This window comes from Adhaeribacter pallidiroseus (assembly GCF_003340495.1).
GTDB lineage: Bacteria > Bacteroidota > Bacteroidia > Cytophagales > Hymenobacteraceae > Adhaeribacter > Adhaeribacter pallidiroseus.
On sequence record NZ_QASA01000001.1, the window covers coordinates 1,095,755 to 1,211,097 of the forward strand.

101 protein-coding genes, 1 tRNA gene, 2 pseudogenes and 1 CRISPR repeat array (2 of these 105 running past the window's edge) are annotated in these 115,343 nt (G+C 41.4%); of the genes and pseudogenes, 38 read left to right on the forward strand and 66 right to left on the reverse strand.

The features are described 5' to 3' along the window. Positions 1-2,242, reverse strand: partial view of an AsmA family protein gene (locus tag AHMF7616_RS04255; RefSeq protein ID WP_158546096.1) — the 5' portion only. The gene continues 278 nt to the left of window position 1, outside the view; the window shows 2,242 of its 2,520 coding nt (coding positions 1-2,242); it begins with the start codon at positions 2,240-2,242; its stop codon lies off the left edge, out of view. 180 nt (positions 2,243-2,422) lie between these two features. Here AHMF7616_RS04255 and AHMF7616_RS04260 point away from each other — a divergent pair. The 11 genes from AHMF7616_RS04260 to cas2 all read left to right on the forward strand — a co-directional run bounded on the left by AHMF7616_RS04260 (position 2,423) and on the right by cas2 (position 11,967). After that, positions 2,423-2,497, forward strand: a tRNA-Val gene (locus AHMF7616_RS04260). Between the two features lie 308 nt (positions 2,498-2,805). Continuing rightward, positions 2,806-3,597 (forward strand): CRISPR-associated endoribonuclease Cas6, encoded by a 792-nt coding sequence (gene cas6, locus AHMF7616_RS04265; protein WP_115371756.1) that lies wholly within the window; start codon positions 2,806-2,808, stop codon positions 3,595-3,597. Positions 3,598-3,745: 148 nt separating this feature from the next. Continuing rightward, the gene (locus tag AHMF7616_RS04270) at positions 3,746-3,970 is read left to right on the forward strand and encodes a DUF433 domain-containing protein (RefSeq protein WP_115375458.1); all 225 of its coding nucleotides are present in this window, start codon (positions 3,746-3,748) and stop codon (positions 3,968-3,970) included. Positions 3,971-4,058: 88 nt separating this feature from the next. After that, entirely contained in the window at positions 4,059-4,400 is a 342-nt protein-coding gene (locus tag AHMF7616_RS04275) for a DUF5615 family PIN-like protein (RefSeq protein WP_115371757.1), read from the forward strand. A 221-nt stretch (positions 4,401-4,621) separates the two neighbouring features. Then, positions 4,622-6,013 carry a type I-B CRISPR-associated protein Cas8b1/Cst1 gene (locus AHMF7616_RS04280; RefSeq protein WP_115371758.1) on the forward strand — a complete coding sequence of 464 codons (1,392 nt, stop codon included), beginning with the start codon at positions 4,622-4,624 and terminating at the stop codon, positions 6,011-6,013. Between the two features lie 127 nt (positions 6,014-6,140). Further along, entirely contained in the window at positions 6,141-7,115 is a 975-nt protein-coding gene (gene cas7i / locus AHMF7616_RS04285) for a type I-B CRISPR-associated protein Cas7/Cst2/DevR (protein ID WP_199474111.1), read from the forward strand. Next, a complete protein-coding gene (gene cas5b / locus AHMF7616_RS04290; RefSeq protein WP_115371759.1) occupies positions 7,115-7,792 on the forward strand; it encodes a type I-B CRISPR-associated protein Cas5b in 678 nt (225 codons plus the stop codon). The genes cas7i and cas5b overlap by 1 nt, the downstream gene beginning before the upstream one ends. Next, entirely contained in the window at positions 7,785-10,106 is a 2,322-nt protein-coding gene (gene cas3, locus AHMF7616_RS04295) for a CRISPR-associated helicase Cas3' (RefSeq protein ID WP_115371760.1), read from the forward strand. The genes cas5b and cas3 overlap by 8 nt, the downstream gene beginning before the upstream one ends. Positions 10,107-10,139: 33 nt before the next feature. Next, positions 10,140-10,643, forward strand: coding sequence for a CRISPR-associated protein Cas4 (cas4, locus tag AHMF7616_RS04300; protein ID WP_115371761.1), 504 nt, complete (start codon positions 10,140-10,142; stop codon positions 10,641-10,643). Positions 10,644-10,695: 52 nt separating this feature from the next. Beyond that, positions 10,696-11,700 (forward strand): type I-B CRISPR-associated endonuclease Cas1b, encoded by a 1,005-nt coding sequence (gene cas1b, locus AHMF7616_RS04305; RefSeq protein ID WP_115371762.1) that lies wholly within the window; start codon positions 10,696-10,698, stop codon positions 11,698-11,700. Between the two features lie 3 nt (positions 11,701-11,703). Next, complete coding sequence (gene cas2, locus AHMF7616_RS04310; RefSeq protein ID WP_115371763.1) at positions 11,704-11,967, forward strand: CRISPR-associated endonuclease Cas2; 264 nt, start codon at positions 11,704-11,706, stop codon at positions 11,965-11,967. Positions 11,968-12,181: 214 nt separating this feature from the next. After that, a CRISPR array of direct repeats spans positions 12,182-15,723; the repeat unit is 30 nt; unit sequence CCTTTAATCGCACTATGTTAGAATTGAAAT. A gap of 63 nt (positions 15,724-15,786) precedes the next feature. On the opposite strand, the gene AHMF7616_RS04315 is transcribed toward cas2, so the two are convergent. The 3 genes from AHMF7616_RS04315 to AHMF7616_RS04325 all read right to left on the reverse strand — a co-directional run bounded on the left by AHMF7616_RS04315 (position 15,787) and on the right by AHMF7616_RS04325 (position 17,455). Further along, on the reverse strand, positions 15,787-15,978 hold the full coding sequence (locus AHMF7616_RS04315) for a hypothetical protein (RefSeq protein ID WP_115371764.1): 192 nt from the start codon (positions 15,976-15,978) through the stop codon (positions 15,787-15,789). A gap of 409 nt (positions 15,979-16,387) precedes the next feature. Then, positions 16,388-17,011 carry a hypothetical protein gene (locus AHMF7616_RS04320; protein ID WP_115371765.1) on the reverse strand — a complete coding sequence of 208 codons (624 nt, stop codon included), beginning with the start codon at positions 17,009-17,011 and terminating at the stop codon, positions 16,388-16,390. 153 nt (positions 17,012-17,164) lie between these two features. Beyond that, complete coding sequence (locus tag AHMF7616_RS04325; protein ID WP_115371766.1) at positions 17,165-17,455, reverse strand: PID-CTERM protein-sorting domain-containing protein; 291 nt, start codon at positions 17,453-17,455, stop codon at positions 17,165-17,167. A gap of 702 nt (positions 17,456-18,157) precedes the next feature. On the opposite strand from AHMF7616_RS04325, the gene AHMF7616_RS04330 reads away from it, so the two are divergent. The 4 genes from AHMF7616_RS04330 to AHMF7616_RS04350 all read left to right on the forward strand — a co-directional run bounded on the left by AHMF7616_RS04330 (position 18,158) and on the right by AHMF7616_RS04350 (position 20,845). Next, a complete protein-coding gene (locus AHMF7616_RS04330; RefSeq protein WP_115371767.1) occupies positions 18,158-18,448 on the forward strand; it encodes a hypothetical protein in 291 nt (96 codons plus the stop codon). A 700-nt stretch (positions 18,449-19,148) separates the two neighbouring features. Beyond that, positions 19,149-19,640 (forward strand): hypothetical protein, encoded by a 492-nt coding sequence (locus AHMF7616_RS04340; RefSeq protein ID WP_115371769.1) that lies wholly within the window; start codon positions 19,149-19,151, stop codon positions 19,638-19,640. 8 nt (positions 19,641-19,648) lie between these two features. After that, the gene (locus tag AHMF7616_RS04345) at positions 19,649-20,140 is read left to right on the forward strand and encodes a hypothetical protein (protein WP_147275602.1); all 492 of its coding nucleotides are present in this window, start codon (positions 19,649-19,651) and stop codon (positions 20,138-20,140) included. 96 nt (positions 20,141-20,236) lie between these two features. After that, entirely contained in the window at positions 20,237-20,845 is a 609-nt protein-coding gene (locus AHMF7616_RS04350) for an HD domain-containing protein (protein WP_115371771.1), read from the forward strand. On the opposite strand, the gene AHMF7616_RS04355 is transcribed toward AHMF7616_RS04350, so the two are convergent. The 25 genes and pseudogenes from AHMF7616_RS04355 to AHMF7616_RS04475 form a co-directional block, all read right to left on the reverse strand. Beyond that, a complete protein-coding gene (locus AHMF7616_RS04355) occupies positions 20,808-21,266 on the reverse strand; it encodes a Crp/Fnr family transcriptional regulator (RefSeq protein ID WP_115371772.1) in 459 nt (152 codons plus the stop codon). The genes AHMF7616_RS04350 and AHMF7616_RS04355 overlap by 38 nt on opposite strands. Before the next feature lie 7 nt (positions 21,267-21,273). Continuing rightward, positions 21,274-24,021, reverse strand: coding sequence for a hypothetical protein (locus AHMF7616_RS04360; protein WP_147275603.1), 2,748 nt, complete (start codon positions 24,019-24,021; stop codon positions 21,274-21,276). Between the two features lie 317 nt (positions 24,022-24,338). Then, the gene (locus tag AHMF7616_RS04365) at positions 24,339-25,385 is read right to left on the reverse strand and encodes an adenylate/guanylate cyclase domain-containing protein (protein ID WP_115371774.1); all 1,047 of its coding nucleotides are present in this window, start codon (positions 25,383-25,385) and stop codon (positions 24,339-24,341) included. Beyond that, complete coding sequence (locus AHMF7616_RS04370; RefSeq protein ID WP_115371775.1) at positions 25,382-25,759, reverse strand: response regulator; 378 nt, start codon at positions 25,757-25,759, stop codon at positions 25,382-25,384. The genes AHMF7616_RS04365 and AHMF7616_RS04370 overlap by 4 nt, the downstream gene beginning before the upstream one ends. A 43-nt stretch (positions 25,760-25,802) precedes the next feature. Then, complete coding sequence (locus tag AHMF7616_RS04375; protein ID WP_158546097.1) at positions 25,803-27,125, reverse strand: sensor histidine kinase; 1,323 nt, start codon at positions 27,123-27,125, stop codon at positions 25,803-25,805. A 78-nt stretch (positions 27,126-27,203) separates the two neighbouring features. Beyond that, positions 27,204-29,441, reverse strand: a complete 2,238-nt coding sequence (locus AHMF7616_RS04380; RefSeq protein ID WP_115371777.1) for a tetratricopeptide repeat protein — start codon at positions 29,439-29,441, stop codon at positions 27,204-27,206. Between the two features lie 544 nt (positions 29,442-29,985). Then, positions 29,986-31,581 (reverse strand): Na+/H+ antiporter, encoded by a 1,596-nt coding sequence (locus tag AHMF7616_RS04385; RefSeq protein ID WP_115371778.1) that lies wholly within the window; start codon positions 31,579-31,581, stop codon positions 29,986-29,988. Positions 31,582-31,709: 128 nt separating this feature from the next. After that, positions 31,710-32,327, reverse strand: coding sequence for an ATP-binding cassette domain-containing protein (locus AHMF7616_RS04390; RefSeq protein ID WP_115371779.1), 618 nt, complete (start codon positions 32,325-32,327; stop codon positions 31,710-31,712). After that, a complete protein-coding gene (gene modB / locus AHMF7616_RS04395) occupies positions 32,324-32,995 on the reverse strand; it encodes a molybdate ABC transporter permease subunit (RefSeq protein WP_115371780.1) in 672 nt (223 codons plus the stop codon). The genes AHMF7616_RS04390 and modB overlap by 4 nt, the downstream gene beginning before the upstream one ends. A gap of 18 nt (positions 32,996-33,013) precedes the next feature. After that, positions 33,014-33,763: a molybdate ABC transporter substrate-binding protein gene (gene modA, locus AHMF7616_RS04400; RefSeq protein WP_115371781.1), complete on the reverse strand. Its 750-nt coding sequence runs from the start codon at positions 33,761-33,763 to the stop codon at positions 33,014-33,016. A 14-nt stretch (positions 33,764-33,777) separates the two neighbouring features. Next, the gene (locus tag AHMF7616_RS04405) at positions 33,778-34,287 is read right to left on the reverse strand and encodes a molybdopterin-dependent oxidoreductase (protein ID WP_199474113.1); all 510 of its coding nucleotides are present in this window, start codon (positions 34,285-34,287) and stop codon (positions 33,778-33,780) included. A gap of 434 nt (positions 34,288-34,721) precedes the next feature. After that, on the reverse strand, positions 34,722-35,840 hold the full coding sequence (locus tag AHMF7616_RS04410; protein ID WP_115371782.1) for an ABC transporter permease: 1,119 nt from the start codon (positions 35,838-35,840) through the stop codon (positions 34,722-34,724). Continuing rightward, the gene (locus AHMF7616_RS04415; protein ID WP_115371783.1) at positions 35,837-36,985 is read right to left on the reverse strand and encodes an ABC transporter permease; all 1,149 of its coding nucleotides are present in this window, start codon (positions 36,983-36,985) and stop codon (positions 35,837-35,839) included. The genes AHMF7616_RS04410 and AHMF7616_RS04415 overlap by 4 nt, the downstream gene beginning before the upstream one ends. Before the next feature lie 439 nt (positions 36,986-37,424). Beyond that, complete coding sequence (locus tag AHMF7616_RS04420; protein WP_115371784.1) at positions 37,425-38,168, reverse strand: ABC transporter ATP-binding protein; 744 nt, start codon at positions 38,166-38,168, stop codon at positions 37,425-37,427. 10 nt (positions 38,169-38,178) lie between these two features. Next, on the reverse strand, positions 38,179-39,105 hold the full coding sequence (locus AHMF7616_RS04425; protein WP_115371785.1) for an ABC transporter ATP-binding protein: 927 nt from the start codon (positions 39,103-39,105) through the stop codon (positions 38,179-38,181). After that, positions 39,102-40,046: an HlyD family secretion protein gene (locus AHMF7616_RS04430; protein ID WP_115371786.1), complete on the reverse strand. Its 945-nt coding sequence runs from the start codon at positions 40,044-40,046 to the stop codon at positions 39,102-39,104. The genes AHMF7616_RS04425 and AHMF7616_RS04430 overlap by 4 nt, the downstream gene beginning before the upstream one ends. 11 nt (positions 40,047-40,057) lie before the next feature. Continuing rightward, a complete protein-coding gene (locus AHMF7616_RS04435; RefSeq protein WP_115371787.1) occupies positions 40,058-41,329 on the reverse strand; it encodes a TolC family protein in 1,272 nt (423 codons plus the stop codon). 24 nt (positions 41,330-41,353) lie between these two features. Next, complete coding sequence (locus AHMF7616_RS04440) at positions 41,354-41,968, reverse strand: TetR/AcrR family transcriptional regulator (protein WP_115375460.1); 615 nt, start codon at positions 41,966-41,968, stop codon at positions 41,354-41,356. A gap of 606 nt (positions 41,969-42,574) precedes the next feature. After that, positions 42,575-42,886, reverse strand: coding sequence for an iron-sulfur cluster assembly protein (locus AHMF7616_RS04445; RefSeq protein WP_115371788.1), 312 nt, complete (start codon positions 42,884-42,886; stop codon positions 42,575-42,577). Continuing rightward, positions 42,883-43,314, reverse strand: coding sequence for a SufE family protein (locus tag AHMF7616_RS04450; protein ID WP_115371789.1), 432 nt, complete (start codon positions 43,312-43,314; stop codon positions 42,883-42,885). The genes AHMF7616_RS04445 and AHMF7616_RS04450 overlap by 4 nt, the downstream gene beginning before the upstream one ends. A 10-nt stretch (positions 43,315-43,324) precedes the next feature. Further along, positions 43,325-44,575, reverse strand: coding sequence for an aminotransferase class V-fold PLP-dependent enzyme (locus AHMF7616_RS04455; RefSeq protein ID WP_115371790.1), 1,251 nt, complete (start codon positions 44,573-44,575; stop codon positions 43,325-43,327). A gap of 4 nt (positions 44,576-44,579) precedes the next feature. Next, positions 44,580-45,926, reverse strand: coding sequence for a Fe-S cluster assembly protein SufD (gene sufD, locus AHMF7616_RS04460; protein WP_115371791.1), 1,347 nt, complete (start codon positions 45,924-45,926; stop codon positions 44,580-44,582). Between the two features lies 1 nt (position 45,927). Then, a complete protein-coding gene (gene sufC, locus AHMF7616_RS04465) occupies positions 45,928-46,695 on the reverse strand; it encodes a Fe-S cluster assembly ATPase SufC (RefSeq protein WP_115371792.1) in 768 nt (255 codons plus the stop codon). 19 nt (positions 46,696-46,714) lie between these two features. Beyond that, positions 46,715-48,160 (reverse strand): Fe-S cluster assembly protein SufB, encoded by a 1,446-nt coding sequence (sufB, locus tag AHMF7616_RS04470; protein ID WP_115371793.1) that lies wholly within the window; start codon positions 48,158-48,160, stop codon positions 46,715-46,717. A 23-nt stretch (positions 48,161-48,183) separates the two neighbouring features. Continuing rightward, positions 48,184-48,509 (reverse strand): annotated as a pseudogene (locus AHMF7616_RS04475) (HesB/IscA family protein). 347 nt (positions 48,510-48,856) lie between these two features. On the opposite strand from AHMF7616_RS04475, the gene AHMF7616_RS04480 reads away from it, so the two are divergent. Next, entirely contained in the window at positions 48,857-49,522 is a 666-nt protein-coding gene (locus AHMF7616_RS04480; RefSeq protein ID WP_115371794.1) for a helix-turn-helix transcriptional regulator, read from the forward strand. A gap of 259 nt (positions 49,523-49,781) precedes the next feature. On the opposite strand, the gene AHMF7616_RS04485 is transcribed toward AHMF7616_RS04480, so the two are convergent. Next, entirely contained in the window at positions 49,782-50,102 is a 321-nt protein-coding gene (locus AHMF7616_RS04485; protein WP_115371795.1) for a 2Fe-2S iron-sulfur cluster-binding protein, read from the reverse strand. 14 nt (positions 50,103-50,116) lie between these two features. Next, the gene (locus tag AHMF7616_RS04490) at positions 50,117-51,121 is read right to left on the reverse strand and encodes an NAD(P)/FAD-dependent oxidoreductase (RefSeq protein ID WP_115371796.1); all 1,005 of its coding nucleotides are present in this window, start codon (positions 51,119-51,121) and stop codon (positions 50,117-50,119) included. Positions 51,122-51,688: 567 nt separating this feature from the next. Between AHMF7616_RS04490 and AHMF7616_RS04500 the strand changes: the two genes are divergently transcribed. Then, positions 51,689-52,126, forward strand: coding sequence for a hypothetical protein (locus AHMF7616_RS04500; RefSeq protein ID WP_115371798.1), 438 nt, complete (start codon positions 51,689-51,691; stop codon positions 52,124-52,126). Positions 52,127-52,695: 569 nt separating this feature from the next. After that, a complete protein-coding gene (locus AHMF7616_RS04505) occupies positions 52,696-52,938 on the forward strand; it encodes a hypothetical protein (protein ID WP_115371799.1) in 243 nt (80 codons plus the stop codon). A 217-nt stretch (positions 52,939-53,155) separates the two neighbouring features. Here AHMF7616_RS04505 and AHMF7616_RS04510 read toward each other — a convergent pair whose 3' ends face one another. The 4 genes from AHMF7616_RS04510 to AHMF7616_RS04525 form a co-directional block, all read right to left on the reverse strand. Continuing rightward, a complete protein-coding gene (locus tag AHMF7616_RS04510) occupies positions 53,156-53,929 on the reverse strand; it encodes an ABC transporter permease (RefSeq protein ID WP_115371800.1) in 774 nt (257 codons plus the stop codon). Continuing rightward, positions 53,929-54,822 carry an ABC transporter ATP-binding protein gene (locus tag AHMF7616_RS04515; protein WP_115371801.1) on the reverse strand — a complete coding sequence of 298 codons (894 nt, stop codon included), beginning with the start codon at positions 54,820-54,822 and terminating at the stop codon, positions 53,929-53,931. Before AHMF7616_RS04515 ends, AHMF7616_RS04510 begins: the two co-directional genes overlap by 1 nt. Positions 54,823-55,526: 704 nt before the next feature. Next, positions 55,527-57,260: a M14 family metallopeptidase gene (locus AHMF7616_RS04520; RefSeq protein WP_115371802.1), complete on the reverse strand. Its 1,734-nt coding sequence runs from the start codon at positions 57,258-57,260 to the stop codon at positions 55,527-55,529. 368 nt (positions 57,261-57,628) lie between these two features. Continuing rightward, the gene (locus AHMF7616_RS04525; protein WP_233507321.1) at positions 57,629-58,663 is read right to left on the reverse strand and encodes a hypothetical protein; all 1,035 of its coding nucleotides are present in this window, start codon (positions 58,661-58,663) and stop codon (positions 57,629-57,631) included. Positions 58,664-59,198: 535 nt separating this feature from the next. Between AHMF7616_RS04525 and AHMF7616_RS04530 the strand changes: the two genes are divergently transcribed. Then, positions 59,199-61,193 carry a DUF5060 domain-containing protein gene (locus tag AHMF7616_RS04530; protein ID WP_115371803.1) on the forward strand — a complete coding sequence of 665 codons (1,995 nt, stop codon included), beginning with the start codon at positions 59,199-59,201 and terminating at the stop codon, positions 61,191-61,193. Between the two features lie 180 nt (positions 61,194-61,373). Here the strand turns inward: AHMF7616_RS04530 and AHMF7616_RS04535 are convergent, their stop codons facing one another. After that, the gene (locus AHMF7616_RS04535) at positions 61,374-62,228 is read right to left on the reverse strand and encodes an alpha/beta fold hydrolase (RefSeq protein ID WP_158546098.1); all 855 of its coding nucleotides are present in this window, start codon (positions 62,226-62,228) and stop codon (positions 61,374-61,376) included. 264 nt (positions 62,229-62,492) lie between these two features. On the opposite strand from AHMF7616_RS04535, the gene AHMF7616_RS04540 reads away from it, so the two are divergent. After that, a complete protein-coding gene (locus AHMF7616_RS04540; protein WP_115371805.1) occupies positions 62,493-63,140 on the forward strand; it encodes a hypothetical protein in 648 nt (215 codons plus the stop codon). A gap of 205 nt (positions 63,141-63,345) precedes the next feature. On the opposite strand, the gene AHMF7616_RS04545 is transcribed toward AHMF7616_RS04540, so the two are convergent. After that, complete coding sequence (locus AHMF7616_RS04545) at positions 63,346-63,774, reverse strand: iron chaperone (protein WP_115371806.1); 429 nt, start codon at positions 63,772-63,774, stop codon at positions 63,346-63,348. A gap of 148 nt (positions 63,775-63,922) precedes the next feature. After that, positions 63,923-64,432: a VOC family protein gene (locus AHMF7616_RS04550; RefSeq protein ID WP_115371807.1), complete on the reverse strand. Its 510-nt coding sequence runs from the start codon at positions 64,430-64,432 to the stop codon at positions 63,923-63,925. A gap of 286 nt (positions 64,433-64,718) precedes the next feature. Here AHMF7616_RS04550 and AHMF7616_RS04555 point away from each other — a divergent pair, with 286 nt between their 5' ends. Together AHMF7616_RS04555 and AHMF7616_RS04560 are read left to right on the forward strand one after the other, a co-directional pair. Next, on the forward strand, positions 64,719-65,891 hold the full coding sequence (locus AHMF7616_RS04555) for a glycoside hydrolase family 5 protein (protein ID WP_199474115.1): 1,173 nt from the start codon (positions 64,719-64,721) through the stop codon (positions 65,889-65,891). Positions 65,892-65,997: 106 nt separating this feature from the next. Then, a protein-coding gene (locus AHMF7616_RS04560) for an IS5 family transposase (RefSeq protein WP_115371809.1) occupies positions 65,998-66,826 on the forward strand; the annotation gives its coding sequence in 2 pieces (ribosomal slippage) (positions 65,998-66,392 and positions 66,391-66,826; 831 coding nt in all). A 185-nt stretch (positions 66,827-67,011) separates the two neighbouring features. On the opposite strand, the gene AHMF7616_RS04565 is transcribed toward AHMF7616_RS04560, so the two are convergent. After that, a complete protein-coding gene (locus AHMF7616_RS04565; RefSeq protein WP_115371810.1) occupies positions 67,012-67,902 on the reverse strand; it encodes an NmrA family NAD(P)-binding protein in 891 nt (296 codons plus the stop codon). 91 nt (positions 67,903-67,993) lie between these two features. Between AHMF7616_RS04565 and AHMF7616_RS04570 the strand changes: the two genes are divergently transcribed. Together AHMF7616_RS04570 and AHMF7616_RS04575 are read left to right on the forward strand one after the other, a co-directional pair. Beyond that, positions 67,994-68,356: a winged helix-turn-helix transcriptional regulator gene (locus tag AHMF7616_RS04570; RefSeq protein WP_115371811.1), complete on the forward strand. Its 363-nt coding sequence runs from the start codon at positions 67,994-67,996 to the stop codon at positions 68,354-68,356. A 338-nt stretch (positions 68,357-68,694) separates the two neighbouring features. Next, positions 68,695-69,579 (forward strand): 3-keto-disaccharide hydrolase, encoded by an 885-nt coding sequence (locus AHMF7616_RS04575; protein WP_115371812.1) that lies wholly within the window; start codon positions 68,695-68,697, stop codon positions 69,577-69,579. Between the two features lie 320 nt (positions 69,580-69,899). On the opposite strand, the gene AHMF7616_RS04580 is transcribed toward AHMF7616_RS04575, so the two are convergent. From AHMF7616_RS04580 to AHMF7616_RS04595, 4 genes are all read right to left on the reverse strand, one after another. Next, on the reverse strand, positions 69,900-70,883 hold the full coding sequence (locus tag AHMF7616_RS04580) for a sugar phosphate isomerase/epimerase family protein (protein ID WP_233507324.1): 984 nt from the start codon (positions 70,881-70,883) through the stop codon (positions 69,900-69,902). Between the two features lie 204 nt (positions 70,884-71,087). Continuing rightward, positions 71,088-72,041 carry an N-acetylmuramoyl-L-alanine amidase gene (locus AHMF7616_RS04585; RefSeq protein WP_115371813.1) on the reverse strand — a complete coding sequence of 318 codons (954 nt, stop codon included), beginning with the start codon at positions 72,039-72,041 and terminating at the stop codon, positions 71,088-71,090. A gap of 174 nt (positions 72,042-72,215) precedes the next feature. Then, on the reverse strand, positions 72,216-73,136 hold the full coding sequence (locus AHMF7616_RS04590; protein WP_115371814.1) for a DUF808 domain-containing protein: 921 nt from the start codon (positions 73,134-73,136) through the stop codon (positions 72,216-72,218). A gap of 635 nt (positions 73,137-73,771) precedes the next feature. Then, complete coding sequence (locus tag AHMF7616_RS04595) at positions 73,772-74,596, reverse strand: DUF6515 family protein (protein WP_115371815.1); 825 nt, start codon at positions 74,594-74,596, stop codon at positions 73,772-73,774. A 547-nt stretch (positions 74,597-75,143) separates the two neighbouring features. Between AHMF7616_RS04595 and AHMF7616_RS04600 the strand changes: the two genes are divergently transcribed. Continuing rightward, a complete protein-coding gene (locus tag AHMF7616_RS04600; RefSeq protein WP_115375463.1) occupies positions 75,144-75,905 on the forward strand; it encodes a ThuA domain-containing protein in 762 nt (253 codons plus the stop codon). 212 nt (positions 75,906-76,117) lie between these two features. On the opposite strand, the gene AHMF7616_RS04605 is transcribed toward AHMF7616_RS04600, so the two are convergent. Further along, positions 76,118-77,851: a mechanosensitive ion channel family protein gene (locus AHMF7616_RS04605; protein WP_233507326.1), complete on the reverse strand. Its 1,734-nt coding sequence runs from the start codon at positions 77,849-77,851 to the stop codon at positions 76,118-76,120. Positions 77,852-78,297: 446 nt separating this feature from the next. On the opposite strand from AHMF7616_RS04605, the gene AHMF7616_RS04610 reads away from it, so the two are divergent. After that, positions 78,298-78,789, forward strand: coding sequence for a hypothetical protein (locus AHMF7616_RS04610; protein WP_115371816.1), 492 nt, complete (start codon positions 78,298-78,300; stop codon positions 78,787-78,789). A gap of 1 nt (position 78,790) precedes the next feature. Further along, positions 78,791-79,270 (forward strand): hypothetical protein, encoded by a 480-nt coding sequence (locus AHMF7616_RS04615; RefSeq protein WP_115371817.1) that lies wholly within the window; start codon positions 78,791-78,793, stop codon positions 79,268-79,270. Positions 79,271-79,439: 169 nt separating this feature from the next. Here AHMF7616_RS04615 and AHMF7616_RS04620 read toward each other — a convergent pair whose 3' ends face one another. Then, on the reverse strand, positions 79,440-79,757 hold the full coding sequence (locus AHMF7616_RS04620) for a hypothetical protein (RefSeq protein ID WP_115371818.1): 318 nt from the start codon (positions 79,755-79,757) through the stop codon (positions 79,440-79,442). A gap of 662 nt (positions 79,758-80,419) precedes the next feature. On the opposite strand from AHMF7616_RS04620, the gene AHMF7616_RS04630 reads away from it, so the two are divergent. Then, entirely contained in the window at positions 80,420-80,932 is a 513-nt protein-coding gene (locus tag AHMF7616_RS04630; RefSeq protein ID WP_115371820.1) for a cupin domain-containing protein, read from the forward strand. 101 nt (positions 80,933-81,033) lie between these two features. Here the strand turns inward: AHMF7616_RS04630 and AHMF7616_RS27905 are convergent. The 7 genes and pseudogenes from AHMF7616_RS27905 to AHMF7616_RS04665 form a co-directional block, all read right to left on the reverse strand. Beyond that, positions 81,034-81,123 (reverse strand): annotated as a pseudogene (locus AHMF7616_RS27905) (Dabb family protein); the annotation flags it as partial. Between the two features lie 480 nt (positions 81,124-81,603). Beyond that, the gene (locus AHMF7616_RS04640) at positions 81,604-83,049 is read right to left on the reverse strand and encodes a class I SAM-dependent DNA methyltransferase (RefSeq protein ID WP_199474118.1); all 1,446 of its coding nucleotides are present in this window, start codon (positions 83,047-83,049) and stop codon (positions 81,604-81,606) included. A gap of 2 nt (positions 83,050-83,051) precedes the next feature. Further along, on the reverse strand, positions 83,052-85,583 hold the full coding sequence (locus AHMF7616_RS04645) for an AAA family ATPase (RefSeq protein ID WP_115371822.1): 2,532 nt from the start codon (positions 85,581-85,583) through the stop codon (positions 83,052-83,054). Continuing rightward, the gene (locus AHMF7616_RS04650) at positions 85,580-85,768 is read right to left on the reverse strand and encodes a hypothetical protein (RefSeq protein WP_115371823.1); all 189 of its coding nucleotides are present in this window, start codon (positions 85,766-85,768) and stop codon (positions 85,580-85,582) included. Before AHMF7616_RS04650 ends, AHMF7616_RS04645 begins: the two co-directional genes overlap by 4 nt. Next, on the reverse strand, positions 85,765-87,180 hold the full coding sequence (locus AHMF7616_RS04655; protein WP_115371824.1) for a restriction endonuclease subunit S: 1,416 nt from the start codon (positions 87,178-87,180) through the stop codon (positions 85,765-85,767). The genes AHMF7616_RS04650 and AHMF7616_RS04655 overlap by 4 nt, the downstream gene beginning before the upstream one ends. After that, positions 87,180-87,872: a nucleotidyl transferase AbiEii/AbiGii toxin family protein gene (locus AHMF7616_RS04660; RefSeq protein WP_115371825.1), complete on the reverse strand. Its 693-nt coding sequence runs from the start codon at positions 87,870-87,872 to the stop codon at positions 87,180-87,182. The genes AHMF7616_RS04655 and AHMF7616_RS04660 overlap by 1 nt, the downstream gene beginning before the upstream one ends. After that, complete coding sequence (locus tag AHMF7616_RS04665) at positions 87,865-88,386, reverse strand: hypothetical protein (RefSeq protein ID WP_233507327.1); 522 nt, start codon at positions 88,384-88,386, stop codon at positions 87,865-87,867. Before AHMF7616_RS04665 ends, AHMF7616_RS04660 begins: the two co-directional genes overlap by 8 nt. Positions 88,387-88,646: 260 nt before the next feature. On the opposite strand from AHMF7616_RS04665, the gene hrpB reads away from it, so the two are divergent. The 3 genes from hrpB to AHMF7616_RS04680 all read left to right on the forward strand — a co-directional run bounded on the left by hrpB (position 88,647) and on the right by AHMF7616_RS04680 (position 92,780). Then, positions 88,647-91,091, forward strand: coding sequence for an ATP-dependent helicase HrpB (hrpB, locus tag AHMF7616_RS04670; RefSeq protein WP_115371826.1), 2,445 nt, complete (start codon positions 88,647-88,649; stop codon positions 91,089-91,091). A 201-nt stretch (positions 91,092-91,292) separates the two neighbouring features. Continuing rightward, positions 91,293-91,817 carry a hypothetical protein gene (locus tag AHMF7616_RS04675; protein WP_115371827.1) on the forward strand — a complete coding sequence of 175 codons (525 nt, stop codon included), beginning with the start codon at positions 91,293-91,295 and terminating at the stop codon, positions 91,815-91,817. Between the two features lie 447 nt (positions 91,818-92,264). Continuing rightward, on the forward strand, positions 92,265-92,780 hold the full coding sequence (locus tag AHMF7616_RS04680; RefSeq protein ID WP_147275604.1) for a hypothetical protein: 516 nt from the start codon (positions 92,265-92,267) through the stop codon (positions 92,778-92,780). Between the two features lie 86 nt (positions 92,781-92,866). On the opposite strand, the gene AHMF7616_RS04685 is transcribed toward AHMF7616_RS04680, so the two are convergent. Both AHMF7616_RS04685 and AHMF7616_RS04690 read right to left on the reverse strand, forming a co-directional pair. Then, positions 92,867-93,352 (reverse strand): DinB family protein, encoded by a 486-nt coding sequence (locus AHMF7616_RS04685; RefSeq protein ID WP_115371829.1) that lies wholly within the window; start codon positions 93,350-93,352, stop codon positions 92,867-92,869. A gap of 168 nt (positions 93,353-93,520) precedes the next feature. Beyond that, on the reverse strand, positions 93,521-94,564 hold the full coding sequence (locus AHMF7616_RS04690) for an aldo/keto reductase (protein ID WP_115371830.1): 1,044 nt from the start codon (positions 94,562-94,564) through the stop codon (positions 93,521-93,523). Between the two features lie 197 nt (positions 94,565-94,761). Here AHMF7616_RS04690 and AHMF7616_RS04695 point away from each other — a divergent pair, with 197 nt between their 5' ends. Then, positions 94,762-95,424 (forward strand): NAD-dependent epimerase/dehydratase family protein, encoded by a 663-nt coding sequence (locus AHMF7616_RS04695; protein ID WP_115371831.1) that lies wholly within the window; start codon positions 94,762-94,764, stop codon positions 95,422-95,424. A gap of 143 nt (positions 95,425-95,567) precedes the next feature. Here the strand turns inward: AHMF7616_RS04695 and AHMF7616_RS04700 are convergent, their stop codons facing one another. The 3 genes from AHMF7616_RS04700 to AHMF7616_RS04710 all read right to left on the reverse strand — a co-directional run bounded on the left by AHMF7616_RS04700 (position 95,568) and on the right by AHMF7616_RS04710 (position 99,252). Beyond that, entirely contained in the window at positions 95,568-97,691 is a 2,124-nt protein-coding gene (locus AHMF7616_RS04700; protein ID WP_115371832.1) for a carboxy terminal-processing peptidase, read from the reverse strand. Positions 97,692-97,985: 294 nt separating this feature from the next. After that, positions 97,986-98,678, reverse strand: a complete 693-nt coding sequence (locus tag AHMF7616_RS04705; protein ID WP_115371833.1) for an energy transducer TonB — start codon at positions 98,676-98,678, stop codon at positions 97,986-97,988. Beyond that, positions 98,671-99,252: an RNA polymerase sigma factor gene (locus AHMF7616_RS04710; protein ID WP_115375466.1), complete on the reverse strand. Its 582-nt coding sequence runs from the start codon at positions 99,250-99,252 to the stop codon at positions 98,671-98,673. The genes AHMF7616_RS04705 and AHMF7616_RS04710 overlap by 8 nt, the downstream gene beginning before the upstream one ends. A 211-nt stretch (positions 99,253-99,463) precedes the next feature. Here AHMF7616_RS04710 and AHMF7616_RS04715 point away from each other — a divergent pair, with 211 nt between their 5' ends. Continuing rightward, the gene (locus tag AHMF7616_RS04715; protein ID WP_115371834.1) at positions 99,464-100,288 is read left to right on the forward strand and encodes a TonB family protein; all 825 of its coding nucleotides are present in this window, start codon (positions 99,464-99,466) and stop codon (positions 100,286-100,288) included. Positions 100,289-100,380: 92 nt separating this feature from the next. Here AHMF7616_RS04715 and AHMF7616_RS27695 read toward each other — a convergent pair whose 3' ends face one another. Next, positions 100,381-101,139, reverse strand: coding sequence for a hypothetical protein (locus AHMF7616_RS27695; protein ID WP_317047583.1), 759 nt, complete (start codon positions 101,137-101,139; stop codon positions 100,381-100,383). Between the two features lie 459 nt (positions 101,140-101,598). On the opposite strand from AHMF7616_RS27695, the gene AHMF7616_RS26315 reads away from it, so the two are divergent. Then, positions 101,599-101,745: a hypothetical protein gene (locus AHMF7616_RS26315; protein ID WP_158546099.1), complete on the forward strand. Its 147-nt coding sequence runs from the start codon at positions 101,599-101,601 to the stop codon at positions 101,743-101,745. Between the two features lie 418 nt (positions 101,746-102,163). Here the strand turns inward: AHMF7616_RS26315 and AHMF7616_RS04725 are convergent, their stop codons facing one another. Continuing rightward, on the reverse strand, positions 102,164-103,354 hold the full coding sequence (locus AHMF7616_RS04725) for a proline dehydrogenase family protein (protein WP_115371835.1): 1,191 nt from the start codon (positions 103,352-103,354) through the stop codon (positions 102,164-102,166). A gap of 269 nt (positions 103,355-103,623) precedes the next feature. On the opposite strand from AHMF7616_RS04725, the gene aroB reads away from it, so the two are divergent. Both aroB and aroA read left to right on the forward strand, forming a co-directional pair. Next, positions 103,624-104,661 (forward strand): 3-dehydroquinate synthase, encoded by a 1,038-nt coding sequence (gene aroB, locus AHMF7616_RS04730; protein WP_115371836.1) that lies wholly within the window; start codon positions 103,624-103,626, stop codon positions 104,659-104,661. Beyond that, on the forward strand, positions 104,658-105,899 hold the full coding sequence (aroA, locus tag AHMF7616_RS04735; protein ID WP_115371837.1) for a 3-phosphoshikimate 1-carboxyvinyltransferase: 1,242 nt from the start codon (positions 104,658-104,660) through the stop codon (positions 105,897-105,899). Before aroB ends, aroA begins: the two co-directional genes overlap by 4 nt. Positions 105,900-105,999: 100 nt before the next feature. Here the strand turns inward: aroA and AHMF7616_RS04740 are convergent, their stop codons facing one another. The 6 genes from AHMF7616_RS04740 to AHMF7616_RS04765 all read right to left on the reverse strand — a co-directional run bounded on the left by AHMF7616_RS04740 (position 106,000) and on the right by AHMF7616_RS04765 (position 113,992). After that, complete coding sequence (locus tag AHMF7616_RS04740; RefSeq protein WP_233507751.1) at positions 106,000-106,740, reverse strand: MerR family transcriptional regulator; 741 nt, start codon at positions 106,738-106,740, stop codon at positions 106,000-106,002. A 156-nt stretch (positions 106,741-106,896) separates the two neighbouring features. Further along, positions 106,897-107,688, reverse strand: coding sequence for a helical backbone metal receptor (locus AHMF7616_RS04745; protein WP_233507329.1), 792 nt, complete (start codon positions 107,686-107,688; stop codon positions 106,897-106,899). Positions 107,689-107,789: 101 nt separating this feature from the next. Continuing rightward, positions 107,790-108,860: a M42 family metallopeptidase gene (locus AHMF7616_RS04750; RefSeq protein WP_115371838.1), complete on the reverse strand. Its 1,071-nt coding sequence runs from the start codon at positions 108,858-108,860 to the stop codon at positions 107,790-107,792. 136 nt (positions 108,861-108,996) lie between these two features. Further along, positions 108,997-110,556, reverse strand: a complete 1,560-nt coding sequence (locus AHMF7616_RS04755) for an acyl-CoA carboxylase subunit beta (RefSeq protein WP_115371839.1) — start codon at positions 110,554-110,556, stop codon at positions 108,997-108,999. Positions 110,557-110,695: 139 nt separating this feature from the next. Then, positions 110,696-113,278 (reverse strand): ATP-dependent Clp protease ATP-binding subunit, encoded by a 2,583-nt coding sequence (locus AHMF7616_RS04760; RefSeq protein ID WP_115371840.1) that lies wholly within the window; start codon positions 113,276-113,278, stop codon positions 110,696-110,698. Positions 113,279-113,395: 117 nt separating this feature from the next. Continuing rightward, complete coding sequence (locus tag AHMF7616_RS04765; RefSeq protein WP_115371841.1) at positions 113,396-113,992, reverse strand: WbqC family protein; 597 nt, start codon at positions 113,990-113,992, stop codon at positions 113,396-113,398. A 94-nt stretch (positions 113,993-114,086) separates the two neighbouring features. Here AHMF7616_RS04765 and AHMF7616_RS27425 point away from each other — a divergent pair, with 94 nt between their 5' ends. Together AHMF7616_RS27425 and AHMF7616_RS27430 are read left to right on the forward strand one after the other, a co-directional pair. Next, the gene (locus AHMF7616_RS27425; RefSeq protein WP_115371842.1) at positions 114,087-114,581 is read left to right on the forward strand and encodes a lysophospholipid acyltransferase family protein; all 495 of its coding nucleotides are present in this window, start codon (positions 114,087-114,089) and stop codon (positions 114,579-114,581) included. A gap of 17 nt (positions 114,582-114,598) precedes the next feature. Further along, positions 114,599-114,985, forward strand: coding sequence for a lysophospholipid acyltransferase family protein (locus AHMF7616_RS27430; RefSeq protein WP_158546100.1), 387 nt, complete (start codon positions 114,599-114,601; stop codon positions 114,983-114,985). A 170-nt stretch (positions 114,986-115,155) separates the two neighbouring features. Here AHMF7616_RS27430 and AHMF7616_RS04780 read toward each other — a convergent pair whose 3' ends face one another. Then, positions 115,156-115,343, reverse strand: partial view of an L-threonylcarbamoyladenylate synthase gene (locus AHMF7616_RS04780; RefSeq protein ID WP_115371844.1) — the 3' end only. It continues 445 nt past the right edge of the window; 188 of the gene's 633 nt are visible here — the last part of the coding sequence; the start codon falls outside the window, past its right edge; the stop codon is at positions 115,156-115,158.

Sequence of the window (115,343 nt, forward strand, 5' to 3'; positions counted from 1 at the left end):
AATCTAATTGTTGGTCGAAAGTATGGGTACCCTGCACCCCAATGACGGAAACCCGCGAAGCATTGGAGCGCACTTCCATCTCGGGAATAAAAACGGTACGGTCTTGAATCCAGAAGGTGTTGCTTAACTCCGAAAACTGCAAATTAGCGAGTTCGCGCTTCGGAATAAAAGGAGCCAGCTTTTGCATGGGTTCGAAGTTGATTAATTGCCCATTTTGAATACGGGCTTTTATTTCCGCTTCCATCCGGTCCGTAAGCGGGTTTAAATGGCGGTTAAAGTATAGATCCGAATGAACCGTAGCTGTAAGCGTTCCGCGTAAGTGCCTTTGCACCAAAAACTGCTGCCCAAAATTTTCGAAAACGTAAAATAAACTATCCAGTTTCAGTTGGTTTACGGTAGTAAGCGTCGTTACCTGAAGGTTATTCGGCTGCCGCCCATCGAGCAAGCCTTGTATGGCAAACTGACCGCCCGTGGTTTGTAAGGCCAGGCCGGGCGAAGAAATTACCCGGTTGTTCAGGCGCAAGATGCCCGTCAGGTTTTTGCCCGTAAACCGCCGGAATTGTACCCGGTCCACCGTGGTTTTTACATCAAAACCCAGGTATGGCGAAATTGCTAACTGGTACGCCGGGTTTGCGCCGGGCCGTTTATTGCTTATAGTAGTGGAGCGTATGGGTTTATCTTCGCGGAGTAACTCGTCAAAATTTAAAAATCGGGAGGTAAAATCGGCTTCTACCAGCAAGCGTTGTTTGGTCAGAAAAAGCCAGCCCAGTACATTTTTAAAATAACCGTTGATTAAAAAATCAGAGCTGCCCAGTTTGCCCGTAAAATCGGAGACGGCTAGGTCGCTTTTCCGGAAGATAAAGTTGCCATGGAGTTGCCGGAACCGCAGCGGATAATTTTTCACCTGAAAGGCTGCATTTTTTAAATTTATTTCGCCGGAACTACTTACCTGGCCGTACCCTTGCTGCGATTGGAAAGCCTGCAGTTTACCGGCCAAAGCAATATCTACGGTTACTTCGCCGCCGCCTCGGCTCAGGTTATCGTTCGGGAATAATTCCAGTGCGTGCGCTACGTCCAGGGTGCCTTTTAATTTTACTTGTAAAAAAGGATCTTGCAGGTTGCGGTATAGTACGCCGCCCGTAAAAGGTCGATTCTTCAGTTTTCCCCGGATGTTATTTAGTTGAATGGTGGAGGTCTGGTTGTTTTGCTGCGGGCCGTTCGAAAATTCTCCCTGAAGGTTTAAGTCTTCCAGCTTTTGCTGGGAAGCTGGGTGGTAAAAAGTAGCCTGGCGGCAGCCAAAACGCACAAGTACCCGCGGATTGGCTTTGCCCGAAGTAATACCCTGTACCGTACCATTAAAATAAATACGGCCCTCACTTTGGTACTCCCCCAAAACCCGGCTGAACTTAGGTGGCAGTAAAGCCAGCAACGATTGCACATTCGTGTTTTTGCCGGCAAACCGGATATTCAGGTTTGTAGGCCCTGCGTAGCTAACGTTACCCGCTACCTGGTACCGGGCTGGACCTACGGCCACTTCGCCGGATGAAATCTGCACGGTGCGGTTAACGCGATCTACTACCAGCTTGGTTTGCACCCCTACCTGCTTATCCTGAAAATAATCATCGCCTTCTATCCGGATGGTTTGCAGATGGGTTTGACCGGTAGCCGCTACTTCTATGGTTTTATTTGATACCTGCAGCGTGGCTTGTACTTGTTGGTTTTTCAAATTAAAATATTGTTGCCGGCGTTGGTCAGCGTAGGTGAGTGCCACATTCCGAACCGTTATTTTCTTTAGTTCAAAAGCAAAGGGCTTATTTTGGGTTTGGGTAGTATCTGGGGTAAAAACCTGGTAATTACCGGTGCCATCGGGCAAAAATTTAATAGCCACATTACCTTCTTCCAGAAACATCTCCTGCACCCGGTATTGTCCCCGGAGCACATCCCACACGTTAAAGGTAAAATAAAGCTGCTCGGCTTGAGCCAAGGGAGCTTTACTGTTGGTAAAACTTTCGGTAATAGTTACGTTTTTTAAGGTAATGGCTAGGTCCGGAAATTTACGCAGGAGCGAAAGGGAAATGTGTCCTACCTGCACTTTGGTTTTTAAATGCTGGTTGGCTTCGGCAACAAACAAATTAATAATTTTATCCTGGTAAGAATAGAGCACCCCTGCCCCCAGCAAAAGTAGTAGTAACAATCCGCCGACACCGTACCGTAATCCCTGGCTAAAAGCTATCTTCTTCAAAACGAACGCATTGTAAAATTTAAAAATTTGGTAATAAAAGTACATCCGAAAATCGGGCGGGACAAACGCGGGTAGGTTAAATTTTTTTACGATTTTTTTAAATAAATAATTTGCAGTGATAAAAAAACCTACCATATTTGCACCACAATAAACGACAACAACAGGTTGTTGGTCCCGAAAGGGGTGTTAGCTCAGCTGGTTCAGAGCACCTGCCTTACAAGCAGGGGGTCACTGGTTCGAATCCAGTACGCCCCACATTAATTATCAAGAGGTTATAGATTTTATCTATAACCTCTTTTTTTTGGTTTAAGCATTGGTTTAAACAAATCTTTCACTTCTCTATTCTGCTTAATTAATATACTGTTTTTAATTCTTATAAAGTAGATTTATCAATTTAATTAGACTAAACTATAGTAGGAGTTGATTTTACTTTTAAAGCAACAATAGCTAGTCAAAATTAAATTGATAATAGGTTTAAGCCATATTAAGCAGCCTACATTAAAGTTTCATTTATATAAGTCATTAAGTGGTTATAAAAAGAATCGTGAGGAGCAAAATGAAATATGCGGTTTAATCTAACTTTAAATTTACCTGATAATAATTATAAAGTACTTCCCTTAAATTACCAATACGAGCTGTCGGCTTGGATATATAAAGTAATAAATTTAGGCGATGCTTCTTTTAGCTTTTGGCTGCATAGCCAAGGCTATTTGGCTAATGGAAGGCATTACAAACTTTTTACTTTTTCCCGGTTAAACATTCCCCAGTTTAAGATAGCCCAGGACCGCTTGCAGATTATTAGTACCACTGCTACGTTAAGTCTATCTTTTTACATGCCTGCCTCGGCCGAAACATTTATATCCGGGCTTTTTAAACAACAGCAATTTTCGCTCGGCGATACCCAGAGTCAGGTAAAATTTGAAGTAGCAGCTATTGCCGCTGAACCAACCCCCGCATTTAAACCCCAAACCCAGTTCAGACTAGTATCGCCCCTGTGCGCGAGTACGCAAAGGGACCAGCAAGGTAAATTAATGCCGCTTTACTTATCGCCAGAAGATTCAGGATTTAAAAAAATATTTGCGGAAAATCTTCTGAATAAATACGCAGCTGGCGCTATGTTAAAGGCTCCTCCGGCTGTTTCGCCTTTGTTAGGAGATGTACAGTTTCATCTACTCAGTAAGCCCATTTCTAAACTGGTTACCATAAAAGCGAATACCCCGCAACAAACCAAAGTACGTGGCTATTTATTCGATTTTGAGTTAGAAGCCTCGCCGGAATTAACGGAAGCGGGTTATTTCGCCGGATTTGGCGAGAAGAATAGTTTAGGATTCGGGTGTGCAGAATTTCTAAAGTAAGTTAGTGGCGATAATAAACTTTACTGGTTTAAAAAAACAACCAGGTTTAGTACATTATTATAATAGATGTAAATAAAATTTAATATATTTCGTAATACATCAGATGAGTTTATGTACTCAGTATTACTATATTTATCTAAAATTTCTAATGGATTTTTCTAGAATAATCACCCTAGAACCAGGTAAAAGAAGCGGTAAGCCTTGTATTAGAGGAATGCGGATAACCGTATATGATGTATTAAGTTACTTAGCCTCCGGCATGACTATGGAAGAAATTTTAGAAGATTTTCCGGAATTGAAGAAAGAAGATATTTTAGCTTGTCTGGCTTATGCGGCTAACGCTGAGAAACGTTCTATTATAGCTGTCCAATAATGTTTTACAGAAAAGGAGAACATTTTTTTTAATTAAGTACTAATTTTTATTAAACTCATTATTGAAGTATTGATAAAGCTTCCTTGTCATGGGTAATACAAAAATCTTAATTGATGAAAATCTGCCTAGAAGACTGGTAAGTCAATTAGCAGCATGCTTTATAGAAAGTGCTCATGTATCTGAAAAATCTTTATTAAAGAATTCAGATAGAAAAATTTGGCAGTACGCCAAAGAAAATAATTTTACCATCTTAACAAAAGATAATGATTTTACTGAGTTAAGTAAATTATTTGGATGTCCTCCTAAAGTAATTCGCCTAAAATGTGGAAATCAAACAACAGTTAATTTAGCTAAAATAATGATTGCTAAGCTTGAAATTATTATTAACTTCTTAGAGGCAGAAGAATTATGTTACTTAGAAATTGAATAACCGCTACAACGAAGCTATTTATTAGCTTTTAATTGCACTATGTTAGAATTGAAATTTATTGAAGTATTGATAATAGGAATTAATCGAACCATTTTGGACTTGGAGTAAGTATTTACCTTAAAATACCCAAAATTAGGTATTGTTAACGAATTGTTTTTTACTCATCTTCAAACCCGGTAGGTTTTAAAAACTACCGGGTTTATATCTGCTGTTTATATTCTATGAAATTAGAAAACGATTGGTTTATTCAGCCTACTGGCGACCCGTTTGCCGATGTAGGTGGCTATGTTATTGAATATTTTAGAGAGAAGTTCCCAAAAAAAAACATTCTGGAACTCATTAAAGAGGCTACCTATATTTATGTTAAAAATTGGGATAATAACTTGCACTCTTTTTTCTTAAATTCAACAATAACCCATAATTCCAATAAAGGTCAGAAAGGCATTGATAAAACTCTTGAGTATTACCAAAGCTTATTGGAAGATAAAAGAGATGCCCAAGAAGGATACTGCCGGATTACGGGTCAGAAGACAAAACTTTACTTTGCTGGACGCGACAATCATATTATGTCCGGTTCAGCAACGCTGATTAACTTTCATCATGGTTTTCAGAGTGGCATCCTACTTTCCAAAGAAGTATTAATCCGCATCTTTTTCTCGCCGTTGGGTTTAATACAATTAGGCAACAAAGTAGCTTTAATCCAAAGTAATAACGAAGAAGTAAATCGCTATTTTGTAAAGAGAATCTTGGACAACAATTTCAAGGATTTAGCTAGCGGCATCTCTAAATCATTGCAAAAATCAGAGTTTAGTAATCCGGCCAATACCTTATTTGATTTTGCGCATAAATGCATTTCAGACTTGAAAATTGCAGCTTCTGATAATACGACTGGCACCAAAGGAATTACCCTTAATCTTTATCACTTTACCAATTTTGGGGCTAGCCCTGAAATAAAGCTATATACCCTTCCAGCAGTTGTTTTTTTGTTTTATCAAAAATGCCTGAGTTTAGAATTTAAAAGTGATTGGCAGCGATTTGTGAATTACCATTATCGCTCATCGGGCTTTAAGGACGCATATTATAATGATGCCACTAGTACCTGGGAAAATAAAAAAGATTCGGTTGGCTATGACGATTATAAAACCTGGCGCAATCCGGTTTATGAAAGATTATTAAATGGCGAATCCTTACTAGGGCTTTTTGAAAGATGGTCCAGAAAGAATAAACTTAATATTAAAATTATCGAAATCTACCAACAAGTTTTAAGAAATATGGACAAACGCACACTTCAAAAAATTCAAGATTTAACAAATTTTATTATTGAGGATAAGGACTTTACTAAAAAATCTATAACCCGCCTAAATGGGATGAAAAGCGGGTATGATATACGCCAGTTTTTTCTTAATCTAATTGCCAAGAATTATTACAATAAAAACGAAAAAGCTCTTATTACCCTCGAAGATTACGTGGAATATCTTTTCCCAGATGGTGCCTCTTGGCGTGATATACGAGATTTACTGTTAATCTCTATTTATCAGAAGTTACACGAAACAGACACTTCTTTAGACATTGAAATGCCTGAACTAGAAGCTGAACAAGAACTTGAATCTTAAATTTAATCAAATATATGAACCTGAAAACGCAAGGATTTATTCTGCTTGATGTAGACGTGGTAGCCTTAAATAATGCAGGCAAGAGTTCTACAAGTAATTTTGATAATGCCGTTGGTACAAAAAAATTTTGAAAAATGGCCGTTACTATACTTACGTTTCAGGACAAGCCTGGCGGTACTGGTGGCGCGAAACTCTTAAGTTAAATCATAATTGGGAACTTTCGCCCATAACGCGAGAGAGTAAAATAGCCTTTACCGAAGCTAATCCTATAAAATTTGCCGACGACGATATTTTTGGTTATATGAAAGCAGCTAAAGATATTGTGCGAGATGATGATGGTAATCCTATTCTGGATAAAAAAGGAAAGGATCAAAAAGAGGATGTAACAGTAACCCGTACTTCACCATTAAAAAATTCAGTTATTGTTTCGGTTGGTTCTACCCAAACCGTTGAAAACTGGTCGAGTATGGCTAGACAAGTCGGTGATTCTGTGCCTTACAGCAAGGAAGAATACAGCACCATAATGAAAGGTATGTTCTCCTTGGACTTACTACAGGTGGGCACTTTTGCTACTTACAATAAAACCGGATTTAAAAACTTAACCGAAAAATTAAGAACCGAAGCTTTAAGTAATGGCGCAACTGAAAAGGATGATTTATTTGTAAAAGACAAAACCGGCAATGCTGCTAAACTGGTGCAATTAGATAAAAGTATTAGAACCCAACGCATAATAGATACTTTAAAAGCATTGAAAACTATTACGGGCGGCGCCATGCAAACCAATAATATGGGCGATGTAACACCTAAATTTATTGTTCTGGCTACTATGTCCTCTGGTAATCACCCATTCTCACACATTGTTAAAAATGAAGGTCGCAATAATGAGAAAGCTTTATTAAATATTGAAGGTTTACGAGAAGTGTTGCAGGATTATAAAGAACAATTTAAAGGTGTTGTTTTTATTGGCAAGCGCAGCGGCTTTATGGATGAATATAATGATGATTTGGCTACCTTGGCCGGTGAATTTGAAAATGTAAGATTGTTATCGGTAAACCAAGCCATAGACCAATACTGTGAACAGATTGCAAACCAGATTATGTAATGGAAGTTTACAAAATAGACCTTACCAGCTGGACCGCCAGCTTCCGTTATCCTAATTTAATCAGCGGTTTTCAGCCAACCCTGGAAGTGCCGCCATTAAGTACGGTATTAGGCTTAATAAATGCCGCCGCCGGAAGCTATCAAAATTATCAGACCTTAAAGATTGGATATTATTTTGAATACGAAGCCAAAGCGGTAGACCTGGAAACCATTTACCAAATTAGCAGCAAAGACGGAAAACCTACTAATCAGGCTAAATCTAATATACTAAACCGTGAGTTTTTATTTAATGCTTTTTTACGACTTTATTTAACAGATAATATTATTGCCGATTATTTTCGGCAGCCTTATTACCCTTTGTTATTAGGCCGCATGAACGATTTAGCTACCGTTACGAATATAGAAAAAGGAGAATTAGCAGCCGTTGTAAATGCGGATAAAGTACGGGGACAAATTATTCCATTTGCTAAAAATCGTTTGGCTGGGCAAATTCAGGCATTACCAAAATATTTTACCAATTCTTTTCCCCGCAATAATATTGGTACAGAACCTTATTCTATCATCAACTTTAAATCAAATGCTCTTGCTACCGGCATACAAGCATTCCGTGACGAGCTTGCGCCTAATAAACCAATAGATATTTACTTTCATGAAATAGATTTTTCCGTGTATGCCTAAAGTTAAATTGCCGGAAATATTAGCTAAATCGGAGCCGCCGCTTACTTTGCAGACCCACATAGATGATTGTTTACTAATTAGAAATTACTTGCAGAAATTGTTCCCGCAAATTCCTTTTACCAAAGATTTTGATTTTTGGAATACCTTGCAATTAGCTATTATATTTCATGATTTAGGCAAAGCGCACCAGGAATTTCAAAATGTATTAAGAGGGCAACCAGCTAAATGGCATTATCAGAGGCATGAACTTTTTTCACTTCCTTTTGTAGCTGCTTCTGCACTTCCACAAAATCTTAAGGAACTGCTTAATCTTGTTGTTGCCGGGCATCATAAAGATTTTGAATGCCTAATTAAAGATTATATTGATACGCAATACCCGGAGAAAGAGGAAGATGAATTTAGCTTAGGATTGGATTATAACGAAGACCGCAGTTTTGGAACAGCGTTTAAAGAAAATATTCCGGTAAGTGATGTTAAAACTTTGCTTTTTGCTTACGATGTAACTATTGGCGAAGTGCCGGACTTTCCGGTTCATGCCTTAGTGAGACGTTACCTTAAAAATAGATTTACCCAAACCAATGCCGAATATTTTTCTCTGCTGCTTTTGTTTGGTGCTTTAAAGCATTGTGACCATTTAGGCTCTGCTCGCGTTGAAAGCATAACTCATTTAGAACTTTCTGATTTTAATTTTTTAGACAACCAGCGCCAAGCGCTCCTGGCCAAACAAACGGATTTTTACCTACATCAATTAGAATGCAGGGATACAACGGGGAACCTTATATTAACTGCTCCAACTGGTTCTGGGAAAACCGAAAGTGCACTTCTCTGGCTTAAAAATCAACTTATTCATTCCGGACAAGGGCGCGTTTTCTACGTTTTGCCTTTTACAGCTTCTATTAACGCCATGTATGAGCGATTAAGCGATGTAGAAAAAGGCTTAGGAGAAGAAAAAGCCGGAATGCTGCACGGTAAGTTAATCGATTACTTGAACAATTATTTTGATGAATTTCAATATAGCGTCAGCCAGAAAAAGGAAAAAATAAAAAGCATTAAAGAAAAATTCCGAACCTTGCTTACGCCGGTTAAAGTAGTAACGCCTTTCCAGCTACTTAAGCATTTATTTGGGCTGAAAGGTTTTGAACAAGGCATTTTTGAATGGACAGGCGGCTATTTTATTTTTGATGAAATACATGCTTATAGTCCAAATGTTTTTGCCCAAATTAAAGTACTGCTCGAATTTGTAACAAAGCATCTGAATGCCAAAGTAATGGTAATGACTGCTACCATGCCCGCTTTCCTGAAAAAAGAATTAGAAGAAGCTATTGGTCAATTTACACCAATACAGGCAGAAACTGCTCTCTACGAAAAGTTTAAGCGGCACCGGGTAATATTACAGAATGGTTTACTCTCCGAAAACCTTAGCTTAATTCAGGTTGAATTACAAGCTGGTAGAAAAGTATTAGTGGTATGTAATACAGTATACGAAGCCCAGCAAACTTTTGAAAAGCTAAAGAGCTTTGTAGGTGTAGACAAGGCAGTTTTATTACACAGCGCATTTAATGGCAAAGACCGCAGTCAGAAAGAAAAGGCATTAAAAGAAGAAGAGGTATGTCTACTGGTAGGCACGCAAGCTATTGAAGTCAGTCTTGATATTGATTACGATGTGATTTTTACCGAACCAGCTCCCATTGATGCATTAATACAACGCTTCGGTCGGGTAAACCGGCGACGTGAAAAAGGCATATGTTTTTGCTATATTTTTAAAAACCGAAATAAAGCAGACAAATATATTTATACAACTGCCATAATTGAACGGACATTGCAAGCTTTAGCTACAGTTGAAAATGAATATGATGGCATTATAGATGAGCAAAAGTTGCAAGAATTAATTGACTTTGTCTATCCAACTTGGGAACCAGAAGACTTAGAAGAATTTAACCGCATTTATTTTTATTTAGATGATGCTGTTAAAAGTCTGTCGCCTTTAATAAATTCAAAACATACCGAAGAAGAATTTTATAAACAATTTGATGGCATTAAAATATTACCGCAAGCATGTAAATCTGAATATGAGAAATATTTACAACAGTTTGACTTTATTAATGCTGAAAGTTTAAAGGTTCAGATAAGGAAGAATGTTTTTGTTGGTTGGCTTCGTTCTGGTTTTCTTCGGTTGGAAAAATTTGTATTTGAAAAAAGCAATCAAAATTTACTTACAATTACTTATTATTTAACAAATAAACCTTATAATAGCTTTACTGGTCTACAGGCAAAAAGTGAAGGGGAAAGCTGGCAAGATGATATATTTTTATAATTATCTAAATAATGTCTATAAAAGTAGCTTTTCATGCATATCACTGCTACCCATATAAACCTCTATCACGTTTGCCACCGCGAACTGTGGCTGCACGCGCATGAAATTCGGATGGAGAATACCTCCGACACGGTTAGCGAAGGCAAACTGATTCACGAAACGGCCTACCCGCAACGGGCCGAGCGGTACCGGGAAGTAGTGTTGGGGGGAGTTAAAATTGATTTCTACGACCCGAAAGCCAAGGTGGTACACGAAATAAAAAAGTCAGATAAAGTAGAAGCGGCGCACCTGGCCCAGGTGAAATATTACCTCTACGTTCTGGAACAAAACGGCATCGCCGGCGCTACCGGCATCATTGAATACCCCACGCTCCGCAAAACCGAAACCGTAGAACTTACCCCCGCTGACCGCGCAGCGATTGTGATCTGGCTCGGGGAAATAAGCCGGTTACTGGCGCAGGCCCAATGTCCGCCTTTACTTAACAAACCTATCTGCAAGCAATGCAGCTATTTCGATTTTTGTTACGTGGAAGAATAGCTATTCTCTTCGCTTTTAATTTTAGCTTGTTTAACCGCTTAAGCTGAGTGCCATGAAAAAAAGCTACTATTTATTTAATCCTGGTCGGCTGAGCCGCAAAGACAATACCTTGCAGTTTACGCCCGTAGATGAACAAGGCAAAGAAGGGCCTTGCCGGTATATTCCGGTAGAAACCGTTTCGGATTTATACGTGTTTGGCAACCTGGACGCGAACAGTGCGATGTACAACTTCCTGGGCAAAAACGGTATTTCGGCGCATTTCTTTGATTACTACGAGCATTATACCGGTTCTTTCTTCGCCAAAGATTATTTGCTGGCCGGTAAAATGCAGGTAGAGCAAACCCGGCATTATACCCTTCGGAATAAACGCATGGTGCTGGCGCAAAAATTTGTGGAAGGAGCGGCTTTTAACATGTTAAAGAACCTGCGCTACTACAATAACCGGGAAAAAGACCTTGCCCAAATAATTAGCCAAATAGAAGGATATGCTACCCAAATCTCGGCTACCAGTGAGGTAGCCGAGTTAATGGGCATCGAGGGTAATATTCGGCAAACGTATTATGCGGCTTTTGATACCATTGTGTCGGGCTTTACCATGGTAAATCGTTCTAAGCGGCCACCCCTAAACGAAGTAAATGTCCTGATTTCGTTTGGCAACATGATGTGCTATTCGGTTTGTATGGATATGATTTACCACACCCAATTGAACCCCACCATCAGCTTTTTGCACGAGCCGGGTACCCGGCGCTACTCTTTAGCCTTAGACTTGGCCGAGATATTTAAACCGGTTCTGGTAGACCGCACTATTTTCCGGGTATTGAACAAGAAAGAAATTCAACCCAACGATTTTATGACCGACATTAACGGTTGCGTTTTAAAAGAAAGCGGGAAGAAGGTTTTTGTAAAAGCATTTGAAGAACGCTTAAAAGAAACCATTAAGCACCGTACTCTCAGTAAATCGGTTAGCTACAAGCACTTGGTAAAACTGGAATGTTATAAACTCAGTAAACATATTTTAAATATAGAAGAATATAAACCTTTTAAAATCTGGTGGTAAAAGATGTACGTAGTAGTGGTATATGACATAGGTGAATTGCGCGTCGCCCGGATGTTAAAACTTTGCCGCAAATACCTGAACTGGATTCAGAATTCCGTATTCGAAGGCGAAATTACCGAAGTAAAGTTAAAAGAAATGCTGAGCAAAGCCCGGGAAATCATGGACTTGGATTACGATAGTATTATAATCTTTAAGAGCCGGGAACATAAGTGGTTAGATAAACAAATTGTGGGTGTTGCCCGCAGTCAGATTGACAACTTTTTGTAGGGACTTAGTCGTCGAAGTGGATGCTGATAAATTGGTTACTTTATTTTTGTTCGTTTTAAAGTATAAAAAACCGCTTTCACGTATCCAGGATACAGTTGTCTATGCCTCCGTTAAAACGTATTATTGCTCATCGACAACTTTTATCTATTTTCTACCAAGCGAAAAACCTTAATTTAACCCTTACAAGGCTGTTTAGATGATTAAATTACAACGGCCTTTAATCGCACTATGTTAGAATTGAAATAGGGTAGTGCAGATAAGCTCATGGTGCCAGTTAACCCCTTTAATCGCACTATGTTAGAATTGAAATAGAGCTGGCCTGACAATTATTGACTATAATCCGGATACCTTTAATCGCACTATGTTAGAATTGAAATAAGCCTGACGAGCCGGATAATAGGAGTTCTTGCCAATCCTTTAATCGCACTATGTTAGAATTGAAATATCATATCTACCTGTACCATCGACATTTGCTGCCGGCCTTTAATCGCACTATGTTAGAATTGAAATTAGTGAATAGCGAACCACCCTAACTTAGTACAGACTCCTTTAATCGCACTATGTTAGAATTGAAATGTTTTCCTTAGATGCCAACAATAAATTTGTGTTAGTACCTTTAATCGCACTATGTTAGAATTGAAATTAAGCGGTTGCCTTGTTCGTCGTATTCGATGGTGCTCCTTTAATCGCACTATGTTAGAATTGAAATATGGCCATACTGGAAACACCGCCTTTCGCCATAGCACCTTTAATCGCACTATGTTAGAATTGAAATTTTCGTTCTAAGCGCCTAGAGCCCTGGAAAAGATTTGCCTTTAATCGCACTATGTTAGAATTGAAATTTGTCTTTGCGTTCCCACTTGGCCTCTTTCGATTTACCTTTAATCGCACTATGTTAGAATTGAAATTGAAAGGGCTGGAAGGATTGAGCCCGGAGTTTCTGCCCTTTAATCGCACTATGTTAGAATTGAAATATGCCTAAGAGCGCCATAATGGAAAAATCCGATCGCCCTTTAATCGCACTATGTTAGAATTGAAATATACGTAAAATCAAACACCCTGTACCCAATCGGCGGCCTTTAATCGCACTATGTTAGAATTGAAATTGCGTAGGCGAAACATCTATTTCGGATTCTTTTAACCTTTAATCGCACTATGTTAGAATTGAAATTCGTTACCCCTTACCCAATTAACCTTTTCTAAAGTGCCTTTAATCGCACTATGTTAGAATTGAAATATCTTTTTAGCCGCTTTCCCTTTGGCCTCTTTGGGAGCCTTTAATCGCACTATGTTAGAATTGAAATATTTGACCCGCGTTGGACTTGTCGAATTTAATACCCCCTTTAATCGCACTATGTTAGAATTGAAATCTCGTTGCTTGACATAATCCACTAAGCCCGCCGTTGCCTTTAATCGCACTATGTTAGAATTGAAATTTAATTGTAACCTGCGATACACTGACGTAAGGTCGGCCTTTAATCGCACTATGTTAGAATTGAAATGCGGACCCATGCGCTGCACATTCGATTCTTTGGAATCCCTTTAATCGCACTATGTTAGAATTGAAATATTTTTTCTTGCTTGCGTTCGAGTTTTTCCTCGCACCCTTTAATCGCACTATGTTAGAATTGAAATTTAATGCGATCACTCGGATCAAAATCAAACTCCCAACCTTTAATCGCACTATGTTAGAATTGAAATGCGGTTATAAGCTTTGCTGATCTCGCCTAAAAACAACCTTTAATCGCACTATGTTAGAATTGAAATAACGCTTTTGCAAAGTGCAGAAAATCGTCTAAGTATCCTTTAATCGCACTATGTTAGAATTGAGATATAAAACCGATACTTACATAAAAGTCAGGCAAATAACCTTTAATCGCACTATGTTAGAATTGAAATTTTTTTGCAGAAGCAGATGTAAGTGCTTCTGCATTTCCTTTAATCGCACTATGTTAGAATTGAAATGCCGGTTTCGGATCCCGAAGCAAATTGAAACCGGTAACCTTTAATCGCACTATGTTAGAATTGAAATATTTCGGTTTGCAGTTGCCCAGTCAGATTCCATACCCCTTTAATCGCACTATGTTAGAATTGAAATTGGGTGTTCGGCGGCTGTTAACCCGGTTTTGGAGGGCCTTTAATCGCACTATGTTAGAATTGAAATTTTAAACCCATCACAAAAGCATGGTTGCAGTTTTCCCTTTAATCGCACTATGTTAGAATTGAAATTCGAAAAATGCCTGAGGCGTTTCCCAGAGATCCGTTGCCTTTAATCGCACTATGTTAGAATTGAAATATGGTATAATGATTTCCGGCGTGTCTCAAGCTTCCTCCTTTAATCGCACTATGTTAGAATTGAAATTTTTTCTGCCGAGCTTTTTTCTCTTTGCTGCGCTAACCTTTAATCGCACTATGTTAGAATTGAAATATTATGTTCATACACGTTACGCCAAACTATTGGCATCCTTTAATCGCACTATGTTAGAATTGAAATCATACTTTATAACTTTTTGGCCTTCCGTAATACTGACCTTTAATCGCACTATGTTAGAATTGAAATTAGAAGAAATTAATAAGGTATTAAATCGTTAAAATAACCTTTAATCGCACTATGTTAGAATTGAAATTAAGCTTCGACTTCAGGAGAGTAAGCCCCATATTCGTCCTTTAATCGCACTATGTTAGAATTGAAATCTAACTAATTTACGCTGGTGTAAAACAGTCCGACCAACCTTTAATCGCACTATGTTAGAATTGAAATAATGGAAGTATTCCTGATACATAAGCTACTTTATTGACCTTTAATCGCACTATGTTAGAATTGAAATAGCGGAGCAGGTGTTACTGACTCTGGAATAGGTGCTCCTTTAATCGCACTATGTTAGAATTGAAATTTAGGCAGCGATAGTGCCGCACAAAGGGCCTTATTCCTTTAATCGCACTATGTTAGAATTGAAATTTGTTTTCGTGGTTGGCGGTAGAAGGATTAAGCCCGCCTTTAATCGCACTATGTTAGAATTGAAATTCTTGTAGTTATGCGGGCAATAAAGCAAGCTAATACCCCTTTAATCGCACTATGTTAGAATTGAAATATCTGAATAATCCGTGGTTTAGTCGGCTGAATAACCCCTTTAATCGCACTATGTTAGAATTGAAATACGTTGGTTTCTGTTCGGGCTGAAGTTGATGTTTTTCCTTTAATCGCACTATGTTAGAATTGAAATAGAGATAATAACCGCCTTTTCTACTTCACCCGAAAGCCTATAATCGCACTATGTTAGAATTGAAATATTTGGTGATGCTATTAGCCATTGGTGTCTGGATCTCCTTTAATCGCACTATGTTAGAATTGAAATCGATGGCGGAACGCTGCTTAAGCAGGGCAAATAAGCTCCTTTAATCGCACTATGTTAGAATTGAAATTAGGCCACGCAGTAGGTTTTATCTACTTGCGTTAAGCCTTTAATCGCACTATGTTAGAATTGAAATATGTTTAATGAATATGTTTTTAACTGGCTATTAATCCCTTTAATCGCACTATGTTAGAATTGAAATAGAGTTAAAAGGAACAAAAAATTAAAAATTATTTAAACCTTTAATCGCACTATGTTAGAATTGAAATTTGAATTTGGAATTTATAAGGGATAAGGAGAAATGCTCCTTTAATCGCACTATGTTAGAATTGGAATAAGGAAGGGTACGCTATTTTGGTATTATAGAGCAAGTCCTTTAATCGCACTATGTTAGAATTGAAATCTTAAACATTTTAGATGATGCATAGTCTTACTCCAGCCTGTTTAACAGCTTATAGTGTAGTTCTTAGTAAGTGATTTTATATATTAGTTTTTTTAAGAAATGAATTATATCCCAACTGCCAATTTTGTCCTCTATTGCTTTCGGTAGATTTCTGCCGGGTTGCACATTGGCTAATGCGTCCGCCAGCATGTTAAGGCGTTCGGTCATTATATCATACTCTTCTTCGTTAGTGTTGGGATAGATTTCTAATTTCATAGCGTTTACATTATATATTCATTAAAACCAAAATCCTTACCTGATTACTGTTTTTGCCCGAGAAATCCGAAACATGTGTATAAAGAATTTTGATTATTTTTTTAAATTCCAGTATAGTAGTAATCCTTTGTTTAGCCTTGTTCAGTACTTGTATCTAGATACAATTCATGCTATTTTGTTACCTCTTTAATCCTTAATTACTTTAACCAGAAAAAGGCCCTACTCGCGTGGGCCTTTAACTAAAATTTGATTTTTACCGGTTTAGATATGATTTGTTCCGGAATAATTCTGGCAGATCTGCAAGAATTGGAGGAGGAAGAAGTTATAGAAGTTGGCCCAGATTTAACGGTTGTAGTATTTCTATAGATCTAATAGCAAGTAAAGTACATTGCTCGTATAGTAAATAGCGCTAATACGTAACAAGCAAATCCTTATTAGAATGAGCCGGCCTATTTGTTTTTAACTCTTTTTTACTGTGTTTGTAGTACAAATAAATGAGTAAAAAAAGTAAAGCATAAACGACTACATTAAACGTATCGTGATGATCTAAATATTGATTGACGTTCCAGTTTTTAGCCAGAGCAATCAATATAACGGCTATTCGCCAGCAGTTTATTAACCAAATACTGGTTAAGCCTATAAGGCACCAGCTTACTTTTCTTTGCCAAGTGTCTTGTTGCGCCACAATAAAAGCTATCCAAAAACTCATTACTCCGTAGCCCAAGCAAGTATAGCCAATAATCACGCCCGGACCATGAGGTACAGTTAAAGTATAGCTATCAGCAATGTAAGATTTTAAACCAAATGTTTGCCCTATTAATTGAGCCGTATGCAAGATGGATGTTCTAAGCCAGGAAATATAATCCAGATAGGAATGGAGAAAAGAACTGAAAATAGCCCCGTTCGCATCCGTGATAGCTATATAAAATACATTAAAGTAATACAGAAGAGCCGTGAAGGTTATAAGCTTAATAACAAAAGTTACTTCAGTATATTTCAGTAAGCTTTTATGGATGGTAGCGGTGATAGTCATGATAAAGGGTAAATAGAAAGGATTAACTGTGGAAAAGTTGTGGTAAAGATGAAACGCTCATTACTGAAAGAAAAACTACAAGCACCAATGCTTACATTTATTTCTAATCAGAAATGAGCGATTAAAATCAGATAGGAAATTTGGCTGATAAAATTAAAGATGATCGTTATTTATATCGGCACCGTCCTTTTCTTTTTTTCTACGTTCACGGGCTTTTTTAATGCCTAAACCGGCACCAGCTGCTACGAGCAAACTTAATCCTCCATCAATGGGGGCGTTGGTGTTCCCGTTGTTATTCCCTCCGGTATGGCCACCGGTATGATTGCCAAAGATAATTTCCCAAAAACCAAAAGTGGCTAACCGGGCTGTGGCAGAAGCGTTGAAGGTGCTCGTTAAAAATAAGGCACTAGCAATAAATGCTGATTTGATGAATAATTGTTTCATAAGTAAAATTGTATGTTAGAAAATGGATAATAATGTATAACCTAAATCAATGGGGTATATTCCGTACACGCGCAAAGCCACTTTTAATCTCTTTCCTAACATGGATAAGAAATAATTGATCAGTAACTTACCGGCGATCTAAATATATGCAACAAATATATAATTTATATTATATATAAAAAAATTAATTATTAAAAATTTGATAAAAATTAGCATTGTGTAGGCACTATTTAATTTCCTTCAGGTGTATATTAGTAAAGCATTAACATAACCTTTCTGGAAAGCGAGGTATAGAATGTTTTTAAGCCCATCATCAATTGCTGCTTTGTTAAGATTGTTAATTATTTTAAACATCTTTCGCTATATTTTTTCCAATCACAATTGTAGAAATGTGACTTTATGTCCAGGGCACCACTGGAAGCTTCCCTTAAAACAGCATTGTTCCAGAGGAGATGGTGTAACTCAAAACAGTTAGTTATTAAACAGGAAAACCTTTACTTCCTGGCAAACTGCTAAAATCTCTTTGTAGTTAATTTTATAGACTAAATTCGATGCGCATCCCTCTAAATCTGTTATAAAGGTATTTTAAACACGAACTTTCCATACCTCCTATTCCCATTCCGTTTTTTCTATACCAAAACAGTTCTATTTTTGGGAGGCCAATAAGGGTGAACGCAATAGCCCGGGATTAATCTAACGTTTATGAAAGTAGCATTTTACTTATTGCAAGGTCCCGTAGAAAATTACCTGTATGATATAGAAAATAAAGGATTACACTTTTCTATTTTAAAAAAAGTAAATAACATAGTTTTTTACCTGCCCTACACACCAGCTAAAGGAATGTTGGTTCAGCTAGCTCGGTTTAACGCAATTTTTAAGTTTAGTAAAGCTGAGTTAGAACTGTTGGATAGCACCGGGGCTTATGTAGTAAGTGATTTGAGCATGACTCCGGAGCACTTAGAATTGTGGCTAACGTTTAAAGAAGATTATTAACTTTTTACCTCCTTGCCAAAAGTTTAAACACAAATACCCGATTTACTTTTTAAAAAATTAAATACTACCAGGCGAAGTAATAGAACAGCTAAAACTATAAAACGCGGGCATAACAAATAATTCCGGCATTCTGGATTAAGATGCCATGCTTTAATTAAGAAAAGCGTAGCAATGTGAAGTTAAGCCGAGTAAATTTTTTAAATTTTAGGATTTATGCGGGTGATTCTAGGCATAAAATGCTGGGTGCAGATGCTGCTAACAAGCCGGTAGGCAAGTAAAAATTAAAAAAACCTCTTTTAAATCCTTTGTAGTCTTTGATAAGCGAAGAGAACTTGCTCTATAAAGCCAGCTTTATACACTACAAATTTAATAATTGTGTAACTGGTAAAAAACCGGTAGATCGGGTGGTAAGCTCCTGCGGCTCATTTCAGGACCGGAGGAGGAGGCAGCGTAGCTCGGCCGGCAATCAAGAATTAGAAAAAATAAGTTTTGCTTTTCTTTATTCTAAAATAATATTAGGTTACATAAATTATTAACTACTAGTATATTAGTTGAAAAAATCTCTTAAAAAAGGAACAATGCAAACAGCATCAGTAACTTCTCCTTGGCACTTACCCGTGTAATGGGTATTGCTCCAGCCGCAAAATTTTAACCGGTAATCTTCTGCTAGCATGATTCACTAAACACATTTTTTTAAATTATGAAGAAGTTTCTGGATAATGTGGCATTTGTAATGTGCTGCCTGATGGGGTGTACGGCGCAACCCCCCACTAAACAAATGTTTGAGCCGGCATCCACGAGCAACTGCACTTTGCCCGATACCAAATGGTTAAAGGTAGTAAACGGCTATGATAGCAAAACAGTGGTAGATTTAGCTACTAAGTTAGAAGCGGCCGCTAAAGCCGACGCCGACAAGATCAAGAATATAGGCGCAGCCAGTGCCTCGGGATCGTTTACCTCCGATTTTTCTAAAATTGTAAACGCGAACTCCCAGCAGATGGTAGAAGTGTCGCCAGAATTTTATGAAGGTTATCGCTCGAAGCGCGATGCTTTATGCACTTTGTATAGCTTACTCGACCGTTCTAACATTTCGGATGCAACCCGAGCCGCCGCCGAAAAGCAGTTTCTGGAGATAAACGAGAGTTGGAGCAAAATTAAAGATAACGAACAAAAAAAAACTTTAAACCGGTAATTTCTGGCTTGTTCGTGGACTCCGTGAGTTGGAAAGGAGGCCGGTTACTCTTCTCTATTCATAATAATAACGACTTTGACTTACCGCTTCTGATCGATTTAATGATTATCAGCCTGAACTTGGACTACGAGATACAAAGTGCTGGTGCGCAACCCATTCAATTGAGCGGCACCCAAAGAACCAAGCTAAAAGATGTGTTTATTAACCTGAACCATAAAGAAACTTTACTTACGGAGGAGCAATACACCATTCCACCAAACGCCCAGATTCCGTTTAAAGTAAATTACATGACCACCTTAAAAAGTCTGAACGACTTAGTTACCGAAAGAATGCGGAACGCCGGTCACAAGCCCGTTCCGGGCAGTCAAGTATTGATTAAAAAAATCAACTATAATTTAGAAATCAAGTTTCTGAATCCTCAAAAAAATACGCCGGAAGCGTTAAAAGTAAATTTTGTGAAGGATGAGATTAAAAATTTAAAATTTTCTTTAAAGCCGTAGAGATGGGAGGCATAAACCTGGTTACCTAAGGCAACAATCGATTTTTGTTGAACAACCGCCAGAAATATTGTATATTCCGTAGTTTACATACCAATAATGCCCACTGCTACCTACCCCGAAATACAGGATTACGCCCTCCGGAAATTACGCACCGGATTAACCGAAAAGCATACGTACCACCACCTTAAACATACGGTAGATGTAGTAGCGCAATGTACCGCAATTTCGGATTTAGAAATGGTAAACTCCGCCGAAGATCTGTTTCTTTTAAAAGTAGGAGCCTTGTACCACGATATGGGTTTCTTATTTACTTACCAGGGGCACGAAGCTAAAAGCTGCGAAATAGCCGATACTGACTTAACCCTTTTTAAATTTACGGACCGCCAAAAAGAAGTTATTTTTAATTTAATTAAAGCCACGCAAGTACCTCAAAAGCCGCAGACCCAATTAGAAGAAATTATTTGCGATGCCGATTTGGATTACTTGGGCCGCAGCGATTTTTATGTAATCGGGGAGGGGCTGTACCAGGAGTTTCTGTGGCAAGGAATCGTGAAAAATGAACGGGACTGGAACCAAGTACAAATTAAATTTTTAGAAAACCATTGCTACTTTACGGCCTCATCTAAAAAACGGCGCGAAGAACAAAAGCAAGTGTACCTGGCGCAAATTAAAAAGAAGGTTGCGCCGTGGGAGCACTTGTTTTAGTCTCGGCCAGTTTGGCATCCATAATCCGGAGCCGGCGACCCAGCGTTTTTAAAATTCCTTTAAGTACTTCGGCGTTCGCCAGCATAATATCATAGAAAGGCTCTTGTTCCAGCTTCAGCAGAATGGTTTCTTCCAGAGCGGTGGCGCTCGCTGAACGGGTGTCGGCGTCCAGCACCGACAATTCTCCTAAAATTTCATTTTCTTCTAAAACGGCTAATGTTAGGTTGCCATCGTGAACGCGGATTTTCCCTTTGTAAATAAAATACATGCTTTCACCCACGTCGCCTTTTTGAAATAAGGTTTCGTTAGTATTCAGGTACAATTCCTCTAAAACTCCGGCTAGTTCCACCAATTCGGCTTCGGGTGTGTTCTGAAAAATTTCCGAAGACCGGAGGGTGAGCACTTTTTCTATGAGTAACATGCAGCAACTATAATTCTACTTGCGAAATAACAAATCTTTTAGTTTCACTCAGTAAAGGATGATTTTCTTCCGGGAGCGGTTCGCTCAGAATTTGCAAAAAATCCTTATTCTTTAAAGTAGGTATCAAGTATAAAGCTACGGATTTCGTCCAGACATTAAAACTGGTTTCGGGGGCCACTAGTATTTCCTGAATAACGGAGCTTACCCCGGAAGCGTGGGTACTTACGTTAAACGTAGGAGCAGGCTGAAACTCCAGCGCGTATTCCAAAATAACATCTATAGGCAAAAAGTAGCGTTTCGGGATATGGAGCTCCAGCATTTCAATGGCGTTAAAAAGGCGGGCTTGGTCCCGGGATTTTATTAGCTGCAGCACGCGTTCGAGGTGCGGACGGTTGTAGAGCAAAGCGCAGGCTTGTAAAATAAGCTGCCCATCTTGCGCAATTTCCGATTTCAAAGCAGTGGTCAATAAACCGGCAACCGGATCAGCGGCTAAGCGGGCAGTAACGTTTATTTTCTGTTTCGTTTGTGCTAGTTTGGCTTCGAGCCAAGTGGCCACTTCTTCCTGACCAGCATCCGCTAAATTGGCTTTTTTCCGGTACAGGGCGGCTACTGCTAAATCTCTCGTTTGGTTTTGGGCTCGCAAAAAAAACAGCAGATAATTAGTAGACAGATGACCGGTTATGGTTCCAGCCGTTTTGATAATTATATGGTTAATTGCCTCTGGTACAGAACCAGGAATCAGGTATTCTGGAGCAAAAATTGAATCGCCGAAGTGTAAAATAGCTCTCTGCAAGGCTCCCGTGGTATTTTGTTTTGCCGATATAACCAGCAGCACCGACCATAAGGAATAAGCTTTAACCTGGCCCACGGCTTCCATCGCGTTTTTAAAAATTACTGGCGAAGAATCTTGTAGTAAGCTTTGCAAAGGCGCCTGAAAATTGCCGTGGGGCGCGGCCGAAATAATCTCTAAAGCCAGTAGCTTAGCTTCTAACGGGGAGGCAGCGGCCAATGCGGTTACTTCTTGCTCCACTACTTGCTGGATAGTAGGTTCGGGACGCGAAGCTAAACCCAGTAAAGCCGCTTTTTTACTCGCCGGGTCTAAATTTTTAAATTTATTCTGTTCCCGAGCTTGTTCAGGATTTAAGTAATAGAGCGCCCGAATTAAATCGGGTTTGGTATCGGGGGAGGGATTGGCCGCTAATTGCTGCGCTACAACCGGTAAAGCTGCGGTTATATTCCGGTGCGTAATTCGGGATAAAACGTATTTTTTTATTAACGATGAAGCATTATGTAACTCCTGTAATAATAAAGTATCTATTTGTTTATACCCCGAGCGTTCCAGTAATTCTAAAGCAAACAATACTTCTTTGGGCTTTTCGCTGGTAGTTTTGGCCAGTAACAAATCGCGGACGGGTTTGTCGGATAAAAAAAGTTGCGTGCCCGTAAAATAACCCTTTTTTAAAGCTTGAATCAGGGTATGTACATATTCTTTTTTAATCAGCAACACCATTCCCGACCAAACAGCCAGGAGTAAAACCAAGGTGCGGCAAACCAGCGCAATCGAAATTTCGCCATGCGGGTCGCGGAAAGCAAAAGCAAAAATACCCACTACCAGTAAGGCAAAAGGCAAAGTATAACCTTTGGTAATTAAATGACCTTTTAAGCGCGTGTGCGGATGCAAGGGTTGAAATAAAATAAAAAAAGCCGGTTCCTGTACCGTCGATTTTAAAACCTCGGAAAGCAACACCATTAAGCCAAAAATTATTAGAACGTCGGTAGCATTATGCGGCGTGAGTAAGATAAATCCAGTGATGAGCAGCAAGATAGCAGGCGTTACCAGTAAAGAATTAGCTAAGCCCAAGCGGTTAATAACCCGGCTACTGAAAACTACTTTAATAAACATAGCCAGTACCCGGCCCACGGCAAAATAAATACCCAGAAAAGAAGCTAGTTCGTGGCTGGTTTTATACTTAACCTTTATTTCGGTTAAAAAAGTGTAATCCAGCAAAGAGAAAATAGTAAATCCTACGAAAGACCAAACGGCAATTACCAATATTAAATTATTTTCAAAAAAACGGCTGATAAAACCAGGATGTTCCTCACTCACTGGGTGCCCCGACCGGGTGGGCGGGTGGTGCGCCTGCTCGGGCGAGGCCACAATAACCGGGTGATTAAATTGGTTTAGGTAATAGTAGGCTATTAAAAAAGCAATAATGGAAATAGCCAGCACGTTGATAACGCTTATAACTGGGGCTAAAACCGCTACCGCCGCGTACCCTAGAATTTTGGCCGGAATGTCGCCGGAGCCTACAATCGAAAATATTCTTTTACTTTCCCGGACGTTAAAGATAATGGCCGCCATACCCCAGAAAGCATACCCTATTACCATATACAATACTAAATTCCAAGCTGATAAGAAAAAAGGCAGCCAGGTAATGGGAAAGAGAGCAGCTTCTAACCAGGTAAAAACAATAGAGATTAAAGAAAATAAAATAATCACCTGCAACAGCTTTTTAGGCGATAGCTTGGCTTCTAAGGCCGCATACACGTAATTGGCGCCCAATAACAGACCGGCCGCCAGCAACGACACTTTAGGTAGTTCTTTAATGGGGTAAGTCGCCAGAAAAAGGGTGAGCGCGCTGGTAAATAAAAACGAGGTGCCCACACCTAAAAAAAACTGTACTAAAAAAAGTTGCTTTACTACCCGGACTTCGGCCGGTTTAATATTAAGCAAGGAATAGATCTTACTTTTCATAAAAAATCCTATCCGATGTTCGATGGTTCGATACTCGATTTACTTGATTAAAATTAGCGGAATAAAATCAATAAAATCTTTTTAATGCCGCGCTTCATGCTTAATTATTTAAAAAAACAGTTTAAGTAATTGGTCCTTATTAGTTGTTGGTTAGGCTACTAATAAATTAAAAAAACCAGCTACTCATGCCAGCATTTCTTTTATTATATTTTGTACAAGAACTTAACTAAGTAAAAATTTGGTATCTACTATCCGGATAATAGTATTTTACATCAAACATTGAAAAATCGAATATCGAAATGGCTTGTACCCGCCGCTTATTCTAAAACTTCGTAGATTACCACGGGAACTGCTTTATTTTTTAAATTTACTTCTTTTATTTTCTGGCACTGAAACGATTCTTTCGCTTGTTCATAAACTGCTTCCGAAATTACGATTTGGTTGGGCTGCGCTACCGATTGCAGCCGTTGCGCCAGATTAACGCCATCGCCGATAACGGTATAGTCTAAGCGGCGCAGCGAAACAGAACCAATATTACCCGAAATAACCTCGCCGGAATTAATGCCCACCGAAACCTGCGGTTTAAAAAAATGCCCATCTAACTGTACTTCATTTTCCTGATTCAATTTTTCGCGCACCGCTAAGGCCGCATCCATGGCCCGGTCCAGGTGGTAATTACCCCGGAAGACCGCCATCACCGCATCGCCCATAAATTTATCCACGTGGCCATTCTGCGCAATTACTTCTTTCACCATCAAGTCGAAATATTTGTTTAGTAAACCCACTACCGTATTGGCCGGTACTTTTTCGGTAATAGACGTGAAACCGCAAATATCCATAAACATAATGGTGGCTTCAATGGATTCATTTACCAGAATACTGTTTTCGAACTCTTTGTGCGTCATAAAATTCAGCACGTTCTCGTCCACGTACATTTTAAGAATGTTATTTTCCTTAATGGCCTGCATGGTTTCGCGCAGTTGCGATACGTGCAGCATGGTTTTATCCATGGTTACTTCCAGGTCTTCGAAGTTTACGGGCTTGCACACAAAATCAAAAGCGCCCCGGTTCATGGCCATCCGGATGTTTTCCATGTCGCCGTAAGCCGATACCATCACGGCTTTTACCAACGGGTTTACCTCGGGTAATTTGGTGAGCAAGGTTAGGCCGTCCATTTCGGGCATGTTAATGTCGCTCAGCATAATATCTAAATCGGGGTGTTCGGCCAGTTTCTGCAAAGCTTCTACGCCGTTGTGCGCAAAAACAAACTCATACGCGTTTTCTCTAATTTTCCGTCGAAATTTTTGTTTAATCAGTAATTCTAAATCGGTCTCGTCGTCAACCACCAATATTTTGGCCATCAGGATGCAAAATTTTTAAGTTTTTCTTTTAACAGGCTAAAATCCAAGGGCTTGGTTAAAAAGTCATCGGCTCCGTAGTGCATGGCTTGCTGGTAGTTTTCCTCGTCGCCGTAAGCTGTTATCATCATTACGGTGGGCGGCTTGGTTTCGTGCTTTTTGCGAATCAATTGCAGCAGTTCCAGACCGCTCATGCCGGGCATATTAATATCGGATAAAATCAGTACTACCTCCGAATCGTATTGTTGCAGGTAAGCAAAAGCCTCTTCTCCGGACACGGAAAAAGCAAAATCCAGTTCGCCATTTTTAATTTCCCGCCGGAAACGTTGTAAAAATAATGGCTGCACATCGGCTTCGTCGTCCACTACTAATATTTTCATTTATTTAATAAATAGGGTCAAATAGTGTTTAAATTATTATTAATTATCCGTTATTCCGAGGTAAGCGCAAGATAAATTCCGAAAATTCCCCCTCCTGGGTATTTAAGTCGATGGTGCCGCCGTGTACTTTGGTGATTATATCGAAACTGAGCGATAAACCCAGGCCGGTACCTTTGCCGGCTGGTTTAGTCGTAAAAAACGGCTGCATGATTTTATCCCGGATGGCCTGGGGAATACCCAAGCCGTTATCTTTTACCCGAATTTCTATTTTGTCGTCTTTTTGCTGGGTAGATACGTTAATGGTGGGCTCAAAAGCGCCGTTTTGTAATTTCTTCTTCTCGCTGATGGCGTAAAAAGCATTGTTATACAAATTGAGCAATACCCGACCCAAATCCTGCGAAACCGCTTCCACAGGTTTTAAATCCGGCGCAAAGTCGGTTTTAATAGTGGCGTTAAAAGATTTGTCTTTCGCCCGCAAACCATGGTACGAAAGCCGCAAATACTCATCGGCTAAGGCATTAATGTCCGTGGGTTCTTTTTGGCCGGTGGTCGTGCGCGAGTGCTGCAACATGCCTTTCACAATTTTCTCGGCCCGTTTGCCGTGGTACGATACTTTGTTCAGATTTTGGGTTAAATCAAACAAAATTTCTTCGGCGTACTGTTTTTCTTCGGGAGGTAATTTTTGCAAAGGGCCTTCTTTTAATTCTCCCAGCAGTTCGGTGCTTACTTCCGAAAAGTTATTCACAAAATTGAGCGGGTTTTGAATTTCGTGGGCAATGCCCGCGGTAAGCTCGCCTAAGGAAGCCAGTTTTTCTTGTTGAACAAGTTGCGCCTGGGTGGCTTGGAGTTCTTTTATAGTTACTTCCAGTTCTTCTTTTTGTTTGGTTATTTCGGCGGTGCGTTCGGCTACTAAAACTTCGAGCTGGTTATTTTGGGCCGAAAGAGCTAATTTTTGTTGTTCTTCCAGTTGCCTTTGCTGGCGTTCGTAGTCTAATTCTTTTTCGCGCTTATTAGCATTTATCCAACTGGCAAAATTCCAGACGAATGCACCCATAATCGCCGCACTCCAGTAACCTTCCCAATTTTTATAAAAGTCCGGCACAATTAAATTTAAAAAACCGCTTAAAAAAGCAATTACCGCAAACGGCAAAATAGGGGTAACAAAGGCGCGGGACGAATAAAAATCAGGTTCTTTGTAGATAAAGAATATGACCAACCACAGATAAATGGCCGCGCTAAAATTAGATACTTCGTCGCTTAAAAAACTGCCAATCGCAAACATAAGGCCCAGAGTAATCCAGCTGGAAACATTCAGCCATTGGTCCCACTTAAAAGTCTGAGTGGTGCCCTGGTTGGATTTTCGCAAGCGCCTGAGAAGAAGAAAAACAGAGAGTAGGGTAAAAAAATACATAAACTAATTTTCTGACGGTAAAACGAAAAGCAGCTAAACCAACCTAGACTTGGCCGTTTGGGGTAAGTTAATAATAAATTCGGTATACTCCCCTGGTTCTGTTTTTACTTCTATTTGGCCCTGGTGCCCTTTGGTAATAATGTCATAACTTAAAGATAAACCCAGGCCAGTGCCTTGTCCGGTGGGTTTAGTAGTAAAGAAAGGCTGGAATATTTTGCTTTTGATATTTTCCGGCATGCCCGTACCATTATCCCGAATATGGATTACTGCGTACCCATTTTTTTGACTGGTAGTAATTTTTATCTCCGGCTGGTATTGGCCGTTTAGCTGGGCCTTCTTTTGTTTGGTGGCATAAAAGGCATTATTAAACACGTTTACCAGTACCCGACCCAGTTCCAGGGGACTAACTTCTATTTTCGGGAGGTCGTTATTTAGCTCTGTAATCAGGTTGGCGGTATACTCTTTATCTTTGGCGCGTATATTTTGGTAAGCTAACCGATAGTACTCTTGGGTAAGTTTACTGATATCCAAGGTTTTTTTCTCGCCGGAACTGCTCCGCGAATGCTCCAACATGCCTTTTACGATAAAGTCGGCGCGCTTGCCATGATGATTGATTTTTTGCAGATTTTCTTTAACATCACCCACAATGGCTAAAGCTTCGTCGGTGTCCCCCTTCAGCATTTCTTCTGCCAGTTCATCCAGCAACTCCGCACTTACTTCCGAGAAGTTATTGACAAAATTGAGCGGATTTTGAATTTCGTGGGCAATACCCGCGGTGAGTTCGCCCAAAGATGCCATTTTTTCGGACAGAATAAGCTGCGCTTGGGTACGCTTGAGAGTGGTTAAAGTATTTTCAATTTCTTCTTTCTGGGTTTGCAGCTGGGCATTCGCCAATTGTTTCTGGCGGTAAGCCCAAAATGCCACGGCAGCCAGGCTAAAGGAAAGAACCAGGCCAACAATTAAAGCTAACTGCCGGGCTTGGGTAATAGCATCTTTGTTTTTTTGTTCGATCCGTTGCGTTTCTTGCTTTTTATTAAATTCATAATTCATGCTTAATTCCGTTACCCGGCGGATGTTATCCCGGCTAAGAACAGAATCCGCTATTTGGGCCGAATTTTTAAAAAAAGTGAGCGCTTTGCTAAAATTGCCGGTCTTCTCGTAACAATAAGATAAGTGTTGATAGGTATTGCCTACCTCTTCGTTATACAAATCGGTTTTTTCTAAAAACGCCACACTTTTTTCCAGGTAAGGAATAGCTGCTTTGTATTGATTTTGCAACCGTAAAACATACCCTAAACTCGAGTAAGCCTGGTACCGGTTATAAGTCTGGCCCGAAGAGTCCGCAATAATGATGGCTTTTTTAGCTAAAGCCGTTGCCGCCGGAAATTGCCGCATGGTTGCCAGAGAGCCGGCTGCTTTAGACAGGCTAGCGGCCTGAATGCCATAATCGCCCATTTCCTGGCCTAGTTGGGCCGCTTTCATGGCAAATTCGTACTCTTTTTGAACGTCTTTTTTCTGACTGTATAAATTCGCTAAATTAGAATAGGCATACAATTCCACATTTTTTATTCCTTCTTGTTTTGCCAACCGGATAGATTCCAGTAAAGATTGCCGGGCCCGCAAAGTGTCCTTCATATTGGCGAAGACAAGCCCCATGTTCAGGCGGATATAAGCTTGATTTGAAACATCTTTATTGGCAATGGCCAGGTTTAAGGATTTTTGCTGGTATTCCAAAGCTTTTATAAAATTGGCTTGCATCTGGTAGCCAATAGCAATGTTGCCGTAATAAGTAGCCAGCCGCTCTTCAAACTTATTGCGTTCGGCAATGCTAATAGCTTTCTCCAGGTTTGTAATGGAAGAATCGTATTTACTTTGCATGCCATAATACATACCGTAGGTAGAGTAGGTATTACTTAACCCTAAAGAGTCTGGTATATCCAGAAATATTTTCTGGGCAATATTCATGTTTTCCGAAGCTTTTTTAAAATTTCCTTTCATTATATACGTGCTGGCCAAGTTAATGCGGGCGGCGGCTTCTCCGTAAGAATACCGAAGGGATTTTGATTTTTGAAGAGTAGCCAAGCCTAGCGTTTCGGCGGAGTCCAGATTAATGCGAATTAAAAGTCGGATTTTACTATTAGTAAGATTAATACTGGCTGTATCCGTGGTTGCTTGGCGAATGAGCCGGTTTAAACTGTCAATCTGGGTATTTTGGGCATAGGTAGCGCTTTTTAAAATAAAAAAGGACAAAACCACTATAGCAAGTTTCATTTGGGAGGAGGATAGGGAGGTAGTTTCTTCTCTGGCCAGGAATGGTGCGGAGTTTAATTTAAATTGTTTACTCCAGCAGGTCCTTACTTTAATCGGATTTTCTAAAAGAAAGCCCTATCAAAGTACCTGTTATATGCTGAGTACCTGTTACGGCCGGTGGGGTAGAATTAACCTATAAAGAATATTTTTTAAATTTTTACTAAAGAACGAAAGCGGTACTGGCAAATACGGCATACATTTTCTCCGGAAAGGTAAAGTAGCATTTCTAGAGATTATGCGGGGTATTCCTCTGGTTTAAAAAAGTGATAAGCTTATAAATTACGCCCGGGAAGTATTCTGTCAATTAACGTTATAACCGCTGCCTCTTTAGCTTATCACATGCTTTATTTGGCGTGTAAAGTAGTAAAATTATATTTAATTATCGCATGGGTAAAAAAGCAAATGAGTAGATTAATGGTTGTGGCCCCGAGCGGTGGCAGACTATTTTGGTTACACGAAAGGCATTCATATTAAAAGAAACACAGAGAAAACAAATGCTTAAAGCTTAATGATAATGAAGCGTTAAATTACTTTCTTCCAGGTCTAGTTCGTTATCTAGTTTCCGCAGGATTTCTTCTTCGATGCTGTCCGCCTGCCGCAATTCCTGGAGTACTTGCCGTTCAATCCGGAACAACTCGCATTGAGCCGCATGAAACTCTTGAAACAACAGCTTAGGGTCTACGTGGCTATTATCGGTGCGTACCCGGCCATTAATTTGGTCTATTTGCAACTCGTACTTATTTTTTAAAAATTGCAAAATTTCGTTGCTGATATTTTCCGGCGAAAAATTAGATTCCATGTGCGTGATGGCTCGGCTGGCCATCTGCATCCGGACTTTTTTTTCTACTTCTTTCGAGTTGACTTCAACGGGCAAATCAAACTTTTTAATGAGCAGCGGAAGCGTTAAACCGTGTACCACCAAAGAGTACAGAATAACGCAGAAAGTTAAAAATATAATAAGATCCCGGCCCGGGAAAACCGTACCATCGGCTAAAGAAACCGGCAACGCCAAAGCCGCGGCCAGCGATACAATGCCGCGCATGCCCGACCAGGAAACAATAAACACGGCTTGCCAGCTCGGCCTGGTTTCGGTGGTGCGAATGTGTTTACTCAATATCCGGGGCAAATACGTGCCCGGAAAAACCCACACTATCCGGATGAGCATGGTAACTACGCTAATAACCAAACCATAAAAAATTAAATTCCGGAAGGAATAATTGCTGATAGAAGTAAGAATAACGGGTAGCTGCAAGCCAATAATGATAAAGATAACGGCATTCAATAAAAATATAATAATATCCCAGACGTAGTTGGCTTGCAGGCGGGTATTATGGGTAAAGGTGGCGTGGAGCTTACGCGTTAAAAACAAACCGCTGGTTACCACGGCCAGCACTCCGGAAAAATGAAAATGCTCAGCGAGCAAAAAACTCAGGTACGGCGTTACTAAGGTCAGGGCTGTATCAATGGTGGGTATGCCATTAATAAATTGATGCAGGTAATAAACTCCGTAACCCACGAGAAAACCAATAAGTACCCCGGCTATGCCCACTATAAAAAATTGCAAACCTGCTTCCCAGAAAACAAACTGACCAGTGAGTACAGCCGCTACGGCGTAGCGGTAAGCAATCAAACCGGAGGCATCATTCACCAGACTTTCTCCTTCTAGCACGGTAATAATACGCCGCGGAACCCGTAAACCTTTCGTAACCGAAGTAGCCGCTACCGCATCGGGGGGTGATACAATTGCGCCCAGAATAAATCCTTCGGCTAAACTAAACCCCGGAATTAAGTAAGAACTAATGTAAGCAATAATGCTGGTGGTAAATAAAACGCAGCCAATAGCTAAAAAGGAAATGGGTCGTCGGTATTTTTTTATATCCCGCCACGAGGTATTCCAGGCTGCCGCGTACAAAGCCGGGGGCAGAAAAACCAGCAAAGCAATATCCGGATCGAGCTTAATCATTGGTAAGCCGGGCAACAAGCCAATTAGCAAACCAATTATTACCAGAAAAATAGGATACGCTATTTTAATTTTAATGGCAACTAATGCGGCTAAAATAGTAATTGATAACAGGAGGATGATGACTTCCAGGTCCTTCATGAATAAGCTTTTTTAAATAGCTGTCCAAAAATTAAGGAACCACCGTTCTTTTTAAAAGTAAACGGGCAAGTAATTTTTTACTGGTGGAAAGGCAATTTTTAAATTTTTAGTAATAAGGCGGCCAGATTTTACTGTAATTCAAAAGTATGTTCGGCCAGGTCGGCACTCTCGGCCGGGTAGTGCGTTACAATTAAGCAAGTAGTTTTTAATTCCACTAGCAATGGTTTCAGGTCCGTTATTATGCTTTGCTTCAATGTGTTGTCAAGCGCCGAAAAAGGTTCGTCCATCAATAACAAGTGGGGTTTCGTGGAAAGAGCACGCAATAAAGCCAATCGTTGTTGCTGCCCACCGGATAAATGCCGGGGTTTATGTCGCCGAAAGCTAGTCATTTGGCCAATCTCTAATAAATGCTGCACATAATCCTGATCCGTAGTACCGTAAAGCAGGTGCTGTTCCACGGTCAGGTGCGGAAAAAGGGCGTAATCCTGAAAAACAAAGCCTACTTTTCTTTTTTGCGGCGGTAAGCAAATGTTGGAATGAGTATCTAGCCAAATTTGCTGGTGCACGCAGATAAGACCTTGTTCTGGCTGCACCAAACCAGCCAGTATTTTTAAAAAAGTAGTTTTGCCAGCGCCCGATGGACCAAAAATTTGGGTAGTAGCCTGCGGAGCGAAGCTGGTTTTAATTTGTAGTTGCTGCTGCCCGTTGTACGTTTTTATTTGTTTGGTAACCTCTACTTGTATCATTCCAGCGGACTTTTGGCCGAATGGCGGTTTAAAACAAAAACAGCTACCACAATTACAAAGGTAAGACTAAATAAGAACAGGGAGTAGTAGTTGGCGCTGGCGTAATCCAGGGTTTCTACAGCGTCGTAAATAGCAATGGAAGCTACTTTGGTAACCCCGGGAATGTTGCCGCCAATCATGAGCACCACCCCAAACTCACCCAGCGTATGCGCAAAAGTAAGCACAGCCGCCGTGAGCAGTGCCGATTTAATGTTGGGTAGCAAAATATAAAAAAACGTTTGCCCCTTTGATTTGCCCATGGTATACGAAGCCTCGGCCATAGAACGCGGTAGCTGATTAAACGCCGATTTGACTGGGCTGATCATAAACGGTAAGCTGTAAATAACCGAAGCCAGAATTAAGCCTTTAAATGAAAATACAAACTGCATGGCAAAGGTGTTTTGCAGCCATTTGCCCAGCGCATTTTGCGGACTAAAAGTGAGTAGTAAATAAAAGCCTAGAACCGAAGGGGGCAACACCAGCGGCATGGTAATAATGGCCTCCAAAATAAGTTTAGGCACCGAGCTGCGTCCTGCTAGCCAATACGCTACCGGTAAACCAATAATAAGTAAAATAAGCGTGGTTACAGAAGCAAGTTTTAAACTAAGCCAGATGGGCGTTAAATCCATTTGTATGTGGTGTACCGGTTAAGGAGTTTGGTAGCCGTTTTGCCTGAATAACTGTTGCGCCGCCGGTGAAAAAAGATAATTATAAAATTTCAGGACTTTAGCGTAATTCTTTTTTTGGGCGTAACTCAGCACAATCACGCCTTGTTTAATTTTTGGATACAACTTTTTATCTACCCGTACCCAGTTAAATTTTGTTTTTTTTAAATTTTCGTAAATCAAAGCTTCGCTGGTAAATCCTACAGGAACGGCTCCCGTGGAAAGGTACGTATTTACTTGCGCAATACTTTCGCCATAGATAAGTTTGGCTTGCACCTGATGCCATAATTTATAATGCTGCAGGGTTGCTTGCGCGGCTTTCCCGTAAGGTGCCAGCTTCGGGTTGGCTATCGCCATTTTAGTTATGCGGGTTTGCGTTAGTAGCTCGGGCCAATTTTTTAAATCTACATCTAAGGTGGTGCACACAATTAAACTACCTAAGGCATATACTTGGGGTTTACTGATGCCAAAACCGGCTTGGTACAGGTTTTCCGGAAAGTCCATATCCGCCGACAAAAATAAGTCGTAGGGAGCGCCATTTTTAATTTGCGCCATTAATTTGCCGGATGAACCACTGATTATTTCCACATCCATGCCGGTTTTCTTTTTAAAATCTGCTTGCAGCGCCTTCATTACGAATTGCGCATTGGCGGCTACGGCTACTCTTACCGGCTGGCAAACTCCGGATAAGTTAAAGGCTAGAATAAAAACAAAGATTGAAAATAAGCGCATTATGTTATGCAAATTTAATTAGCGGAATGCACCGCAATACGGGTAACCTGGCGAATAAAACGAGCCTTCTTTTTTTCACCTTCCACAATAATTTGGAAAGGCCCTTGGTCTGGGTTAAGCAGATTGCCATCCAGGCGATTAGCCAGAATAATTTTCTTTTCAGAAAAAACCGGGTCGATTTCGGCTAAGGAAAAAACAACCTGGTAGCCATCGCGCGCCTCCAGTAACACGTATTTTTTTAAATTTTTACCTTTTAACTCTTCGCCCAGGGTAACTCCGGATTTTTGTAGTAGAGTGGCTAGCAACACGCCGGTGTAGTTTTGCGCTTGATTATTACGGTCTGTTGCCACTACGGTAATTTTTTTCATTTTATCCAGTTCGCCCGAAGTAATGGTTACTTCTGTTTTTACTTCGCCGGCTATCTTAACGGTAGCTTCATTATTAGCCGTTTGTGCTGGAATACGCAAGGGCCAAGCCAAGAAAATGAATAAAGTAATTAGAAATAATCCTGGAATTAATTTCATGAATAGCCATTTTTAGCTTAATAGAATTGGCTGTCGTTATATATTTAAAAATATAACGGTAAATATAAAAATGCTAGCGTTATATTCCAATGCGAACAGAATTTTGCACGGAATAAAACTTCTAAAAACTGAAGATGTTAGGAAGCCTTGACTAAGGGGAATACCTATTTTGTACCGGAGTGATTTCAGAGGAATTAAGTAAATGGACACAAGTAGTAAGACACAAGTATCAAGATAAAATATAAGGAATCAAATATCAATGATTTAACCTTGTATTTTCAATATTGGAATGTGTCTTTTAATTTGTCCTTTTACTTAGTGCGAAGCTAATTTTTAAAATTTAAAAAATATACTTCCTGCAGCGCATTCGCTAAATTTAAAAAATTCTTAGCATTCTATTGCTTGTTTTTTAGCGCATGAGTTAATGGTATTCATCAGGTTCTTTTTTTATAATTAACCACCGCCCACGTGTTTAATACAATAGCAAAACCCGTGGTAATAAAGAGTTGCTGAGAAATATCCGCCAGATTGCTGCCTTTAAGTAGCACCATCCGGATAACCTGAATAAAATATGAAACCGGATTTAATTTAGTTAAATACTGCGCCCAGGTAGGCATACTTTCAATGGGCGTGTATAAGCCACTCATCAGAATAAAAACCATAATCAGGAAAAAAGAAAGCAGCATGGCCTGTTGCTGATTTTCGGAATAAGTAGAAAGCAGCAAACCTAAACCCAGCACCGCCAACAAGTAAACCGCCGCGTATACGTATAAAACGAACAAATTGCCCACCGGTACAATGCCGTAAAAGGCCCAGGCCAGAAGTAATCCTAAACTCAGGACGAATAAACCCAATACCCAGAAAGGCAAGAGTTTAGCCAGAATAAAATAATGCTTTTTTACCGGGGTTACGTTCATTTGTTCGATGGTGCCAATCTCTTTTTCTTTTACAATATTTAAAGAAGCCAGAAATGAACCTACCATCGTTACCAGCACCACTAATATGCCGGGTACCATAAAATCTTTGTATTGGAGCAGGGGATTAAACCAGTTGGAAGCTGTAACCTCAATAACTGGCTGCGGGGAAAAACGGGTGGGCTGAATCCAGGCGGTGCGGATCTGATTATTGTATTCCCGGATAACGCTTTGCAGGTAGGCGCTGCCCAAACCAGCTTTTACACCATTAATGGCATTAACGGCAATTAAGGCAGAGGTTTCGTTTTCTTTAATCATGTTTTTTTCGAAGCCGGTGGGAATTTCCAAAATTAGATCTGCCTGATCGCGGTCTAGGTTAGCAACAGCCTGCGCGTAAGATGGGGTATATGCGTACAGTTGAAAATAGCCCGAAGAATTAATGGTGGAAATTAGCTTTTGAGAGCTGCTTGAATGGTCATGATCCACTACGGCAAGCCGGATATTTTTAATTTCGTAATCGGCTGCCCAAGGTAAAACCAGCAATTGAATCAGGGGCATTATAAAAATGATGCGTAGAATAGCCGGATTCCGGAAAATTTGCCGGAATTCTTTTTGCAGTAAAAATTGTAAGGTTCTCATGCCAATCGGATTTTAAAATTTTTCATGCTTAAACCCAAGAGCAGCAAAGTCATGCTGGTTAATACCAAGGCTTCTTTCCAGATTACCGCCAGGCCCGCGCCTTTAATCATGACGGTGCGCACAATAATGTAAAACCATTTGGCCGGTACCAGATTAGATACCACTTGCAGCGGTAAGGGCATATTTTCGATCGGGAACATAAAACCGCTGAGCATAACCGTAGGCAAAAACAGGCCGGTTAAAGAAATAAACATGGCGGTTTGCTGCGAGGCGGTAATGGTGGAAATTAGCAAGCCCAACGACAAGCTGGTGATTATAAACAGAGTACTGGCGGCCAGCAAAAGCAGTAAACTGCCATTAATGGGCACCTGCAGCACAAACACGCTCAGCAGTAAAATGCTGGTAATATTCAGCATAGACAGCAGCAAATAAGGAATAGCTTTGGCAATAATAACTTTAAGCGGCTGCACCGGCGAAACCAACAAAATTTCCATCGTCCCTAATTCTTTTTCGCGCACAATGGTAATGGCCGTCATCATGGTGCAGACCAGCATAAGGACCATGGCCATAACGCCGGGCACAAAACTATAAGCGCCTTGCAACTGCGGATTGTACAACATGCGGGTTTCGGTGCGAATGGTATAAGGTAAAGTATTGTTGTTGGTAAGCCGGTCCTGAAAATCCAGGATAACGGCAGTGGCGTAGTTAATTAAAGTATTGGCTACATTTGGGTCGGAGGCATCGGCAATTAGTTGCACCTGGGTTTTGTTAAAGTGCTTTAAATCAGCAGCAAAGTGGGGCGGTAGTACTAAAGCTAGCTTAATGGTGCCTTTTTTAAATTCTTCTTCAATGGCGGAGTAAGAAGTAAAAATCCGGGTAACCTCGAAGTACCGGCTAGCTTCCAGCTCGTTTATTAAAGCCTGGGCATGAGCATCTTGAGCCTGGTTAAATACCCCGATCCGGGAGTTTTTTACTTCGTTGGTTAAAGCGAACCCGAAAATAATGATTTGTACAATGGGCATTCCCAACAGAATTATCAAGGTTCTGCGGTCACGGAAAATATGGAAGAATTCTTTTTTAGCGAGGGAAAAAAATTGCCGGTTGGGCTTTACTTTTCTTTGGCTTATGTGCGGATGAGTTTTCATGATGAATTTTTTAAATTTTAAGGGCTTTCTTTGGAGCCTATTCCATTCTCCGAGCAGCGATGCTATCTTGTTTGACGAATAACCTATTTGCTTCAGGGCCGGCTGGCCTCATTTGACTTGGTGTGTCCATGCTTTCCTGTAGGAACGTGCCGCGGCACGTTCCTACGCTGCGTATTGCCTCATTGCTTGGTACCCGATGTCTACAAGGCGCTCCACAGCTAAACTGGTGTTAGTTTCATTGAATTACTATTTATCAGTTATTTAATCTGTTTTGCTATAAAATAGGAAGGTCTTTTTACGCAGAAGTTACTTCTGTGCCCTTTTTCTGATCCTAGCACAGAAGTAACTTCTGCGCTAATGAAAATGAATTATAAAAACTGTAGAAGCTTCCCTCTTAAGCTCAGGAGGGGCAGGGGTAATTGGTTTTCCAAAATTAAAATTACTCACCGGTCCGTTTCGCTTGCCGGGCAAGTTTTAAAAATACCTCGCTCATGTTGGCGGCATTAAATTGCGCTTTTAATTCTTTGGGTTTACCCAAGGCTTCTAGTTGGCCATCTACCATAATCGAAACCCGGTTACAGTATTCAGCTTCGTCCATGTAGTGGGTAGTTACAAAAACAGTAATGCCGCGCTCGGCCGCTTCGTAAATCATTTGCCAGAATTCGCGCCGGGTAAGTGGGTCTACGCCGCCGGTAGGTTCATCCAGAAAAACAATCTGCGGCTCATGAAAAATAGCCACCGAAAAAGCCAGCTTCTGTTTCCAGCCTAATGGCAGGGAACCCACTAACTGATCGGCCGCCTGCTCAAGTTTCAGCTGGTGCAGTACAAGCTGCGTTTTTTCTTTAATGTACGGATTAGATTTACCGTAAATACCCGCGTATAAGCGGATGTTTTCTTTTACCGTAAGATCGTGGTACAAAGAAAATTTCTGGCTCATGTAGCCGATGTGTTTTTTAATTAATTCGGTGTGCGTAAATACATCATATCCGGCCACGGTAGCCTGGCCCGAAGTTGGCCGCGATAAGCCGCACAACATTCGGATAGCGGTGGTTTTGCCGGCACCATTCGCTCCCAGAAATCCAAATATCTCGCCTTTTTCCACGGTAAAAGAGATGCGATCCACCGCTTTAAAGTCCGCGAAGGTTTTACTTAATTCTTGACAAACAATGCTGGAAGAACTCATTTTGATAAGCTTAAGAATCGTTTCGGGACATTAATAGGATGAAAGAATCTTCGATATCCGGCAGCACTTCCTTAATTTCTAATTCTGGATGGTTTTTTCCCTGGAGGTATTCTTGTAACCGGGCAATGCTGTAACCTGGCCGCATGACTACGTGGTGGTATTCGCCGAAAGGATAGCTGGCTAAAGCCGGATCATAATTTTTCAGGTCGTTGAGTAACCGGAACATGGCCGAGGAGGCAACCGCCAGCAAAGGCTTACCAAATTGTTGGTTTATAACCGTTGGTTTATCAATGGCCAGCAGGCTGCCTTCCTGAATTAAAGCTACCCGGTCGCAGAGCGCAGCTTCGTCCATGTAAGGGGTAGAAACAAATGTGGTAATACCTTGCTTTTTTAGCTGGGCCAGCATGTCCCAGAATTCTTTCCGCGAAACGGCATCTACGCCCGTGGTAGGTTCATCCAAAAATAAAACCGATGGTTTATGAATTAAGGCGCAACATAAGGCGAGCTTTTGTTTCATACCGCCGGAAAGCTTACCGGCCCGCCGGTTTTTAAAAGGCTCAATTTGTTCGTAAATATCTTTTATCAGACTATAATTTTCGGCAATGGAGGTTTCAAAAACGGTGGCGAAAAAAGTTAGATTTTCCTGAATCGTTAAATCCTGGTACAAAGAGAAAGTGCCCGGCATATAGCCTACTCGCCGCCGAATTTTTTTATATTCCTGCTGCACATCACAACCATCCACCGTAGCGGAACCCTGGTCGGCTAACAATAAAGTTACCAGAATCCGGATAAGAGTAGTTTTGCCCGCACCATCCGGACCAATTAAGCCAAACAATTCGCCGGGTTCTACGGTAAAAGAAACTTTATTTAAGGCTAGCACCTTTTTTTTACCAGCTGTATAGGTCTTAGTCAGATTTTCGGCAACTATAGCTTTCATGGGATTTGGTTTAAAGCTACTTCGCCGTACATACCAATTTTTAAAAATCCATCGTTCTTTACGTTTATTTTTACCGCGTACACCAGGTTGGCCCGCTGATCTTTGGTTTGAATAGTTTTAGGGGTGAACTCGGCCTTACTGGCAATCCAGGAAATAGTACCGGGTAATTTTTTGTAGTCTTCCGGGCCATTATCCACTAAAACGGTTACGGGTTGCCCTATTTTAATGCGCGCTACCTGATCGCCGGTAATGTAAGCGCGCAACGTCATCGTGGATAAATCAGCAATTTTATACAAAGCTTTACCCGGCGTAGTAAACTCGCCACTCCGGGCGTATTGTGTTAGTACCGTACCGGGCACCGGATTGCGGATCTGCGCTTTACTTAGCTCGTTACTAATTTGCGCAATGTGTTTTTGCATGGGCTCTTTTTCGCTTAAAATACTCCGGTTGCGAGTAGCTACCTCGTTTTGCTGCACTTTAATCTGCTGCTGAATAACTTGGATCTGACGTTGGGTTACTTCTATTTGGGTGTTCAGGTCGTCGAGTTGTTTGCCCGTGGCGGCATCCAGTTTAAGTAAGTTCTCGGTCCGGGTTTTTTCCCGGAAGAGCGATGTTAGCTGAACCTGTTGCACGGCTAACTGGTCTTTCAAAAGCCTGACTTGGGGGGCTACATCCGTGATTTTTTCTTTTAAAGCGTGTAAACTTTCTTCGGCTTGTTCTTTTTGGAGTTGTAAACTAACGGCATCTATCACCCCTACTACCTTACCAGCTGGTAGAACTTGCCCTTCCTGTATTTTCAAGGAGTGAATCTCACCGCCCAGCTCCGCTGATATAATTACTTCTTCTGCCTCAAACGTACCGGCGGCATCGTATATATTATTTTTTGAGTGGCAGGAGATGAACGCGGATGCGGCCAATAATAAAATTTTTAAATTTTTCATCTTGCTAGTACTTAATTGCCCATTAAAGTTCTATAGTTTAGTTGCGATTGCAGGAGTTGTACCTGGTGAATGATCAAGGCTTGCCGGGCCTGATCCTCGGCATTTACTTCCCGTAAAAAGTCGTTAGCGGTAATTGCGGCATTGTCTAGTTGCGCTCGAGCCGCTATTTTTACGCTTTCCCGCAGAGCAATTATTTCCTGGTCGCTGCGAATAAGTTGCTCCAGTTTAGTTACCTCGGCGAGTTCGCGGGTAAGTTGCAGATTTAGGTGGAGTAAAAAGGTTTCCTGCTGCAAGCCCGTGGTGGACTTATTTATTTCAAGTAGTTTTTTTTCGTTTTTGAAGGTGTACCAGCTGTTTACTCGCCAGGTAAAGCGTATACCGGTAGTATAAAAATAATCAAATTCATTATTTAATAGATTTAGACCAGGACGCCCGTAACCTCCTTGCCCGAATAAGCTTACACCCGGGCGCAACGCTATATCCACCATTTTCTTCTGAGCTTCCAAAGCTTGTATTTGCTTCTGGTACAGCAGAAGTTCCGGCCGCTGAATGGCGGACTTAGAAAGTAATACGGGAGCAACTGGCCGGATTAGTTGAATAGTGGGCGGCAAAGGTTCATTTATCAGCAAGCTAAGGGCTTGTAAATATCCGTTGCGGGTATTTTGCAATTCGGTAATTCGCTGACCGGCTTTAAGGTACTCCGCCTGTAACACGCTTAGGTTAGACCGGAAAGAAAGGCCGTTGGCAATCTGAGCTTTTACCCGATTTATTCCGATGGCTAAATCCTTTTGCACCATTGCGGCCTGTACTGCTTGTTGCTCCAGTAAAATCAAAGCAAAATAGTATTGATTTACCTGCTCCCGCAGTTTGTAAAGTTCTACTTCTAATCGCTGACTTTCTACTTCCGTATTAAGTTGCTGTACTATTTGCCGCGATTTTCTAAGACCGCCATCGTACAAAGATTGCGTTATTTCGGCTGTAATCCGGTATTGGTCTTTGGCCGGAGCTGCTATTTCGAGGCCGGCTACGGGAGAGGTAATACTAGTTACCTCGGACTGATAACTGGCTTGCCCGTTAAATAGTAGCTGCGGCAGATTAGCTTTATTGATGTTTTGCAACAGCCGCTGATTGCTTTCCTGTAATAAATTTTGCTGCTGCGTTAAGGGATACTGATCGCGGGCTTTTTGCTGAATTTGTTCCAGCGAAATGGTTTGCCCGCGAGCGCAAAAGAAATTGAAAAATAATAAAATAACCAAGTTGTTTAACCAGATAGTTAGTTTCATGGCAAAAAATTTAGAATACGTTTCTTATTTTTTTATAGAATTAATAATAAACTGGGCTACATCTGTTTTTCTTTGATCCATTAAATAATTAAACTGCAATTGATCCATACCGGATAAAAAATTCCAGATTGGCCGGCCTAAAAACGGAAAGATGCACATCGACATCATATTTAAAATGAGTTGCGCCGGACTAACGGGATGAATAACACCTTTTTTTACTTCTTCTTCTATTTGAATAATTAAAGTTCTTAAGTCTGGTTTTTGATTTCCCATCATGGTTTTCAGGAACTCATAGGGTTGCTTATTAGCTTCATCCACGATAAATAAAGGAATATAGGGGTTCTCCATCAGCACTGTAATGTACTCCCGACAAAAAATCTCAATCTTCTCGAATAAAGAACAATCCAGAGCAATGGTAGCATTAACTTTCGGCAAAAACCTACTGATCGCTTCCCGGAAAATAACTTCGAATAGTTTTTCTTTGCTTCGGAAATAATAATGAAGCATTGCTTTGTTAATACCGGCCTCATCGGCAATATCCTGCATGCGTGCTCCAGCCATGCCTTTATGAATAAAAACTGTTTTGGCAGCTTGTAAAATGCGCTGTTCCGTACTTTGATCCTTTTGTTTTTTACTCATTAGTTTAACCAGATGGTTAACAAATATAGAAGTAATTTTTAAAATAAAAAATAAAAGAAAATTTTTTTGCAGACATTTAGTTAAGCACAGTATAACCAAGTAATCGTTAGAACCAGTAATTAGTATAGTGGAAGGAAACTAGTGAAAAAAATTTATGCTGCTTTTTTAGTTTAAGTTTTCTGCTGGAAACGTCCACTATGAGATTAGGTAGGGAAATTAGGTAAAAAGCCCCCTTCGAAGGGGATAGGGGATGATAATCGTTAGCTGGTAAAAATTTATAAAGAATACCATTCCTTAACTTCATGACATTGATCAGGAGATTGGCATAACTAAAAGTACTTAGAGTACCTTGCTAACTCGAAGTACAACGGTGTATTTGGCTCGTGTTGTTGACTGATATGAAAGGTTTAATAAATAAGGTTTACCAATAAATGGAACTGAGCACTTCTACAAAAAAGAGGAAATTTGAGGATATACTTTGGAGAATATGGCTAACCAAAGGAAGTCAAAATAAATTTTGGAAGTAGCAGCTAGAATAAAGCCGAGCGGGATTAGAAAAATTTAAAAAAAAGACCTAAGTTGATCATCTTAGGTCGGGTAATATCTTTATAAAAAACCAAGTTCCAGTTTAGCTTCTTCGCTCATCATGTCGCGGGTCCAGGGCGGGTCAAAGGTCAGGAGTACGTAGGCATCGGTTACCCCTTCAATCGCTTCGAGTTTACTCTGGGTTTCAAAAATAATATCACCAGCCGCCGGACAGGCAGGGGCCGTTAACGTCATGGTTACCCGCACTTTCGAGCCTTCTTCTACTTTTACTTCGTATACCAAACCCAAATCGTAAATATTAACGGGTATTTCTGGGTCGTGAACGGTGCGTAAAGTTTCTTCTACTTTATCTCTTAATTCCGAAGCGTTCATGAGGCATTCATCGTTTGGGTTTGATAGGCTAAGGCATATAACTTTATTTGCTTCAGCATAGCTAGTAATCCATTAGAACGGGTTGGGGAGAGATGGTTCTGTAAGCCAATTTCGTTCATAAAATAAAGATTAGCCTTAACAATGTCCTGGGGCGTTTGGCCCGATAATACCTGCACCACCATGCTTACAAGGCCTTTGGTAATAATGGCGTCGCTATCGGCCGTAAAAATAAGTTTGCCTCCTTCGTAATCGGCGTGTAACCACACTTTCGACTGGCAACCTTTAATGATATTTTCTTCGGTTTTATACTTCTCGTCAATAATGGGCAGTTCTTTTCCTAGCTGGATAATGTATTCGTATTTATCCATCCAATCGTCAAACAAGGCGAAATCCTCAATAATCTGGTCCTGCCGCTCGTCTATCGTCATGTTAATCGTATCAGCTTAATAAGGTAACGGCTTTCTTTATACCGGTTACCAATTTATCAATCTCTTCGGTAGTATTGTAAATCGCAATCGAAGCTCTTACGGTACCCGGAATGTTAAAATACTGCATAATCGGCTCGGTGCAATGGTGGCCCGTACGGACGGCAATGCCTTGTTTATCCAGAATTTCACCAATATCAAACGGATGCGCATCGCCTACCAGAAACGAAATAGAAGCTGCCCGGTTATGCGCTTCGCCGATAAAACGCAATTCCTCAATGGTGCTGAGCGCATCTACGGCGTAGGCATATAACTGGCTTTCGGCTTCCTGAATGTTGGGTAAACCAATGCTGTTGATGTAATCTATCGCGGCTCCAAAAGCAATCCCTTCGGCTATACTGGGCGTACCGGCCTCAAACTTGAGGGGCAACTCGTTATAAGTGGTTTTTTTAAAACTAACCGACTTAATCATGTCGCCGCCGCCCTGGTAAGGTGGTATTTGGTTTAGCCACTCTTCCTTGCCGTACAAAGCGCCAAAGCCAGTGGGACCGTACATCTTATGCGCCGAAAAAGCCATGAAATCAACGTCTAAATCCTGTACATCCAAAGGTAAGTGCGGAGCCGCCTGGGCGGCATCTACTAAAACCGGTATGTTTTGCTGGTGCGCCCGGGCTACTATTTCTTTTACCGGGTTAATGGTCCCTAAAGTATTGGAAATGTACGTAACGGCAACCAGTTTTACTTTATCATCCAGCAACTCGTCTAACGTATCCAGAACCAGTTCGCCTTTTTCGTTTACCGGTATAACTTTAATGCTCGCACCGCGTTCCTCACAAATCATTTGCCAGGGCACAATGTTCGAGTGGTGTTCTATGGCCGAGATAACAATGCTATCGCCTTTTTCTAAGAATTTGCGGCCAAAGCTGCTGGCTACCAGGTTTATGCCATCCGTTGTGCCCCGCGTAAAAATTACTTCGTGCGCATGTTTGGCGTTAATAAAAGCAGTTACTTTTTTGCGGGCATCTTCGTAGGCAGCGGTAGCTTTCTGGCTCAAAAAATGAACTCCCCGGTGCACGTTGCTATTATATTGGGTATAATAATCCTGAATAGCATCCAGTACTAATTTAGGCTTTTGGGTAGTGGCCGCATTATCTAAATAGACCAAAGGCTTGCCGTATACCTGCGTTTGCAGGATCGGAAAATCAGCCCGTATTTTTTGAATATCCAATTGGATACTTGTTTCTAAACTTAAATTAGCCGGCATACTTTTAGGCTTTAACCAACTCCTGCTCCGCAGGAATATGTTGGGTGATTAATTTATTGATGTAAGCTTCTACGGCCGGAATTTTAATATTCTGCGTAACGTCAAAAGCAAAGGCGCTAACCAGTAACCGACGGGCCGTTGCTTCGGAAATGCCCCGGGAACGTAAATAGAACATTGCTTCCTGGCTTAACTGACCGACCGTAGAACCGTGGCTGCATTTTACGTCATCGGCAAAAATCTCGAGCTGCGGTTTGGAGTTAATGGTAGCCTTATTGCTTAAAAGCAAGTTGTTGTTCTGCTGAAAAGCATTGGTTTTCTGGGCATCGCGCTGCACGAATATTTTTCCGTTAAACACGCCGGTAGCATTATCCAGCAGCACGCCTTTATACACTTCGTTGCTATTGCAATGCGGATGCAAATGGTTTACAAAAGAATGGTTATCGGTTAATTGTTTGCCATTCACTAAATACAAACCATACAAGTGGCTTTCGGTATACGCATCATCCAGGTTTACGTGCAAGTTGTTGCGCAGTAAATCCGATTCTGGTAAAGAAAAAGTGTAATTACTATATACACTGTCCCGTTTCTGGCTTACTTCGGTATGGCTTACCTGGCGGGTATTCTTGCTATTAGTTTGCAAATTATAATGATTCACCTGCGCGTTTTCTTTCACCACTACTTCGGAAACACTATTGATGAAGAAATCACCGGTTTGGTTATCCGAAATCACCGATTCTACTATGCTTACTGAGGCACTGCGGTTTACCACTACTAAATGGCGCGGTTGAATAAATAAATTACCCGTACTGGCATAAATATGCACCAGGTGAATAGGTTTATCCAGTACCACGTTCGCCGGAACTTCAATAAATAATCCGTCTGAAAACCAGGCAGTATTTAAAGCTGCAAAATGGTACTTTTCAATATTTACATGTTTACCAAAGTGTTCTGCAAAAGCGGGTTCACCTTCAGCTTCAGCAATATTTTTAATTTTTACCTGCACCGGTAGCTGGTCAGATAGCGCTGCTTGCAATTGGCCGTTTACCAGCACAATGCGGTAAGCGTCTAAAGCCGGAATTGTAGCATTGTCCAGCGAAATAGCGGTTTTAGCGGCATTCTGAATCGCGTACGGATTAAACTCATACGTTTCCTGTAAAAAAGGCAATACGTTGGTGTACTTCCAATCTTCTACTTTGCGCGTAGGGAAACCCAAAGTACGGAATTGCTCGTTGGCTTTCTGTCGAAGCGGCAACAACGATTCATTTCCGGTGGTTTGTTTGCTCCGTAACCAACCATCAAACCCGTGTAACAGGTCTAGGTATAAAGGTATAGCAGTTATTTGATTAGCCATTTTAGTGGGCTGTTTCTTCCGTTTTAAATTCTTCTTTTATCCAGTCGTAGCCTTTTGCTTCCAGCTCCAGCGCCAGATCTTTCGTACCCGACATTACGATACGACCATCGTATAAAACGTGCACAAAATCCGGCACAATGTATTCTAATAAACGCTGGTAGTGCGTAATTAAAACAAAGGCATTCTGCTCGCTCCGGATTTGGTTAACGCCTTTGGCTACAATGCGTAAAGCGTCAATGTCCAGACCAGAGTCGGTTTCGTCCATAATGGAAAGTTTAGGCTCCAGCATGGCCAATTGCAGAATCTCGTTCCGTTTTTTCTCACCACCCGAGAAACCTTCATTTAACGAGCGGTTTACTAATTTAGATTGAAACTCCACCAGTTTTTGTTTTTCTTTGGTCAGTTTTAAAAATTCTTTTGCTTCCAAAGCCGGTAAACCCCGGTATTCGCGAATTTCGTTTAAAGCTGTCCGTAAGAAATTAATATTGGATACTCCCGGAATTTCTACCGGGTACTGAAACGCCAGGAATAAGCCTTCGCGGGCCCGTACTTCCGGGGCCATGTCCAGCAAATCTTTACCATCAAAAAGAACTTCACCTTCGGTAACCTCATACGATTCCCGGCCGGCTAACACCGATGACAAAGAACTTTTACCAGAACCGTTCGGGCCCATAATGGCGTGAACTTCCCCGGCTTTTACTTCCAGATTAATACCTTTTAAAATTTTTTTGCCTTCTACTTCGGCGTGCAAATTTTTAATGCTTAGCATTTATTCTTTTATTTTAATTTTAACCCACGCTACCTTCGAGGGTAATCGATAATAACTTTTGTGCTTCTACCGCAAATTCCATCGGTAGCTGATTTAAAACTTCTTTCGCGTATCCGTTTACAATAAGGGCTACTGCTTTCTCGGAATCAATCCCTCTTTGGTTCAGATAGAAAATCTGGTCCTCGCCAATCTTAGAAGTAGTAGCTTCGTGCTCCACGGTGGCGGTGCTGTTCTTGGTTTCGATGTACGGGAACGTATGTGCCCCGCAATGGCTGCCAATCAGTAAAGAATCGCACTGGGTAAAGTTACGGGAGTTATCGGCTTTGTTACCAATTTGTACTAAACCCCGGTAGCTGTTATTACTCTGGCCTGCCGAAATACCTTTGGAAATAATACGGCTTTTGGTGTTTTTGCCTAAATGATACATTTTAGTTCCCGTATCGGCAATTTGCTTATTACCTGTAACAGCTACGGAGTAAAACTCACCGCTGGAATTATCGCCTTGTAAAATTACCGCCGGATATTTCCAGGTAATGGCCGAGCCGGTTTCTACCTGCGTCCAGGAAATTTTAGAATTAGCCCCTTTGCAGATACCGCGTTTAGTCACAAAGTTATAAATACCACCTTTACCATCTTTATCACCGGGGTACCAGTTTTGTACTGTCGAATATTTAATTTCGGCATTTTCCAAGGCAATTAATTCTACTACCGCCGCGTGCAACTGATTTTCGTCGCGCATCGGAGCCGTACAACCTTCCAGGTAACTCACGTAACTGCCTTCATCCGCAATAATCAAAGTACGCTCAAACTGACCGGTGTTCTGGCTGTTGATCCGGAAATAAGTAGATAACTCCATCGGGCAACGTACGCCTTTCGGAATATACACAAAAGACCCATCGGAAAATACCGCGGTGTTCAAGGATGCAAAAATATTGTCAGAATGCGGTACTACGGAGCCTAGGTATTTTTTAACCAGTTCCGGGTGTTCTTGCACCGCTTCACTAATGGAACAAAATATAACGCCTAATTCCATGAGCTTTGCCTTGTAAGTGGTAGCTACCGAAATACTATCGAAAACGGCATCAACGGCTACTCCCGCCAGCATTTTTTGCTCCGTCAACGGAATACCCAGCTTGGCAAAAGTAGCCAGCAATTCCGGATCTACTTCGTCGAGGCTTTCGTACTTTTTCTTGTTTTTAGGTGCTGCGTAGTAGGATATCTTTTGAAAATCAAACTCGGGCATTTCAAAGTTTTGCCAGTTAGGCATTTGCTGCTTCTGAAAAGCCTGGTACCCTTTTAAACGCCAATCCAACAACCAGCTCGGCTCGTTCTTTTTCTCCGAAATAAAATGAATTATATCCTCGTCCAGACCGGCCGGGGCAATATCCATTTCGATGTCGGTGATAAAACCGTACTCGTACTCTTTGGTGGCAAAGTCATTTATAATCTCGTTGCTATCTTTCATTCCGCCTCTTAAATTTAAAAAAACTATACCGCAAAGCTCTCGCCGCAACTGCAGGTGCGGGTAGCGTTGGGGTTATTAAAAAATAAGCCTTTTCCATTCAGGCCATCCGAATAATCTAATTCGGTACCAAATAAGTAAAGTAAACTTTTGCGGTCTACAATTACTTTAACTTCTTTATCCAAAAACTCCTCGTCGGTTTCTTTCTTTTCCGAATCGAATTGCAATTGGTATTCTAAACCAGAACAGCCCCCCCTTTCACGCCCACGCGCACAAAGGTATTAAGGTCTTTATTTTCTTTCGCCATTAACTGGCTGATATATTCTTTTGCTTTGGGAGATACCGTAATCATAATACTATCAGGTTAATCAGATAAATAACAAATATTCCAAGTAATAGGTTGCAAAATAACTACCCGCTTTTTGATATTGCCTGGGTTTTCGTTCGAAAACCAAAAGGTAGTTTAATTTTAATCGTGTTTTTTTCTAAAACATTGATTTATAGCAAAGTGTTTTAAATAATACCAGTCGGCTGATGTTTTATGGTAGACCGGTATTAATAAATATTATTTGTTTAAAGCACCCTTTTTTAAAAAATCTTGTTTTAAGCACATCAGGCTTACCTACCTGAAAGCGAAGCCCAGTAAATTTTCTTTAAATCTCAAACCCGGCTTTATTAAAAGGCAAAGTTATTACAATAATGAGTAAAGCAAGTTATTCTCTGGAGAATAGTTTAACCAGTTCGCAATCGGCTACCGACCGCATCATCATGGTTTTAAAAACCCAGGGCGCCCAAACCGCCGGTAATTTGGCAAAAATTCTGGGTATTACCGGGGAAGGCGCGCGTTTGCATTTGCTGAAATTAGCCGAAGAAGGTTTGGTGCAGGCTACTTCGGAATCGAAAGGAGTAGGGCGGCCCACTTTAAACTGGAGTTTAACCGCTTTGGGCAATACCCGTTTTCCGAATACCCACGGTAATTTATCGGTGCAATTACTCCAAACCATTAAAACGGAATTAGGCGAACAGGTTCTGGAACAAATTATTGATAAAAGAGGCTCGGAAATTTTACAACAGTACACGGAAGAATTAAAAAATTGCCAAACCATTGAAGAAAAAATTGCTGCTTTTGCCGCCATCCGGTACCGCGAAGGCTACCTAGCGGATTGGGGTAAAGATGATTTTGGTTATTTGCTCGTGGAAAATCATTGTCCCATTTGCGCTGCGGCCACGGCTACTCCGGCTATTTGCCAATCCGAGTTAACTGTTTTAAAAAATGTATTAGGCAACGAAGTGCAGGTACGACGGGTAGACCATATTCTGGAAGGCGCCCGGCGTTGTGCTTACCGCATTACCGTTTTATCTTAAATAATTAACAAGGGCGAAATTTAGATGCTTATCGTAGTTTTGCTAACTAAATTATTGAATTATAGGATAATAATTTTTCGGTTTGACGTATAAAGATCATTTTACCAGCGTAACGGATAAGTTTTTGTGGCCTGCTCTTTTTAGATGAATTTTCTTTCTTATTAAGTAACCTACCAAACTCATAATTTTAAAAAAGCCAGATTTTAACTTCGACTTTTTTAATCTTTTAAGCTGTTAAGCAAATAATTACCGTTCAAACTTAATTCGACTCGCCCATAATTTTAAAAATGGCGCCGTCTATGGCTTCGCTTACCCGGATTTGACAGGACAAGTGGCTGTTGGGTCCGGCTTCGGGTAAGGTATCCAGCATGTCTAATTCGGTATCGTTAACAGGGGGCAACGAATCCGGAGCCTCCACCACGGCTACGTGACAGGTGGCACAAATACCCAGGCCTCCGCAGGTTGCCAGAATATCGTACTCCGACGCTTTTAATACTTCCATCAGCGACAAGTTGATACCTTCGGGTATTTCAATGTCCTGCGAGCTATCATCGCGATCTATAATAGTGAGTTTAATCATAAAAATTTAAAAAATTAAAGCGCGTGAATACCGTTGACCGTGGTGTATTTAAAACTTAATTTTTGCTCCGGGAAAACATACTTAAACGCACTTTGGGCCATTAACGCCGCCTCGTGAAATCCGCACAATATTAGTTTTAACTTACCCGGGTAGGTGTTAATATCGCCAATGGCGTAAATGCGCTCCACGTTGGTCATGAAATCTTTGGTGTTTACTTCAATGGCCGATTTATCAATGGCTAAATTCCAGTCGGCAATGGGTCCCAGTTTAGGCGTTAAGCCAAACAAGGGTATAAAGTAATCTACATCCAGATGCAACACGGATTTATCTTTATTTACCACCGAAATTTCTTTTAAGTGGCCGTTGCCGTTTAAGGCCGCCACGTTGGCGTTTAATATTAAATTGATCTGGCCTTGTTCGGCCTTCGAAAAAACTTTTTCCGCTGAATCGGGCGCCCCCCGGAAGGTTTCGCCGCGGTGGATTAAAGTAACTTCTTTGGCTATTTCGGATAAAAACAAAGTCCAGTCGAGGGCCGAATCACCGCCGCCGGCTAATACAATGCGTTTGTCGCGGAATAATTCCGGATTTTTCACCATGTAGGCTACGCCTTTGCCTTCAAAATCTTCCAGGCGCTCTACCGCGGGTTTGCGGGGCTCAAAAGAACCTAATCCCGCCGCAATTACCACCACCTGGCAATGAATTTCGGTGTTTTCGTTAGAGGTAATCAGGTAAGAGCCATCTTCCTGCCGTTCCAGTTTTTCTACGCGTTCACCCAAAGTAAAAGTAGGATGGAACGGATTAATCTGGTCCAGCAGGTTATTTACTAAATCTTGGGCATTAATAGCCGGAAAACCAGGAATATCATAAATTGGTTTTTGCGGATAAATTTCCGATAATTGGCCGCCCACCTGCGGTAAAGCATCAATTAAATGGCAACGCATTTTTAATAAGCCCGCTTCAAAAACCGCAAATAAGCCCACGGGACCGGCCCCAATAATGCATATATCAGTAGTTATCATGGTGTTAAAATCAACAAAGTTAATAAGTGAAAAGAATGGCGAAACAGCACGTTTCGGGCGTTTACTTTATAAAAGCAAACAGCAATTATAAAAGTTTACATTTAAGCAAGCCCGGATTGCGGGCCAAGAGAAAAGAAAGTCAACAGAGAATGCGTAGCTACCGACTTTTGGGGGGTTTAGCTACAACAACAATGAATAGCGGAATGAAGAAGGGGTAATAACCAAAAATTGTTCATCTCAATATTACAAGTAGAAACTTGTTTTATTTGCAAAAGTAATACCTTCGGGTTAGAAAACAAGGCAAATAAGTTAAAATTTTGATTGAGGTGCAGCTTTTAACCATTACCTATCCAGGAGAAAGTTTTTTTACCTGCAATATGGGTAAAGTAAATACCATTTTAGTTTAGCAGAAGCGAGCCGTTAACACAGTTGTTTTTTTAAATTTTAAGTAGCCAAGGCAATCACGCGCAAGCCCGGTGCAGATTTCGTGAAAAAATACTTAATATTGAACGGGCATTTTGCTTTGGTCAGAAGCAGCCTTACTTAAAATTTTAAAATTGAAAATACATGTACACCGGATTACAACACCTGCATTCTTATTTAGCTTACCTGGTATTATTAGGATTGATCATAAGTTTATTAAACGCGTTAACGGGTTGGCTGCAAAACCGCCGGTTTCAGGATAAAGACCGGAAACGTTCCTTACTCGGTTTGATTCCCGTGCACTTGCAATGGCTAATTGGCGTTGTGTTGTATTTCGTTTCGCCGCTGGGTGCTGCTAACGCCTCGGGGGCAGCCATGAAAGACGCTACTTCACGATTGTACATTTTGGAGCACCCGCTTACCATGATTATTGCGGTAATACTCATTACCGTGGGTTACTCCCGAGCCAAACGCCTGAAAACCGACAACGCCCGGTTCAAGAATCTAGTTATTTTTTACGGTATTGGACTGATTCTGGTGCTCAGTCGTATTCCGTGGCAAGCTTGGTTTGCTGCTAATTAAATTCTGTTTTAATTGCTGCAGTTTTATAGTAACAGCATTCCTAGTATTTAACCTATTTTACCAAGCCTTTACCCTGATCCGGTAAAGGCTTTTTAATTTTAATACCGGGCAATCACTTAATAAATGCTTAACCCGGAAATCTACTTTACTCCGAGTAATTGGGTACGTTTAGCCTGATTTATTTGATTTTTTGATTCACAAACATTAAAATATAATTGACTTTATTTTTTAAAATTTTACCTAACTGGTCAAACTCTGTTTTTTATTTGGGTACTTACCAATACTTACAATTGGTTCATGAAAATTAACTTCTTCTGGTTACAATGGAAAAGTTATTCCAGGAAATTTCTGCGTCAAAGTTCTTGTTTTTAAAGCAGCTTTAGTCTTTTGTTTAAGCGTTTAGAACGGTATTGATTTTGGTAAAAATCAGCCATTCTAAATGAATATCAATCATGTTGTAAACACTTATTCCGAAATATTTTTGAACAACTTTGAATAATTTTAGAATATTTTGATTTAAATAAATATATTCGCCACTTGATGTATTTTTAACTTATAAATATTTTTTCATGGCAAAAGAAGCGAACATAACCGAAATCGTACAAACTCTTCAGGAAGCGCAACAAAATAAAGAACTTTTAGGCGCTTTAACCAGCAGCCTGGAGCGTTATGTAGAGCAGCAAAAGAAAGGTTTGGAAGAATTAGAAACTTTAGTAGCAAAAGCGAAAGACGGTAAACTTACCGTAAAAAAACGGGGTGGTTACCGGGGTAGAAAAAGCAAAAATGTTGAAAATACCGGCGCTGCCGAATAATTAATATTAAAATTTTGAAATCAGGAGAGTGCACCCAAAAGGTGTACTTTTTTTGTTCGCATCAATTAAATTGTTTGTTACTTATACCAGGAAACGGCTGTTTTTTTAAATTTTTTTGATTTTCTAAAATCACAAGCAGGGGGAGCTCCGGATCAAAGCAGCCTGGCTATTTATAACAGTAGCTTTTTTATAATGGTTATTTTTATTCTTTTAACTTTTACAGATCCCGCATTTTTAATAGCACGTAAGTCAAGAGCGTAAAAAGACTAATGTAGAGGATTGCTGGTAACAAAGCCATTGTTGGCGAAAGGGCTAAGGTTGGTCCGGTGAGCGATTCAAGCACGTCGCGGCCCGGCATGGGCGTTAAGCTAGATAAAACTTTCATCGGAAAATATTGGTCTACTTCGTCGGGTAATCGCAGGTGAATAATGGGTTCTATAATTTTGGCGTATACTAAAAAAGCAATAATGGCGAGACCGTTTTTCCGGATCAGAAAAGCAAACAGCATGGCCAAACTCATATAGCCAATAGCTTGCACAAAGTAAAATAATAAATGCCGGATATCCTGAATAACTTTATTAGCCGAGGTATCCGGCGAATAAGATAAACCAAAGAATAACCCGGCTCCTAACAACACACAGGTGCCAAAAGCAGCAATCAACAAGATTACAAAAAATTTTGCCAAAACAACATCGCTTTTAAACCAGCCATCAATTACTTGTTGGCGCAAGGTTCGAAAACTGTATTCGTCGGTAATCAAAATTATAATAAGTACTCCCAGTAGTAAGTTAAAGTAACTGGCAATGTAAGCTAATTTTAACCAAATATCCGGAAAGTTATACAGTTTGGGGCCGGCAGCCTGGCCGTTTATTTCTACTTTGCTGCCCATGTACACAAAGAGCAAAAACAGGCCGGTGAAAATAACCAAAATGGTCCAGAAAGTACGATACGGAATTAACTTACGCAGTTCCGTTATAAGCAGTGAAGCCATCAGGTAGGATTATTTGTAAGTTGAAGAAATTGGGACTCCAGACTTTTCTTTTTTACCTGAAGTTGACTCAAAACTAAACCATTGGCAAAAAAAGCCTGGTTTAAATTGGTGCTCGTAAACCCTGATTGTAAAGTTAAAGTTAACTGGTGCGGCTCGGTTTTTATAAGCGTTACGGGAAGTTGCGGCAACAAGGCCAGCGCTTTTTGTTGGTCGTGTAAACTAATAATTACCTGGTCTTCTTTCGCCAGAATAGATGTTACGGAGCCCGCTGCCCGCAGTTTACCGGTTTGCAATACGGCTACGTGCGTGCACACTTTTTCTACTTCGTCGAGCAAATGGCTGGCAATAATAATGGTTTTGCCCTGACTTGCTATTTTTAAAATCAGTTCGCGTACCTCGGCAATGCCCTGCGGGTCCAGCCCATTGGTAGGTTCATCCAATACTAATACTTCCGGGTTATTTAACAGGGCAGCCGCTAAGGCTAAGCGTTGTTTCATACCGAGCGAAAAGCTTTTGAAAGCCGAATTTTGGCGGTGGAGCAAACCAACCATTTCTAACACTGGCGGTATAGCCTGGGGCGACACTTTTTTAACATCCGCTGCCACCTGTAAATTCTGGGCCGCGGACATATAGGGGTAAAAGTTAGGCGTTTCCAGAATAGCGCCAATGCGGCGTTTGGTTTGATGACTGAGCGCTTCTCCAAACCATTGGAAAGTACCAGAAGTAGCTTGCAATACATCCAGTACAATACCTAAGGTGGTGGTTTTGCCGCTGCCATTTGGACCCAATAACCCATAAACACTACCAGCTTCTACGGTAAAACTTACCTGATTTAAGGCCTGCACGGTGCCGTACTTTTTTGATAAATTATTTATTTGCAATATAGGAGTCAACGGCTTGTTGTTAATTAAGTAATATTTATGCTTAGTAATTTTAATGTAAAAAGAAAACAGACGACCAGGTTATTTTTTAATTTTTACTCAATGATCAGACTAGGTGAGTTTACTACAGCTCTAGTTTTAGACCTGATTTCTCAAATTTAAAAAAGCCAACTACTTTTTTCGCGTGAGTAAGTTTCAAAATAGCCGGCACTTAAAAAAAGATAATCTATCTTTTTTAGTAAAAAATTAGTCCAATACAGGTACTAATAAATGTAAACTGGTAAATGTGTATAAAAAGTTTGTTGTTGTACACTAGTAATATCTTACTTCACTAGTTTACATCTACTTACATTACCTGGTGAATGAAACAGAATCTTTTATTTACTTCCGGTTTGTTTTGATTATGGAGCAAAGCCATTAGCTGCATGAATGATATATAATGAAGGAAGATAAATGCAGCTCGGTTGAAAATGAAAGCAGGGGTAGTAAAAAACCTAAGCAGGTAAATATTAGATGCCTAAATAAGTATTTTTCGACTTCAACTTTTGCTGTAAAGCAATATGATTTATGAATAGCACGTACGAAACCAGGTATTGGCAGCAGTAGATAGATTACAAACGTAATTTGCTGCGTAGGAAAGCGTATTAAAAAGCAAAATTTTTTTAATTTTTGATTCAAATACAAGCAAAAATTAAGAGCAACAAGGTCAAGAAAAACTAATTTATGATTCGGCTTATAGGGTAGCGCAAATGTGATTTTTCGTAGTAGGGCGAGTGGCGATAAATAAAATCTAATTGGGTTTGTGCGCTTTTAGCGGCTTCGGGATTTTGACTTATATATTCCTGCAATTGTTTTTTTAAATTTAAATCTTTTTGCAGTAGCTCAGCGGCAATATCCTCGAAAACGTAAGAAGAGAAATACTCTTTTGGCTGCAGGATTTCATCAAAAAAGCCCCAATTAAAATAGGAATCTACGGCTTGGGGCTCCAACGTTTCTACCAGAAAACGGTTGGCGGTCTGGTTGGTGGTAATAATGTAGTCGCCGGCAAAATAATTTACACGTTGTTTTTCAGTACGTACCTGCACGCCCGAGTGCAGGTAATGGCCCTCGTACGGGCGGCTACTGGTTTTATAATCGGCGATGTAATATACTTCGGCCGTAAAGCTGGTATCGTGGCGCAGTGCACGCATTTTTACCCGGTTTAATCGTAAGCGGTCGATTACTTCTTCCCAAGCCTGCGGCACTGCATAAGCTACCGGTTTGGTAGTGGTTAGGGCTGGCCGATACGTATTGTAGTATGGTATTTTTTTAAGAAATGGAGCTTGGCGGTCGTAGTACAAACGGCTCAGGCCGCTTACCTGGCTGGGTTTATGTTTGGCCGCATAGCCTAAAAAAGTAATGGAATCAAGGGCCGTAGTGTCTAACTGCCAGGTTAAGGCAAATTGTTTTTGGCTAAGTACTTCCTGGTCGGCTTTTTGGCGCGCCGCGGCAATCTTAGCCGCATCTTGTTGTACCAGCCGGATGAGAATATCCAGGAAAGCATACTGCGCCTGTACTCGGTTCGGGAAAGGTTTTAACATATGCGTTTCCGTTACAAAACCAATGGTATTAAACAAAGTAGTGTAACCGGTAGAATAACGCGGTGTTTCTAAAAATCCAATCAGGCCCGTATCGGGCGTTTCGCCTTTACTATCCACGTAGGGGCACATCGGCAATTTTTGCTTTTGCATCTGCTGGTACAATTGCGGCAAAAGTTGGGAAGTTAGGTAATCGCGGAGCGGCGCCTGCAACTTGTCCTTCTGGGTGGCAATCAAAGTCATGGTATGCTGGTAATCAGCACCGTTGGAGGTATGGGTGTCCACGAAAACATCGGGTTGCCATTCCCGGAAAAGGACGGCAAAGGTTTGCGCGTTGCGCGAGGTAGCCTTAATGTAATCGCGGTTGAGATCCAGGTTGCGCGCATTGCCCCGGAAACCGTAACTTTCCGGTCCGTTCTGGTTGGCCCGGCTATATTGGTTGCGGTTTAAAGAGCCATCTACGTTATAAATAGGAATAAATAAAACTACTACGTTTTTTAAATTTGCCCGAAGTTCTTTTTTTTGCAGGTAATCGCGCGCCAGCATCATACTGGCATCAATGCCTTCGGGTTCACCCGGATGAATGCCGTTTTGAATCAGGAGTACCCTTTTATTTTTCCGCCGTACGGAAGCCGGATTATAATCTTTATCCAACGACAAAATGGCCAGGTGCAGCGGCTTCCCCGAATCGGTAGCTCCATATTCCACCAGTTTCAGTTCGTCGTAGGCATTATCTAATTGTTGGTAGTAACGAATGCACTCCGGGTATGTGGCGGTTTTTTTACCGAAGCTTTTTTCGTAAGGGGTAAGCCAGTTGCCCGCGTTAGGCAGAAGAGTAATCTGCAGTAAAAGAGAAAGTACCGTTAAAATCATGCTGTTAGAAAATGCCGGTTAAATGTGGTAGCAATATTACGGATAAACAACAGGGAAAAGAATAAAAGACCAGTACCGATTTTACTCTAAAAAGATGGAAGCAGTTAGCAAAATGCTGTTAATGTATAAAAGTAATGCGCTACCAGCGTAGTTCAATTAAGACTTAAATATACTCCCCAAGCAAGCTTAAATGCGTATTTTACATTTACTTAGGCAAGGCTCTGCTAACTCATATAATTCACTTTAAATTTCCGCAGTCGCGGTAGATACGTTACAGAATTATAAAAATTTAAAAAAAGCGTAAAAGTAAAAATGCATCCACTCAACGAGCAGATGCATTTTATATATGGAGTAGGAGGTATTAAAAGTTAAGCTGCCGCGCCCATCTGCTGCCGACCACTCTCCGGAAAGAGCGGCGCAACATGCTGGTGTAAGCGAGCCTGTACAAAACCATGTTGCAAGTGAGTCGGCAGACTAGCCACTATTTCCTGGTACTTTTCGATACCCAGGGCTTGCGCCACGTAGCTTTCGTGTACCGCGTTCAAGTAACTTACAATGTTGAGCAACGATTCGTGAAATAATTTAAAATCAATATCTGCTTCTACAAACCGGTCAATTTCTTTGTTGCTCGACGAGATGCGTAAACGGCTGAGTAGATCAAAAATAGTAGTGTAACCTAAACGCCAGGTAATCTGATCCCAGTGTTGGGAACCCCACTTATCCAGTACTAAACCGGTTTTAGAACTCCGGATAGCCGTAGTAGGGTTGTTTTGTACTTGCTGACGGGTTGTAACCGCCTGCAGTTTACGCGTAGTCCGTAAAAACTGACCAATTTGAGCTTGTGCCTCAATGCCTTTTTCCGGAATATGCAAACTAGGTTTGTAGCCGGCCAAAGGCAAACGATGCACGCTAAAGTCGTAGTACGGGCCAGCGGCATAATACCCGATAGCTCTCGGATAGGCGTTCTTAACTACCAAACGGCCCGCTTCGCGACGCATTACGGTAGCGTTATTGGTTTTTACATCCAAAGTGTACAAGAAAGCCTGCAAGCCCGCAAAAATGGTATAATACGCCTGCGGGAAAGTCCAGTGCAAGGCATTGCGCAAGTAGTCTTCGTTGCCTAATTCAGCCGTAGCCCGCAAGGCATACTCCGTGCTCCAGCAACTCTGCAGCAGTTTGGTAATGGCTGCTAAATCTTTCTCGTTGAGCTGGGCACGGTGCTCCCGGAAGAAAGAAATATGCTGCAACCCCAAAGCATCATCGGTATGCTGAATATGGTAGTTGATCGCAAAAAAATAATTCAGAAAAACCTGCGCCGGTATAGATTTGCGCCATACCTCATCTGGCTTTTTCGGCTCTTCCGAAAATAAAGGAATTACGTTTTCGTCCGTTAGCTTTTTCATATTGTAGTAACATAAAAGTACCCCTTTTTAGTTGCAAAATCAACCAGAATTGTTAGTTTTTTTAGTATTTTAAATAGTTGATTATCAAGGATATAAGATTGATATTCAGAAAAATTTTAAAAAATTTTACAGGCTAAAAACAAACTTCTTGAAAACAGCTTAAAAATGCTAAAATGTTTAGCAAAGGATTTTTGCTGGTTACTCTATTGGGCTTTTTTTTCGTGTTTGAAACTGTTGGAAAAGGAGACTCTGAACAGCTTTTCGGAAAATAATTTAGCTACAAAAAAGTGAATATTTAAAAAACTGGGTTAAAGAACTTGTAACCATTAAGCGGGCTTTATCAACCTATTTTCTTTTTAAGGAGGAGAAGAGCTTACCCGAGAGGTAAAGCCTGCTGGCTCTGATTAGCAAATTTTTAAGCAGTAGCGTTGAAGAAATTTTTCCGTAATAGCCGCGCATCAATATTTTGAAATAGTAGAATTAATAAGTATATAGCCTTTTTAATATGAATTTTTAAAATATTTAATATAATCTGATGCGTTTGCACAAACAATTTCTGCTCACTCTGGCCTTTATAGGTTGCTTGGCTACGGTAAAAGCAGCTAATTCTCCCATCCACGTCTGGGAAATGCAGGAACTTCTGTTTACTGCAAAAAACACGTACCAAAATCCGTATACCGAGGTAGTTGTTTGGGTTGATTTAACGGGGCCCGGCTTTCAGAAACGTGTTTATGGTTTTTGGAACGGCGGCAATACTTTTCTGGTGCGATTAGTTGCTGTTCAGCCCGGAGCCTGGAGTTGGAAAAGCGGTTCGAATACCAATGATCCCGGCCTCAGCAAACAGGCCGGAGCTTTCACGGCAGTAAACTGGACCAACCAGGAATTAAAAGAAAATCCTTTGCGGCGCGGCTTTTTGCGGGCATCGGCAAATGGCCATGCTTTAAATTATGCCGATGGTACGCCTTACTTCGCCATTGGCGATACGTGGTTTTCGGCGGGAGCCCACCGGTTTAAATGGTACGACGATGAGGTAAAAAGACCTATTGGACCCAAAGCGGGCTTTAAAGATTATGTCCGGTACCGGAAAGCGCAGGGTTATAATTGGATTAATATGATTGCGGCTTTCCCAAACTGGAAAACCGATGATAGCTCGTTTCACATGGTTTTGCGCGACTCCGCCCGTACTACCCTGCGTTCGGCCTGGCTCGAATTTGGCACCGGTAGCGCTAAAAACATGGATAACGAAGGCGGCCGACCATTCTTCTTCCCGGGTAAGGTGCCGGGCTACGAAAATTATTTCCCAGACATGGACCGGATTAACCCAGAATATTTTAAATACCTCGACCGCAAAATTGCTTACCTCAATGCGCATGGTTTTGTGCCTTTTATTGAAGCTTCGCGGCGTGATGCCAGTTTGTTGTGGTATAAATATTATAAATGGCCCGATTCATACTCCCGGTACTTGCAATATTTTTACTCTAGGTACCAGGCCTATAATACAGTACTGGCTCCGGTGCACCTGGATATTATTGATGGAACCGTGAGCCCCGGTGATTACATTCTGGCTGTAAAAGAGGTAGAACAAAAATATGGGCCTTTGCCTTTCGGTAATTTATTATCGGCTAATGCTAATCCGTCGACCCTTGAAAATTGGGGCGAAGACTCCTGGGTAACCCTGCATCAGATTGGGAATATGCGCGAGCATAATAACTACTGGTACCTCACCGAAATCTATCATTTAAAAAATCCGAAGCCGGCTTTAAACGGCGAACCTTATTACTCGGGGTATAAAGATGCCCGGGGCGGGGCTATTGGCGTAAATTACACCCGGGGCGCTGATGGAGGCACGGATAAAGATAATGCTATTGTGCACTCGGGCGCGTACGGCAGCTTTCTTTCGGGTGGTTTAGCCGGCCATGTTTACGGGGCTGAAGGCATTTGGGGCGGCGATATAGAGCCGGAAGCGCCTACACACATGTGGGATGCCTTTAAATGGCCGTCGGGTGCTCAAATGAAACACCTGCGGACTTTTGCATTTTCCCTAGGTAATCGTTATCAGGATTTGGTACCCTTGGCCGATCTAGTTTCACCGAATAAAAACCACGATGTTTTAAGTTACGAAGGTTGGGCTTATTGCGCCCGTACGCCCGACAAAAGCAATTTTCTGGCTTTCTTTGAAAAAGGATGTCCGCAATCTGAAATTCGGGGTGCCCACCTGAACGGCATTTACGATGCCCAGTGGTTTAATCCTAGAAATGGCACTTGGTTAAATGTAGGTGCAGGCAGTATCATGTCCAGCAAAATCGGCATTATTAAGCTGCCGCCTTTACCTGACGCTAATGACTGGGGACTTAAATTAATTTACCAAGGGCCCCGGGATAAAAACGTAAAATATCAGGAATTTAAAAAAGAACCGCAAGATTCGTTTGCTATTAGTAAGGTGCTTCCTTACGTGCTAGCTGGGGTGGTTATAATAGTTTTGCTGGTTTTATTTACTGCATTTATAATTAATAGACGGCGTTCACGCTAGTATAATTTTTTTTATTGATAAGTTACAAGCCCAAATAAAAAGGTTTTTTTAAATTTTTTACAAGATAATGAAGTTGTTAGTAAGCTTCTCTTCCAGCGTAGGTTTCTCGCCAATTAGTTTTGGTAAAAGGTTTAAACCTTTTTTTTAATCAATAAAAGATTAGTTCAGCAGTAAAAAATATTACTTGCTATAATGCTCATCTAGTATTTGCACAAATACAGCTGTATTATGCGACCAGGGAATGTGCCCACTTTCCGGAATAAAAATAATGGGTATAGTGGGGTAACGGCGCATCACGTATTTTTTACTTTTCCCGTAAATATCGCGAGCGCCGTACGCAATGGTTAACGGATACGGCGGAATAATTTTTTCGGGTAGTAATGGGTACTTCAGAATGGCTTTTACCGTTTGGTTAATGGCCTTAGCTTTGATGCAATCAGTGGCAAAATTTTCGGGGTGTACTTCTTTAAAACCCCGACTGAAATTACGTAAAGCTTGGCCATAAAATTTTTTATAAGCCATATCACTGCCCAGTAATCCTAAGGCAGATTGTGCCTGCATCGCCACCCATTCGGTATAGCTGCATTTTCTTTTATTGTAATCAGCAATTTCCAATACAGTATCTTTCCAATGAGAGCCGGTACCAGAAGCCGGACTGCACAGAAATAAACTTAGCAGCCGAGAAGCATATTCTTGCGCATAAACCTGCGCGTAAAGTCCGCCCCAGGAATGCCCAAATAAATGAAATAGGGTAAGTTTAAAGTAATTAGCCAAAGTGTTAATGTCAGCAATATAGCTCTCCAGCGAAAAATTGTTTGAAGCAGTAGGTGACCGGCGGGTGCCGCGTTGGTGAAACGTGATAACCTGGTAATTGGATAGCAGATAGTGCACTATAAAAGATAATCCTTCTGGTACACTGGGGCCACCGTGTAATAAAATAACGGTTTCTTTGCCCGGGTTCGGGTAAAATAAAGTAAATAAAGTTACATCCTTATTCTGAATTGAGAGTTCTGTTGGTCTTTTTTGTATAATCACGGGTATAGTAAAGCTAAGGATTAAATAAATTAATAACGCGTTCTGCTCTGGACAGAAAATAGCCTGAAAACTAAATACGAGTTTTAATAATTTGGGATTAAAAATTAAAAGATCCTGTTGGATTAAAGGTATATAGGATATTTTGTATAGAGGTATGTGCTTAAAACAATAAAATTTCAAAAATAACAGAGGCTCCCCGTTAACGAGCTTTCTTATTGGTAAAACTGGCTTTTTACTTGTTATCAGACTGTATAAAAACTTTATATGCGTAAACTTAAACTCTATTTGATTTGGTGCCTCGTAGTAGGTACGCTAGTTTCCTGTGATAAAAAAGATGACTCTGATCCGGCTCCGGCAGTGGCACAGGATTACCTGCCAACAACGGCCGGCTCTATTTGGACTTACGGGGGAAGTTCTCCGTATACTTTAAGGTCGACCGGGGTTACTAAAACCACAAACAATAAAATTTATTACGAGATGGAAACCCAACAAGGAACTTCGGTAAGCAAATCGTACGTACTAAAAGAAAATGGAAGTTATACGGGTATTGGAATGGTACCGGGTATGGGTACCCTGGAAATGACAATACTAAAAGATAATGTTCCGGTTGGCCAAACTTGGGAGCAAACTACTACAACCAGCGGCGTAGGTACCAAATTTACCTATACCGTAGTAGAAAAGAATGTTACTAAAGCAGTAGAAGGTAAAACGTATAACAATGTTATTCATGTGAAACTAACCTACGGCTATAACTTGGATGACGAGGATTTTGGCTTAGGAGAAGATTTCGACTTAGGTGATCTGGGAATGAATATAGAAGCACATTATTATTTTGCCAAAGGAGTGGGTTTAATATTATCTGATATGGGCCCATATGGGCAAGTTCCCTTGGTATCTTGTACGGTAAAGTAAAAAATTCAACAGCATCGTTTGTAATGGAAGCTTAACAAAAAAGCAGCAGCCAGTAATGGAAGCTGCTTTTTTATTTATAAGTGTTTGGTTGGCTTACCAAAATTTTTGGTACGGTTGTGTAAAGTATTCAAATAACAAAAAAAACTTTGTTTAGCTGCAGTAGCTGATTTTTAAAATTTATGCAGCAACAACGAACCAATACTAACTATTTATAAGAAAGCGGTTTTTGTTTTTTCATTAGGGCTGTTTGTTTTTTCAGAGCATCTCTTTCTTCGTTTTCCCGCATTTTGAATTGTACAATTTTTTGAATCAGGGAGCTTGGCAAGGGCTTATGGGCGGTAAAATGAATTGTAGTGCCCGAAGTTTTAAAATGCAGCAGTTCTTCCGTGAAAATTTTAAAAATTTGTTTATTCGTTACAAACAAGGAGCAATGATTTTTAAAGCCGGCAAAATAAACAAGTGGTCCTAAGTAGTTATACCCCGGAATTTGATAGCTAATAACTTCTTTAGCCTGGGGAGCCGTAGCCCGGATGGTCTGCCGCACTTGTTCCAGAACGGCTTGTACCTCTTCCGAAAATCCCTGAAAGTATTCATCTACGTTTTGAGCAGTTTTAGAACGATCTGTCTCTTTCATGGTAGTAAGATTTTAGAGTGGTTACCGGCTTACCGCTGCTTTTAAGCAATGCTTCCCTAAATTAATTGGTAATGCTAATTTGAGCATTTCCTGTAGCTGGCAACTTTTTTGTGTCCTATTTTTAATTTTAAATCAGGCGCCGCCTAGTTTATTGTACTTCCAAAGTTTCTGCTTCGTAGGCTTGCTTTAAGGTAGGTATGTCAATCTTTTTCATTTTCAGCATAGCTTGCATGACCCGGTTAGCTTTTGCTCGATCCGGATCTCCTAAGAGTTTTGACAATACTGGCGGAACAATTTGCCACGATAAGCCAAATTTATCTTTTAGCCAGCCGCAACGGCCTTCTTCGCCTCCCGCCGAGAGTTTCTCCCACAGATCATCAATTTCTTCCTGAGTTTCGCAATTTATCACAAACGAAATAGCCTCCGTAAATTTATAAAGGGGCCCTCCGTTTAAAGCCACAAATTCTTGCCCATTTAATGAGAACGAGGCAGTCATAACGGTGCCTTTAGGTCCGGGGCCGCCTTCGCCATAACGAGATACACTGTTGATCCGGGAATTTTTAAAAATAGAAGTATAATGCTGCATTGCTTCTTCGGCCTGGTTGTCGAACCATAAAAAGGGGGTAATTTTTTGCGTGCTCTCTGGTGTATTTTCCATAATATTCTTCTTTAAAGGTTTATACAAAGTTGAAAAAATTACCCCAAATCAGGAGGGTACAAAACGACAATAATCGGGGGATTTGCGGCATAATTCCAGCGCTTTAATTACCCTCTACTTAATCGAAATATAAAAGAATAAACCAGAATAATGAAGGCCAGAATAATCAGGATACTAGTTAAAAATAAACAATTCCGAAAGTTATAATTCCAGAGTTTTAATTGCTTGTTGTTTTACGCTTTTAATTTTAGTTAATTATAAGCGTATACTGCAAAAAGCTGTAATTATGAAAACAAAGCCTTTTTATTGCCGAATGCCGCTGCACAGCTTGTTTCTGACTTGGCTGGGATTTTTGCTTATCTCGTTATCTATCCATGTTCAAGCCCAGCCAAAAACCAGAAACATTACGGCTTTCGAGATAAAACGAGGCACCAACATTAGCCATTGGTTATCGCAAAGTACGCGGGTAGGAGCGGAACGGCAAGCTTTTTTTACGGAGAAAGATGTGGCCAATATAGCTTCTTTGGGTTTTGACCATATACGATTGCCCGTTGATGAAATGCAGCTATGGAACGAAGCCGGCCAGAAAGAGCCCGAGGCATTTGCTTTGCTGCATCAGGCCATCAACTGGAGTCAGAAGTACCATCTTAAAACCGTAGTAGATTTACATATTCTGCGCTCGCATTATTTTAATGCTGCCGAAAAACCGCTCTTCACCCAAGCCGCTGCCCAAGAGCGCTTTTACCAATGCTGGCGCGATCTTTCCTCGGAACTGAAAAGATATCCGGTAACCCAGGTCGCCTACGAGCTCATGAACGAGCCCGTAGCCGATAACCCGGAGGATTGGAACAAGATAGTAGAAAAAGCTATTCAGGTAATCCGGGCAAATGAACCAGCGCGAATAATTGTGGTGGGTTCTAACCGGTGGCAATCGCACGAAGAGTTTGATACCTTACGGATCCCGGCAAATGATAAAAACCTCTTGTTAAGCTTTCATTACTATTTGCCTTTTCTGCTTACCCACTACCAGGCCAGCTGGACCAAAACCGCAAAATACCAGGGACCGGTGCATTACCCCGGGCGTACGGTAACCGACGAAGAACTTGCTGCTCAACCCGCCGACATAGCTAACCTGGTTACTAATTACGAAAAGAGCCATATTAAAACCGTTTACAATGCAGCCAAATTTCAGCAGGATTTTCAAAAACCTTTGGATTTTGCCCGGCGCTACGGCTTAAAATTATATTGCGGAGAATGGGGTGCCCTAAATACTACGCCCAAAGCCGACCGGTTACGCTGGTACCAGGATATGGTAACGGTTTTGGAAAAAAATAACATTGCCTGGGCCAATTGGGATTACAAAGGCGGGGGTTTTGGCTTTACCAATGCTCAAGGCGAAAATTATCAACCCGAAATGATAAAAATTTTGACGGGAAAAGCGGTAACCGCAAGAAAATAAAGAAAATTTAAAAAAGTAGCGTTATAACCTAGCCGCAAGAGCCATTTATATAATAGACTTCTTTCAAAAGTAATTAGATATTAAGTAAATAGCAGAACTTTGCGGTATGGTGACAAAATACGAACAAATCCGCTTTTTAAGCGAAGCTCTTTTCCGGCGCTTAACAGGGGTGCATAAAGCCACCTTTGAGCACATGAAAGCAGTTTTAAGCGAACAAATAGCCAAAAACAAGAAAGTTCTCGGTCGTCCTAGTCGCTTGTCGGAGGCCGATCAAGTATTGATGATGTTAGAATATAATCGGGAATACCGGACCTATTTTCACATCGCTCAGAGCTACCAAGTGAGTGAAGCCACGGCCTTCCGCTTGATTACACGAGCGGAAAATCTTTTACTCCAATCCGGGGAATTTAGCTTACCTGGCAAAAAAGCCCTTCTCCAAAGTTCCATCAGTTACCAAGTAGTACTGGTAGATGCTACGGAGACAAGAATCGAACGTCCCCAAAAAACAAAGACGCTACTACTCGGCTAAAAAGAAACAACATCATCTGAAAACACAAATGATAGTGGATAAGAAGAGCGGAAAAATCATTTGTACGCATTTTGCCAAAGGAGCAGTGCATGATTTCCAACTTTTTAAATGCAGCCAGCTTAAACTCCCAACTCCTATCCTGCTATTAGCGGATTCGGGTTATCAAGGAATCAAAAAGTTGATCCCGCAAGCCCATACCCCGAAGAAGGCCTCCAAACATTATCCTTTAACGCGGCAAGACCAGCAACAAAACCGAGCGTTGTCTTCCCAGCGAATCAAGATTGAAAACGTGTTTGGTTTTCTTAAACGATTCAAAATTTTTGCTACCAAGTATAGAAATCGTCGAAAGCGCTTTGGCTTACGCTTTAACCTCTTTGCTGCCATTGCTAATTACGACACTATCTAAGTACTTTTGAAAGAAGTCTATTGAAACCTGCGGCTAAGTTGTATTTAATTAAACTGTAAAAATAAAAGGCCGGTTGATAAGTGCTTTGCCGAAATTAATTTAGACTATCATTGGTGATATCGTACTGATCATCAAATGTATACAAACCGAACAACGAACAACTAATAACCAACAACTATTTATTATTAAGCATGGGCATAAGCCTGGGCAAACACCGGCCCAAAAGATTCCAGTTTAGTTTGGCTGATTGGCGGGTTTTCTTGTTGCCGGTATTCGGCAAACATGCTGCCGTTACGCATTGCGGCACCCATTTCGGTGTAATTTTTTGCCATTTCTTCGGGTAAACCGTTTTGCACCATAGCCGCTAAGGTATCTTCATCCGTAAAATCTACCCAGTGTAAATCCGGTTTACCAACGGCCTGGCCTAATATAGCGGCTATTTCGGAGGTAGTACGTTCGTCCGATACAATATACCGGATGCTTTTTCCGGTAAAATCCAGATTTAACAATTCTTCGGCAGCCGCTTTGGCAATATCACCCGTGTCCACTAGCACCATTTTAGTTTCTTCACCAAAGTTGCCGCCCAAAATACCCATGTGCTTGGCCATGGCGGCATTATTCAAGAAGTTATAATAAAAATAGCCGGGTCTTAAATGCTTCACGTTAACGTTTTCTAACGCATTTAAGGCTTCCTCCACGTGGTATACGCCACTTACCGGTCCGCAACCTTCCGGCATGTGCGCCCCGATACTGCTTAGGTTTACCACGTGTTTTACGCCGGTGGCTCTAATGGCTTCGGCATAATTTTTACCAACTTGGGCAATGTACTCCCGCCATCCGCTTGTGGTAAAATAAGGGGGTACCATGGTATAAACCGCATCGGCACCAGTAAAAGTTTTAATTAAAAAGGCCGTATCTTCTACGGAGCCCACGGCAGCCGCGGCGCCTAATTTCTCAATAGCGGCAACTTTATCGGGCTTGCTGCTGATAATAGTTACTTGGTGGCCTGCCTGTATTAAGTGCTGCGCCAAAGGTTTGCTGATGTGCCCTAAGGAACCGGTTACAACGTATTTCATATTTTTTATTTATTTTGATTATTGATGCGTCAAAGGTATATTTGCACTTACTTTTATACAAGTACTTACCCTAAAGTAGGTGCTGCCTGCTATGACAAAAATCAAAGAATCATCTACCAATCAAAGCAACAAAGCCACGGCTTTATTTGCCTGCCCGGTAACATTTACCCTTACCAAAATCGGAGGCCGCTGGAAACCGCTTATTATTTATAATTTACTCGAGGGCCCGAAACGGTATAGTGCATTAAAAAAGCTGATTCCGGCCATTACCGAAAAAATGCTGATTCAACATTTAAAAGAACTGGAAGCCGACCAACTGGTAAGCCGCCAGGCTTTAGCTATTGTGCCGCCACACGTGGAATACAGCTTAACCCCTTCCGGGCGAGCACTTGGTCCGGCCATGCAGGAAATGGCTAATTGGGGTTTTACCTACCGCGACTCTGATGCGCAATAAAAAAATTTAAAAAAGTTGAGCTTACCTGTTTAAAAGTCTTCCTTTTTTATTATTTGACATTATTATTTGGTACTAAAATAGATTTTACTGCCCCCAGGTGGAAGGTAGCATTTTGAGGTGTTAAGCTTTGCTTTTTATTTAATGGCAGATTATTTAAAATACCGCATATTTACCATATTAATATTAATTTTTACCATAACCTGACCTTGTTGCCAGCTTACTTTTGATGGTATATAACTTCTTGTTCCAGAAGCAAATAACCCGTAGATAGAAATTGTTTAAACGGCTATTTACGCCTGCTTCCAAACGTATCTGTTAATCATAAAATCAAAAGTATTATGAAAAAATTAGCCTTACTTTCTGCTGTTATCTCGCTCTGTTTTCTAACAGGCCTGAGTTCTTTTCAGCCGAAAGAAGATTGGGAAAACCTGCTCGACAAAGATTTGAGTAAGTGGGAAATGTATTTGAGCTATCGGCACAAAGTAGGGTATAAAGGCGAACAGCCCAAAGATGCCGATGGTGTGGCTATTAAACCGATTGGTTATAATAAAAATACTAATAATGTTTTCTCGGTAACAGAAGAAAAAGGCGAACCGGTGCTGCGCATCAGCGGCGAAATTTACGGATGCGTTTTCACGAAACAAGAGTACCAAAACTACCATTTAAAGCTAAAAGTAAAATGGGGCCAGAAAAAGTGGGAACCGCGCACCACCCTTCTGAAAGATTCCGGGGTGCTCTACCATTCCATCGGCGAAAGTGGCCAGGATTACTGGCGGGCCTGGATGCTGGGCCAAGAATTTCAAATAATGGAAGGCCACATGGGCGATTACTGGACTATTGCTAATTCAGCGGTTGATATACGCGCTTATTTGCCGGAAGGAAACATGAACACGGTGGCTAGTGCCAAACAGCCGTTCTTACCATTGGGCAAAGGTACCAATCTCGGGGGCTTTTGCCTGCGCAGCGAAGACCACGAGAGTCCCAGCGGCGACTGGACCGACATAGAACTAATTTGCTACCAGGATAAAAGTCTTCATATCGTAAACGGGCACGTGGTAATGGTACTGCAAAACTCCCGCTACGTAGAAAATGATAAAACCATTCCTCTTACCAAAGGCAAATTACAACTGCAAAGCGAAGCCGCCGAGGTTTTTTACAAAGATGTAAAAATTAAAAGTCTGCCGGAGTTGCCTAAAAAATACGCCGCGTACTTTACTAACTAAGTGTTAATTTTTGAATACAATAATAGTCCGGTGGCGTTCTCTCTTTATCTAAGGAGAAAACGCCACCGGACTTTTTTCGGGGAATGAGCAGCCAGAAAAGTAAAATTTTAAAAAAACGTACCCTTTTTAGTTTTAAGCGCCCTTTAAAAATACTGTCGTCACATTATGCAATGCCGTTGTTGGTGTTTGCACAACCAAATTTCCGGGCTTTTTGGCAAAAGTTCTATCTAACCAGGCGAATCACCTGAATAGTAAAACGTAATACACTTTTTTAACTACGGCGGCAAATTAAATTTTTTAATACAGTCCGACAGCTTGGATCAGGAGTAGATGTTAGTTTTTAACCACTTGATGCTGGCCGCCGGATCGTCGATGGTTTTGGCGCCGTCCTGTTCAATAAAAGTGTGCTCCACCCCGGATAATTTTGAGTTTTCGTAAACGCGCTTAAAATCAAATTGTCCGGCACCTACGGGGCAGGGCCGATTGGTGCTAGGATCAATGTCTTTCACGTGCCACAGCGGGAAACGGTTAGGGTATTGTTTAAACATAGCTACCGGGTCCATTTTAGCCAGAAATGCCCAAGCTAAATCTAGTTCCATGTACACTTCGTTTTTGTTGGTTTGCGTTAAAATGTAATCGTAAGCACTAACGCCATCTACTTTCGTAAATTCCGACTGGTGATTATGGTAAGCAAAACGCATTTTGTTTTTACGGGCGGCCTCACCGGCTTTGGAAAAGATTTCGGTAGTTTTTTTAATTTCATCCATCGTGGATTCGGCCGAACTGGAGCACACTACCCAAGAACAACCACCGGCGGCGGCTTCGTCTACTATTTGCTGCAAGTTTTCGGCTAAGTTAGTACGGGGCCCACCGGGCATGGGCGGCCGGGCCGGACTGGTAGGAGGCGTAGCTATAGCGCCTACTGCCCCACTAGCGCTGGTGGCCGGGTTTGGGCGGGTGCGCGGCAAACCTCCGTAATGATTGCCTACCCAAGTCATGCCTAAATCTTTTACCATCGCGCCAAATTCCTGGGGTTTATGCCCGTAGTAAAGGCCGGTAGCGGTGCCGGTGGCGGTTTCTAATTCTTTTACGCCAATATCGGCTATTTGCTTTAACACCGCTTTGGTATCTACATCGGGGCCATTCAGCAAAAAGTTAAGCGTATACGTTTGGATACCAATGAGCGGATATTTAGGAGCTGCCAAGCTTGGAAGGAGAGCGTTTGCCTTGCCTAAAAACGGTAACAGTCCGGCAACCGCTAAAGCACCGGAGTTTTTTAAAAAATTACGTCTGTTCTGCATCATATTTAATTTAAGGTAGATACCAATAGAATTAAAAAATTGGGAATAGTTAAAGCTAAAGTTTATGCGGCAATAAGCCAAGTAGCAAACAGGAAGTTAAAGGATTCTTCTGAATTTACTTATCGATTTGCTTTTTTTATCTTTTTAAGTCCTGATTAAGAATTTTGCCCGGCGTCACAACTATTTAGTATTCTGCCTGAGAAAGGATTATAGGTATTTTTTGTATAAATTATATAAAATCTGTTTATCTGTTTTGGTTAAAACAGTATTAACTTCGGTTTGCACAAAGTGTAACTTAAAAGCTTTAATAGCTGCCGCCTCATCGGTTACATCGTACCCAATAATTCGTAAAGCTTCCAGAGGATTAAAATGGAGGGGCACGCTATCCTGGCTTACCAGGCTGTCCGCTGGTAGCAGCAGGGTGTCGGCTAAGGCAACAGCCGTTAAAGTAGTATCGGCTAAATCAGGTAGTATGCTAATGGCCGAGGAGTCAGCAGGCCGGTTAGAAGTTAAGGCATCCGCGTCGTACCATAAACCAAAGCCTTGTTGCGCCAGTTGCTGCCAGGGGAAAATAGCACTAGGGTCGTTTTTGCGGGTTGGAGCAATATCGGAATGGCCAATGAAATTAGATGTTGGAATGTTGTAGGCTTTCTTGAGGGTAGCCAATAATTTTAAAAGGCTGGATATTTGGGGCTCTGCAAATGGCTCGCTGCCATTATTATCTAACTCTATGCCGATAGAAGATGAATTAACATCAGTGGTATTGCCCCATTTAGCGATCCCGGCGTGCCAGGCGCGCAAATAATCGTTGAGCATGTGGTAAATTTTTCCGTCGCGCCCGATAACGTAATGGGCACTTACCTGGGTGCGGGGCTGGGTAAATGTTTGCAGGGTTTGCGCGGTGGAGCTTTGCGCCGTATGGTGAATAATCACGAAATTAGGTTTGCGGCTGTTAAAGTTAGTAGCGCCTACCCATAAATCGCTCATAAACAGGCTATCGGCACCCGGCGTTATTACGGGTACCTGCCGCAAGCGGCGGGTAAAAGCTTTTACTTGCTTTTTATAAGACTTATTCGTTTGTGCATACGGGTTGGTAGCGCAGCAGTATAAACCAAAACTGGCTAGTACCATTGCAACCAAGCGGAATAAGTTAATTTTCATAGAAACCAGGTATACCGCTTACCAAAGAGCAGCTGGACCCCAAGATACAAAATCAGGATAATGTAGAAAATAGTTATCTAAGCGACTTATTTTTGCCTTATCTGCAAACCTTTAACAAGTAAGCGAACTCATACCCGGGAACGCAACAACTTGCTGCCGGTTTAGCTATTCGTTTTACTTTTTTTTAAATAATTTACGAACCAGACTTACTATTTTTTCAATTATAAAACCTAAAATTAAGCCGCCAATGGCGCAGGCTACCGCCTTGGCTAGCCAGGCTAAGGGAGGTACGCTGGCTAGCGTGTGTTCCAACGTTTCTACTAAATGGTGTAATACACGAATACCGTGGGTAATAATTTCGAACCCTACCCACAGCATAGCCGCGGTGCCCACATAGCCCAAAATTTTTAAAAAATGCGGCATAAACTTAACAATGCCGCGCCCAATATTCCGCACCATTGGGTGTTGTTTTTCCTTAGCTAAATGCACTCCAAAATCGTCGGCTTTTACGATCAGGCCCACAAAGCCGTAAACGGCCGCGGTTATAAAAACGGCTACGGCCAATAACACCACAATTTGCGTAGTTAAAGGTTGGGTGGCAACCTGACTGTACGCAATCGCGATAATTTCCGAAGAAAGTATAATATCTGTGCGTACGGCGCTGGTAATTCTTTCTTGCTCTAATTCCTCCGGTGTAATCGGTTTTACTTCTTCCGCTGGGGCAGGCGTTTCCTCGTGATGACTAAACAGGGAATGTACTTTTTCGTAGCCCTCAAAACACAAATAAGCCCCGCCCAGCATTAAAATAGGTTGAATGGCCCAGGGCGCGAAGAAACCCAACAATAACGCCGCCGGCGCTAAAAAAACAATTTTATTAATCAGCGATTTTTTTGCGATTTGAAAGATGATGGCCAGTTCGCGGGCGGGGTCCAGGCCTACTACGTACTTCGGGGTTACGGCCGTATCATCTATCACAATACCGGATACTTTACCCGTAGTTTTGGCAACCTGCGTGGGAACATCGTCGAGGCTGGCCGCGCTAACTTTTACCAGGGCACCAATATCATCCAATAAAGCAAGTAGTCCGGAAGGCATTTTGTAGTAGCTTAATTAAAAACAGATTTGTTTTATAAATTTTTAACTTATTTCTTGATCTTTCCATCGCGAAGCTGGCCAACAATATAGGAAGCCCGTTTTTGATTAACAAATAAGACCTAGTCCGCCGCCCATTATCTAATTATTTTACCAAATAAACCAGCATCGGCCCGGACAAAGGAATTACTAAAATTAGCGGCGCGACAGGAACCATGTAAGCCCTCTACTACTGTTATTGCTTTATTTTTGTTCGCTACGCTATTTAATCTGGATTATTTTAGGCGCGCTACATAATGAAGAGCTAAGGTTCTAGGCAGGTTTTACCGGTAAGTAGTTATTGATTGGTGATTATTCGTTTTTAAATTTATAAATATTTAAAATAATGGCTTATAATAATATTTCCATTTTATTATCAATAGGTATTTCATGCATTCTATCATTGCACCATCAGGTGTAAGGAAGATTTTTTGTTCTGCCAGAACTAATTTTAAATTATCTTGTTTCAACAATCTAACAAGCGAGTGGCCTGATATTCGGGCAGTTTTCATTAAAAATGCCCGAAGCGTTCTTCGGGCATTTTGTTTTTTTAATTAATCCGGCTAACCAACGGGACTCTTAAACCAGACCGGCCAAATTCAATCTACTTTTAGTACCTCGTACCAGATTTCGTTGTTGTGGAGCACCGGCTTATACTGCACCCCATCTACCAGGTAATAGGTTTCCCCGTCTAGCACCATTTGTTCGTAGCCATCCGGAATACTTTCAACCAGAGCACCTACCGGTGGTTTCACCACTTCGTAGTAGCCGTTCTGGGGCACGTAATAGGTGCCGTAGTAATAATAGTAAGGCCGCTGATTAACGTAAAACCGAAGGTGCCCGGTGGGAATAACCCGGGTACGAAGTCCGAAGGGAGCCGGTACTACCACGTACCTTCCGTGCATAGAACGGTAATAAACGCCATTATCATAATGAAAATACAGTCCCCCAAATGCTATATTAATGGAACGAGCAGGAGCCATGGGTACCGAATAGCCTCGGCGGGGTAAGTTGCGGTAATGCCAAGCAGGGCTTCTATCGCGGTTGGGGGCATAGTAGGGCTGGGTAGGCCTTGGTGTTCCTCGGTAGCGGTAATCTCGGCGGCCGCCGTACGCTAGTTCCCGGCTGTTTTGCCGGCCGGGCTGGTAAGAAGGTTGCCGGCTCGGCTCCGGGCGGTAGTACGAACTTTGATGAGCTCTATCGGGGGTAGCTTCGGAAGAGCGGCGCCCTTCCCGGTTCGGTCGCTTATTTTCGTGCCCATTAGAGCGGTTATATTCGGGAGCGTTATGCCGATCCGGACGTTGCGCCATTCCGGTGTCCGGAAAAATCAATCCGCCCAGCAAAGCTATAGCTACGAAATAAACCAGTTTTTTATAATAAAGTAATTGTTTCCAGTAAGAACCTGACGTAGGTGCCTTTCTCATGTTTCATGTAATTTATATAGCATTAGACTAGCAAAACCGGTAAAGGTTTAATTTTAAAGTTAGATTTTTTAATTAAAATAGAGGCAGATATTGTCTTAAAGTTACAACTACTCCCCATCCTTAAAGACGAAAGCTTTTCGTAACTACTTGATCATAACGGGCATCAACCCGGTGCAAAATTTAAAATTTCAGCTTCCTGAAATACAACAACCATAAACAAGCTGTAATGCCCTTATCCGGTTGGTATAGTGATGAAAGTATAGCCATTAGCGGCACGCGGGATTAGATTTTTTTAAAAAACTAAAAACTCGCGAAAAGAAAAATGTATCCGATTAACTACTGTCATTTTAAAAGTTATTGCTGAAATAAGGCAAATTTTCATCTGCCCTTTTTTATGCGGGTGCTAACCGGCTACACTATTAATAAAACTGGCAAGGCCAAACGCGAGAAAAGGGCATAGCTAGAGCTATTTTCAAATAACTTAAAGCGTAGGGGTTAGTCCATTTTTAAAAATTTGCTAACTTCCGGTCTAAAAAAACATACCCGCATGAACCGTTTTAAATTTCTACTCTTCTTTTTTGTGTTTCAGGTAGCTCTCGCCTCTAGTGCGTGGGCGCAAAAACAATTTAAAGTATTATTGGTAACCACTACCAAAGGCTGGCACCACGAATCGGTACACGCGGGGGTGTTGGCCTTGCAACAATTAGGGGCCCGCAATTTTTTTGACGTAGTTTTGTGGGAAGACCCAAACGGATTTACCGATAAATACCTGGAGCAATTTAAGGCAGTAGTATTTTTAAATACCACCGGCGATATTTTCGACGAAAACCAGCAAAAAGTATTGGAACGCTTTATTCAGGGCGGCAAAGGTTTTGTGGGCATTCACAGCGCCTCCGATACCGAGTACGAATGGCCCTGGTACACCAAAATGGTCGGCCGTATGTTTCACATCCATCCCACTATTCAAACGGCTAAATTAAAAGTACTCGATCCCAAATTCCCGGGTTTGCAGGGCTTTGCCGACGATAAACAATGGACCGAAGAATTATACGAATTTGGTCCGGAAAAAACCACTGGCTTAAATTACATTCTCAGCGTTGATGAAACCACGTATAACCCTAAAGTAGATTGGGGCCGGGTTAAAGGCGAAGGCATGGGCAAATTACACCCTTTAGCCTGGTACCACAACTACGACGGCGGACGTGCTTTTTACACGGCCCTGGGTCATTTACCCACCAACTTCAGCGAACCAGCTTTTCAGAATCACTTGTTAGCGGGCATTTTCTGGGCCGCTACCGGCAAGAAGTAAGTTAGTTTACCAGATTGGGTGGATAGCCGATTTAGCTTTTTAAAAAAACTAACGTAAGCAAGCTGCTGGCCTATTAAAAATTTAAAAAAAGAAAGGTGTAGTTACTCACTACACCTATCTTTTTGCTTGCATAAAATTACTCATCCGGGCTGCAAGCGCGTACCGGCTGGTAATCAAGTATACTTGTCATTCTTATTATTAAATGGGGTTAATTAACTATTGCCGTTTTCGGCGGGATACGGAATGGTATTGCGCAAACTTTGGATACGCTCCGGGCTGAACTTGGGTAAAGGCAAATCGTGGGCTTGGCGCCATTCTTTTACTTTTTGTTCGGCGGCTTGCGTTTTTTCTTTTGATTTGCCCGCATCGCGGCCCAAGTAAATTGTTTGCGACGGGAAAGCTAAACCCGAACCACTGGCTTCTACTACGTCCATCATCCGGAGCAGCAAATCTTCCTGCACTTCTAAAAACTCATTAAAGTCGCTGGTGAGCACGTACGAGAATACTTCCAGATTAAAGGAAGAATCACCAATGCCCACCAAACGTACCCGCGCCGATTCCGGGTCGATCTTCGGGTGGGCATACAAAATGGCCCGAAGCTCTACCAGCAAATACCGGAGTTGGTCGGGGCTGGTGTCGCAGCGCACGCCAAAAGTAGGATGAAACCAGATGCGGTCGCGGTGCGCGTAATTTTCAATGCGTTGCGACGAGAAATCGCCGTTGGGAATGGTAACTACGGTGCGGTCGTTGGTGCGGATACGGGTGGAGCGCATGCCAATGGTTTCCACGGTGCCTACGGTATCGCCCACCTTGCAAAAATCACCTACCCGGATGGGCTGGTCGGCAATTAAAGTAACGCTGCCCACAAAGTTTTCAACGGTTTTTTGGGCCCCCAAGGCCAAAGCCAAACCACCAACGCCCAGGGCAGCTAAACCCGTGGTAACATCAAATCCTAAAGTACTTAACACGCCAATCACACCAAAAATAATGACGGCCAGTTTGGCGCCCCGCCGCAAGAACAATACCGCCGAAAGCCCCGCCTGGTGCTGGTACCGGATCATGCGCCGTTCTAAAAACCGGCCTAACACATCAATCAGGCGCCACAGCAACAGCAGAAATACCAATAAGCCCGCAATAACCGTAATAACGCTGAATTTCTGCCGCACAATAATAGATATACCCGCCCGCTGGCTGAACTGAAAGAACAGCCACAAGGCCCCGTATAACTGCAGGGGTAAGGTAAAAGCTTTAATAATACCCGCAATCGGTTCTTCTTTGGCCCTCCGCCAGGAAATGAATAATACAAATTGCAAAGCATGAATCAGTCCCCAGGCCAGGGCATAACTCAGCAGCGCCATCAGTAACATGGCTATCCAGTGCCCAATGGGTACGCCGCCCCATTTATTTTTAACCAATACAGCTGGCATTACCTTGTCGGCGAGGGGTGGCTCGGTTTGCGCAATCTCGGTAGGGATGCGTTGCACGGTTTGCGACGAAAACAACCAGATGGGGCCACCGGCTTTATCGGTGGTTTTTTCCAGGTAGAGGTCAAACGTTTCGCCGTTGGCCGAAACAGAACCCACCCGTTCTAAATCCGGGCCCAGATTATCGTCCATGTTGCCGGAATACGAATCGTTGATTAAGGAATACGGATTGATTTTGCCACCGTGATCCAGGAGGCGTTGCAGGGTATGTGCCAGTTGTTCGCCTTGCTTGCGTTGTTTGCGGTTGAGATTTAAATATAGAGCGGCTTTCGCGTAGTCTTCGTCGGCAATGGCTTCGATAAACCCTTGCACCGCGTACCGGGGCGTGCGCCGACCCAAGGTATCGGCGGGCCAGTCGGGTTCCGCGGCGGCGGTATCGGCGCTGGATTCCGATTTAATAGCATTCAACTGAGCCTGGGCCGTTACCGGAAAAAGGGCCGGGCTCAGAAGCGCACCAATCAAAAAAAGCCTTAAGACAGGTGATTTTTTAAAAAAACGCATTAAAATGAAAATTAAAGGCATTGGCACACTCATAGCAATAATTAAAAATAATGGTAAGGCAGCTCTTACGAAAATTACCGGCCCCTGGTAACCCTGGAAAGTATTTCTATTTTACGTTTGTGGTCTGGCAAGTGTTAAACGGGGTAGGACAGGAGCCTTACCAGTTACATAAAGTAAAAGTAAGCTTTAGTATATAAATAGATAAATCAGAAAAGCAAAATAGCTGGTTAGATGCGAGTAGTTAAACCAGTGCGGGTAAAACTTTGGGTAAGAGTAATGAATAATTTAAATATTTTAATATTTATGGAATTAATACCTGATAACTGGTTAGATTATTGGTTGGAGCTATAAATTTTAAATTTTAGCAAATATGTTGTGATTTATTCTCTACTAAAGTCCCGGATTCTATGCCGCAAAATGCCTACGACGGTTTAAAACCCTTCTTTTGGCTAGGCACTATTCTTATACTGGCTGCTGGGTTATACTTTTTATTCTGGAGTAAAAAAGAATTGGCAAAATTTAAACAAGTTACGGGTATTATTTCTTTTCTGGCAAAAACGCATCCAGATGCGGTGGGCATGCCCGATGCTAAAAACCGGTATGTACAATTAAGTAACTTCGATAAACCTTTCGAACTTTATTTGGGCGGCGATACGGGTGACTTTTTGCCGGAATTTCAAGCGTATGATCAGTTAAAAATGGGCGATACCATTACGGTTTACTACAATGAAACGCCTCCCTTCGTAAATGCTTCCGCTAAAATAATAGTGTTTACCCAGCAAATAAATAAAAACGGCCAACCTTATTACCTGCGCGGTGACATGAATTTGTATTTCGCCAACTTCTTTATCATGGTGGGAGTACTACTGGCCTTATTTTTACACTTCTACAAAAGCTAACATGAAAGAACTAAAGCAAAAGCATTTATTCACTAAAAAAGAATTCCTGCTTACTCCCAAAAGCATTCGGGTTATATGCAAATCTATCAAAGAAGATCTGGAATATACCATTAAATACGATCAACTGGGTTTTGATATAGTTAAAAGGCACGATAAAACCGCCATACTTCCGGCCATTTTCCTATCCTTCTTTTTTCTGCTCGACCTCTATTTGCTTGTTGATGCTCTGATACACCGCGAAAGAACCGCCATAGTGGTTATGTGGCTGTTAAGTGCCGTTTTCTTCGGGGTTATAACGGGCCTTGCTTTTTACCAGACGAATAAAAATAGGGTGTACTTAACGGGAGGCGCCAAAGTGCTTTCTTTGCTGCGCGCTAAGCCATCCGAAGCCGAAGTTGATCTTTTTATTGAAGCAACGCTTAAAGCTATCCGTACTTACCACAGAAATAAGTTCGCGGGTATTAATTCTTACCAGCCGTAGGAAGTACAAATAGAAAATCTGCAGTGGTTAAAGGACATAGGTGCCCTTAACGACAACGAACACGACGATTTACTTGCGCAGTTAACCAATAGTCATCTTTTTTAAATTTTTAACTTTTGGAAGCTATAATAATCCGTTTATGTGCGAACCAGCATAGGGCACGGTAACTCTAACAAATTAATTCCCCGAATATACGTGGGTAACACATTTCTTCCCCACGATAAGTACCCGCGATTGTACCAGAAAACAAATGCGCGCTACTATTAAATGTGCTCTTTGATAGGTAATTAACTAAAAATTTAAAAAACTTCCGTCCTGCCTCGTGAGCCGGAGTTTTGCCGGTAAACCGAAAGAAAATAACTCCAGGAAATGGTCGGGCTTTTTTCCAGATAGAGTCGGCGGAATAAACTTCCAGGTTTTTGACTTCGATGTTGTTGCCCCAAAAGTGAAAACCTTCCTGGCTTTTCGGGTCGGGTAGGCGCTCCACAGAACCCTACTGGCAACGAATATGATTTGAAAATAAATAATTTAGTTTTGGGGTACGGCCTCCGGAGCAGTGAGGGCTAATGCAATCATGCTCCTAATACTTTACCCTTGTTAATGTAGTTTTAGGCAATTGAAAAATAAGGAAAAATTAATAGAATGCATCCGGTAATCACTGGAGGTAGCAACACTACGAGCGAGCAGAAAGCCGGCTAAAAGCTGAATTTTTAATTTTTTGTTAAATTGCAAGAACCGTAAGTGGTGTTGCGGGTTCCAGACAATAACCTGAGCATTAGCCAGCACCACCAAAACCAGCTATATACACCCTGTTTAAACAATTTCACAGACACGTAGATGGTTCAGGTGCGGGGCTGTGGCTGTGCACGGTGAAACAGATTGGTGATAACGCCGGCGGTAAAACAGCAGTAGAATCGGAGGAAGGGATGGGCACCGCATTTAACGTGTATTGGAAAGATAACTTATAACCAAGTGGTTGCAAACTGACCGTATACCCGGTCCCATCTTCTTGAAGCGGTACAATCCTGCATTAATGCATTAACCGGTTTACTTATTTTAATATGCCAAAATGAAATCTTTGCTCCGGAGCGGCGCGAAAATTTAAAAAAATTAATTACTTTGAGTCTAATTGTTCCTAAACATAGGCCCATGACCGCTGCGGATTACGTTGCTTGTTTACAATTACAACCGCATCCGGAAGGCGGCTATTACCAGGAAACTTACCGCTCCGCCGATAATATCCCGCACAATAGTTTACCCCCACGTTTCGCGCAATCCACCACCGGCGACCGTAGTTTTGCCACCGCAATTTACTTTTTGTTACCCGCCGGGGAGTTTTCGGCGTTTCACCAGATTAAAAGCGACGAAGGCTGGCATTTTTACGCGGGCGGATCTATGCTGATTCATGTGCTTCACCCTAGTGGCCGGTACGAGCAAATAAAGCTAGGTCCCAATCTGCCGCAAGGCGAAAATTTTCAGGCGGTAGTACCGGCCGGAGCCTGGTTTGCCTCCGAGCCCGCACCCGGAACGGCTTTTGCCCTGGTGGGCTGTACCGTTGCGCCCGGCTTTGATTTTGCGGATTTCCAAATGGCCCGCGCCCAAACGCTTTTGCCCCTTTGCCCGGAGCAAAGCGAACTAATTACCCGCTTGTGCCGGCTGTGAAAAACTGGTCTACTTAGCCGAAACAACCTTATATCCGGAAAGGCTGGTATTAATTACGGGCTTGTATAAGCAGCCGGTAAGCCTATCCAAAAGTAAAAAGTTTACTCCGCCCAGTAATCCACCACCATTACCTTGACCAGCAGCGGATCTGCGGATTGGCTGAATGCTTGGTGTTTGGGGTGGAAGCTGTAGGTATTTAAATCCGACTAGTTTTTAACCGTTACCACAAAACAAGGCGTGTACTTGCCCTACTTTTGTACCAGCGCCACATCGGGGCCAACTTCTATAGCGATGATCTGCGGCACCTGAGATTTAGATTCAGAAAATCCATGGTGGCTTTTTGCATTTGCTCCGGCGTAGTGCCGAGTTTAAATTTGAAGGCTACTACGTGGCGGAGTTTTTTCTCTGTTGGAATATTGGGTTTTAGGTAGAAGCTGGAAGCAATACCAATAAGTATCATACTTATAAGTGTAATTATAAAATTTTTCATGTTTGAGCCATTACTCTGGATTGATATTTTTATAATTTAAGAATTAAACGCGCTTCTTCTGTTTAGTCCATCACTGAATCTTTATTATAATTTAGTTAGGGTTGTTCCTTATTCTTTAAACTGCGCCTTTAAAATCTTTCAATATCTTGGGGTAGTAGTAAAATAATATCTAAATGTCAATTTAGTTAATACTTTCTTTAATTGTTCTAAAGCTAGCTAAGGCGCTTTCTATGTTTTCAATAATTTCATCTATCAAAATATCTGGCTCTGGTAAATTTTCTAAATCGATCAGATTATCATCTTTAAGCCATATAATATCCAAGTTCGTTTTATCTCTTTTTATTATTTCTTCATAACTATACTTCCTCCAGCGTCCATTTTCAGTTTCAGAGTTCCAGGTTTCGACTCGATTATCATGATTGTCTGGCAGATAATGATTTACAAAATCACTTAAGTGTTCGGATCGTAATGGATTCTTTTTGGGAGTATGTCTAATATTTGTACGATAATCGTAGTACCATATTTTTTTTGTTTTTCTACCCTTATCAAAGAAGAGTACATTTGCTTTTACTCCTTGAGCATAAAAGATTCCAGTTGGAAGTCTTAATATGGTATGTAAATCTGTTTCTTCCAGAAGTTTTTTTCGGATAGTTTCACCTGCACCTCCTTCAAATAATACATTGTCTGGAAGTACTACTGCTGCTCGGCCACTATCTTTAAGCATTGTTACAATATGTTGTAAAAATGCTAATTGTTTATTCCCAGTAGTTACCCAAAAATCTTTTCTTAAAAAGTAGCCTTCTTTTAATGATTGTTTTTCGTCATTAGTAGGAATATCACTACTACTAACACCAAACGGTGGATTAGCTAAAACTATATCTACTTTTTCATCTTCCTCAACCTGCCCCTTCTTTCTTTTTAAGCTATCTGTTACCTCTATATCAGGAGTTTCCTTTAAGTCTCCAATTCCATGAAGGAAAAGATTCATTAAACATAACCGAGCTGTAGATTTTTCTATCTCCCAACCATGAAAGGTTTTAAATTTTAAGAAGCTTGACTCTTCAATTGTTGAAATAAAAGGCTTCAAGTATTGTAAAGCACCAAGAAAAAAGCCCCCTGTACCACATGATGGGTCTGCAATGGTTTCTTTGGGTTTTGGTTGAATACAATCAACCATAGCTCTAATTACAGGACGTGGTGTGAAATATTGACCTGCACCGCTACTTTCTGCATTCTTTTGAAGTAGAGATTCATAAATTTCTCCTTTGATATCTAATTCTTGGTTAGTCCAATTTTCTGAATCAATTAAATTTACTAATTTACTTAATTTAGATGAGTCATGAATTTTATTCTTTGCACCTGCAAAAATTTTCCCTAACATGCCTCCACCTTGAGAAAGGGAATAAAGAATATCTTCGTAAAAGCCTCCTATTTCAATTTTACTTCTGTCTTTTAGGGAAGCCCAGTTGCAATCTTCTGGTAAATTATATTTGTCAGATTTTTCATCTGCCATTTTTAGAAATAGAAGATAAGTTAATTGTTCTAAGTATTCAGTATAACTTAAACCATCATCTCTTAAAGTATCACAAAATTTCCAGATTTTATCTATTAAAATATTGGTTGTCATTATTATAAATTTAACAATTCGATTATTTCGCAGTATCCTTCACGCTTTCTATAGAGATTGAGACATGCCTTTGCTACAGAGGAGTAGTCAGCTTTAGGGTTTATTCTCCTATTTATTGTTTCTGCACAAGTCTTTAATGCTAATTTTATTGCCTCTTCTGAATCTGATTGAGTATAATAAAGAAAAGCATCTTCAATTACTCCGCTACATTCCGACCATACCTGTTGTCTTGCGGTTTCCAGTTGATCTAAATTTAGATGATATAAAATTATTGATGTTTCTACCCTCTTTTTATCAAAATCATTTTTTATAAGTGGATTAGCATATATAGTTCCTCCTTCATCAAAGGTTAATAAACCAACATCACTTGCAATAATTGGATCAAGAAGTAAAGGCTTTTCGCAAAAGGTTGAGCATTCATCTTCTGCAATTTTCCCATTATCTAAATCTAATGGAAATATATCCCCTTTCCCTTCAACTTCTGAATTCTCCTTTAACCTATCTCTCCGCCTCTTATTAGCTAAGGCCCCAGATAACCTAAAATTTTTAAAATTATATGCTAACCACCAATACCCGTTATCTTTATTTATTATACTTTTTTCATCATCTTGTCTCGCCCTGTTTTTAGGTCTAAAATGATCAATCTCTAATTCACCATTCCCTATAGGAGCTTCAGAATACCAGCATTTATTGCCATATTCTTCCATCATTATTTTCTGTAAAATATTCCAATCTGAGTTTTTAGAGATATATTCCTTTTTTTCGGAAACAGATAAACTTTTAATATTTTCAAGGTGCTTTTTTTCTACATCCTCCCAATTTATATATTGTTCTCCTGTTTTTGGATCGTTAAACAACAGAGGTTCAAGATGTTTCTTACTAACATCTGTAAACTTTATTTTTTTGATTTTTGATTTTATCCTCTCCAGATCAATATATCTCATTTGGATTACTTTTTTTATTTCATCTATAACTTCCTTTGCAATTCGATCTAGCTTTTCTTTCTCTTCTTTAGAAAAAGATCTATATGCAAATTCTTTGTGTTTGCTGGTTAATTTTAGAAATTGATTATAGCGGCTATCTGCTGTTATGTCATAAAATCCTATTTCGTCCAAATATTCTTTTAAAGCTTCAAATCTTTTTCTATCCTCTTTAGAAATGTCATTGGAAATCATTTTAGCCTGTAGATATCTTTTTTCATTTAGTTTGTCTTCAAGCTCCTTGTTCATTATTGAAGGCAGTCCAAATAAATCACTTGTTAATATTTTTTCAACACTCATTTCTTTTGGACTTATTGCAGGTTCCCGAACAACTGTTTTCCCTTGTTCAGAATCGTAATTGAAAATTCTCACTTGAGATTTGTCCATACTTCCAAAAAGTAGAGGATCATGAGTGCAGAAAATTATTTGAGTGTTTTCTGGGCGTTTAACTACTTTATCAAGGTAATCTAAATATTTCCATTTCCAATGCGGATTTAAATGAGTATCTGGCTCATCTAGAAGAATTAAGGATTCATCATCTTTTGTAAATTTTAATAAACCTAAAACAGTTAATAGTTGTTTTTCACCTTCACTCATTTCATTCATTGATAGTTCCCCATCAACATTTTCTTTGAGCACATTTATTTTTACATCTTGCATTAAATCTGATAAATGAAGACTTTCTAGTGCATTAAAGAGCCGTACTTTATCATCATCATACTTATTCTTAATGAGTTCTTTAAATTTTTCTTTTGAATTTATAAACAGATATAGCCTGCTCTGCTTTTCAGTCTTTTTATAGTTAGTATGAACTCTCTCATAGGTTGCTATAGGAGCAAGACTAAAACCTAGAATATCTATCATTAAAGATTTAACAAGGCCTTTTGCGCCCCATAAGCTATCTACTTTATTTCCTTGTCTTGCCCATGAGGGCTCTTTCAAGATAAAAAGTGCCGAACCAAAATCATGAATTCTTAACTCATCTTTTAAAAAATCAATTGTTTCTTGCTCTCTTTCTCTAAACATGTAAAAGGCAATCAATGCAAAGCTGGCATGAATATTTTGAACAAGAAATATAGGTCTGATTTCATTAAAATTTTCTGGTTTCGCATCAGTTTTAATTATTTCTTGGTAGTATTTTTTTTCGTGTTCGGAGTAAAGTTCTTTGACTCTATCGCTAATACCAGAATAATAAAAGAAGATGTGCTTTGGTAGATATTCTGCCCTTTTATTAAAAAAAGTAGTTTTACTTTTTATTCTTTCTCCGTCTATTTTAAATACATAACCATTTCCCTTGGAGAACTCTGCTTCAATATTTTTATTTCTACAATTGTATTTTATATAATATTCGAGCGCCTCTTTCTTCTTACCAAACTGAGGCTCCCTTTTTAATTCCAAATCTCTAAAAATAATGATTAGTGCTTCCATGAAATTTGATTTTCCTGTAGCATTTAAGCCAACAAGAACCGTCTCCATTGCGTTGGAATCAAATTCTATTTCAAAATCGTCGAGATTCTTAAATTTACTTTTAATATGGACTTTGTCTATTCTCATTTCTTGAGGGATAAAAAAGATTTGGTTCCTTCTTTTATTTCCGTTAAGTATTGATAAATATTTTTTAATTCAGAATAAAATCCTTCAATATCCTCACTATGAATGGAACTCTGCCAAAGTTCTTTTGCCTCAATTGGTTTTTCACTTTCCTTTAATATTTCGAGAACTGTTTTCTTTAATTTCATAAATTCTTCCTTTGTGGGCTTTGATTTTTTGCCTCATTTTTCGTTTTTAAATATTCACTCTTCTCAATCTTTATTTTTTGTATTAGAGTATTTGCAGATTCTTCTAATGGGTCTTGATTTACTAATTTTCCTTCAAAGGCTTTTTTGAGAGTTGTGTGTTTAAATAACTCAATATCTTTAAAACTTTTATTTATTATCGTTTCAAGATTCTCAATTAAAGTAAATCTTGTTTCTAGCATTTCAACTATTTTGGTTTGCTCTTCTTTATTGCATAGTGGAAATGAAAATCTTTTTATTTGAGTTAGAGTTAATGCCTCGCGCGTAGCTCCTGAATTTATTTGACTTATTTTTATTTGAGCATCAGGGGAATTTAAATAAAATGTTAAATATTTATAATCAGTAATATCAGAGTTTACCCTAATAATGCAGACATGTTGATTGATATTGCCAAGTATAAAGTCCTCCGGTATATATGCACATCTACCAATGGAAGCCCCAGTGATATTTAATAATATATCTCTTGGTTTTGTTTTAGTGCGTTTCATCTTTTCATTTATTTCTTCAGAGATATATACTAAGTCATTCTGTATAAATTTATTAACATGAACATTTTGACTTCTTATAAATGGAATACCCAATTCTGTATAAGTATTTTTGCCTCCTTTGGGGGTAGAACCTGAGCCAATAAATTCAGAAACATTTTCAATTGTTTCCAATTTCCAATTATTGGGGAGATTGTAATCTGAAAATTCTTCGAAATCAATCATTTCAGAAGTATTCTCCTCCCTCCATTTTTCACTTAACTTCCCTGTAAATGTACTTTTAAGTATACTTTGTTTATAAATATCTAACTCATATTTCGCTTTTTGTAGATTTTTAGTAGCATGATCTATTTCACTAAAAAGTTCTTCTATTTTGATAATAATTCTACTTTGTTCTTTTAGTGGAGGTAATGGAAGTTTAATATTGTTAAGGTCTGTTACTTTCAGACCTTTTACTGTTGTACCACTTGCCCTTGAAATAAACTTTTGATCATTAGATTTAATTAAAAAATATACAAAAGATGGGATTATTCCTCCGAAAAGCTTTAGGATTTTTAAATCCTGATTAATAGTAATTTTTTCCTTTGCTATTGATACTTGGCCCGGAGCTATTCTTGTTACTAAAATTATGTCCCCAATACTTGCAAGATTTGTATTACTTTGATTCAATCCCTCATTTGTGATTTTATCAATTGTTTCTGTTAGAAATTGTGATTTGATATCTTTAACTGAGGCCCATTTAATATCTCCTCCCCAATACTTTGCGTGTTTTTTTGAAGGTGTTCCACCTCCAATGATTATAAATAACTCTGAAATATTTGACCATACCCAACCTTTAGGTAAATTATTTAATTGTTCCTTTTGCTCCATTATTCAATTTCTGCAATACCCTGTATTAATTCTAAAATAATATCAGTTGCTTCTTCTCCTGTCCCATACGGTAAAGCACTTTCAACTCCTTCTGTTAGGTTTTTATTATTTAATAAGCTTGTAAATTCTTCCTTTAGATACATTTTTACTGTGTTACTTGAATTGGTAATGTCTTCCAAAATATTTGGGCAGTTATCTAAAATATATATAATGTCTTCAAAATCATGGCTTTGTCTTAAATCTTTGCCACCTCTATTTTTATGTGCTTCTAGCTTTGCAGCTATATAATAGGCTGGAGAAAATACAAATATTTCTGTTTCATCCGGCAATGTTTTTACTATTTTAGTTTCAATTCCTTCTGGATACCATTTGTTACTAAAACCTAATACTTTTTCGTCGGTGGGCATTACATCTACTATTATGCCCTTATAAACCCACCGGCAAATAGGGGCTCCCGGAGTGGTGTCGTTTGTGAATCCCTTTGCTCTTAAATTTTCTTCCAGTTGGGCATGAGCCGTTCTAGAACTTAATTCAATTACACAATCTACATCAATTGTGGGTCTTATATCAGATGCGGCTGGATTTTCAGCATATAGTTCAGCTACGGCGCCTCCTACAAAAACCATCTCATTTTTTAAATCTCCCAATCCATTAGCTACAGTTTGTATCCATATAATATTGGTATCAGTCATGTATCAATCGGCTCTTTAACTCTTCCATAGCAATTTTTATTTCTCTTACTCTACCCACCCGCAAAGTATCTACAATAGTTAACAGTTCATAAAATAAGTCACCTTCCTTCACTACTTGAGGTAAGGTTTTATAAAGAGGTTCGATTGCTTGTCCACGCTGAGTACCTTTAGCATAAGGCCAAACATAAATATCATTGCCGGCAGCAATATGTTCTTTTAAAGGCGATGCAGAATGTGCCGTAGGAACTCCTTTAACAACAGCACCAGGTTCGGCAGGGAATACATATTTTAATCCATATGTAACAAACTCATAAAAAGAATTAGTATTTACTTTTCTTTTTTTCGAATCAATAAGTCCGGCAATCCTACATCTGTTTAATGCTTCAGAAACTTCAGAAGGACTTATATAAATATCATGAGCTATATCAATATTCCTCCATTCTTTATTATTGAACGCTACTATCTTTAGTAGTACTACAATATCCTGTGGACGCATGCCATTATGCTTCTTCATTATCTCTGTTCTTAATTCGCGAATCGCGAATTTAATATCATAATCTCTATTAACAATAGGCGTATTAACCTTATTTATAAGAAGCTCATAAAGTCTATCAGAATGACTATAAAGTTGGTTAGATTAACTTATATTAAGAGCATAATAAGCACATGCAGGAGTGGTAAGACCAATACTCTCAAGTATAATCATGTTAATATCATTAAAATCAGCAAAAATCTATAGATTTGACTATAATTAATATGTAAGCAATTTTCCCCTTGCCCTTCAACCCCTTCACCATCGACTTACTCGTTCGGGAAATAATCCCGAGCGTTAAAGAACTCCTCGCTGACCGCAACACGCTGATTGTACAAGCCCCGCCGGGAGCCGGTAAAAGTACCTTGTTGCCGCTGGCTTTGCTGGACGAACCCTGGCTGGCTAATCAGAAAATAATTATGCTGGAACCCCGGCGCTTAGCCGCCCGCACCATTGCCGAACGCATGGCCTTTTTGCTGGGCGAAGAAGTAGGGCAAACGGTGGGCTACCGCATCCGCTTCGAGAACCGTACTTCGGCGCAAACCCGCATCGAGGTAGTAACCGAAGGCATTCTTACCCGTATGTTGCATTCGGATAATGCACTGGCCGGCGTAGGGTTGGTGATTTTTGATGAATTTCACGAGCGTAGCATCCACGCCGATGTCGCCATGGCCCTGAGCCGCGAAGCCCAGCGCACCAAACGGTCCGATTTGCGTTTGCTCGTGATGTCCGCCACCTTGGATATGCCAACGCTGTCGGGTTTGCTCCAAGCCGAGGTGGTGCTGAGCCAGGGACGGCAATACCCGGTGGAAACTATTTACACCGGCGACCTGGATGAATCGCTGCTGCCCGACCTGACAGCCCGCACTGTGCAGCGCGCCCTTCGGGAACAAGCCGGCGACGTGCTGGTGTTTTTGCCCGGCGAAGGCGATATTAAAAAAGTAGAAGGCTTGCTGCGCCGTCAGGTTGCCCGCGAGATTGCGATTCATCCGTTGTTTGGCATGTTGCCGCCCCACAAGCAATACGCCGCCATTATGCCCGACCGCAACGGTAGGCGCAAAATAGTGCTGGCCACGAGCATTGCCGAAACCAGCTTAACCATCGAGGGCGTGTCGGTGGTAGTGGATACCGGCTTTGGTAAAACCAGTCGCTTTGATCCGAACTCCGGCTTGTCGCGCCTCGAAACCATCCGCATCAGCAAAGACGCCGCCGACCAACGCGCCGGTCGCGCCGGTCGCTTAGGTCCGGGGACCTGTTACCGCCTCTGGACCGAAGCGACTCACACCCGCCTGGCGCCGCACCGCACCCCCGAAATCCTGGAAGCCGATTTAGCTTCTTTGGTGCTGGATATGGCTTCGTGGGGTATTATGGATATCAACCAACTCACCTGGCTCAGTCCGCCGCCCAAAGCCGCCTTGCTGCAAGCCCAAGATACCCTGCACCAGCTCAATGCCCTGGAACACGGCCGCATTACCGAACACGGTAAAAAAATGCACGCGCTGCCCACGCACCCGCGCCTGGCCCACATGCTGCTGGCTGCCGAAGAGTCCGGGCAACTAACTTTGGCAACTGATATTGCCGCCATCCTGGAAGAGCGCGACCCGCTGCCCCGCGAGGCCGGGATTGATATTAATTTAAGAATTGAAGCCTTGCGCCGCTTCCGGAAAGAAAACGTGGGGGGCAAAGGTTTAAAGAAAATAGAGAAAATAGCCGCACAATACCGCCGGCTGTTCGAGATAGCGCCGGATAACGGTTCCGTCGATCCGTACGAAACCGGCGTGCAGTTGGCGCATTGCTACCCCGAGCGCATTGCCTGCGCCCGCCCCGGCAACAACGCGCAATTCCAGTTAGCCAACGGCAAGTACGCCCAGGCCGGCCACCGCGACGACCTAGCCCACGATCCCTGGCTGGCCGTGGCGAACCTGGACGCCCGGCAAGGTTTGGGTAAGATCTTCCTGGCCTCGCCGCTGAACCCCAAAGATTTGGCCCCGCTCGTGAAAAAACAAGAAACCATTACTTGGGACCCCACCGACGGCGAACTCACCGCTTCGATGGATTTGCGCATTGGCTCCATTGTGCTGCAACGCAAACCTTTACCTACCCCCGACGATAAACACCGCCCCGCCGCTATTTCGGAAGCGCTCAAACGCGAGGGTGAAGAGTTGTTAAACTTTTCGGAAGCTGTTACGCAATGGCAAAACCGGGTGTTGAGCTTACGGAAATGGCACCCCCAGGAAGCCTGGCCCGACGTGAGTACGCCCACTTTGCTGGCTACCAACTGGGAATGGCTGCGGCCAGCTTTACAAGCTATTGAAATGCCAGAAGATTTAGCTGCAATTGATTTATTGCCGATATTGCAAGAATTTTTAGATGCAAATATGCAGGCGCGTTTAGAAATATTAGCCCCGGCCGAGTTTCCCTTACCCGATAATACTACTATGGAATTGCAATACTTCGGGAACGGCGCCCCGCCAGTGCTGGAAATTCGGTTGCAGGATGTATTGGACTGGGACGAGCAATCAGTAATAGATGCCGGAGAGATGCCAGTAGAGTTGCACTTGCTTACGCCGGATTTAAAGCCACTGGCTAGGATTACAGATTTAAAACAATTTTGGCAGGAAGATTACCCATTATTAAGGCTTGATTTACGGAAGCAGTTTCCAAAGATAGTTTGGCCGGAGAAGTAGGGTAGGAGCAAGCCTTCTGCTTAATTATAGAGTAAGGTGGGCTGTTAATTGTAAACAAGCTTTTTTGGGAGCCTATCCTCTTGAGCCTGATATTAGTTAACTTTAAACAAATAAATAATAGCCTAAAAGGGGAATTTAAATCCTATATTCAAGAACAATGATGCATAATACACGACCTAGCAGAAAGCGCTCTTAAAAATTATGAAACTAATTTCACTTCTTACTTTCTTCTCTTTCGTTTTGCAAAGTAGTGCCCAGCATCTGTCGCCAAAGCAGTTATTGCTATTCAGGCAAATGCCAGCAGAAGTGTTATCGAAAAAGTTAATGAAAAAAGGTTGGTCCTTTATGGAAGATAATAAGCCAACGCAAGAAACAATGGGTAAAGCTGTAGTGGCTTATCATCCCGTGGAGCCTGGAAATATGAAAAAAGGAGCAGAGGCCTGGTGTGTTCTTTACTATGCCCCAGAAAGTGCCAGCCGCTTGCTGTACAACCACTTCGGAAACGTTACCATGCAGAAGATTACCAAAAAGATCAGGAAGAGAGGCATGACTCTCATCGATAAGGGTGATGAACTAAGAGGTGTGAATTCACTGGCTTCGTATGCTGATTATGCGGATCAAGAGTTAGTATTTCGCGTAATGATTTATGAACTTTCCGATCAGTTTGGTATTAAAATTTTTGAAAAAGAAGATTACTTGCAAGCAAAACAAAATAATCGTCTGTAGATATATTGGTAAAATATTAAACTTAACTCTTTGTAAGTCCAGGAAAATCAATCCTGTACTCCAGTTTATATTTTTCTACTTTTGGATTTTTGTGAAGGCTTTAAAAAGGCTTAATGCTGAAAAAAGTCAGAAGGTATTTAACGGACAGACTTTCTATTTATTAAATTATTTTCTTCCTCTTCTTCTTTCCAGTTCAGGGCATTATTCAAAAACTTTAATTTAGTTACCCTAAAAAATCCGTAAAGCAGGATGGTAAAATGGCGGTGTAAATAGAATAATTTTGATATTGATAATTACATTACTTATTTTAAAGTCTGTTGGCATTATTTGTTTCGGGAAAGATTTTTGCATCAAGCGGTATAAACCAGTTCCTGAAACACGAATTTGTATATTTTACTAATGAAAAATTTAAATTTTTTTCTTTTGTGTCTTCTTCTGTTTACGGCCGTGCGATTTTCTGCTCACGCCCAAGAACCAGATGTAAATGAATTGGCAGCCGATAAAGTTACCATTGTTAGAAGTACAGATAAAACGGCCAAACCATTTAAAATTTTCGGTACCGAGGCTAATTTGCTGGCGGCATTTGGGAAACCTAAAAGTAAAACTATAGAGTTTTCCGAGATGGATCAGGTTAATTTTACGGTTTACCGGTACAATGGTGGGGAGTTCTCCTTTTTTGCCGATACCTTATATTATTTTCGGATCACTGGTCCGGCCTTTCAAGTACTAACGCCTACTGCCTCTAAAAATGCGCCTAAGTATTCGTTGAAAGTAGGGGATAAAGCAAATAAAATCAAATTGGTTTATCCGAAAACGTATCAAGCTCGAAACAGCGAGAATGTTTATTTTTTCTGGCTCTATCGCTTAGCTGGCAACAATAAAGATAATAAAACCCGCTTAGAACGCGGGATCGGTATTTTCACCACCAATGGGCTTATTACCGACATTGTTTACGAAGAGTAGTGCTCCCGGTAGGGTTACAGCAAAGGCATATATTTAAAAAACGCGACTAATTCCCGGCAAAAGGAGGTTGTTGATTCACCGCAATCTTAAGAGGAGCTTTCCCAGGTTTTGAGCAATCGCCGCATCAGAAGAATTTGCCCGGTATGATAGGCATTGTGTTCGGCTACCAGCATAGCCTCCCGCACTAGGTTTTGGCCATTGCCATGCGGAAATGGCTCATATAAATTGTTGGCTGGGTTTTGTACCAAATAGATCATCTGTTCTATTCCCTCCTGAATACTTTGCTTGCTTCTATTCAGGATTGCCTGGCTGGCTGGTTTGGCTTCCGCTGGCCAATAGCCCGAGGGCCACTCCGGCGATTCATGGTTCGGGTCGCGGCTAAATTCTATAATATCGTATAAGGCCAGGCGGATATGCTCTATTAATTGCCAAAGGGTATAAGGCAATTCCGGAATGTTGGTGCCGGCTTCTGTTAGGGTTATATCGGCTATAACTTCTTTCAGCGGCGTAAATGCTTGTCCGCCGTGCAATAACTTTACTAGGTGCTCCCGAAGTATCTGGTCTGGGTTCATAATTTTTTAAATTTTTGCTTTGCCGAGTTCCGGTTTAAGGCGATTTTGCGGAAAATAGCTGCGGCATCCAGTTCCTACTTTATATTTTATTTACCAAAAGATGTAACTGCTTGTGCAACAGAAAATCTCTTGGTAAATAAAAATATCTGCTGCCGAGCAAAATGCTGCCTACTTCTGATAGAAATTGGGTAACGGATTTAACTTGGTATTCTGGCGTTGGTGCCAGTACGGGTAAACAGGAGGTACTTCGCTGGCTTTGTCCAATTTTTTTACTTGCTCCACGGTCAGGTGCCAGCCTACGGCCCCCAGGTTTTGTTTTAATTGTTCTTCGTTGCGGGCGCCTATAATTATGCTGGAAACAGTAGGCCGTTGTAATAACCAGTTTAAAGCTACCTGGGCCACTGATTTATCTACTTCTTGGGCTACCTCATCGAGGGCATCTAGGGTGTTATAAAATACTTCTTCGTTTAATACGGCTTCCGGTACGGGGCTACCGCCTTGCGCAATGCGGGTATCCTGGGGCAAGGGTTGATTGCGGCGAAATTTACCCCCCAAACGCCCGGCCGCCAGCGGCGACCAGATTAAACTACCCACTTTTTGATCGATGCCCAGAGGCATTAACTCCCATTCGTAATCGCGGTTAGCTAGCGAATAATATACCTGGTGCCCGACGTATTTGGTCCAGCCGTATTTTTCGGAAATTGCCAAAGATTTCATGAGGTGCCAGCCGGAATAATTAGAAGCCGCGATGTAGCGGATTTTACCGGCTTTTACCAGGGTATCCAGGGTATGTAAGGTTTCTTCAACGGGCGTATTGCCGTCGAAGCCGTGCATGTGGTACAGATCAATGTAATCGGTACCCAGCCGTTTTAAGCTGCCTTCCACCTGTTTTATCAAATGAAACCGCGACGATCCCTGGTTGTTCGGGCCTTCGCCGAACGGAAAAGTGCCTTTCGTGGAAATAATCATTTTGTCGCGCCGACCCGCAATGGCTTTGCCCAGTATTTCTTCGGACGCGCCTTGGGAGTAAATATCGGCCGTATCGAAAAAGTTAACGCCAGCGTCCATGCACACATCAATGAGCCGGGTGGCTTCTTCTACCTGCGTGCTGCCCCAGGCCTTAAAAAATTCCCCTTCGCCGCCGAAGGTGGCGGTACCAAAACTTAACACCGGTACAAATAAGCCGGACGCTCCTAATTGTCTAAATTCCATAGTTTAAATGTTGTAATTCCGTTGTAAAAAATGCAGTTTGCTTCAGAATACAGCTTTACCGGCCTTTAGGTTTGCTTTTCTTTCTGATCCAAACCTTTAGCTCCTACGTAATTCTTTTGTTTTAGAATTAAGTGCCCGGCCTTTTTTGTTTACCGCTGAGCTAAAATTTAAAAAATCAGCCAAAAGCCTTTTAAAAGATGAAACTAAATGTAATTATAACCGGCGCCACCGGCATGGTAGGAGAGGGCGTTTTGCACGAATGCCTCCAACACCCGGACGTTGAAAAAGTATTGGTGATTAATCGTCGGCCCGGTGATAGGACGCATCCGAAATTGCACGAAATTATTCACCCGGATTTTTTAAACTTTTCAACCATCGACGTTGATTTTACTGCCTATAATGCTTGTTTCTTTTGCCTGGGGGTTTCGTCGGTAGGGATGAAAAAAGAAGAATACTACCGCCTGACCTATGATTTAACGCTGCACATAGCGCATACCATGGTGCGCCACAATCCCAATATGGTTTTTTGCTATGTTTCCGGCGCCGGCACCAATAGTGCCGAAACGGGGCGTTTGCATTGGGCCCGGGTAAAAGGCAAAACCGAAAACGATTTGTTACAACTACCTTTTAAAGCGGCTTACATGTTTCGGCCCGGGTTTTTGCAGGCAACGCCCGGTTTAAAGAACGTGAAATCGTATTATAAATACTTTGCCTGGTTGGCGCCGGCTTTAAAGTTATTCTATCCGAATGGATTTTCGTCGTTGCGGGAACTAGGTTTAGCCATGATTCACGTGGTACAACGAGGTTACCCTACACCGGTGCTGGAAGTAAAGGATTTTAAAGCCTTAGCGAAGGAGTGAGTTAGTTAAGTATTTAATTTATAGTTGCAATAAAAAACAAAGCAGGAGATGTTCCAATAACTATTCCCGCAATTACTACAGGCACATAAAAGAAGAAGGCCAGTAAAATTACCGGCCTTCTTCTTTTATAAACAACTTAAAACTTATTCACTAAACTGATCTTTCACTACGTTTAAAGCTTCTTCCAGGTAAATATCTTTGTTTAAAGCTTTAGCAAAACGGTTCATGCGATTTACCTTAACCGTATCAGATTTAGCGGTGGTTAAATCGGCTTTTAAAGCAGTAACGGTAATGGCCGGAGCGCTTTTTTGTAAAGTTTCGTATTTGCTGGATTCTTCCTTGGCTTTTTTCTGCATGGTCCGGTAATCTGCCAGCTTTAATGAATAGTTGGTCATGTCAGCACGAGACTTAAAGCTTTTAGCCTGATTCGCAATGGCGTTAAACAACTCGTTGTTGGAAATTCGTTGTTTGCTGTTAGCTTTAATGCGTTCCACGTTTAAGGCTGGTTTAGCCCAGGTCTGGTACTCAGCCGGTTTAATTTCGTCCCAAGGTAAAGCGTATTCCTGTTCTTTTTCGCCTTGCTCAATATAGGTGTATAAGTCCGGTAAGATAATATCCGGAGTAACGCCTTTTAGCTGCGTAGCGCCCCCATTAATGCGGTAAAACTTTTGAGTAGTTAGTTTTAACGAACCAAAAGGTTTTAAAGCATTGTATTCCGATGGCAATACTTGGTCGAAATCAAATACCTGTTGTACGGTACCTTTGCCGTAGGTAGATGAAGATCCCACAATAATGGCCCGCTTGTAGTCCTGTAAAGCCGCCGCTAAAATTTCGGAAGCGGAAGCACTAAACGAGTTCACCATTACCACCATCGGACCATCAAACTGAGTAGCTTCGTCGCGGTCGCGTAACACGTTCGGCGCCGCCCCGCTGGATTCTACCTGTACTACCGGGCCTTCCGGAATAAACAAACCCGTCATTTCTACTGCATCCGGTAAAGAACCACCGCCGTTGTTCCGCAAATCCAGAATAATGCCGGTAGCTCCTTCTTGCTTTAATTTCGCAATTTCAGTTTTTACGTCTTCGCCACTGTTACGGCCTCCTTTGCGGGCAAAATCAGCGTAAAAAGTAGGTAATTTAATGTATCCTACTTTACGTTTATCCTGAATTAACGCCGACTGAGCGTAGGTATCTTCAATAATGATAACATCGCGGATGAGCGGAATAACTTTAATGGTAGCATCGGGTTTTTTAACAGTTAAGCGCACTTCGGTACCTTTTTTACCCCGGATTAACTGAATGGCTTTGTCAATGCGCATGCCTTCCACGTTCACGGGTTCCTGACGGCCCTGACCTACTTTTAAAATAATATCGCCAGCCTTTAAATCGCCCTGGCGATACGAAGGCGTACCGGCCACAATTTCCATAATCTTAATCTGACCATCTTTTTCCTGTAGCTGCGCGCCAATACCTTCTAAACGACCAGTCATGGAAATATCAAACTGCTCTTTGTCTTTCGGCGGAAAATACTCGGTGTGCGGATCGTACAGATTCGTAATGGAATTTACGTAAATGGCCATCCACTCTTCTTTATCGGTTTGACCAATACGGCGGTAAAAATCTTCGTACGTTTTTACAACTTTTTTTCGCGCTTCGGCTTCCAGTTCCGGCATGGATTTCTGGGCTACCTTGGTGTCTTTGTTGTTTTTGGCTTTTTCCTGTACATCAATCAAATCCGATAATTGCAGCATGGTTTGATATTTCAGGTATTTGCGCCAGGCTTCTTTTAAAGCCGCTTTATCGGCGGGATATTCTAATTTATCCACGTCGGTTTCTACGGTTTCGGCCACCGTAAAATCAAAAGGTTTCGATAAAATTTCTTTGTACAAGCCTTCGGATTCTTTTACCCGCGTTTGAAAAAGATTAGTAGCAAATTCAAAAAACTCGTACGAGCCTTTTTTTACTTCATCATCAATATCCGTTTCAAATTTTTTAAGCTGAGCAATATCTGCTTGGGTTAAAAACTTTTTATTAAAAGCTAATCTTTCCAAGTAGGTTTTATATACATCTTTCGAGAAAGTATCGTCTACTTTTTTCGGGTGAAAGTGCGCCGAAGTTAGCCCTTGCATTAACACTTTCATTAATACGGCATTTTTGTCGGCTGCCGCATCCACGGGAGCAGGATGATTAAATTTATAAGAAGCCAATACTACTACCAGCAGCAGCACGGCGGCATAAGCAAAAAATTTGGTTTTCAATTTAAACATATTAGGTTAATTTATACAAAGTGCTAATCAAAAGTAGTGCCCGAGGTAGAACTGGCAGTATTGATTTTGTACGATAGATTCAACAATTGGGTAAGCTTTTTATAATATATTATTCAACAGGAAAAAAGCTGTTAAATGCGTTTAAACGTAATAATGGGGCTACCATTCCAAAACATAGAACAAAGGAGTAAACGGCCTATCTTAAACGAAACAAGTTGCAGAAAATATTGTTTACAAACTATTTAATCGGTGTTATTTATTTACAACATAACCTGCTTGCATTTAGTTTTTAGATTATCTAATTATAACGGGTAAGGTAATTTTTTGTGCTACTGGTTTGCCCTGCGGATGGGCGGGCTGCCAAACGGGGCCTTGTTTTACCCAGTTTATAACGGTTTCGTCCGTGGTTTTACCTAAGCTTTTAATCACCTGAAAGTCTGTCAGGCTGCTATCGGGGTTTACGGTGAAACTAATAACAACGCTGCCTTTTTTTAACGCAGTAGTAGCCGAAGGCTCGGCGGGTTGGTTTTGTTGCTGAAGCAGGTAATTTTTTAAATTTTTATAGCCTTTTACCGGTTGGGCCTGGGCATTTAAGCCAGGGCTGGCTGGCCCCGGATTAAGGGTAGAAGTTGTTTTAGCCATATGTACTGCATTCCAGACGATAGCCGCCGAAATTAAAATTAAAAAAACAATAGCGGTAGCAATCCCCCAGGTTTTAATATCGTTTACCAAGGTGTTGGGTTTGCGGCGGGTGGTCCGTTTTTTAATCAAATGATTCAGCTCCAGCAAATCGGCGCGCGATTTTAAGTAATCGGCCTGGGCAAAGCCTTCCAGAGCTTCGGTACAAAGCGGGCATGTTTGGAGGTGTACTTCCATTTGCTGCTTCTCGGCCGGCGTAACCTCGTTCGTTAGCAGCTGAAAAAGCTTTTCCTGCGTTAAATGAAAACCTATGGGTTCGGTTTGGGGCGATGGATGCGAATTAATCATGTTGGCGATCAAGGTAAATTTTTAAATTTCTTTTCCCATTCTGGATATAACTTTTGATTTTATTTAAATCGAAACCGGTTATTTCGGCTATTTCTTTGTACGACTTCCGGTGCAGGTAAAACAATTCCACGCATTGGCGTTGTTCCGCCGGAATCTGGGCTAAGCCTTTTTCTAAATTTTCGATTTTTGCTTCCAGTATTATTTCCGGAAACTCTTCGTCTGGAGCGGCTTCGGTGAGCAAGCCATTACGGGCCAAAGCTTTTACTTTTTCGTCTTTGGTTTTTACCGCGCGCAGCTGCATGAGGCAATAGTTGCGGGTAAGTACGTGCAGCCAATTGTTAAAACTAGTTACTTCTTGTTTTTTTAAAACGCCCAAAAGCTGCTCAAAAATTTGCATCACGGCATCTTTACTTTCTTCCGGGTCTTTTAAATATTTCAGGCATACGCCATACACCAGGTGCGTGTAGCGCCGGTACAATTCTCCTACGTAATTACTGTCTTTGGTTTGCTGATACAACCGGATCAGTTCTTCGTCCTTAAGCAGCGAACCGGCAGCGGATTTTCGGAATAGCATAGAATTTTGGTTTAAAGGCTTTCCAGTGGTCGTAAATACGCGCAAAATCCGGAAAAGAAAAAATTTATTTTTCTATGGAATCTATCCATTACTGGCATCTTAAAGCTATAAACAAAAACAGAAAGGAGGTGCCCCGCCAAAGAGAGAAGCCAGCTAAACAACCCAAAAATTTAAAAATTTGCTTACCTATTATCTTTATTATTTAATCCGTATGAAAACCCTAACCACTCCGGACTATTCGCTGGACGATATTATTTTTGAAGGCCGTCACCAAGCCTACGGCGCCTATGCTTTACGAAAAGCTTACCCGCAACATATCAAACGAGCTACCACCTACATGTTTGCGGCGGTAGGTTTAATTATAGCAGCCGCCCGCTTGGGTATTGCTTTTAAACCCGACTTAGTTCCAGATCGAACGGATAAAAGAATTATCGAAATTTCCACAGTTGTTATGCCGAAGGTAGAAGAACCGGTAAGGGAGAAACCTGTGGTACAGGCTTCTCCAAAAGTAATTACCAGTACACCAACTAAGCGTTTGGTAACAACCCACATTGTTCCGGATCCGGTTCCGGTAAATGAAAACATGCCTGATCAAACAGATTTTACAAACGCGGAACCAGGACTAGAAGATGTGGTGGGTAAACCCGGAGCTGGACCAATAGCAATAGGGGCGGATAGCGACCACCCAATGGCCGGTACAGCCGAGGAAACAACTGAAAACGTTCGGGATTTTGTGGATATTATGCCGGAATTTCCGGGTGGGTTGAAGCAGATGTACGACTTTATCCGGCGCACTTTGCGTTACCCCGCCGAGGCTCAGCGCCAAGGTTTGGAGGGCACCGTAGTGGTAACATTTGTGGTGGGCAAATCCGGTGAAATTTCCGATATAAAGGTAATAAAAGACGTTGGCGGTGGCACCGCCGAAGAAGCAATTCGGGTGATACGCAGTATGAAACCTTGGCAACCCGGCCGCCAGAAGGGCCAGCCGGTACCCGTCAGGTTTACTTTACCGCTGCGTTTTTCGTTGGCTTCATAACCCCTAGTACTTACGTAAACTTTTTTTCTAACGAAAAAAGCCTTACCATGTTGGTAAGGCTTTTTTGTAGAAGTATGTATTGTTTTTAAAAATTAACGGTAAATGCTTTCGCCATGGCTGTTGCGCCATTCGTTTTCAAAATGGTGGGCATCTTCTTCTGTACGCGGATGAACTCCCATCACAATCCCCCCGTCTTTCACGCCAGACTCGTATTCTTTAGCATGATCTTCCGGAATACCGGAACCTACTAAAGCTCCCAATAAACCGCCGGTTAAACCACCTGCTCCCGCACCGGCCAAACCAGCAGCTAACGGACCAGCTATTATCAGGCCTAAACCTGGTAAAGCAACCGAGGTACCAATGGCGGCTACCGCCCCTACAATTGCTCCTAATGTACCGCCAATGGCTGACCCGGCTCCGGCTCCTTCCAGGGCTTTATCGCCTAGGTCAGAGTCAGGGGTGTGATCTCCAAAATGTTTCTTACGGGTGTCGTCCGACATTACCAAGTTTACATCGTCTTTGCTGTAGCCACGGCTTTGCAAGGAAGAGTAAGCTCTTTCGGCACTAGCCCGGTCCCGGAACATGCCCGTCATCATGCGCGAGGTGCCTCCAGAATTAGAATTTCCAAAAGTAGAACCACTTCCGGAAGTATTTCCTAAAGAAGAACCTCCTAAGGAAGTAGCACCTGCTGCAGCTGCTCCTAATGAAGAACCACTTAAATTTGAATCGCTGCTGCTGGAACTTCCGGCAGTATTATAATCGGTGTTAGATGTACTAAAAGGGTTATTAGAGTTGTTTGGGTTGTCGAAACTACCGCTATTCTGGTTGTTGTTGCCGGTTGTGTTTTCCATAGTTTTTATCAAGTTTTAGGTTTAGAACTAATTTTAGATAGCAATTTTTTAAACAGTTGATTTCCAAAATTTGTATATGGCTAAACGATTTATAAAATAAGAAGTTGCAAACCAAGCTTAAACTTTACTTACGGGTAACACCGAGTAAAGCAGTATAACAATATGCATAATTAAGGATAAAGCAAGGTTGTTGAAAATATTAAAAATTTTGAACGCGATCTTTGTTTTGTTTCAAGATTATAGATCATACCTTTTAAAAGCATGTAGAACTAAGGATCCAGCAAGTATTATATCATCTATAGCTCTTTATTCACTAAAACTACCCTCGTTTAAAAGGGATTATACGATATAAAATTTAAAAATATAACCAGATTAAAGTATGCTGGCGAATCAGGCTCTTCTAACTTCATGGGGTTAATGGCAGGATAAAGCCTGGCTTGTAAGTATTTCTGGAAAAGAATGGCTAGCTCAAAAATTTTAAAAATAAAGGTGTTGGGGTCGCTCATGCGGTTTATGATGATATTGTACCCGGAAGTGAGCGCCGGCGAAGTAAAGACCTCGGTAATTAAAGAAATTAAAGAAGCGCTTTCTTCCTTCGAAAATTAAGTTTGCGTTTTATCTGGCACGCCGAAAGGAGTTTCGTTGGTAATTATTTTAATGCTGCAAGTGGCCGATATTAATTTATTGGTGCAGGATGCGCAACGCAAGAGGAACACAATTATGGCCCAACTACCCAGCGACGTATATACGTTAACCATTTAAGAACTTTCTGTTTCCAATGTTCCGTAACTGCAATTTAGGAGTAACCGGTAAACTGAGCACAACGGCGTTTTACCAATTAGTTACAGATCGCTTGCAGCCGCAATTAGCAATATGGGTTACCTTAGCAGCAGTAAGGGAAGTAACTTAGGTACCAGTAACCGTAGCTATCCGCAACGAAGCCAATTAAAAGTCAAAAAGTAGACGCTTTTTTAAATTTCAAATCTTTTAGCACTACAATTCTTGTAGGCCAACTAAAAACTTACTATGCAGATTTTAATGCTTTTCGCCGCTGCATTTCCTTCTTTATCAGATTAAATTCCCGGCTGCTTTGGCCCGCAATAGCGGTATTTTCTTCGGCCCGCCGCAGCAGATAAGGTATCACGGCTTCCACAGGGCCATAAGGTACGTATTTGGCTACATTGTAGCCGGCGTGCGCCAAATTGTACGATAAATTATCGCTCATGCCGTACAGTTGGGCAAAGTAAATGCGCTTATCGTTGGGCGTAATGCCGTGTTTTTCCATTAAATCTACCAGTAAATAAGAGCTGGCTTCGTTGTGCGTGCCCGCACAAATAGCTATACGATCTAAATGCTCCACACAAAAAGTTAAAGCTTCGTTAAACAAAGCGTCGGAGGCTTCTTTAGTAGAATTAATCGGATTGGAATACCCTTGCTCCGCGGCGCGCCGGGCTTCTTTCTCCATATACGCGCCGCGGACTAATTTGGCGCCAATAAAGTAATTGTGCTGCACAGCTTTTTGGTAATCGCGTTGCAGTACTTCCAGGCGGTCGTGCCGGTACAATTGGTAAGTATTATAAACAATGGCTTTTTCGCGGTTGTACTTCGCCATCATTTCATAGGTTAAAGTATCAATTACTTCCTGAAACCAGCTTTCTTCGGCATCTACCAATATGGCAACGCCGTATTGGTGCGCGCGGTGGCACAATGTTTCCATGCGGTTGCGGGCCCGGGCATAAGCCTTTTCTTCCTGAGGTGTTAAAATTTCATTCGCTTGTACTTTTTCTAAAACCCGGCTATCAGCAATACCACTTACTTTAAAAACCGAGAAAGGAATAAACTGGGAAGTATTGGCTTTTTCAATAGTCGCCAGCACTTCTTTGGTAGTACGGTCGAAGCTGTTTTCGTTGTTTTCACCCTCCACGGAGTAATCCAGGATGGTACCAACATTGGCTTTGCCTAAGCTTTGGATAGCCTGATTGCATTCCAGTAAGTTTTCGCCCCCGCAAAAATGTTGGAAGATGGTAGGCTTTACCACAAATTTTACCGGTAAGCCCCATTTAAAGGCGCGCTGCACCAGGTTTCCGCCTTTTTTTACCAGAAAATTGTTATTCATGGCAGCGAACAAAGTATACATTTTAAGTAATTCCGCGTCTGATTTAGTGGCAAAGGCTACGGCCGTATCATCAAAAGAAAGCTTGCTTTCGGTGGTCATGCACAATTGATTTGATTAGAATAGATTTTAGTGAGGATTCAGTTGGTTACTTTTAGGTAATGCCTGATCCGGGTTTATACATTCTTAACTAGTAAATACCTAAAAAAGTTAAGCCGTATTGCTACGAAGCACGAGAATAGGCTACAAGAATTACACCACGATAAGTAGGCCCATTATATTTACAGAAAGTGTAAACTTTTACTCCGGTATTTGACAAAGGTTAGATTTAATACCTATTTTTAGGACGTCAATTTTAGAAAATTATTGTTTTGTTAGAAAATATTCATATTGGCCTGGATGTCCGGGAGCAATTGCAAGAATTTTTAAAAAACCGGGCTTTTGATAAAATAGCCGTGCTGGTAGATGAAAATACCGCAGCGCTATGCTACCCATTACTGCGCCCCTATTTGCCCGAACATACGCTCATTACCATTAAAAGCGGAGAAGAACAGAAAACCTTGGCTACCTGCGAACACGTGTGGCAACAGTTAACCGATATTCAGGCGAGTCGCTGGTCGGTGTTGGTAAACGTGGGGGGCGGCGTAATTGGCGATTTAGGCGGGTTTTGCGCGGGTGTTTTTAAGCGCGGCATTTACTTTGTGCAAGTGCCTACTACTTTGCTGGCCCAGGTAGATGCCAGCGTAGGCGGAAAAACCGGCGTTGATTTCAATGGTTTAAAAAACCATTTGGGCGTTTTCCAAGAACCTTTAAAAGTGTTTATCTATCCGGAATTTTTAAAAACTTTATCTGAAAGAGAAGTTAAATCAGGCTATGCCGAAATAATAAAGCATTGGCTGATTGCCGAAGCGGCCTCGTTTGAAGAACAACGCTACATTGGTTTGATGACGGAAGACTGGACCAAACTAATTGAAGATTCGGTAGCGGTAAAGGCCCGGGTGGTAGCCAACGATCCGAGGGAAAACGGACTCCGGAAAATTTTAAATTTTGGTCATACCATTGGCCACGCCGTAGAAACGTATTTGCTGGCGCAACCCCAAAGAAAGCTGTTGCACGGCGAAGCTATTGCGGTAGGCATGCTCTGCGAAAGTTATTTATCGGTGCGCAAAGGATTATTAACACAATCCGATCTTTCTAAAATAGAAACCTTTCTTTTTTCGGTTTACGAGAAAGTAAATATGGCGGCCCGTGAATACGCGGCCATTGCCCGATTAGCTTTGCAAGATAAAAAAAATACGGGTTCTACAATTAACTGTACTTTACTGGCGGCCATTGGCGAAGCCGTCTACGACCAACCGATTACTTTGGCCGAAATAGAAGTTGCTTTAAAATATTACCATTCTTTATGATTTCTACAGCCATTACGCTTACTCACCTTACCGGTATTTTGCGGGGAACGGTTACTTTACCGGCTTCTAAAAGCGAAAGCAACCGGGCTCAAATTATAAATGCTTTATCGGGTGCCGCTTCCACGCTGGATAATTTATCCGAAGCCAACGATACCACAGTAATCACCAACTTGCTGCAATCTACAGCTAACGAGTTAAACGCCGAAGACGCCGGCACGGTCATGCGCTTTATGACGGCCTACCTGGCCGTAACGGATCAGCATAAAGTAATTACGGGAACTCCCCGCATGTTGCAACGTCCTATTGGGGTTTTAGTGGATGCTTTACGGCAGTTAGGGGCGCAAATTGATTATTTGGGTCAAGATGGTTATCCGCCTTTGCGGTTTAAAGGCATTGATCGGAGCCAGAAATATCCAGCTACATTAAAAGTACGCGGCGATATTAGCAGCCAATATATTTCGGCTTTGCTCATGGTGGCACCGCTTTTTCCGCAAGGCTTAACCCTGGAGCTGCAAGGCAAAGTAGGTTCCCGGCCGTATATTCAAATGACTTTGTCCTTGATGAAGCATTTCGGGGTAGAAGGAACTTTTAATAATAATACCATTACTATTCCGGCGCAAAGTTACCGAGCCAACCATTACACCATAGAATCGGATTGGTCAGGAGCTAGTTACTGGTACAGCATGGTTGCTTTAGCTAAAGATGCTTCCGTGGAACTTAAAGGATTGCGCCCGAAATCGTTTCAGGGAGATAGTGTAATTGCGACCATCATGGAGCATTTAGGAGTACGCACCACCTACGTGGCCAACGAGGTAGTACTCACCAAAACCGGTACCGTAGAACCTTTCCGCTTCGATTTTACGGATTGTCCGGACTTAGCCCAGACGGTGGCCGTGGTAGCCGCTGCTAAAAACGTGGCGTTAGAAATGACGGGTTTAGAAAGTTTGCGCATTAAAGAAACCGATCGTATTGCCGCTTTGCAACAGGAACTTCAAAAAATTGGGGGCGACCTGGAAGACTTGGGCGAGGGCTTGTTTCGGGTGAAGCCCGCTACATCTATAAATAATAACCCGGTTTTCCATACCTACGAAGACCACCGCATGGCCATGGCTTTTGCTCCCGTAGCCTTATTAACTCCCATTACCATAGAAGAACCCGGCGTAGTTAGAAAATCGTACCCCCGTTTCTGGCAGGACTTAGAACAATTAGGTTTTGCCATCAAACCATTGGAAAAGTAAAGCTATACTGTTAAAAATTTAAAAAATTCTTTTTAAATGTTAACTTATCTTGACTAAAAAGTCCTCCCACCATTCAGGAGGACTTTTTAGTTTCAAACTATTATTTTAATTTTTTAGCGTAATGCTTCATGGCTTTGTTCAGAAACTGAGCAAAAGCCGGATTCGGTTGGCCTTGCTGACTGGTGTAGCGTTCATCGGTAACATACAAATCAGCTAGACCAGCGTAAGCTTCGGCTTGTTTGTCCGGGCTGCCGGCAGTTCCCCAAAACTCCCGGATAATAAGATAATGTTTAGCAATAACCTTTTGCACTTGTTCGCTGGTGGGTTCTTCTCCCATTAAACTTAAAAGCTTTATCTGGTTAGCTTTTGCTTGTTCTTTTAAGCTTTCAAATTCTGGCTTGGATTTGTTCAGCAAATAGTTTTGGGAGCGCTCGAAGTCAAAGCCCCATTTTTCTTTAGCTTCCTGTTGCCAGGCTTCTGCGGTTTCCCGAGGTAAGCCTGCGTATAATTCTTCGGTTGATAGCATCGTCTTATTTTTTAAATGGTTAATGGTTTTGTCAATGGTTTGCAATAAGGTTTCGAGCCGATCTTTTTGTTGTTGTAATTCTTTTTTGTGAAGTTCTAAGGCCGATAAAGGGTTAAACTGCGGATCGTCTAGAATTTCCGCAATTTCTCTTAAGGGCACTTGGAGCTCTTTGTAGAAAAGAATTTGCTGCAGCCGTAAAGCTTCGGCTTTTCCATATAATCGGTAGTTTTTCTCGGTCCGGATGGCTGGTTTTAGCAAACCCATCTGATCGTAGAGGTGAAGTGTCCGGACACTTACTCCCGCCAGAGCGGCCAGCTTTTTTCACAGAATAGCGTTCCACGGCTTATTGCATAAAGTACCCGACAAACATAAGCTATGACGTAAGGGGAGAGTCAAGTAATTTTTTAAAAATTTTTATTTTTTTGTTGCAAGAGGTAGTCTTCAGTTAAAAGTAAACTATAGGGCTTTTTTTTAACTCAGCTCTACTGCAACTTCTGCCATTAGCTTTTCAAAATAAGCTGCGGAATATTGGAGGCGGCTGCCGTACCAGGAGAACATTTCGCCATCTACTAGTTTGATGATTGCGCTGGGGCACAAAGCCTGAAATTCCTGCACGTGTTTTTCCCGGAAGGGATAAGGCTCCGATGAAAGTAAAATTACTTTCGGTTGGGCTGCCTGTAATTGCGTTGCCGTAATTTCGGGGTAACGGGAGAAATTCGCAAATACATTAACAAAACCACAACTTTTCAGCATTTGGTGAATAAAGGTATCCTGACCAACACTCAGGTATGGTTGTCGCCAGATGAAATAAGCGGCCGGTATTTTGCGGGTGGGCTTTAAATTTTGAAAAGAATTTAAAATTTTTTGAATGAGTTGCTGAGCCGGTTCGATCTTGTTGGTGATAAGGCTAATTTGCCGCACCATTTCCATGGCTTCTGCTAAATTAGTAATATCACTCATCCAAACCGGATATTTCGCCTTTAGTTGCAGAATGCCTTCCTGGTAGTTTTCCTCTTTATTGCCAATAATCAAATCAGGATGTAAAGCATCTATTTGGTCGAAATGGAAATTTTTGGTTCCGCCTATTTTGGTCTTACTGCTAACTTTTTCTGCTGGGTGATTGCAGAATTTAGTGATGCCTACTACCAGATCATCCAATCCTAAATCAAAAAGTAATTCGGTTTGGGAAGGTACTAAAGAAACAATACGCCGTGGCTGCTCTGGTATTTCTACAGGATAGCCCATTTGATCAGTTACCAGCATTGATTTTTTAAATTTTTAAAAACAAAACACCTCACCAGCTTAAAACCAGTGAGGTGCTAAAAGTATTTATTAAGATGATTCAATAAAGACCTATCATGCTTTTATTTAAAATAACGGAAATCGTGACCAGCTGGCAACTGAATTAAAAATTCGTACATCAGCTTCGATACATTCTCAACATCATCTAAATGCACGGTTTCCACGGTGGTGTGCATGTATTTTAATGGCAACGACACTAAAGCCGAAGCTACTCCTTCGTTTGAATAGGCAAAAGCATCGGTATCGGTGCCGGTACTCCGGGAAGCCGATGCCCGCTGAAAAGGTGTTTCCGATTTTTGGGCTACTTCAATCAACATATCGCGCAGGTTGTTTTGTACGGCTGGCCCGTAAGTTATAACCGGTCCTTTGCCGCAGTAAATATCACCGCTTACTTTCTTTTCGTACATCGGCGATTGCGTGTCGTGGGTAACGTCGGTAATCAAGGCAACGTCTGGTTTTATCCGGTGCGCAATCATTTCGGCCCCGCGTAAGCCAATTTCTTCCTGTACGGCATTTACAATATATAAACCAAAAGGCAATTGCTTTTTGTTTTCCTTCAGCATCCGGGCCACTTCCGCAATCATAAAGCCGCCTACCCGGTTATCCAAGGCTCTACCTACCAGGTATTTTTCGTTCATTACCATTACTTCGTCGTCGAAAGTAATTACGGATCCAACATGTATCCCCAAGTTTTCGACTTCTTCGCGGGTATTGGCACCACAATCCAGGAAAATAGTTTCCATGGCGGGGGCTTTATCCTGTTCTACTTTACGCACGTGAATGGCCGGCCAGCCAAACACGGCTTTCACAACTCCCTTGCGGGTATGAATGTTTACCTTTTTAGAAGGAGCAATTAAGGCATCAGAACCGCCGTTTCGCCGAACGTAAATATATCCCTGATCGGTAATGTAATTTACAAACCAGCTAATCTCATCGGCATGGGCTTCTATAACAACTTTGTATTCGGCCTGCGGATTGATGACTCCAACTACGGTGCCGTAGGTATCCACAAAATATTCATCGATGTAAGGCTTCATGTATTCGAGCCATACCTTTTGGCCTTCGGCCTCAAAGCCTGTAGGGGCTGCTGTATTTAAATATTTTTCTAAGAACTCGAAGCTTTCCTGTCGCATGTGTTAGTCGATAAACATAAGTCCATGGTCCACAGACTATGTTTTTAAATTTTAATTGTTGAACAGTTAAACTTATATTTTGTTAAAAGGTTGAAAATTAGAGTTACAATCTTTTATATACCATTCCAACCTGCAACTATAATGGTATGTTTCCGTGCTTTTTACGTGGAAGTTGGTCTACTTTGTTTTCCAGCATCTTAAATGCTTTAATTAATTTTGTGCGGGTTTCGGCAGGCATAATTACTTCATCAATAAATCCGCGGTGAGCAGCCCGAAAAGGAGTCGCAAACTTTTTTTGGTATTCCTCTATTTTCTCCGCCAGCTTGGCTTCCGGGTCTTCAGCAGCCGCAATTTCCCGTTTAAAGATAATTTCGGCGGCACCTTTGGCGCCCATCACGGCAATTTCGGCAGTAGGCCAAGCATAATTTAAATCCGCTCCTATGTGTTTGGAGTTCATTACATCGTAGGCACCGCCGTAAGCTTTACGGGTAATTACCGTGATCCGCGGTACGGTAGCTTCGCAAAAGGCATATAATAGTTTCGCTCCGTTGCTAATGATACCTCGCCATTCCTGATCGGTGCCGGGTAAAAAACCAGGTACATCTTCTAGCACTAACAAAGGTATGTTAAAACAATCGCAGAACCGGACAAACCGGGCCGCTTTGGTGCTGGCATTGATATCTAAAACCCCCGCGAGCACCGCTGGCTGATTGCCGACAATGCCAATGCTACGACCCGCTAATCGGGCAAAACCCACTACTATGTTTTCCCCAAAGTTTTTGTGCACCTCCAGAAATGAATCTGCATCAATAATGCCCGCAATTATTTCGCGCATATCATAGGGCTGGTTGGTATTTTCCGGAATTAAATTATTCAGTATTTCCCGGCTTTCGTCTTCTGTTGGTTCGTAGGGGAGTGGAGGCGTCGTATCTTCGCAGTTTTGGGGAATATAACTCAATAAAGCTTTTATGTTGTTAATGCATTCTGCTTCGTTGGCGCACGAAAAATGCGTTACCCCACTTTTGGTACTATGCGTGCTGGCGCCGCCCAGTTCTTCGGAGGTTACATTTTCGTGGGTTACGGTTTTTACCACATTTGGACCCGTAACGAACATGTACGACGTGTTTTCGACCATTAAAATAAAATCGGTAATGGCCGGAGAGTACACTGCTCCACCCGCACACGGCCCCATTACCGCCGAAATTTGGGGGATTACCCCAGAAGCTAAAGTGTTTTTATAAAAAATATCAGCGTACCCGCCTAAAGAAACCACTCCTTCCTGGATGCGGGCACCTCCCGAATCATTTAATCCTATAACCGGAGCACCATTTTTCATGGCTAAGTCCATAATCTTTACGATTTTTTCCGCGTGTGTTTCGGAGAGGGAACCACCAAAAACAGTGAAATCCTGCGAGAAAACGTACACTAATCTTCCGTTTACAGTGCCGTATCCGGTTACTACTCCATCACCTAAATAATATTCTTTGTCTAGCCCAAAATCTTTAGAGCGGTGCATGACAAATTTTCCGATTTCTTCAAACGAGCCTGGATCTAATAACAAATCTACCCGTTCCCGAGCCGTCAGTTTTCCTTTTTTATGTTGGGCATCAATGCGATCTGGTCCGCCTCCCAATAAAGCTTCTGCGTTCTTTTGTTCTAATATTTTAATGTTACTTAAACTGGTTGTATCTGCCATTTAGTACGTTGCTAGAATAGGATGATATTGTAAATTTAAAAAAATAGAATTACTAGAAAATATTTTTTAATTTATAAGACAGCTTTAAACAAAAAAGGCTGACAATTATGTCAGCCTTTCAATAGAATTTGAATTTTAATTATTCAGTTGCTTTCGGATCAGTCGTTTTGGGTTCCGATTCCGGTAATTCATCTTTCGTATCCGTAGTGCCTTTACCACTATTTCTTGATTGGAAAGATAAGGTTTCTTTGCCTTCTTCGTGGTCAATTGTAATGGTATCACCATGAGCTAACTCCGCTTTCAGGATTTCTTCCGCAATTGGATCTTCCAGGTATTTCTGGATGGCCCGGTTTAACGGACGTGCTCCGTATTTTGGATCATAACCCTTATCCGCTACAAAATCCTTTGCCTTATCGGTTAACTCAATCTTATAACCTAAAGCATCTACCCGGTTTAACAATTTGCCTAAAGAGATATCAATAATTTTGTGAATATCTTCCCGTACTAACGAGTTAAAAACTATCACATCATCCAAACGGTTCATGAACTCTGGCGAGAAAGTTTTTTTCAGCGCACTGCCGATAGTCGCTTTCATGATCTCGTCCATGTTTTCTTGTTTGGCTTTGGAAGCGAAACCAATACCGGCACCAAAATCTTGCAAATCGCGGGCCCCAATGTTCGAAGTCATAATGATGATGGTATTCCGGAAATCTACTTTACGGCCTAAACCATCGGTTAAAATACCGTCATCCAGCACTTGTAACAGTAAGTTATAAATATCCGGGTGCGCTTTTTCAATTTCGTCTAGTAATACTACCGAATATGGTTTCCGACGGATTTTCTCGGTTAACTGACCACCTTCTTCGTATCCAACGTAGCCCGGAGGCGCTCCTACCAACCGCGATACGCTGAATTTCTCCATGTATTCGCTCATGTCGATCCGCACTAAGGCATCTTCTTTATCAAATAAGTAAGTAGCCAGTACTTTCGCTAATTCGGTTTTACCAACCCCCGTTGGGCCTAAGAATACAAAAGAACCAATTGGTTTCTTCGGATCTTTTAAACCAACGCGGGTACGCTGAATAGCTTTCACTAACTGCGCAATGGCTTTATCCTGACCGATAACTTTACCGCGGAGTTCTTCGCCCATGTTCAGCAGTTTTACGCCTTCTTTCTGCGCAATACGTTTCACCGGAATACCTGTCATCATGGCGATTACTTCAGCCACGTTTTCTTCTTTCACGGTATAACGTTTCTTTTTGGTTTCTTCTTCCCAGCTTTTCTTGGCAGCATCTAACTGGTCGATAAGTTTCTTCTCTTTATCGCGCAGTTGAGCCGCTTCCTCGTATTTCTGAGATTTAACCACCCGGTTTTTCTCGGTTTTAATATTTTCAATCTGCTCTTCGAGCTTCAAAATATCTTCCGGTACCACAATGTTGTTGATGTGTACGCGGGCACCGGCTTCATCCAGAATATCAATCGCTTTGTCTGGTAAGAAACGATCGCTCATGTACCGGTCTGATAACTTCACGCAAGCTTCAATCGCTTTGTCGGTGTACAGTACATGGTGGTGATCCTGGTATTTATCTTTAATGTTATTCAGAATTTCAATGGTTTCTTCCGGCGAAGTTGGGTCTACCATTACAATCTGGAAACGACGAGCCAAAGCGCCATCTTTCTCGATGTACTGGCGGTATTCATCTAAAGTAGTGGCCCCGATGCATTGAATTTCACCGCGAGCTAAAGCTGGTTTAAACATGTTGCTGGCATCTAAGGAGCCAGAAGCACCACCCGCCCCCACAATGGTATGCAACTCATCAATGAACAAAATAACGTCCGGCGATTTTTCCAGTTCGTTCATTACGGCTTTCATTCGCTCTTCAAACTGGCCACGGTATTTGGTACCGGCTACCAGAGAGGCTAAGTCCAGAGTAACTACGCGTTTGTTGAACAATACCCGCGATACTTTTTTCTGCACAATGCGCAGCGCTAAACCTTCGGCAATAGCGGTTTTACCTACACCTGGTTCCCCAATTAAGATTGGATTGTTTTTCTTCCGGCGGCTTAATACCTGGGCCACGCGCTCAATTTCTTTTTCGCGGCCAACAATCGGGTCGAGTTTATCTTCCTCGGCCAGTTTGGTTAAGTCGCGGCCAAAGTTGTCGAGAACCGGAGTCCGGGATTTTTCGCCGGGTTTTTTAGCAGTGCTGCCTTTGCTGGAACTGCTGCCAAACAGTTTATCGTTATCGTCGTTGTCGTCGGTATCGGAAGACGCCATGGGATTATTGTTCTGATAATCCAGAGAATCTCTTATGGTTTCGTAATTCACGTTAAATTTGGCTAAAGTTTGCGAAGATATGTTATCTTCATCCCGCAGGATGGAGAGCAATAAATGTTCGGTGCCAATAATATCGCTTTTAAATATTTTGGCCTCCAGGTAAGTAATCTTTAAAACTTTTTCGGTTTGTTTCGTGAGCGGAATACTGCCGGTAATGCTGGTGCCGGGGCTCGCCGTGTTACGGGTGGCCTGCTCTAAAGCATACTTCAACTCGTCAATCGAAATACCCAGTTTTTTCAGCAAGGTGATGGCAGTACCTTCGCCTTCGCGAATCATACCTAAAAGCAAGTGTTCCGTACCTATATAATCATGACCAAGTCGGATAGCTTCTTCACGGCTAAGCGAGATGACCTCTTTTACTCGGTTTGAGAATTTAGCTTCCATGTAAATTATTTAAAAAATAAAAAATGCGTTTGTATTGATTGCGCTGATACAAGATAAGCGTCTTTTATATAAAAACAAGCTTTTGTACGTAATTGTTCAGTGTATTACTTACTGAATTTACAGGAAGTTTTTAGCTGCCGGACCTTGTGAAAACAACAAATCAATTATACTCAGATTGGGGGCAAATTGTTTGCCAAACACTTGTTGATATGGTTTTACGTCCAAAATGGCAGACTCCTGTTTTGGATGAATCTGGTTACGTAAATCAAGCACCCCGTTTGGGTACAAATGGATATACTCCTTTGTGTACGTAATAGGTTTGCGCAACTGCAAACTTTTTATGTAAAACTTTAATAATGTTACATTTAACTCAAATAATGTGGTAACGCGCTGTTCCAGTATTTGTTGTAAGTAATCGCTGTAATAGGTAAAATAAGGCGCACTGCCATAACCGGATTTTAGGGTACGCCAATGGGTATTTAACCATTTTTGGCTATAATCTATCTCTATATCGGTAATTATAGCTTTACGGTTGCCTTTCTTTACCGGAATAGTTAAATCTTTTACCCCCTGTGCCGTTAGCACATAACAGCGGTTACGATAACTTTGTTTTATATAATGCTCGTGTTGTTCGAGCCAAATGCCATCCGCTTTATTTACCTGCTGAAAATAAGCAATGCACGGATGGTATTGGATTTCGGTTAAAAGGAACATGATCAGGAATCTGGGTTCTATCTGCTATATTAGCACCTTTTAGCTGAAACCGAGAGTAAGATACTAATTCTTCTGACGCAAACAAATTTCCCGCATGACGAAATTACCTATCCAAAAGCGATATTACCCGCTGTGGTGGTTATTGCAAGGAATTGCGCAGTTGCCTTTTTCTATACTCTACTTTATCTCGGATGGATTGTTCTTTGTTCTGTATTTCCTGGTTGGTTACCGGAAGAAGGTAGTATTCCAAAATTTGCAAAACGCTTTTCCGGATAAAACGAAAGCAGAACAACGGGCCATTGCGCAACAGTTTTACCGTAACCTCACCGATATTATTCTGGAGACGATTAAACTCGCTGCCATTACCCCGGAAAATTTAAAAGAACGAGTCAAAATTTTAAATCCGGAGGTGATTGAAGCGGCTACAACCCATGGTGAATTGGTTTTAGCATTAGGAGGGCACCAGGGTAATTGGGAATGGGCACCATCGGGCGGTATTTTCTATTTAAATTGCCCGATTGACGTTGTGTACAAACCTTTGAGTAACTCGTTTTTTGAATTTTTATCGGGCGGGCCCGAACGCGCTTAGGTCCCAACATGGTGCGCATGAAAGACACCTTACGCCATTTGATCAATCATAAAAAGCAACCCCGGCTTTTTTGCATGTTATCGGACCAAACGCCACCCAAAAGTGAAATTCAATACTGGACAACCTTTATGAACCAGGATGCCGGTTTTTTTGTCGGCGGCGAGAAGTTAGCGGCGTCATTTAAAATGCGAGTTTTTTTTATTCATGCCCAACGAGTGGGCCGGGGTTACTATAATTTTAAATTTTTACCCATTATTCCTGCGGAACAAGCCCTTAAAACAGCTTTTCCCGTAACGGAGCAATTTACCCGGATGCTCGAAGATTGGATTTGCGAAAACCCCGCGGATTATCTTTGGTCGCACCGCCGCTGGAAACACAAGCGCCCGGAGGGCGAGGCAAGTTAAGAGTTGAAAGGTATAAGTTATGAGTTAAAAGTGAGGAGTGATAAATTGGGATTTGAGAGCTATTGTGGTATTGGACTGTTTCGCAGTTAATCAAAATTTGTGATCCGCTTTTTTAAATTTTTTAAATTCTCAACTCATAACTCATAACATTCAACTCATAACTTATTTAGTTAAACATAGTTTGCTATATCGCCGGCGCCTTGCCGGAGAACTTCAAATTGTTCGTCTTCGCAATTAACTACCGTAGAAGGAATATTATTGCCGTAACCACCATCTATTACTACATCCACCAAATTTCGAAATTTTTCAAAAATTAACTCCGGATCGGTAGCGTATTCAAGGATTTCGTCATCGTCGT

What these genes read in the sequence shown, in the direction of transcription:
- AHMF7616_RS04595 (WP_115371815.1), bottom strand. Translation starts at nt 74,596, where the DNA reads ATGAGAAAGGCACCTACGTCAGGTTCTTACTGGAAACAATTACTTTAT.
- AHMF7616_RS04630 (WP_115371820.1), top strand. Translation starts at nt 80,420, where the DNA reads ATGACCGCTGCGGATTACGTTGCTTGTTTACAATTACAACCGCATCCG.
- AHMF7616_RS04485 (WP_115371795.1), bottom strand. Translation starts at nt 50,102, where the DNA reads ATGATTAAACTCACTATTATAGATCGCGATGATAGCTCGCAGGACATT.
- cas6 (WP_115371756.1), top strand. Translation starts at nt 2,806, where the DNA reads ATGCGGTTTAATCTAACTTTAAATTTACCTGATAATAATTATAAAGTA.
- AHMF7616_RS04320 (WP_115371765.1), bottom strand. Translation starts at nt 17,011, where the DNA reads ATGACTATCACCGCTACCATCCATAAAAGCTTACTGAAATATACTGAA.
- sufB (WP_115371793.1), bottom strand. Translation starts at nt 48,160, where the DNA reads ATGAAAGATAGCAACGAGATTATAAATGACTTTGCCACCAAAGAGTAC.
- AHMF7616_RS04575 (WP_115371812.1), top strand. Translation starts at nt 68,695, where the DNA reads ATGAAAAAATTAGCCTTACTTTCTGCTGTTATCTCGCTCTGTTTTCTA.
- AHMF7616_RS04700 (WP_115371832.1), bottom strand. Translation starts at nt 97,691, where the DNA reads ATGTTTAAATTGAAAACCAAATTTTTTGCTTATGCCGCCGTGCTGCTG.
- AHMF7616_RS04555 (WP_199474115.1), top strand. Translation starts at nt 64,719, where the DNA reads ATGAAAACAAAGCCTTTTTATTGCCGAATGCCGCTGCACAGCTTGTTT.
- AHMF7616_RS04500 (WP_115371798.1), top strand. Translation starts at nt 51,689, where the DNA reads ATGTACACCGGATTACAACACCTGCATTCTTATTTAGCTTACCTGGTA.
- AHMF7616_RS04415 (WP_115371783.1), bottom strand. Translation starts at nt 36,985, where the DNA reads ATGAAAACTCATCCGCACATAAGCCAAAGAAAAGTAAAGCCCAACCGG.
- AHMF7616_RS04330 (WP_115371767.1), top strand. Translation starts at nt 18,158, where the DNA reads ATGAAAGTAGCATTTTACTTATTGCAAGGTCCCGTAGAAAATTACCTG.
- AHMF7616_RS04360 (WP_147275603.1), bottom strand. Translation starts at nt 24,021, where the DNA reads ATGAAAAGTAAGATCTATTCCTTGCTTAATATTAAACCGGCCGAAGTC.
- AHMF7616_RS04690 (WP_115371830.1), bottom strand. Translation starts at nt 94,564, where the DNA reads ATGGAATTTAGACAATTAGGAGCGTCCGGCTTATTTGTACCGGTGTTA.
- AHMF7616_RS04705 (WP_115371833.1), bottom strand. Translation starts at nt 98,678, where the DNA reads ATGATTAATTCGCATCCATCGCCCCAAACCGAACCCATAGGTTTTCAT.
- AHMF7616_RS04550 (WP_115371807.1), bottom strand. Translation starts at nt 64,432, where the DNA reads ATGGAAAATACACCAGAGAGCACGCAAAAAATTACCCCCTTTTTATGG.
- cas1b (WP_115371762.1), top strand. Translation starts at nt 10,696, where the DNA reads ATGAAAAAAAGCTACTATTTATTTAATCCTGGTCGGCTGAGCCGCAAA.
- AHMF7616_RS04385 (WP_115371778.1), bottom strand. Translation starts at nt 31,581, where the DNA reads ATGAAGGACCTGGAAGTCATCATCCTCCTGTTATCAATTACTATTTTA.
- AHMF7616_RS04650 (WP_115371823.1), bottom strand. Translation starts at nt 85,768, where the DNA reads ATGAAATTAAAGAAAACAGTTCTCGAAATATTAAAGGAAAGTGAAAAA.
- sufC (WP_115371792.1), bottom strand. Translation starts at nt 46,695, where the DNA reads ATGCTAAGCATTAAAAATTTGCACGCCGAAGTAGAAGGCAAAAAAATT.
- AHMF7616_RS04645 (WP_115371822.1), bottom strand. Translation starts at nt 85,583, where the DNA reads ATGAGAATAGACAAAGTCCATATTAAAAGTAAATTTAAGAATCTCGAC.
- AHMF7616_RS04565 (WP_115371810.1), bottom strand. Translation starts at nt 67,902, where the DNA reads ATGAAATACGTTGTAACCGGTTCCTTAGGGCACATCAGCAAACCTTTG.
- AHMF7616_RS04640 (WP_199474118.1), bottom strand. Translation starts at nt 83,049, where the DNA reads ATGACAACCAATATTTTAATAGATAAAATCTGGAAATTTTGTGATACT.
- AHMF7616_RS04755 (WP_115371839.1), bottom strand. Translation starts at nt 110,556, where the DNA reads ATGGCAGATACAACCAGTTTAAGTAACATTAAAATATTAGAACAAAAG.
- AHMF7616_RS04695 (WP_115371831.1), top strand. Translation starts at nt 94,762, where the DNA reads ATGAAACTAAATGTAATTATAACCGGCGCCACCGGCATGGTAGGAGAG.
- AHMF7616_RS04340 (WP_115371769.1), top strand. Translation starts at nt 19,149, where the DNA reads ATGAAGAAGTTTCTGGATAATGTGGCATTTGTAATGTGCTGCCTGATG.
- modB (WP_115371780.1), bottom strand. Translation starts at nt 32,995, where the DNA reads ATGGATTTAACGCCCATCTGGCTTAGTTTAAAACTTGCTTCTGTAACC.
- AHMF7616_RS04710 (WP_115375466.1), bottom strand. Translation starts at nt 99,252, where the DNA reads ATGCTATTCCGAAAATCCGCTGCCGGTTCGCTGCTTAAGGACGAAGAA.
- AHMF7616_RS04425 (WP_115371785.1), bottom strand. Translation starts at nt 39,105, where the DNA reads ATGAAAGCTATAGTTGCCGAAAATCTGACTAAGACCTATACAGCTGGT.
- AHMF7616_RS04455 (WP_115371790.1), bottom strand. Translation starts at nt 44,575, where the DNA reads ATGCCGGCTAATTTAAGTTTAGAAACAAGTATCCAATTGGATATTCAA.
- AHMF7616_RS04520 (WP_115371802.1), bottom strand. Translation starts at nt 57,260, where the DNA reads ATGATTTTAACGGTACTTTCTCTTTTACTGCAGATTACTCTTCTGCCT.
- AHMF7616_RS04510 (WP_115371800.1), bottom strand. Translation starts at nt 53,929, where the DNA reads ATGGCTTCACTGCTTATAACGGAACTGCGTAAGTTAATTCCGTATCGT.
- AHMF7616_RS04675 (WP_115371827.1), top strand. Translation starts at nt 91,293, where the DNA reads ATGAAACTAATTTCACTTCTTACTTTCTTCTCTTTCGTTTTGCAAAGT.
- AHMF7616_RS04380 (WP_115371777.1), bottom strand. Translation starts at nt 29,441, where the DNA reads ATGAAACTTGCTATAGTGGTTTTGTCCTTTTTTATTTTAAAAAGCGCT.
- cas3 (WP_115371760.1), top strand. Translation starts at nt 7,785, where the DNA reads ATGCCTAAAGTTAAATTGCCGGAAATATTAGCTAAATCGGAGCCGCCG.
- AHMF7616_RS04725 (WP_115371835.1), bottom strand. Translation starts at nt 103,354, where the DNA reads ATGACCACCGAAAGCAAGCTTTCTTTTGATGATACGGCCGTAGCCTTT.
- AHMF7616_RS04370 (WP_115371775.1), bottom strand. Translation starts at nt 25,759, where the DNA reads ATGAAAATATTAGTAGTGGACGACGAAGCCGATGTGCAGCCATTATTT.
- cas2 (WP_115371763.1), top strand. Translation starts at nt 11,704, where the DNA reads ATGTACGTAGTAGTGGTATATGACATAGGTGAATTGCGCGTCGCCCGG.
- AHMF7616_RS04570 (WP_115371811.1), top strand. Translation starts at nt 67,994, where the DNA reads ATGACAAAAATCAAAGAATCATCTACCAATCAAAGCAACAAAGCCACG.
- AHMF7616_RS04585 (WP_115371813.1), bottom strand. Translation starts at nt 72,041, where the DNA reads ATGAAAATTAACTTATTCCGCTTGGTTGCAATGGTACTAGCCAGTTTT.
- AHMF7616_RS04390 (WP_115371779.1), bottom strand. Translation starts at nt 32,327, where the DNA reads ATGATACAAGTAGAGGTTACCAAACAAATAAAAACGTACAACGGGCAG.
- AHMF7616_RS04545 (WP_115371806.1), bottom strand. Translation starts at nt 63,774, where the DNA reads ATGAAAGAGACAGATCGTTCTAAAACTGCTCAAAACGTAGATGAATAC.
- AHMF7616_RS04270 (WP_115375458.1), top strand. Translation starts at nt 3,746, where the DNA reads ATGGATTTTTCTAGAATAATCACCCTAGAACCAGGTAAAAGAAGCGGT.
- AHMF7616_RS04750 (WP_115371838.1), bottom strand. Translation starts at nt 108,860, where the DNA reads ATGCGACAGGAAAGCTTCGAGTTCTTAGAAAAATATTTAAATACAGCA.
- AHMF7616_RS04280 (WP_115371758.1), top strand. Translation starts at nt 4,622, where the DNA reads ATGAAATTAGAAAACGATTGGTTTATTCAGCCTACTGGCGACCCGTTT.
- AHMF7616_RS04445 (WP_115371788.1), bottom strand. Translation starts at nt 42,886, where the DNA reads ATGAACGCTTCGGAATTAAGAGATAAAGTAGAAGAAACTTTACGCACC.
- AHMF7616_RS04450 (WP_115371789.1), bottom strand. Translation starts at nt 43,314, where the DNA reads ATGACGATAGACGAGCGGCAGGACCAGATTATTGAGGATTTCGCCTTG.
- AHMF7616_RS04325 (WP_115371766.1), bottom strand. Translation starts at nt 17,455, where the DNA reads ATGAAACAATTATTCATCAAATCAGCATTTATTGCTAGTGCCTTATTT.
- aroA (WP_115371837.1), top strand. Translation starts at nt 104,658, where the DNA reads ATGATTTCTACAGCCATTACGCTTACTCACCTTACCGGTATTTTGCGG.
- AHMF7616_RS04600 (WP_115375463.1), top strand. Translation starts at nt 75,144, where the DNA reads ATGAACCGTTTTAAATTTCTACTCTTCTTTTTTGTGTTTCAGGTAGCT.
- modA (WP_115371781.1), bottom strand. Translation starts at nt 33,763, where the DNA reads ATGCGCTTATTTTCAATCTTTGTTTTTATTCTAGCCTTTAACTTATCC.
- AHMF7616_RS27425 (WP_115371842.1), top strand. Translation starts at nt 114,087, where the DNA reads ATGACGAAATTACCTATCCAAAAGCGATATTACCCGCTGTGGTGGTTA.
- AHMF7616_RS27695 (WP_317047583.1), bottom strand. Translation starts at nt 101,139, where the DNA reads ATGGAAAACACAACCGGCAACAACAACCAGAATAGCGGTAGTTTCGAC.
- AHMF7616_RS04590 (WP_115371814.1), bottom strand. Translation starts at nt 73,136, where the DNA reads ATGCCTTCCGGACTACTTGCTTTATTGGATGATATTGGTGCCCTGGTA.
- sufD (WP_115371791.1), bottom strand. Translation starts at nt 45,926, where the DNA reads ATGGCTAATCAAATAACTGCTATACCTTTATACCTAGACCTGTTACAC.
- AHMF7616_RS26315 (WP_158546099.1), top strand. Translation starts at nt 101,599, where the DNA reads ATGGCTAGCTCAAAAATTTTAAAAATAAAGGTGTTGGGGTCGCTCATG.
- AHMF7616_RS04505 (WP_115371799.1), top strand. Translation starts at nt 52,696, where the DNA reads ATGGCAAAAGAAGCGAACATAACCGAAATCGTACAAACTCTTCAGGAA.
- AHMF7616_RS04350 (WP_115371771.1), top strand. Translation starts at nt 20,237, where the DNA reads ATGCCCACTGCTACCTACCCCGAAATACAGGATTACGCCCTCCGGAAA.
- AHMF7616_RS27430 (WP_158546100.1), top strand. Translation starts at nt 114,599, where the DNA reads ATGAAAGACACCTTACGCCATTTGATCAATCATAAAAAGCAACCCCGG.
- AHMF7616_RS04530 (WP_115371803.1), top strand. Translation starts at nt 59,199, where the DNA reads ATGCGTTTGCACAAACAATTTCTGCTCACTCTGGCCTTTATAGGTTGC.
- AHMF7616_RS04430 (WP_115371786.1), bottom strand. Translation starts at nt 40,046, where the DNA reads ATGAAAAATTTAAAAATTTTATTATTGGCCGCATCCGCGTTCATCTCC.
- AHMF7616_RS04315 (WP_115371764.1), bottom strand. Translation starts at nt 15,978, where the DNA reads ATGAAATTAGAAATCTATCCCAACACTAACGAAGAAGAGTATGATATA.
- AHMF7616_RS04685 (WP_115371829.1), bottom strand. Translation starts at nt 93,352, where the DNA reads ATGAACCCAGACCAGATACTTCGGGAGCACCTAGTAAAGTTATTGCAC.
- AHMF7616_RS04410 (WP_115371782.1), bottom strand. Translation starts at nt 35,840, where the DNA reads ATGAGAACCTTACAATTTTTACTGCAAAAAGAATTCCGGCAAATTTTC.
- AHMF7616_RS04745 (WP_233507329.1), bottom strand. Translation starts at nt 107,688, where the DNA reads ATGCTGGTAACTGATCAAATGGGCTATCCTGTAGAAATACCAGAGCAG.
- AHMF7616_RS04655 (WP_115371824.1), bottom strand. Translation starts at nt 87,180, where the DNA reads ATGGAGCAAAAGGAACAATTAAATAATTTACCTAAAGGTTGGGTATGG.
- AHMF7616_RS04490 (WP_115371796.1), bottom strand. Translation starts at nt 51,121, where the DNA reads ATGATAACTACTGATATATGCATTATTGGGGCCGGTCCCGTGGGCTTA.
- cas4 (WP_115371761.1), top strand. Translation starts at nt 10,140, where the DNA reads ATGCATATCACTGCTACCCATATAAACCTCTATCACGTTTGCCACCGC.
- AHMF7616_RS04660 (WP_115371825.1), bottom strand. Translation starts at nt 87,872, where the DNA reads ATGACTGATACCAATATTATATGGATACAAACTGTAGCTAATGGATTG.
- AHMF7616_RS04615 (WP_115371817.1), top strand. Translation starts at nt 78,791, where the DNA reads ATGAAAGAACTAAAGCAAAAGCATTTATTCACTAAAAAAGAATTCCTG.
- AHMF7616_RS04275 (WP_115371757.1), top strand. Translation starts at nt 4,059, where the DNA reads ATGGGTAATACAAAAATCTTAATTGATGAAAATCTGCCTAGAAGACTG.
- AHMF7616_RS04355 (WP_115371772.1), bottom strand. Translation starts at nt 21,266, where the DNA reads ATGTTACTCATAGAAAAAGTGCTCACCCTCCGGTCTTCGGAAATTTTT.
- AHMF7616_RS04420 (WP_115371784.1), bottom strand. Translation starts at nt 38,168, where the DNA reads ATGAGTTCTTCCAGCATTGTTTGTCAAGAATTAAGTAAAACCTTCGCG.
- AHMF7616_RS04765 (WP_115371841.1), bottom strand. Translation starts at nt 113,992, where the DNA reads ATGTTCCTTTTAACCGAAATCCAATACCATCCGTGCATTGCTTATTTT.
- cas5b (WP_115371759.1), top strand. Translation starts at nt 7,115, where the DNA reads ATGGAAGTTTACAAAATAGACCTTACCAGCTGGACCGCCAGCTTCCGT.
- AHMF7616_RS04440 (WP_115375460.1), bottom strand. Translation starts at nt 41,968, where the DNA reads ATGAGTAAAAAACAAAAGGATCAAAGTACGGAACAGCGCATTTTACAA.
- AHMF7616_RS04525 (WP_233507321.1), bottom strand. Translation starts at nt 58,663, where the DNA reads ATGAAAAAGCTAACGGACGAAAACGTAATTCCTTTATTTTCGGAAGAG.
- AHMF7616_RS04610 (WP_115371816.1), top strand. Translation starts at nt 78,298, where the DNA reads ATGCCGCAAAATGCCTACGACGGTTTAAAACCCTTCTTTTGGCTAGGC.
- AHMF7616_RS04580 (WP_233507324.1), bottom strand. Translation starts at nt 70,883, where the DNA reads ATGATGCAGAACAGACGTAATTTTTTAAAAAACTCCGGTGCTTTAGCG.
- AHMF7616_RS04540 (WP_115371805.1), top strand. Translation starts at nt 62,493, where the DNA reads ATGCGTAAACTTAAACTCTATTTGATTTGGTGCCTCGTAGTAGGTACG.
- AHMF7616_RS04665 (WP_233507327.1), bottom strand. Translation starts at nt 88,386, where the DNA reads ATGAAGAAGCATAATGGCATGCGTCCACAGGATATTGTAGTACTACTA.
- AHMF7616_RS04435 (WP_115371787.1), bottom strand. Translation starts at nt 41,329, where the DNA reads ATGAAACTAACTATCTGGTTAAACAACTTGGTTATTTTATTATTTTTC.
- AHMF7616_RS04480 (WP_115371794.1), top strand. Translation starts at nt 48,857, where the DNA reads ATGAGTAAAGCAAGTTATTCTCTGGAGAATAGTTTAACCAGTTCGCAA.
- AHMF7616_RS04715 (WP_115371834.1), top strand. Translation starts at nt 99,464, where the DNA reads ATGAAAACCCTAACCACTCCGGACTATTCGCTGGACGATATTATTTTT.
- AHMF7616_RS04760 (WP_115371840.1), bottom strand. Translation starts at nt 113,278, where the DNA reads ATGGAAGCTAAATTCTCAAACCGAGTAAAAGAGGTCATCTCGCTTAGC.
- AHMF7616_RS04405 (WP_199474113.1), bottom strand. Translation starts at nt 34,287, where the DNA reads ATGAAATTAATTCCAGGATTATTTCTAATTACTTTATTCATTTTCTTG.